At 68.2% G+C, this 114475-nt stretch carries 98 protein-coding genes, 5 tRNA genes and 5 pseudogenes (2 of these 108 running past the window's edge); 43 read left to right on the top strand and 65 right to left on the bottom strand.

Going from position 1 to position 114475, the window contains the following annotated elements; translation table 11 throughout:
• The 3 genes from DK427_RS09015 to DK427_RS27055 all read right to left on the bottom strand — a co-directional run.
• Positions 1-437: the 5' portion of a DUF6504 family protein gene (locus DK427_RS09015; protein WP_109950978.1), read on the bottom strand. Its footprint begins 1075 nt before the window's first position; the window shows 437 of its 1512 coding nt (coding positions 1-437); the start codon lies at positions 435-437; its stop codon lies off the left edge, out of view.
• Positions 352-1128, bottom strand: coding sequence for an ImuA family protein (locus tag DK427_RS09010; protein WP_109950977.1), 777 nt, complete (start codon positions 1126-1128; stop codon positions 352-354). Before DK427_RS09010 ends, DK427_RS09015 begins: the two co-directional genes overlap by 86 nt.
• Positions 1129-1397: 269 nt before the next feature.
• Complete coding sequence (locus DK427_RS27055; protein ID WP_245931127.1) at positions 1398-1691, bottom strand: hypothetical protein; 294 nt, start codon at positions 1689-1691, stop codon at positions 1398-1400.
• Between DK427_RS27055 and DK427_RS09005 the strand changes: the two genes are divergently transcribed.
• Positions 1624-1884 carry an ADP-ribosylglycohydrolase family protein gene (locus DK427_RS09005; RefSeq protein ID WP_245930983.1) on the top strand — a complete coding sequence of 87 codons (261 nt, stop codon included), beginning with the start codon at positions 1624-1626 and terminating at the stop codon, positions 1882-1884. The genes DK427_RS27055 and DK427_RS09005 overlap by 68 nt on opposite strands.
• A gap of 343 nt (positions 1885-2227) precedes the next feature.
• Entirely contained in the window at positions 2228-3535 is a 1308-nt protein-coding gene (locus tag DK427_RS09000) for a GGDEF domain-containing protein (RefSeq protein ID WP_109950975.1), read from the top strand.
• Positions 3536-3634: 99 nt separating this feature from the next.
• Here DK427_RS09000 and DK427_RS27050 read toward each other — a convergent pair whose 3' ends face one another.
• From DK427_RS27050 to DK427_RS08960, 8 genes and pseudogenes are all read right to left on the bottom strand, one after another.
• On the bottom strand, positions 3635-3925 hold the full coding sequence (locus tag DK427_RS27050) for a hypothetical protein (RefSeq protein WP_245930853.1): 291 nt from the start codon (positions 3923-3925) through the stop codon (positions 3635-3637).
• A gap of 167 nt (positions 3926-4092) precedes the next feature.
• Positions 4093-4653, bottom strand: a pseudogene (locus tag DK427_RS08990) (aldehyde dehydrogenase family protein); the annotation flags it as partial.
• A 129-nt stretch (positions 4654-4782) separates the two neighbouring features.
• Entirely contained in the window at positions 4783-5469 is a 687-nt protein-coding gene (locus DK427_RS08985) for a zinc metallopeptidase (protein WP_109950974.1), read from the bottom strand.
• Between the two features lie 148 nt (positions 5470-5617).
• Positions 5618-5728 (bottom strand): annotated as a pseudogene (locus DK427_RS08980) (hypothetical protein); the annotation flags it as partial.
• A gap of 76 nt (positions 5729-5804) precedes the next feature.
• Positions 5805-7217: a pyruvate kinase gene (pyk, locus tag DK427_RS08975; protein WP_109950973.1), complete on the bottom strand. Its 1413-nt coding sequence runs from the start codon at positions 7215-7217 to the stop codon at positions 5805-5807.
• A gap of 41 nt (positions 7218-7258) precedes the next feature.
• Positions 7259-8518, bottom strand: a complete 1260-nt coding sequence (locus tag DK427_RS08970) for a glycerate kinase type-2 family protein (protein ID WP_109950972.1) — start codon at positions 8516-8518, stop codon at positions 7259-7261.
• Between the two features lie 10 nt (positions 8519-8528).
• Complete coding sequence (locus DK427_RS08965; protein ID WP_109950971.1) at positions 8529-9605, bottom strand: tartrate dehydrogenase; 1077 nt, start codon at positions 9603-9605, stop codon at positions 8529-8531.
• 41 nt (positions 9606-9646) lie between these two features.
• The gene (locus DK427_RS08960; protein WP_109954075.1) at positions 9647-10945 is read right to left on the bottom strand and encodes an MFS transporter; all 1299 of its coding nucleotides are present in this window, start codon (positions 10943-10945) and stop codon (positions 9647-9649) included.
• 151 nt (positions 10946-11096) lie between these two features.
• Between DK427_RS08960 and DK427_RS08955 the strand changes: the two genes are divergently transcribed.
• Complete coding sequence (locus tag DK427_RS08955; protein WP_109950970.1) at positions 11097-11813, top strand: GntR family transcriptional regulator; 717 nt, start codon at positions 11097-11099, stop codon at positions 11811-11813.
• 130 nt (positions 11814-11943) lie between these two features.
• Here DK427_RS08955 and DK427_RS08950 read toward each other — a convergent pair whose 3' ends face one another.
• The gene (locus tag DK427_RS08950) at positions 11944-13185 is read right to left on the bottom strand and encodes an MFS transporter (protein ID WP_109950969.1); all 1242 of its coding nucleotides are present in this window, start codon (positions 13183-13185) and stop codon (positions 11944-11946) included.
• A gap of 100 nt (positions 13186-13285) precedes the next feature.
• Here DK427_RS08950 and DK427_RS08945 point away from each other — a divergent pair, with 100 nt between their 5' ends.
• On the top strand, positions 13286-13738 hold the full coding sequence (locus DK427_RS08945; protein ID WP_109950968.1) for a winged helix-turn-helix transcriptional regulator: 453 nt from the start codon (positions 13286-13288) through the stop codon (positions 13736-13738).
• A gap of 384 nt (positions 13739-14122) precedes the next feature.
• Here DK427_RS08945 and DK427_RS08940 read toward each other — a convergent pair whose 3' ends face one another.
• Positions 14123-15031 (bottom strand): LysR family transcriptional regulator, encoded by a 909-nt coding sequence (locus tag DK427_RS08940; protein ID WP_109950967.1) that lies wholly within the window; start codon positions 15029-15031, stop codon positions 14123-14125.
• Between the two features lie 87 nt (positions 15032-15118).
• Here DK427_RS08940 and DK427_RS08935 point away from each other — a divergent pair.
• Positions 15119-15562, top strand: a pseudogene (locus DK427_RS08935) (PACE efflux transporter).
• Between the two features lie 401 nt (positions 15563-15963).
• The gene (locus tag DK427_RS08930; protein ID WP_245930852.1) at positions 15964-17826 is read left to right on the top strand and encodes a PAS domain-containing sensor histidine kinase; all 1863 of its coding nucleotides are present in this window, start codon (positions 15964-15966) and stop codon (positions 17824-17826) included.
• A 241-nt stretch (positions 17827-18067) separates the two neighbouring features.
• On the opposite strand, the pseudogene DK427_RS08925 reads toward DK427_RS08930, so the two are convergent.
• The 5 genes and pseudogenes from DK427_RS08925 to DK427_RS08905 all read right to left on the bottom strand — a co-directional run bounded on the left by DK427_RS08925 (position 18068) and on the right by DK427_RS08905 (position 24060).
• Positions 18068-18908: pseudogene (locus DK427_RS08925) on the bottom strand (transposase).
• A 272-nt stretch (positions 18909-19180) separates the two neighbouring features.
• Positions 19181-21184, bottom strand: coding sequence for a family 2A encapsulin nanocompartment cargo protein cysteine desulfurase (locus tag DK427_RS08920; protein WP_109950966.1), 2004 nt, complete (start codon positions 21182-21184; stop codon positions 19181-19183).
• Positions 21171-22562: a family 2B encapsulin nanocompartment shell protein gene (locus DK427_RS27350; RefSeq protein WP_109950965.1), complete on the bottom strand. Its 1392-nt coding sequence runs from the start codon at positions 22560-22562 to the stop codon at positions 21171-21173. Before DK427_RS27350 ends, DK427_RS08920 begins: the two co-directional genes overlap by 14 nt.
• Positions 22563-22993: 431 nt before the next feature.
• Entirely contained in the window at positions 22994-23842 is an 849-nt protein-coding gene (gene cysE / locus DK427_RS08910; protein WP_109950964.1) for a serine O-acetyltransferase, read from the bottom strand.
• Between the two features lie 11 nt (positions 23843-23853).
• Positions 23854-24060: a hypothetical protein gene (locus DK427_RS08905; RefSeq protein ID WP_109950963.1), complete on the bottom strand. Its 207-nt coding sequence runs from the start codon at positions 24058-24060 to the stop codon at positions 23854-23856.
• Positions 24061-24316: 256 nt separating this feature from the next.
• On the opposite strand from DK427_RS08905, the gene DK427_RS08900 reads away from it, so the two are divergent.
• Positions 24317-24727 (top strand): YeeE/YedE family protein, encoded by a 411-nt coding sequence (locus tag DK427_RS08900; RefSeq protein WP_109950962.1) that lies wholly within the window; start codon positions 24317-24319, stop codon positions 24725-24727.
• Positions 24724-25173, top strand: a complete 450-nt coding sequence (locus DK427_RS08895; RefSeq protein WP_109950961.1) for a YeeE/YedE family protein — start codon at positions 24724-24726, stop codon at positions 25171-25173. The genes DK427_RS08900 and DK427_RS08895 overlap by 4 nt, the downstream gene beginning before the upstream one ends.
• 9 nt (positions 25174-25182) lie before the next feature.
• Here DK427_RS08895 and DK427_RS08890 read toward each other — a convergent pair whose 3' ends face one another.
• From DK427_RS08890 to DK427_RS08880, 3 genes are read right to left on the bottom strand one after another with little or no spacing between them, the layout of a single operon-like run.
• Positions 25183-26520, bottom strand: a complete 1338-nt coding sequence (locus tag DK427_RS08890) for an LLM class flavin-dependent oxidoreductase (RefSeq protein ID WP_109950960.1) — start codon at positions 26518-26520, stop codon at positions 25183-25185.
• 14 nt (positions 26521-26534) lie between these two features.
• Positions 26535-27578 carry an LLM class flavin-dependent oxidoreductase gene (locus DK427_RS08885; RefSeq protein WP_109950959.1) on the bottom strand — a complete coding sequence of 348 codons (1044 nt, stop codon included), beginning with the start codon at positions 27576-27578 and terminating at the stop codon, positions 26535-26537.
• Between the two features lie 4 nt (positions 27579-27582).
• Positions 27583-28572 carry an ABC transporter substrate-binding protein gene (locus tag DK427_RS08880; RefSeq protein WP_109950958.1) on the bottom strand — a complete coding sequence of 330 codons (990 nt, stop codon included), beginning with the start codon at positions 28570-28572 and terminating at the stop codon, positions 27583-27585.
• Positions 28573-28972: 400 nt separating this feature from the next.
• On the opposite strand from DK427_RS08880, the gene DK427_RS08875 reads away from it, so the two are divergent.
• Genes DK427_RS08875 through DK427_RS08860 form a run of 4 tightly spaced genes read left to right on the top strand, consistent with a single transcriptional unit; the run spans position 28973 to position 33399 of the window.
• On the top strand, positions 28973-30193 hold the full coding sequence (locus tag DK427_RS08875) for an acyl-CoA dehydrogenase family protein (protein WP_109950957.1): 1221 nt from the start codon (positions 28973-28975) through the stop codon (positions 30191-30193).
• A 10-nt stretch (positions 30194-30203) separates the two neighbouring features.
• Entirely contained in the window at positions 30204-31571 is a 1368-nt protein-coding gene (locus tag DK427_RS08870; protein ID WP_109950956.1) for an LLM class flavin-dependent oxidoreductase, read from the top strand.
• 57 nt (positions 31572-31628) lie between these two features.
• Positions 31629-32870, top strand: a complete 1242-nt coding sequence (gene soxC / locus DK427_RS08865) for a sulfite dehydrogenase (RefSeq protein WP_109950955.1) — start codon at positions 31629-31631, stop codon at positions 32868-32870.
• Positions 32857-33399 carry a c-type cytochrome gene (locus tag DK427_RS08860; protein ID WP_109950954.1) on the top strand — a complete coding sequence of 181 codons (543 nt, stop codon included), beginning with the start codon at positions 32857-32859 and terminating at the stop codon, positions 33397-33399. Before soxC ends, DK427_RS08860 begins: the two co-directional genes overlap by 14 nt.
• Before the next feature lie 43 nt (positions 33400-33442).
• Here DK427_RS08860 and DK427_RS27035 read toward each other — a convergent pair.
• Positions 33443-34023 (bottom strand): annotated as a pseudogene (locus tag DK427_RS27035) (LLM class oxidoreductase); the annotation flags it as partial.
• Positions 34024-34053: 30 nt separating this feature from the next.
• Here DK427_RS27035 and DK427_RS26215 point away from each other — a divergent pair.
• The 4 genes from DK427_RS26215 (at position 34054) to DK427_RS08850 (ending at position 36080) form a co-directional block, all read left to right on the top strand.
• On the top strand, positions 34054-34305 hold the full coding sequence (locus DK427_RS26215; protein WP_162559622.1) for a hypothetical protein: 252 nt from the start codon (positions 34054-34056) through the stop codon (positions 34303-34305).
• 392 nt (positions 34306-34697) lie between these two features.
• Complete coding sequence (locus DK427_RS26210; protein WP_162559753.1) at positions 34698-34898, top strand: hypothetical protein; 201 nt, start codon at positions 34698-34700, stop codon at positions 34896-34898.
• Positions 34899-35471, top strand: a complete 573-nt coding sequence (locus tag DK427_RS26205; protein WP_162559752.1) for a hypothetical protein — start codon at positions 34899-34901, stop codon at positions 35469-35471.
• 291 nt (positions 35472-35762) lie between these two features.
• Positions 35763-36080, top strand: a complete 318-nt coding sequence (locus tag DK427_RS08850) for a hypothetical protein (protein WP_204165291.1) — start codon at positions 35763-35765, stop codon at positions 36078-36080.
• A 448-nt stretch (positions 36081-36528) separates the two neighbouring features.
• Here DK427_RS08850 and DK427_RS08845 read toward each other — a convergent pair whose 3' ends face one another.
• On the bottom strand, positions 36529-37329 hold the full coding sequence (locus tag DK427_RS08845; protein ID WP_162559751.1) for a DUF3800 domain-containing protein: 801 nt from the start codon (positions 37327-37329) through the stop codon (positions 36529-36531).
• A 1072-nt stretch (positions 37330-38401) separates the two neighbouring features.
• On the opposite strand from DK427_RS08845, the gene DK427_RS08840 reads away from it, so the two are divergent.
• From DK427_RS08840 to DK427_RS26200, 4 genes are all read left to right on the top strand, one after another.
• On the top strand, positions 38402-38974 hold the full coding sequence (locus DK427_RS08840) for a recombinase family protein (protein ID WP_109950952.1): 573 nt from the start codon (positions 38402-38404) through the stop codon (positions 38972-38974).
• A 1076-nt stretch (positions 38975-40050) separates the two neighbouring features.
• Positions 40051-41052 carry an AlbA family DNA-binding domain-containing protein gene (locus tag DK427_RS08835; RefSeq protein WP_109950951.1) on the top strand — a complete coding sequence of 334 codons (1002 nt, stop codon included), beginning with the start codon at positions 40051-40053 and terminating at the stop codon, positions 41050-41052.
• A gap of 63 nt (positions 41053-41115) precedes the next feature.
• Positions 41116-42257 (top strand): IS3 family transposase gene (locus DK427_RS08830; protein ID WP_109950791.1). Its coding sequence is split into 2 segments (ribosomal slippage): positions 41116-41383 and positions 41383-42257, totalling 1143 coding nucleotides; the frame shifts between segments, so codons are not numbered across the junction.
• Positions 42258-42326: 69 nt separating this feature from the next.
• Positions 42327-43022: a hypothetical protein gene (locus DK427_RS26200; protein ID WP_162559750.1), complete on the top strand. Its 696-nt coding sequence runs from the start codon at positions 42327-42329 to the stop codon at positions 43020-43022.
• Positions 43023-43218: 196 nt separating this feature from the next.
• Here DK427_RS26200 and DK427_RS08825 read toward each other — a convergent pair whose 3' ends face one another.
• Together DK427_RS08825 and DK427_RS08820 are read right to left on the bottom strand one after the other, a co-directional pair.
• The gene (locus DK427_RS08825) at positions 43219-44811 is read right to left on the bottom strand and encodes a DUF6538 domain-containing protein (RefSeq protein ID WP_109950950.1); all 1593 of its coding nucleotides are present in this window, start codon (positions 44809-44811) and stop codon (positions 43219-43221) included.
• 92 nt (positions 44812-44903) lie between these two features.
• Positions 44904-44980, bottom strand: a tRNA-Arg gene (locus tag DK427_RS08820).
• Between the two features lie 389 nt (positions 44981-45369).
• Between DK427_RS08820 and DK427_RS08815 the strand changes: the two genes are divergently transcribed.
• Complete coding sequence (locus DK427_RS08815; RefSeq protein WP_109950949.1) at positions 45370-45558, top strand: hypothetical protein; 189 nt, start codon at positions 45370-45372, stop codon at positions 45556-45558.
• Between the two features lie 107 nt (positions 45559-45665).
• Here DK427_RS08815 and DK427_RS08810 read toward each other — a convergent pair whose 3' ends face one another.
• Genes DK427_RS08810 through DK427_RS08800 form a run of 3 tightly spaced genes read right to left on the bottom strand, consistent with a single transcriptional unit; the run spans position 45666 to position 49434 of the window.
• Positions 45666-47450 (bottom strand): hypothetical protein, encoded by a 1785-nt coding sequence (locus tag DK427_RS08810; protein ID WP_109950948.1) that lies wholly within the window; start codon positions 47448-47450, stop codon positions 45666-45668.
• A 26-nt stretch (positions 47451-47476) separates the two neighbouring features.
• Positions 47477-47896: a GtrA family protein gene (locus DK427_RS08805; RefSeq protein WP_245930851.1), complete on the bottom strand. Its 420-nt coding sequence runs from the start codon at positions 47894-47896 to the stop codon at positions 47477-47479.
• A gap of 20 nt (positions 47897-47916) precedes the next feature.
• Positions 47917-49434: a UbiA family prenyltransferase gene (locus tag DK427_RS08800; protein WP_109950947.1), complete on the bottom strand. Its 1518-nt coding sequence runs from the start codon at positions 49432-49434 to the stop codon at positions 47917-47919.
• Positions 49435-50565: 1131 nt separating this feature from the next.
• Between DK427_RS08800 and oxc the strand changes: the two genes are divergently transcribed.
• The 3 genes from oxc to DK427_RS08785 all read left to right on the top strand — a co-directional run bounded on the left by oxc (position 50566) and on the right by DK427_RS08785 (position 54081).
• Positions 50566-52374: an oxalyl-CoA decarboxylase gene (gene oxc / locus DK427_RS08795; RefSeq protein ID WP_109950946.1), complete on the top strand. Its 1809-nt coding sequence runs from the start codon at positions 50566-50568 to the stop codon at positions 52372-52374.
• Positions 52375-52457: 83 nt separating this feature from the next.
• The gene (locus DK427_RS08790; RefSeq protein WP_109950945.1) at positions 52458-53186 is read left to right on the top strand and encodes an alpha/beta hydrolase; all 729 of its coding nucleotides are present in this window, start codon (positions 52458-52460) and stop codon (positions 53184-53186) included.
• Positions 53187-53493: 307 nt separating this feature from the next.
• Positions 53494-54081 carry a tyrosine-type recombinase/integrase gene (locus DK427_RS08785; protein WP_245930850.1) on the top strand — a complete coding sequence of 196 codons (588 nt, stop codon included), beginning with the start codon at positions 53494-53496 and terminating at the stop codon, positions 54079-54081.
• Between the two features lie 25 nt (positions 54082-54106).
• Here DK427_RS08785 and DK427_RS26195 read toward each other — a convergent pair whose 3' ends face one another.
• The 3 genes from DK427_RS26195 to DK427_RS08775 form a co-directional block, all read right to left on the bottom strand.
• Complete coding sequence (locus tag DK427_RS26195; protein ID WP_204165290.1) at positions 54107-54754, bottom strand: hypothetical protein; 648 nt, start codon at positions 54752-54754, stop codon at positions 54107-54109.
• Positions 54738-55814, bottom strand: coding sequence for a DUF262 domain-containing protein (locus DK427_RS08780; RefSeq protein WP_109950944.1), 1077 nt, complete (start codon positions 55812-55814; stop codon positions 54738-54740). Before DK427_RS08780 ends, DK427_RS26195 begins: the two co-directional genes overlap by 17 nt.
• A 629-nt stretch (positions 55815-56443) precedes the next feature.
• Positions 56444-56521, bottom strand: a tRNA-Pro gene (locus DK427_RS08775).
• 142 nt (positions 56522-56663) lie between these two features.
• On the opposite strand from DK427_RS08775, the gene DK427_RS08770 reads away from it, so the two are divergent.
• The 3 genes from DK427_RS08770 to lysA all read left to right on the top strand — a co-directional run bounded on the left by DK427_RS08770 (position 56664) and on the right by lysA (position 59729).
• Positions 56664-57947, top strand: a complete 1284-nt coding sequence (locus DK427_RS08770) for a glycosyltransferase family 4 protein (protein WP_109950943.1) — start codon at positions 56664-56666, stop codon at positions 57945-57947.
• 150 nt (positions 57948-58097) lie between these two features.
• Positions 58098-58439 (top strand): lipoprotein, encoded by a 342-nt coding sequence (locus tag DK427_RS08765; RefSeq protein ID WP_109950942.1) that lies wholly within the window; start codon positions 58098-58100, stop codon positions 58437-58439.
• A 21-nt stretch (positions 58440-58460) separates the two neighbouring features.
• Entirely contained in the window at positions 58461-59729 is a 1269-nt protein-coding gene (lysA, locus tag DK427_RS08760; protein WP_109950941.1) for a diaminopimelate decarboxylase, read from the top strand.
• Positions 59730-59822: 93 nt separating this feature from the next.
• On the opposite strand, the gene DK427_RS08755 is transcribed toward lysA, so the two are convergent.
• Positions 59823-60854: a threonine aldolase family protein gene (locus DK427_RS08755; protein ID WP_109950940.1), complete on the bottom strand. Its 1032-nt coding sequence runs from the start codon at positions 60852-60854 to the stop codon at positions 59823-59825.
• Positions 60855-61101: 247 nt separating this feature from the next.
• Between DK427_RS08755 and rpsU the strand changes: the two genes are divergently transcribed.
• Positions 61102-61419, top strand: a complete 318-nt coding sequence (gene rpsU, locus DK427_RS08750) for a 30S ribosomal protein S21 (protein WP_109950939.1) — start codon at positions 61102-61104, stop codon at positions 61417-61419.
• Positions 61420-61732: 313 nt separating this feature from the next.
• Positions 61733-62080 carry a hypothetical protein gene (locus tag DK427_RS08745; protein WP_109950938.1) on the top strand — a complete coding sequence of 116 codons (348 nt, stop codon included), beginning with the start codon at positions 61733-61735 and terminating at the stop codon, positions 62078-62080.
• Between the two features lie 92 nt (positions 62081-62172).
• On the opposite strand, the gene DK427_RS08740 is transcribed toward DK427_RS08745, so the two are convergent.
• From DK427_RS08740 to DK427_RS08730, 3 genes are all read right to left on the bottom strand, one after another.
• Positions 62173-62775, bottom strand: coding sequence for an SOUL family heme-binding protein (locus tag DK427_RS08740; protein ID WP_109950937.1), 603 nt, complete (start codon positions 62773-62775; stop codon positions 62173-62175).
• A 72-nt stretch (positions 62776-62847) separates the two neighbouring features.
• Complete coding sequence (locus DK427_RS08735) at positions 62848-63990, bottom strand: FAD-binding domain-containing protein (RefSeq protein ID WP_245930849.1); 1143 nt, start codon at positions 63988-63990, stop codon at positions 62848-62850.
• Between the two features lie 15 nt (positions 63991-64005).
• On the bottom strand, positions 64006-64656 hold the full coding sequence (locus DK427_RS08730; protein ID WP_109950936.1) for an NAD(P)-dependent oxidoreductase: 651 nt from the start codon (positions 64654-64656) through the stop codon (positions 64006-64008).
• Positions 64657-64948: 292 nt separating this feature from the next.
• On the opposite strand from DK427_RS08730, the gene DK427_RS08725 reads away from it, so the two are divergent.
• Positions 64949-66163: a GNAT family N-acetyltransferase gene (locus DK427_RS08725; protein ID WP_109950935.1), complete on the top strand. Its 1215-nt coding sequence runs from the start codon at positions 64949-64951 to the stop codon at positions 66161-66163.
• A gap of 13 nt (positions 66164-66176) precedes the next feature.
• Here DK427_RS08725 and DK427_RS08720 read toward each other — a convergent pair whose 3' ends face one another.
• The 4 genes from DK427_RS08720 to DK427_RS08705 all read right to left on the bottom strand — a co-directional run bounded on the left by DK427_RS08720 (position 66177) and on the right by DK427_RS08705 (position 69432).
• Positions 66177-66566 carry an exopolysaccharide production protein YjbE gene (locus tag DK427_RS08720; protein WP_109950934.1) on the bottom strand — a complete coding sequence of 130 codons (390 nt, stop codon included), beginning with the start codon at positions 66564-66566 and terminating at the stop codon, positions 66177-66179.
• A 120-nt stretch (positions 66567-66686) separates the two neighbouring features.
• A complete protein-coding gene (locus DK427_RS27030; RefSeq protein ID WP_245930848.1) occupies positions 66687-66854 on the bottom strand; it encodes a DUF2934 domain-containing protein in 168 nt (55 codons plus the stop codon).
• Positions 66855-67088: 234 nt separating this feature from the next.
• A complete protein-coding gene (locus tag DK427_RS08710) occupies positions 67089-67910 on the bottom strand; it encodes an SDR family NAD(P)-dependent oxidoreductase (RefSeq protein ID WP_109954070.1) in 822 nt (273 codons plus the stop codon).
• Positions 67911-67917: 7 nt separating this feature from the next.
• Complete coding sequence (locus DK427_RS08705) at positions 67918-69432, bottom strand: flavin-containing monooxygenase (RefSeq protein WP_109950932.1); 1515 nt, start codon at positions 69430-69432, stop codon at positions 67918-67920.
• 141 nt (positions 69433-69573) lie between these two features.
• On the opposite strand from DK427_RS08705, the gene uvrB reads away from it, so the two are divergent.
• Together uvrB and DK427_RS08695 are read left to right on the top strand one after the other, a co-directional pair.
• Positions 69574-72276: an excinuclease ABC subunit UvrB gene (uvrB, locus tag DK427_RS08700; protein WP_109950931.1), complete on the top strand. Its 2703-nt coding sequence runs from the start codon at positions 69574-69576 to the stop codon at positions 72274-72276.
• A gap of 147 nt (positions 72277-72423) precedes the next feature.
• Positions 72424-72960 carry a hypothetical protein gene (locus DK427_RS08695; protein ID WP_109950930.1) on the top strand — a complete coding sequence of 179 codons (537 nt, stop codon included), beginning with the start codon at positions 72424-72426 and terminating at the stop codon, positions 72958-72960.
• A gap of 6 nt (positions 72961-72966) precedes the next feature.
• Here DK427_RS08695 and dnaE read toward each other — a convergent pair whose 3' ends face one another.
• On the bottom strand, positions 72967-76497 hold the full coding sequence (dnaE, locus tag DK427_RS08690) for a DNA polymerase III subunit alpha (RefSeq protein WP_109950929.1): 3531 nt from the start codon (positions 76495-76497) through the stop codon (positions 72967-72969).
• Between the two features lie 595 nt (positions 76498-77092).
• Here dnaE and DK427_RS08685 point away from each other — a divergent pair.
• Positions 77093-78367 carry a glycosyltransferase gene (locus DK427_RS08685; RefSeq protein ID WP_109950928.1) on the top strand — a complete coding sequence of 425 codons (1275 nt, stop codon included), beginning with the start codon at positions 77093-77095 and terminating at the stop codon, positions 78365-78367.
• A gap of 77 nt (positions 78368-78444) precedes the next feature.
• On the opposite strand, the gene DK427_RS08680 is transcribed toward DK427_RS08685, so the two are convergent.
• From DK427_RS08680 to DK427_RS08570, 23 genes are all read right to left on the bottom strand, one after another.
• Positions 78445-78729, bottom strand: coding sequence for a hypothetical protein (locus DK427_RS08680; protein ID WP_109950927.1), 285 nt, complete (start codon positions 78727-78729; stop codon positions 78445-78447).
• Positions 78726-81035, bottom strand: a complete 2310-nt coding sequence (locus tag DK427_RS08675) for an FdhF/YdeP family oxidoreductase (protein WP_109950926.1) — start codon at positions 81033-81035, stop codon at positions 78726-78728. Before DK427_RS08675 ends, DK427_RS08680 begins: the two co-directional genes overlap by 4 nt.
• 328 nt (positions 81036-81363) lie before the next feature.
• Positions 81364-82071, bottom strand: a complete 708-nt coding sequence (locus DK427_RS08670) for an ABC transporter ATP-binding protein (protein WP_109950925.1) — start codon at positions 82069-82071, stop codon at positions 81364-81366.
• A 16-nt stretch (positions 82072-82087) separates the two neighbouring features.
• Positions 82088-83398, bottom strand: coding sequence for a lipoprotein-releasing ABC transporter permease subunit (locus DK427_RS08665; protein WP_109950924.1), 1311 nt, complete (start codon positions 83396-83398; stop codon positions 82088-82090).
• Positions 83399-83407: 9 nt separating this feature from the next.
• Positions 83408-84733: a proline--tRNA ligase gene (gene proS, locus DK427_RS08660; protein WP_109950923.1), complete on the bottom strand. Its 1326-nt coding sequence runs from the start codon at positions 84731-84733 to the stop codon at positions 83408-83410.
• 449 nt (positions 84734-85182) lie between these two features.
• On the bottom strand, positions 85183-85518 hold the full coding sequence (locus tag DK427_RS08655; protein ID WP_109950922.1) for a DUF1467 family protein: 336 nt from the start codon (positions 85516-85518) through the stop codon (positions 85183-85185).
• Positions 85519-85521: 3 nt separating this feature from the next.
• Positions 85522-85926, bottom strand: a complete 405-nt coding sequence (gene mce, locus DK427_RS08650; protein ID WP_109950921.1) for a methylmalonyl-CoA epimerase — start codon at positions 85924-85926, stop codon at positions 85522-85524.
• A gap of 135 nt (positions 85927-86061) precedes the next feature.
• On the bottom strand, positions 86062-87735 hold the full coding sequence (locus DK427_RS08645) for a ribonuclease J (RefSeq protein WP_109950920.1): 1674 nt from the start codon (positions 87733-87735) through the stop codon (positions 86062-86064).
• Between the two features lie 13 nt (positions 87736-87748).
• Positions 87749-88567 (bottom strand): biotin--[acetyl-CoA-carboxylase] ligase, encoded by an 819-nt coding sequence (locus tag DK427_RS08640; protein WP_109950919.1) that lies wholly within the window; start codon positions 88565-88567, stop codon positions 87749-87751.
• Positions 88564-90012 carry an NADH-quinone oxidoreductase subunit NuoN gene (nuoN, locus tag DK427_RS08635; RefSeq protein WP_109950918.1) on the bottom strand — a complete coding sequence of 483 codons (1449 nt, stop codon included), beginning with the start codon at positions 90010-90012 and terminating at the stop codon, positions 88564-88566. Before nuoN ends, DK427_RS08640 begins: the two co-directional genes overlap by 4 nt.
• Positions 90013-90021: 9 nt before the next feature.
• The gene (locus DK427_RS08630) at positions 90022-91542 is read right to left on the bottom strand and encodes an NADH-quinone oxidoreductase subunit M (RefSeq protein ID WP_109950917.1); all 1521 of its coding nucleotides are present in this window, start codon (positions 91540-91542) and stop codon (positions 90022-90024) included.
• Complete coding sequence (gene nuoL / locus DK427_RS08625; protein ID WP_109950916.1) at positions 91542-93650, bottom strand: NADH-quinone oxidoreductase subunit L; 2109 nt, start codon at positions 93648-93650, stop codon at positions 91542-91544. Before nuoL ends, DK427_RS08630 begins: the two co-directional genes overlap by 1 nt.
• Positions 93651-93756: 106 nt before the next feature.
• A complete protein-coding gene (gene nuoK / locus DK427_RS08620; protein WP_066921598.1) occupies positions 93757-94062 on the bottom strand; it encodes an NADH-quinone oxidoreductase subunit NuoK in 306 nt (101 codons plus the stop codon).
• 17 nt (positions 94063-94079) lie between these two features.
• Entirely contained in the window at positions 94080-94700 is a 621-nt protein-coding gene (locus tag DK427_RS08615; protein WP_109950915.1) for an NADH-quinone oxidoreductase subunit J, read from the bottom strand.
• 127 nt (positions 94701-94827) lie between these two features.
• Complete coding sequence (gene nuoI / locus DK427_RS08610) at positions 94828-95316, bottom strand: NADH-quinone oxidoreductase subunit NuoI (RefSeq protein WP_066921602.1); 489 nt, start codon at positions 95314-95316, stop codon at positions 94828-94830.
• Between the two features lie 22 nt (positions 95317-95338).
• Complete coding sequence (gene nuoH, locus DK427_RS08605; RefSeq protein ID WP_109950914.1) at positions 95339-96361, bottom strand: NADH-quinone oxidoreductase subunit NuoH; 1023 nt, start codon at positions 96359-96361, stop codon at positions 95339-95341.
• A gap of 11 nt (positions 96362-96372) precedes the next feature.
• A complete protein-coding gene (nuoG, locus tag DK427_RS08600; protein ID WP_109950913.1) occupies positions 96373-98442 on the bottom strand; it encodes an NADH-quinone oxidoreductase subunit NuoG in 2070 nt (689 codons plus the stop codon).
• 38 nt (positions 98443-98480) lie between these two features.
• Positions 98481-99782, bottom strand: coding sequence for an NADH-quinone oxidoreductase subunit NuoF (gene nuoF, locus DK427_RS08595; RefSeq protein ID WP_109950912.1), 1302 nt, complete (start codon positions 99780-99782; stop codon positions 98481-98483).
• Position 99783: 1 nt separating this feature from the next.
• Entirely contained in the window at positions 99784-100872 is a 1089-nt protein-coding gene (gene nuoE, locus DK427_RS08590; RefSeq protein WP_109950911.1) for an NADH-quinone oxidoreductase subunit NuoE, read from the bottom strand.
• Between the two features lie 23 nt (positions 100873-100895).
• On the bottom strand, positions 100896-102086 hold the full coding sequence (locus DK427_RS08585) for an NADH-quinone oxidoreductase subunit D (RefSeq protein ID WP_109950910.1): 1191 nt from the start codon (positions 102084-102086) through the stop codon (positions 100896-100898).
• A 14-nt stretch (positions 102087-102100) separates the two neighbouring features.
• Positions 102101-102748, bottom strand: coding sequence for an NADH-quinone oxidoreductase subunit C (locus tag DK427_RS08580; protein ID WP_109950909.1), 648 nt, complete (start codon positions 102746-102748; stop codon positions 102101-102103).
• Between the two features lie 8 nt (positions 102749-102756).
• Positions 102757-103344: a NuoB/complex I 20 kDa subunit family protein gene (locus DK427_RS08575; protein WP_109950908.1), complete on the bottom strand. Its 588-nt coding sequence runs from the start codon at positions 103342-103344 to the stop codon at positions 102757-102759.
• A gap of 42 nt (positions 103345-103386) precedes the next feature.
• Entirely contained in the window at positions 103387-103752 is a 366-nt protein-coding gene (locus DK427_RS08570; RefSeq protein WP_109950907.1) for an NADH-quinone oxidoreductase subunit A, read from the bottom strand.
• Positions 103753-104108: 356 nt separating this feature from the next.
• On the opposite strand from DK427_RS08570, the gene DK427_RS08565 reads away from it, so the two are divergent.
• The 10 genes from DK427_RS08565 to DK427_RS08520 all read left to right on the top strand — a co-directional run bounded on the left by DK427_RS08565 (position 104109) and on the right by DK427_RS08520 (position 113053).
• Positions 104109-104185: transfer RNA gene (locus DK427_RS08565), tRNA-Asp, on the top strand.
• 66 nt (positions 104186-104251) lie between these two features.
• Positions 104252-104328, top strand: a tRNA-Asp gene (locus tag DK427_RS08560).
• Positions 104329-104446: 118 nt separating this feature from the next.
• Entirely contained in the window at positions 104447-104749 is a 303-nt protein-coding gene (locus tag DK427_RS08555) for a hypothetical protein (protein WP_162559748.1), read from the top strand.
• An 87-nt stretch (positions 104750-104836) separates the two neighbouring features.
• Complete coding sequence (locus DK427_RS08550) at positions 104837-106606, top strand: ABC transporter ATP-binding protein (protein WP_109950905.1); 1770 nt, start codon at positions 104837-104839, stop codon at positions 106604-106606.
• A 71-nt stretch (positions 106607-106677) separates the two neighbouring features.
• A complete protein-coding gene (locus tag DK427_RS08545; protein ID WP_109950904.1) occupies positions 106678-107556 on the top strand; it encodes an aldose 1-epimerase family protein in 879 nt (292 codons plus the stop codon).
• Between the two features lie 4 nt (positions 107557-107560).
• Positions 107561-108268 (top strand): uroporphyrinogen-III synthase, encoded by a 708-nt coding sequence (locus DK427_RS08540; RefSeq protein ID WP_109950903.1) that lies wholly within the window; start codon positions 107561-107563, stop codon positions 108266-108268.
• Positions 108269-108408: 140 nt separating this feature from the next.
• Positions 108409-110556, top strand: a complete 2148-nt coding sequence (locus tag DK427_RS08535; RefSeq protein WP_245930847.1) for a translation initiation factor 2 — start codon at positions 108409-108411, stop codon at positions 110554-110556.
• A gap of 96 nt (positions 110557-110652) precedes the next feature.
• Complete coding sequence (locus tag DK427_RS08530; RefSeq protein ID WP_109950902.1) at positions 110653-112173, top strand: heme biosynthesis protein HemY; 1521 nt, start codon at positions 110653-110655, stop codon at positions 112171-112173.
• 166 nt (positions 112174-112339) lie between these two features.
• Positions 112340-112834 (top strand): NUDIX hydrolase, encoded by a 495-nt coding sequence (locus DK427_RS08525; protein WP_109950901.1) that lies wholly within the window; start codon positions 112340-112342, stop codon positions 112832-112834.
• Between the two features lie 144 nt (positions 112835-112978).
• Positions 112979-113053, top strand: a tRNA-Thr gene (locus DK427_RS08520).
• A gap of 373 nt (positions 113054-113426) precedes the next feature.
• Here the strand turns inward: DK427_RS08520 and DK427_RS27025 are convergent.
• Both DK427_RS27025 and DK427_RS08510 read right to left on the bottom strand, forming a co-directional pair.
• Positions 113427-114155, bottom strand: a complete 729-nt coding sequence (locus DK427_RS27025) for a helix-turn-helix transcriptional regulator (RefSeq protein ID WP_109950900.1) — start codon at positions 114153-114155, stop codon at positions 113427-113429.
• Between the two features lie 76 nt (positions 114156-114231).
• Positions 114232-114475: the 3' portion of a helix-turn-helix domain-containing protein gene (locus tag DK427_RS08510; protein ID WP_109950899.1), read on the bottom strand. It continues 140 nt past the right edge of the window; only the last 244 of its 384 coding nucleotides appear in the window; the start codon falls outside the window, past its right edge; the stop codon is at positions 114232-114234.

The raw sequence follows: 114475 nt of genomic DNA, 5'->3' as shown, positions 1-114475 counted from the left end.
GTGTCGGCGACGGCGAGGCGCACCGTGCAGCCGCCATCACGCAGGCGGGTGAGCAGGGTGCGCAGCATCGCTGCCTCGCCGCCGAACAGGTGCGCCGAGCCCGCGATCTCGATCCAGATGCCGTCCGGCGGATCGGGGGCAGTGAGCGGGGCGCACCAGAGGCACCAGGCGGCCAGCCGCGCGAGCGCGTCCGCATCGGCGTCCGGGGCCGCCTCGCGCACCGTGATGCCCGGCACCATCGCCTGCGCCTGGGCCACGGCCATGCCAGCGCGGATGCCCAACGCCTGCGCGGCCCGGCAGGCGCTGGCGACGACCCGCGACCCGTTGGCCGCGGTGGCGGTGACGAGCGGCTTATCCCGCGGCGGCGCGGCCTTGTCGCGCCTGCGGATACGATCGCTCGGCCAGGTCGGCAGGTAGAGCGAGACGACCCGCCTCATCGCAGGCCTCGACGAGCCAGGAGGCCGGCTCCGCCCCGAGCGCCGCGCCGCGGCAGCGCTGCAGCCCGACCCGCCAGCGCCCACGCCCAAAGCCCGCCGCACTGCGCGATGCCGACACCGCCTCGACCGACCAGCGGCTCGTCGCCGCGCTCGCCGTCGTACCCCCACCATCCGAGGCAACGGGCGCGCGACGGACGAGCAGGACGGTGACGCCGCTCTCCTCGGCGCAGAGCTGAAGCCGGCGCGAGGCGGTCAGACCCGTTCGTGCGACCTCCCCAACGACGCCGGCCAGTCCGCGGAAGCGCGCGCCTTCCTCCACCAACGGCAGGAGTTCGGCCTCCCGGTAGGTCTCGACGTAGATGATCCGGTCGGGATGCAGGCCGACCCGGGCGAGCGCGGGCGCGAACAGATCGCGCGCGGCCAGGCACCAGAGGATGGGCCCCCGCGTCCGCGCTAGGATGCCGGCGGCGAACAGGGTGCAGGCCGCCGCGTGGCTGATGGCCGCCTGGGCGGGCGCGACCTCGTGCAGGGCCCCGAGCTGCAACCCGCGGCCGGGCAGAAGGCTGTCGATCGCGGAGAGGCCGAAGGGCAGGTAGGAGGCCTGTGCTGGCGCGCTGCCCGATCCCCGTTCCAGGGAAGCGATGCGCGTGCGGAGCGTGCCGAGGACCGATCGAGGATCGCTGGACGTCATGCACGGGACACCCTCCCAATCGACTGTCTGTTCATCTTTTGTTCTATCTGCGCTTGAGCGAGTGACCGGCAACTCAGCCGCTGGGATCGTCCTCGTTATCCACATGTGACGAGAAGCGCAGCCGCAGTACCGCAGGTTGAGCTTGACTGCGGCGGAGGGGCTTTGCGCCGAAAACCGAGCTGAGGGGCCTCGGTCGCAGCTCGCTCGGTCTGAGACCAGGCAATCAGCACCCTGTCGCTGGGCAACCTGTTCGGCGTGCTGGTGTTGCGTCAACCGGAGGTGAGTCCCGCATGAGCCGTCGCATCTTGGTCACTGGCGCAAGCATCGCCGGCAACACCGCCGCACGGTAGCTCGGCCATCATGGCTTCGACGTCACAGTGGTCGAACGTGCGCCCAACTTCCGGGACGGTGGGCAGAACATCGACGTCCGCGGTGTCGGTCGTGACGTGCTGCGCCGCATGGGCCTTGAGCGAGCCGCCCTCGACAACGGCACCGGTGAGGAGGGCACGGCGTGGATCGACGATCGGGGCCGGGTCGACGGACAGCTTCGAGGCAGCGCTCATCGAGGCCGTCAACCTCGCCGACGATGCGGATACGGTCGGCGCGGTGACCGGCCAGCTCGCAGGCGCCCTGTATGGGCACTCCGCCATCCCGGATCGCCGGCTCCGCCCATTGACCTGGCACGAGAGGATCGGCGCTTTGGCCGACGGTCTCTCCTGCGTGCGCGAAGGCGCCACTCCGGCCCAACCTAGATAGCACTCCCAGACGTGCGGGAGGGCCGCGGGCGCCGGGTTTCCTGGACCTACAACACCGACCGGTCCGGCCCGCGCTCGCGTCGACAGCGCTACCGGGGACCCGGTGCCGCCGCACGGACATCTGTGCCGTCATGAGCGCGGCGTTCCGTCGCTCCTCGTACGAAGCGCATTCTCGCCCCCGGTGCGCTTGCCCTGATGCGGGGGCGTTCGAGGGGAATGCGTACGTCCGATCATCGCAGCGGGCCGGGACGCTCGAATATAGCACACTTAAATCTCTTAAACTGTCCTCAAGACTTATCTGATAATCTTCTGACAGCCCGAAACCTGTCAGGCCGCTTACCGATATGAGCAACAAGAGACGCGACGAACTTGCGGACATTTCCGCTGCAATGGCGTCTCACGACTTCAAGGCGGAAATCGAGACTCTCATCAAGGGCTCCATCCGCAAGATGCGCCCGACGGCAGCCACTATGAAACTCTATAGACGAGTATCCTGGCACGGTCGGGCAGCGACCGCACGCGCGTGGCTGAAAGTCATCACGCTAATCAATGTGCTGGTGATCGGAATCGATTACATGATGGCCGCCTCGATGCTGGCGCCCGCAATTGCCCTGAGAGGTCTCGCGATCCCGTTGGTCTATCTCGCAGTCGTCAAAGCTTGGACGACCGAGCGTCCCGCCTGGATCGAAGGCCTCTCGATCATCCTGTTCTCGCTCAGCATGATGATGCTGGCCTGCATGCTCGGGCTGGTCGCGGGCGGACCGATCCACGAGCGCTACGCGACGGCCTGCTTCATGGTGATCTCGACAAGCATTGCCGTCATACCGCTCGGTCGGCGCTGGATCATCCTGTCCGGTCTCTGCAACTGCCTCGCCTATGCCGGGGTGCAGTGGCTCAACCCGAGCGTATCCGGCTTCGACGTGGGATTGATGACAGCGTTCTTCGCCGCCGTCACGTCCGCGCTGATCCTGGCCCGCCTGACAGCCAACCGGGTGCACCTGCGCGCAGAGATGCTGCGCCTGCACGATCTCTTTCAGATGCGACAGCTGCGCGCGGCGAACCGGCAGCTTCAGGAACTCGCGATCACGGATGCCCTGACCGGCATCCTTAACCGGCGCGCGATTATGGAGCGATTCCAAGCCTCATTCGACGACCCGGCCAGGGCCTGCCGCCTTGCTGTCGCACTCGTCGACATCGATCACTTCAAACGTCTGAACGATACCCGCGGCCACCAGGAAGGCGATCGGTGCCTGCGCGCCGTCGCCACCTCGCTGGCAGCGTCGGCGACCGCCTGGAGGGGTGAGGTCGGGCGATACGGCGGCGAGGAATTCCTACTCTTGCTGCCGGACGCCGACATCGATCGGGCCCGGGTCGCCTGCGAGCAGATGCGCCAAACCGTACAGACCATGAACCTGCCGAGCTCCCTCGCGGGCGATGCCGGGCCGGTGACCGTCAGCATCGGCGTGGCGGCCATATCCACCGGACCTCATTCACCGACCATGATGAGCGAGCTCCTCCGTGCGGCGGACGAAGCTCTGTACGCGGCCAAACGCGGCGGCCGGAACCGCGTGCAACTCAGTGGAGGGCGGGACGAGCTGCAGGGCGTCGCGGGGGCAAACCTTTCGCCCAGAGCATTGCACAGGGTGGCTTGAGGACACGATGTGTCCAGGGAACTTAACAACCCCGGCTGAACCGCCTCCGCCATGGGATGAAACCTGAACGGCCCGCACAGCAGCCGGATCGGTGTTCCGTCACTGCGCCACCTTGCATGATCCATTGGGGCGAACGCGATGAACGCGCCAGGCGCCCACTGACAAACCATCCGTTGCCTTGCGTGTCACCAAGCCCAGTGCAAGGGCATCATTCAGGTCGTGGATGCCGAAGCCCATATCGTCGGCGACGTCCATGATGCTGCAATCGAACGACTTCTGCGGCGGCTTGTTGTGCGTGCCCTCCTGGGGACGGACCTGCATCAAGAGTTCATGGTCGGCCTCACTGGGCGGGAGGAGGCTCCAGTCGACGACGTCCTGCTCGCAATCCATGTAGCATTTCGGGGCTTGGAGGCCGCACGGTCGATGATCCGAATCTCCGGGCCGACCTTGAGGGCCAGGCGGATCTCCTCATTCATCGAGCGGCTCAGGGCACGGATTATTTCAAGATCCCTGATGCGATCGGCGGCTGGAACCGCCGGTCGCCGTGTCGGCTTGCCTTACTGCATCGTGGGCATCACGAAGTCTGCGCCCGCCCGGATCCCGGTCGGCCAGCGGGTCGTGATCGTCTTCAGGCGGGTGTAGAAGCGCACGCCCTCCGGCCCGTGCATGTGGTGATCACCGAACAGCGAGGCCTTCCAGCCGCCGAAGGAGTGGAACGCCATCGGCACCGGGATCGGCACGTTGATGCCGACCATGCCCACCTCGATCTGGTGCGCGAACTCGCGCGCGGCGTCGCCGTCCCGGGTGAAGATCGCGGTGCCGTTGCCGAACTCGTGCTCGTTGATGAGGCGCGCCGCCATCGCGTAGTCGGGCGCGCGTGTCACCGCGAGGACGGGGCCGAAGATCTCCTCCTTGTAGATCGTCATGTCCGGGGTGACCCGGTCGAACAGCGTGCCGCCCAGGAAGTAGCCGTTCTCGTAGCCCTGGAGCTTGAGATCGCGCCCATCCACCACGAGCTCGGCGCCCTCGGCCACGCCCTGGTCGATGTAGCCGCGCACCTTCTCGTAGTGCTGCCTCTTGACGAGGGGCCCCATCTCGGCCTCCGGATCGGTGCCGGATCGGATTCGGAACGAACCCTGGTCATGAACGGGGGCAAACAGGAGGCAAGGTGGGCGCGACGGCCGGCGGCCGGCAGGAAACTGTCCGCTTTCAACGGAGCGGGAAATCGGACTTACGCCTCGCATGCCTTAGAATGGGAGGAGGCGCCGAACGCGGGCGATGTTCACGAGCGACACGAGGGACGAGGCAACGTAGGTGAGGGCCGCGGCGCGCAGTACGGTGCGGGCGCCGCGCATATCGCCAGCGTCGAGAAAGCGACCCGTTTCCAGGATCGGCAGGGCCCGGCGAAAGCTCGCGTCGAGCTCGACGGGCAGCGTCAAGAGGTGGAACACGAGGCGGACACCGAGGAGCGCGATGCCGACACCCACCTGTAGGGCGAGCAGGACAGGCGACTTGACGACGGCGACCATCAGGGGCGCGGTCGTCATCACCACGGCTGCGGCGAACTCGAAGCCCCGCACGACCGGAGCGAAGGTTACCCGCGCCGCGAGAAGCCGGTCCCCGGCCGCGTGCTGGAGCGCGTGGGAGACCTCGTGCGCCGCGACCGCGACCGCCGTGATCGAGCGACCGTCATGGTTCTGCGGCGACAGGCGCACGACGTTTGCGACCGGGTCGTAGTGGTCGGCTGGCGCGATCTCGACGGGAACGTGCTCCAGCCGGGCCAGGTCGAGCAGATGGCGGGCGAGCTCGCCTCCGGTCCCGGGTAAGTCCGGCCGCTCGGCGGCGTGTTGCTGCATGACCCGGCGTACCCACCACTGCGGGCCGAACACGAGGCCGAGCAGGAGGGCAACGCCGAGCGCTAGCAGGACAGGCATGGCGGGTATGTAGGCGCGGGGCCATGTCGGTGAAAGCGCGATGCCTGACGCCGCCTCCGGTGTTCCGGCGCCACCAATCCATTCCGAACGCGCGCCGACTTCGAACGGCAGATTCTCAGAGCATCGTCGGCAGGCAGCGCCTTGGCCGGACTGCGGCGCGACCGAAGGAGCCGTCCGCCCAGAGCACGTCGACCTCGACGGTCGGATCGCCCCGGCTGTCCAGGATCTCGCAGGCGCCGATGTTGGTGATCGTCGTCATAGGGCTGCCTCCACGGGCAAAGCTGTTGTAGGTCGCCGCTCAGCTTCGAGCCGCCTGGGGCAGCTCGAAGCGAGGATCAGATCTGGATCAGACGGATGTTGTTGGTGTTGCCGGTGGTGTGGAACGGGATGCCCGCGGCAGTGACGACGATGTCGTTGGGCTTGGCAAAGCCCTCCTCCTGCGCGTGGTGGCAGGCCTTGGCGGTCATCTCCTCGTAGGAGTCGACGTCGTCCGTGCGGACGCTGTGGGCGCCCCAGAGCAGGCTCAGACGGCGAGAGGTGTCGACGTTGGGGGTGAGCGCCAGGATCGGCACGGCCGGACGCTTGCGGGCCACCCGTGCGGCTGTCGTACCGCTTTCCGTGTAGGCGACGATCGCGGTCGCATGGATCGCCTCGGCGAGAGTCGCGGTGGCGGTGGCCACCGCATGGGGCGGCGTCTCCTCCTCGCCCGGCTCCAGCGCAGCGATGATCGAGTGGTAGAGCTTGTGCCCCTCAACGCTGCGGATGATGCGGTCCATCATCGATACGGCCTCGACGGGATAGCGGCCCGTCGCGGACTCGGCCGAGAGCATGACGGCATCGGCCCCGTCGTAGATCGCGGTCGCCACGTCCGAGGCCTCCGCTCGGGTCGGTGCTGGCGCATTGACCATCGAGTCCAGCATCTGGGTCGCGACGATCACCGGCTTCACGGCGAGCCGGCAAGCGCGGATCAGTTCCTTCTGACGGGCGGGCACATCCTCGTGCGGGATCTCGACGCCGAGATCGCCGCGGGCCACCATCACGGCATCCGAGAGGCGGATGATGTCCTCGATCCGATCGAGCGCTTGCGGCTTCTCGACCTTGGTCATGATGCCGGCCTTGTCCCCGATCAGGCCGCGCGCCTCGATCACGTCGGACGGCTTCTGCACGAAGGACAGCGCCACCCAGTCGACGCCGAGCTCGAGCCCGAAGGCGAGATCGGCGCGATCCTTCTCGGTCAGCGGCGAGAGGTCGAGCAGGGTACCGGGGAGGTTCACGCCCTTGCGGTTCGAGATCACACCGGCGGTGATCACCTCGGCCTCGATCACGGCGGCCTCGACGCCGACGACTCTCACCCGCACGCGACCGTCATCGATCAGGAGGTCCTGGCCGGGCACCACGGCCGCGAAGATCTCCGGGTGATGCAGCGGGATCGCGTCCTTGCCACCTTCCGAGCCTTCGAGGACGAAGCGCACGCGCTCGCCGGAGGTGAGATCGAGCCGCCCGTCCCGCACGGTGCCGACCCGGATCTTGGGGCCTTGTAGATCCTGCAGGATGCCGATGGGCCGGCCGACCTCTTTCTCCAAGGCGCGGATCGAAGCGTGGACCTTGGCGTGGTCCGCCTGGACGCCGTGGCTGAAGTTCAGGCGGAAGGTGTCGACGCCGGCCAGGAACAGGGCCTTGAGCATCTCCGGTGTGTTGGTCGCCGGCCCGACGGTGGCGACGATCTTGGCGTAGCGGTGACGGCGCATGGTTGGCTCGGCCGCGGACGGCCGCCTCTGTAAGAGTTATGTCAGACCACCAGGACCGCCCGGAAGTCGTTCACGTTGGTCAGGGTCGGTCCGGTGATGACTGCGTCGCCGAGTGCCTCGAAGTAACCGTGACCATCGTTCCGATCCAGAGCGTCGGCGAAGGATAGACCTCTCGCCGCAGCGCGGAGTGGCGTGTCGGGCGCGAGGACAGCGCCCGCGATCGCCTCGATACCGTCCACCCCGTCCGTGTCGCCGGCCAGGGCGTGAACGCCGGGATGGCCTGCCAGCGCGGCGCCGAGCGCTAAGAGGAACTCGACGTTGCGGCCGCCGCGGCCCTGACCGCGCACGGTGACAGTGGTCTCGCCCCCGGCGAGCAGGACACAGGGTGCGGCAAACGGCAGCCCATGAGCGGAGACGCTCTTGGCGATCCCGGCCATGACCCGGCCGACCTCGCGAGCCTCCCCTTCGATCGCATCGCCTAGGATGTAGGCCGGCACACCCTCACGCTGTGCCAAAGCAGCGGCAGCCTGCAGTGCCATCAGCGGGGTTGCGATCATGCGTAGATCCGGCGTGCCCAGCCGCGGATCACCCGGCTTCACCGTCTCGCCAGCCCCGCTCTCCAGGTGCTCCCGGACCGCCGGGGGCACGGCGATGCGGCGATAGGCGAGGATCGCCAAGGCATCGGAGCAGGTCGTGGGATCACCGATCGTGGGTCCCGACGTGATGTCGAGTGGATCGTCGCCGGGGATATCCGAGATCAGCAGCGTCACGACCTTGGCCGGGTGACACGCGGCTGCAAGCCGCCCACCCTTGATGGCCGAGAGGTGCCGTCGGACGCAATTCATCTCGCCGATGGCGGCGCCCGACTTCAGCAGGGCGCGGTTCACCGCCTGCTTGTCGACCAGAGTCAGTCCTGGCGCCGGCAGGGAGAGCAGGGACGATCCCCCGCCGGATATCAGGCAGAGAACAAGGTCGTCGGGCGTGAGCCCGGCGACCAGATCGAGGATACGCCGTGCCGCTGCCTCACCGGCAGCATCCGGCACGGGATGGGCTGCCTCGACAACCTCGATGCATGAGGTCGGCGTGCCGTGCCCGTAGCGTGTGACCACGAGCCCGGAGAGCTCGCCCTGCCAGGCCGTCTCGACGGCGCGGGCCATCGCAGCGGCCGCCTTGCCAGCCCCGATGACGATCGTACGTCCGCGGGGCGGGCCCGGCAGATGCCGAGCGAGGCTGACGGCGGGATTGGCCGCCGCCACGGCGGCTGCGAACAGCCGCCGCAGGAAATCGCCGGGCTCGGTCACACCACCGGCCTTACTCGTTGTCGCCCTGGATCGCGGCGATCACCGCGTCCGTGACCTGGCGCGTCGTCGCCTTGCCGCCGAGATCGGGCGTATGCAGGTTCGGGTCGGCGGTGACGCGCTCGACCGCGCGCATCAGGCGGTCGGCGGCGGCCTTCTCGCCGAGATGCTCCAGCATCTGGCAGGCGGTCCAGAAGGTGGCGATCGGGTTCGCGATCCCCTTGCCGGTGATGTCGAAGGCCGAACCGTGGATCGGCTCGAACATCGACGGGAATTTGCGCTCCGGGTTGAGGTTCGCGGTCGGCGCGATGCCGAGGGAGCCGGCGAGCGCGGCGGCAAGATCCGACAGGATGTCGGCATGCAGGTTCGTCGCCACGATGGTGTCGAGCGTCTCCGGCTTCATCGTCATGCGCATGGTCATGGCGTCGACCAGCATCTTGTCCCAGGTCACGTCGGGAAAGTCCCGCGCCACCTCGGCCGCGATCTCGTCCCACATCACCATGGCGTGGCGCTGCGCGTTCGACTTCGTCACCACCGTGAGGAGCTTGCGGGGCCGGCTCTGCGCCAGCTTGAAGGCGAAGCGGATGATGCGGTCGACACCGCTGCGGGTGAACATCGCGACGTCGGTGGCGACCTCGTTGGGATGGCCCTGGTGCACCCGGCCGCCGACGCCCGCGTACTCGCCCTCGGAGTTCTCGCGCACGATCACCCAGTCCAGCTCCGGTCCGGTGACGTGGCGCAGCGGGCTGGTGATGCCGGGCAGGATCCGGGTCGGACGCACGTTGGCGTACTGGTCGAAGGGCTGGCAGATGGCGAGCCGCAGACCCCAGAGCGTGATGTGGTCCGGCACGTCCGGCGCGCCGACCGCGCCGAAGAAGATCGCGTCGTGGTCCTTGATCTGCTCGCGCCCATTGGCCGGCATCATCACGCCGTGGCGCTTGTAGTAGTCCGAGCCCCAGTCGAAGTGATCGAACTTGAAATTGAAGCTTCCCGACTTCGCGGCGAGCGCATCCAGAGCCTCGATGCCGGCCGCGATGACCTCGACGCCGATGCCGTCGGCGGGGATGGCGGCGATGTTGTAGGTCTTCATGGAACGTGTCCTCTCTTACTCTGTGAAGGATTTGGGGGAGATCAGCGCGCGACGACGCCGGTGGGCTCAGGACGCCGCCCAGCACGGGCGACGATGAGAGTGACGAATGCGGATAGGACCAGCAGGCCTGCGACGAAGATCAGGCCGCCGGTGAAGCTGCCAGTCTGATCCTTGATCCAGCCGATCGCCCAGGGCCCAACAAAACCACCGAGATTGCCGATCGAGTTGATCGTGGCGATGCCCACCGCCGCGGCGGAGCCCGACAGGAACATCGTCGGCATGGCCCAGAGCGGGGGCTTGGCCGCGCTGATGCCGACGTTGACGAGGCTGAGCGCGGCAATCACCGCGACGGTCGAGGATGCGCCGCCGGCCAGCATCAGGCCGACGGAGGCGACGAGGCAGGCGATGACGACGTGCCAGGTGCGCTCACCCGTTTTGTCCGAGTGGCGGGCCCACAGGATCATGGCGATGATCGCAATGGTCGGCGGCACACCGTTGAGGAAGCCGACCGCCATATTTGACAGGCCAAAGCTCTTGATGATTTGCGGCGCCCAGATGCCGAGCGTGTAGAGGCCCGCTGAGGTGCCGAAATAGACGAGCGCGAGGGCGAGCACACGGGGATCGGCCATTCCAGCCAAGATGCCGTGCTTTGCAGAGACCTGCTTGCGGGCATGCTCCTCGTTCATCTCCGCGACGAGCCAGGCGCGCTGCTCGTCGGAGAGCCACTTCGCCTTCTCCGGGCGATCGGTCATGTAGACCAGCACCACGAAGCCGAGCACCACAGCGGGCGCGGCCTCGATGAGGAACATCCACTGCCAGCCGTGGAGACCCATGATCCCTTCCATCTGCAGCAGCGCGCTGGAGATCGGTGAGCCGAGCACCACCGAGATCGGCGCCGCCGCCATGAAGAGCGAGACGACGCCGGCGCGATAGCGGGTTGGGAACCAGTAGCTCAGGTAGAGAATGATGCCGGGGAAGAAGCCGGCCTCGGCTGCGCCGAGCAGGAAGCGCAAAGCGTAGAAGCTGTACTCGCCTTTCACGAAGGCGAAGGCGCCCGAGATGATGCCCCAGGTGATCATTACCCGGGCGATCCAGAGACGTGCACCGACCTTGTCGAGGATGATGTTCGACGGCACCTCGAACAGGAAGTAGCCGAAGAAGAAAATGCCCGCTCCGAAGCCGAACACGGCAGACGAGAAGCCAAGATCCTTGTTCATCGTCAGGGCCGCGAAGCCGATGTTCACGCGGTCGATGAAGGCGATGAAGTAGAGAAGGCAGATAAAGGGAACCAGGCGCCACGCGACCTTGCGCATGGTCGCCCGCTCGAGCGAGCCGTCCATCGTTTCCTCCTGGGGCATCAGCATGCGTTGGTCTTTGTGCGCCATCTTGCATGCAAGGTGGCACTAACTGAGCCCGTCCTTGCTTTCCTGTCAACCTCTTATTGCACCTTGCATGGAAGCTGATACGACAGAATGCGGAGTGGAGGGTGCGATGGCGCGGTCCCGGTCAGCAGCGAAAACGGCGGACGACCAGGAGGTTGAGCGGCGACCTTCACTCGTGGACGATGCCTACGCGGCGATGAAGCGAGCCATTCAGGACTCGAGCTTCGCACCGGGCTACCAGGCCTCGGAGCAGGAGATCGCCCTGAGGCTCGGGATGAGCCGTACGCCCGTGCATGAGGCGGTAATTCGTCTGCAGGAGGATGGGCTGGTGCGGGTTCTGCCCCGACGCGGGGTCCTGATCTGCGCCCTCGCGCCGGAGGATATGCGCGAGATCTACGACGTCATTATCGCGATCGAGGGACGCGCTGCCGAATTGCTCGCAGCCCTACCCAAGGCAGAACGCATGTCGGTCGCCGCGGAACTCGCTGGCTTCACCGAGACCATGGCCAAGGCTTGGACGGAGGGCGACCTGCCCACCTGGGGACAGGCCGACGCCAGCTTCCACCGGACCCTGGTTGAGGGGGCGGAGAATGGGCGAATGACCCGGATCCTGCAGACCATCAATGACCAGTCACACCGCGCTCGGATGCTGACGCTCAAGCTTCGACGCGAACTCGGTGCCTCAGTCGCCGAGCATCGCGCGATCATCGACGCGATCCGGCAAGGCGATCCGGCGACCGCTCAGGCCTGTGTTCACGATCATCGCGTGCGGGCCCGAGACGAGCTTCTGCCTCTGCTGGAGAGCTTCGGGCTAAAGCACCTCTGATCCGTCTGCCCCTTGGCGGACGTCTGCTTCATCGCCCCGCAACGCTGGCCGGCTTCAGTTGAAAAGCGGGCGTTTCTTCGCTCGAACACAGAGGTCCGTTGATCGCGCGAGGCAGCCTCCAGCGCGAGCGCTACGTTTTGCGTGTCGATGCAATGGAATCATCACTCGCACAGAACCAGAGGCACAGGGCGATGCCACTGAATAATGCACCGACCCCGCAGACGCCGCCCCAACCCGCAAGGGCATAGGTGATCGTCGCCGCAGGGCCGCCGATACCGCTTCCGACCGAATAGAACGCCATGTAGCCGCCCACGAGCCGACTGCGCGCCTGCGGATACCGCGAAACGATCACGCTCTGGTTGGTGACATGCACGGCCTGCACAGCGAGATCCAGAGCAAGGACGCCGCCGATCAGGGCAGCCATGGAGACGGGCAGCAATGCAATCGGTGCCCAGGCGGCCAGCAGCAAGGCGAGCCCCAGAGTGGTGGTCCTGTGTCCCAAGCCGCGGTCCGCCATGCTCCCAGCCTTGGCCGCCGCCAAGGCGCCAGCGACGCCCACGATCCCAAACAGGCCGATCTGCGAGTGCGAGAAGGAGAACGGTGAGGCGCTCAACGGCAGCACGAGCGCTGTCCAGAACGTGCTGAAGGTCGCGAAGATCAGAAGCGCCAGCATACCGCGCAGGCGCAACACCGGATCCTCGATGAACAGCCGGGGGATGGAGCGAACCACCGCGAAATAGCTACCGGCAAATGAGGCAGATCCGCGACGGGGAAGCAGGTGTGCTAGCGCCAAGGCCAGGACCGCGCTCAGGCACGCGGAGACCATGTAGACGGCTCGCCAGCCGCCGAGGTCCGAGAGAAGCCCGGCAACGACCCGCGCGCTCAGGATGCCGATGACAATCCCGCTCGTGACCGTACCGATGGCCTGCCCGCGTCTGGCGGGCTCAGCCAGCGCGGCCGCGTAGGCGACCAGAACCTGGACGATGACCGACAAGAGGCCGACCATCACCATCGCAGGGAACATGACGGCCGCCGATTGCGACGCTGCCACGATCGTGAGCGCGACAGCCGATGAAGCGGCTTGGGCAACCGCAAGTTTGCGCGGGTCGATAAGATCGCCAAGCGGCACCACCAGGATCAGACCCAGCGCGTAGCCGATCTGCGTCAGCGTCACGATAAGGCCGATGGCCGCCGGCGGGATCTCGAAGTCGTGCGCCATCGCGGCGAGCAGGGGCTGAGCGTAGTAGATGTTGGCCACCGACAAGCCGCAGCCGATTGCGCACACGGCGAGGGTCGCCGGCCTTAGGCCTGTCTCGCCAACGCTGGGCACGGCCTCGACGGCGTTTGAAGGACAGGCGATCTCCACAGGCATAGACCTTCTCCCGGCTTGGTCTCATGATGAGACCACTCGCCAGGCAGCAGATCCAGTTCTAAGTTAGAACCAGATCTGATGGGATGTTCGGAGGGCGGTTGTGGTGAAGCGGGTCAGCTTTATGGGGGCGGATTGTCCGGTCGCCCGAGCGCTCGATGTGATTGGCGACTGGTGGTCGCTGCTTATCATCCGAGACATCTTCGATGGGCGGCGCCGCTTCAGCGAACTTCAGTTGGGTCTCGGGATCGCAAAGGGTATGCTGGCGACGCGACTGCGCGATCTTGTGGAACGTGGCGTCCTGACGACCATGCCTGCGTCGGACGGATCAGCCTACCGAGAGTATGTCCTGACTGAAAAGGGCAGCGGGCTGTTCTTGGTCATCGTCGCGCTGCGCCAATGGGGGGAAGACCACCTTTATCGGCCGGACGAGCGACATTCGGCTCTGGTCGACGCCGAAACGAACCGTCCCGTCGATCGCCTGTCGTTGCGATCAGCAGACGGTCGGCGGCTTGAGTGGCGCGATACGTGGATCCGCCCGAGAGGTGTAGCCTGAACTCAGCCGTTCATGACCGATTCCGTTGAAAAACTCGGGATCGCCCCAAAGCAGCACCACTAGTTGCGACTTCTGAAGAAAATCCTGCTTTCCGATCGCCCAAGATGCGCGATTACTTTGGTGTTTTATCGCTGACGAGAGACAAATGCTCTCCGGCGACCTATGCTGGGTGACGCTTGGCGCGTTGCCCCGGAGTTTTTCAACAAAATCGACCCTTTGCGGACATTCGACCAGCTTCCGTCGAAGGTCCGAATGGGGTGGGAGTCGGACCCAGCCTTCGATCAGGAAACAGACGTTCCGCCTTCAGCCCGACGCAGTCTTGCAAACGACTGTCAGCGGTCCCCGAAAGCAGCCATTCGTCGGCTGTCCAGCAACGCTCGTCCCTCAACCTGATCGGCTGTCTTCGAACAAACTGCCGACCCGTTCCGACGCGAAGCGCTCGCGAAGCCATGCCGCAGCGGGGCCATAGGGGCGCTGTTTGTGCCAAACCAATTCCAGGGCGATGGGCCAGTCACCTTCGTCGAACTGCAGGTCCGGGGTGACGAGGTATGGCGCGGTGAGGGACGCGGCGATGACGTGATCGGTGACGAAGGCCCAGCCAATCCCGTGTTTCACCATTTCCAGAATGACCCAGTGGCTCTCCACCCACCACACCTCGGCGGCCACCCGCAAACGGCGCTTCTCTGCTCCGTCGCTGCGTGCGGCGACGAGGATCTGGCGATGGCGCTTGAGCTCCTCCCACTCGACCCGCGCCTTCGCCAGCGGATGGTCGCGCCCGCAGACGAACTTCAGGGGCACCCAGCCGATGGTCTGAAAGCCTAGCTCTGTGGGCAGCACCTCCTGACGCCACATCACGCCAAGGTCGGCGGCTCCGGACTGCACCATGCGACTGACATCCTCCATCAGCGGGAAGAGCAGCTCCAATTCGACGAAAGGGAAGCGCACGGCGAAGTCGGCGAACAGGGCGCCGAGGGCATGCTCAGGATAGAGTTCGTCGATGGCAACCACCAATCGGTTCTCCACCCCTTGTTCCAGGCTGCTTGCCACGCCGATAAAGTGCTCCCGCCGGTCGAGCACGACCCGGGCCTCCAGCAGCAGGCGTTCCCCCGCCGGGGTAAGCACTGGGTTCCTGCCCGTCCGATTGAACAGGTTTAGTCCCAGATCCGCCTCGAGGTTCGCTACTTGTGTACTGACGGCTGACTGCGCCTTGCGCAGCACGCGGGCGGCCCCGGAAAACGATCCGGCCTCGGCTGCCGCGACGAAAGCCTGGAGTTGGTCGAGAGAGACGGCCACCTATCTGATTTCCAGATGCTTTCCAACTTGCTGGCCTTATTATCATAGATAGAAGGCGGCGCACCAGAGACGCTTTCAGGCAACCCCATGCGCAGCACACGCGACCGTATCCGCCACGCCATCCTGTTCGAGGTTGTCGGGCTCGCGCTCATCATTCCCCTCGGAACCATGCTGTTCAGCCTGCACGCCTCCGACATGGGTGTGATCGGCGTGGGCAGCGCCCTCGTGGCGACGGCGTAGAACTACGCCTACAACCTCGGCTTCGATCGAGCGATGCAGCGGCTGATCGGGCACACGCGCAAAAGCTTGGCCTTACGGGTCGGTCACGCCGTGCTGTTCGAAGCGGGGCTGCTCTTGATCCTGCTGCCGCCGATCGCCTGGTACCTCGGTATCAGCCTCTCCCAAGCCTTCGTCATGGATATCGCGATCGCGGCCTTCTACGTGGCCTACGCCTTCCTCTTCAATCTGGCCTACGACCGAACCTTCCCCCTGCTGGACTGGAACGAGGTGGCAGCAGAGCCCTCTCGATGAGCATGTCCGAACGGTGCCTCTGCCTTCGGGTGTTCGGCTGCATCGACCGGATAGAGGGAGCGCGTTTGCGGCCGGATGCTTGCTTCTGCCCGTCGTGCCAACCGCTGCTCTCGATCCACAGCCGACCTCTGCGCGGTGGGTGAGTGGCAATCATTATGTTGCGACAAACTCTCCGATAGCTGGCCAAGGGACACGCTTGATGTCTCCAGGAAGAGCCAAAATCACTGCATGTGATGACCTCGGGGTCGCTCAGCGTATACAAGACGCGCATAGCCCCGCAGGCCGACATCTTCTGAGTGCATAGGTTCTGGATGAGCCGAGGACGCGATGCAGTGAAACTCCCTAGCCGCTCCATTTCAGCTCAGGGTACCATCCTGCTCTGACAATTGCGGAGGAGGCCGATGGCCGACGATCGCATGCTGGGATGGCCCATGGGAAGCGGCGAGATGGCCGGGCTGATCCGTCGGCACGATTGGGCCGCCACGCCGGTCGGGCCGATCGAGGCGTGGCCGCAGAGCCTGAAGGTGATCGTCGATCTGCTGCTGCCCTGCAGCTTCGCCATGGTCGCGCTCTGGGGCCCGCACCTGATCCAGATCTACAACGACGCCTACCGCGATCTCATGGGCGCCAAGCACCCAGGCGGCCTGGGGCAGTCGGCCTCCGAGTGCTGGCACGAGATCACCGCCATCACCGCGCCGATCTACGAGCGCGTCCAGGCCGGCGAGACCGTGACGGTGCAGGACGCATCCTTTCCCATCACCCGGAACGGGCAGCGGGAGGATGCGTGGTTCAGTCTCTCGTACAGCCCGTTGCGCGACGAAAGCCGCTCGGTCGCGGGAATCCTGTTGACCGTCGCGGACGCGACCCGCCAGCATCGTGCCGAGGGCGCCTTGCACGAGAGCGAGGAGCGGCTTGCCGCCATCTTCACCAACGCGGCCGTGGGTCTATCCGAGCTGACGCAGGACGGCCGCTTCCTCCGCGCTAACGACGAGATCTGCCGCATCCTGGGACGGCGCCGCGAGGACGTCCTTCGCCTGTCCTTCCTGGACGTCACCCATCCGGACGATGCGGCGCCGAGCCTGAGTGCCGTCGCGGAGGCGCTCCGGACCGGTCAGCCCGCCTCGCTGGACAAGCGCTACCTGCGCGCCGACGGCACAGTCCTGTGGGCCAACAGCCGCGTGCAGCCGCTGCACCACGGCCCCGGCCAGCCAGGTACCGTCCTGGCCGTCACCGCCGACCTCACCGAGCGCCGTGCCGCGGAGCGGCGCCTGCGCGACAGCGAGGGACGGCTCCGGGCTTTGGCCAGCCTCGTGCCCGTCATCCTGTGGCGCTCGGACGCGAGCGGGGCGGTGCACGCGCAGAACCAGTCCTTCCTCGACTATTCCGGGCTGACCCTGGAGAAGGTTCAGGGCTTCGGCTGGCTAAACTGCATCCATCCCGACGACCGCGAGACCACGCGTGAAGTTTTCCATGCCGGCTTGGCAAACCGTTGTCTGATCGAGGTCCAGCATCGGATCCGCCGTTATGACGGGCAGTATCGTTGGTTCCTGGTACGGCAGGTGCCGGTTCCCGATCCGGGCGGACAGGTCGCGGAATGGTTCGGCGCCGCCATGGACATCCACGACATGCACGAGTTGCAGACGCGGCAGGCGGTGCTGGTCGACGAACTCCAGCACCGCACCCGCAACTTGCTGACCGTGGTGCGATCCATCGCCCAACAGACCATGCTGCGCACCGGCCCCACGAAGCTCTTCCGCGAGCAGTTCAACGACCGGCTCGCCGCGCTCTCGCGCGTGCAGGGCTTGCTGTCGCGCTCGGACCAGCAGCCGATCACCATCCGGGCGCTGATCCAGGCGGAGCTCGACGCGCTCGGAGCCGAGGCCACGCGCGGGCGCATCGCCCTGGATGGTCCACCCGTCCGCCTGCGCAAGGCGAGCGTGCAGACCCTGGCACTGGCCCTGCACGAGCTGGCGACCAACGCGCGCAAGTACGGCGCGCTGGCCGGCGACGGCGGCGAGCTCTGGGTGAGCTGGGACACTTACAGGGGGGAGACCGACGAGGACCGGCTTTCCCTGATGTGGCTGGAGGAAGGCATCGCGCCCTCCGGCGACGAGGTGGGGGCGGTGCAGAGCGGCTACGGGCGCGAGTTGATCGAGAAGGCGCTGCCCTACGCGCTGAGGGCCAGGACCAGCTATCAACTGTCGGCCGGCGAGTTGCGCTGCTCGATCGACCTGCCACTCGACGACCCTGGAAAGAAAGATTAGAGTTGCATCTATACATGCTTATGGTGGTGCAATTTCGCACGTATTTAAAAGCAATTGGCTGCGCAATCTGAGCCTTCGCAACGATCTTGTAAGGGCGAGAAATAGATTTCGTGATCTTTAAGAGCAGGCCTTCGGGATTTACCCTTCTAGGACCGCTGACCACCGAGGCTGTGTGAAGACGCAGCTCATCGAGAGTTTGGAGGCACAGGCGCCGTAGCGCGGCAGCTCGAACTGGTGGGCCTCAGGTCCGGATGGCCGCCATCAGCGGATCGACCCCGACGATCTGGATCATCCGCTTCATGTTGTAGGCCAGAACCTGCAAGCTCATCTCGGTCCTGACCTTCGCCAAGGTTCGGGTCTGGAAGTGGGCGGCGCCCATCCAAGCCTTCAACGTGCCGAACGGGTGCTCCACGGTCTGGCGACGGATCTTCATCGCATCCGGCATCCGGTCGAGTCGCGCCTGCATCGCATCGAGCACGCCCTCGTGCACCCAGCGCTTGACCCGCCGCGTCTCCGTCGGCGTGCAGCGGGGCTGCCCGATCCAGCGCCGCGAGATACCGGCCGATGCTCACCGCGACCTGCGCCAGCCGGGCTTCGACCTTGGCGGCGGTGAAGTTCTGGTCGCGGTTGTTGACCGCCTTGAACTTGCTGCCATCGATCGCGGCCACAGCCTTGCTGAACAGGTTCAGCCGGCGGCACAGCACCACGAACTGCGCGCAGGCGGCCTGGATGGCCGGGCCGTTATCCCTGCGGAAGTCGGCCAGCGTCTTGAAGCCGGGCATCAGCCGCCCGGTGAGCCAGATCAGCGCGATGTTGCGCTGGCTCTCGCGTTCGAGCCGGCGGCTCGACGGCACGCGGTTGAGATAGCCGTAGCGGTAGATCTTGAGCAGCGTTGCCGGATGGTAGGCGGGCCGCCCCGTCGCCTCCGGCATCGCACCCGCAAAGCCGAGCGCGACCAGACCGAGTTCATCAGCGAACACTTCGATGAGGCGAACCGGGGTGTCGGCGGTGATGTAGTCGTCCAGGCAGTCGGGAAGGAGCGTGATCTGCTGACGATCTTCGCCTGCGATGAAGCGCTTCATCCCGACCTCCCCAGATCGGAACTTACTCTACCAGATCACGGCGTTTTCACACAGCCTGGACCCATTTCGGGTCCTCGGAAAGTCGTGCTTACTGGCACTCTGATTCGCTCAGGACGACCAATCCTGGCCGCAATCCGCCTGTCTGCTTATGAGGTCAATGACTGCCAGAGCGGACGAAGCAAAAATCTATCAAGTTGCGCGAAAGACCTCAGCTCGAGATCATTTGCTCCTGGCCTCATACCGCGCCGACCCGGTCAGCCGGCGCGGAACGTTCAGTGCCGTGGCAGGGTGTGCAGCGCCCGCAGGAACGTGTCGACGTCCTCGCGGGTGTTGTAGAAGGCCAGGGAGGCGCGCACCGATTGATCGACCCCGAACCGGCGCAAGGCGGGAAGCGCGCAATGGTGGCCCGAGCGCACGGCGATACCATGGGCGTCGAGATGATGGGCCACCGCCTCGTTCTCCTGCCCTTCCACCGTGAAGGACATAACGCTCGCCTTCTCTCGCGCCGTGCCGATCAGGCGCAGACCCTTCACCTCGGCGAGACCTGCTTGCGCGTATTCGAGCAGGTCGTGCTCGTAGGCGGCGATGGCCGGCAGGCCGATGCTCTCCAGGTAGTCGAGGGCCGCCCCGAGGCCGACGGCGCCCGCGATGTCGGGGGTGCCCGCCTCGAACTTCTCCGGCGCGCCCTTGTAGACCGTCCTCGCGAAGGTGACGTCCTCGATCATGTGGCCGCCGCCCTGCCAGGGCGGCATCGCCTCGAGGAACGTCGCCTTGCCGTACAGGGCACCGATCCCTGTCGGGCCGAACACCTTGTGGCCGGAGAAGACGAGGAAGTCGGCGTCGAGCGCCTGCACGTCGAGCGGGATGTGCGGCGAGGACTGCGCCGCATCGACCAGCACCGGCACGCCGTAGGCGTGGGCGAGCGCGATGATCTCCCGGATCGGGTTCACGGTGCCCAGCGCGTTGGCCACATGGGTGACCGAGACGATCTTCGTCCGTCCCGAGAGCAGGGCCGCGTACTGCTCGAAGATGATCTCGCCGCGGTCGTTGACCGGGATCACCCGGATCGTCGCCCCCGTGCGCTGCGCCAGCAATTGCCAGGGTACGATGTTGGCGTGGTGCTCGATCGTCGAGAGGATGATCTCGTCGCCGGGCCCGATATGCGCCCCGCCATAGGAGGCGGCGACGAGGTTGATCGCCTCGGTCGTGCCGCGCAGGAAGACGATGTCGTCCTTGCTCGGCGCGTTGAGGAAGCGGCGCACCGCCTCGCGCCCGCCCTCGAACAGGTCCGTCGAGCGCGCCGCGAGCGTGTGGGCGGCCCGGTGGATGTTCGAGTTGTGCTTGCCGTAGAAGTCGCTCGTCGCGTCGATCACGGCTTGCGGCTTGTGGGTCGTCGCGGCGTTGTCGAGCCAGACCAGCGGATGGCCGTTGACGCTCTGGTGCAGGGCCGGGAAGTCCCGGCGGACGCGCTCCACGTCGAAGGGCGCCGCGACCGGGCTCGACCCGTGCGCGAGCGCCCGCGGGGCGGGGCCGGGCGAGCGGGTCGGCTCGACGCGGGGGCTCGCCGGGGCCTTGCGGGCCGGGCCGGGGCCGAGGTTCAGGAAGTAGTAGTCGGACAGGTTCGACGGCGCCGGCTCCGGTGCCCGCGAGAGGCGACCGGTCCTGCGGAAACTTTCCTGCGCCTCGTCCACGCCCGCGCTTGACGGATCCGCCGGCACGAGATGGGGCGCGAGCGCGTGCGCGAAGGCGTTGGCGCGGGGATGGTCCGCCGCGATCTGCCGGTGCAGCTCCGGGCCGCCGGGCAAGCCCGCCGCGAGGGACGGGACGCTCGGGAACGAGAAGTCCGGCAGCACCGGCCGCGGGCTCGCCGGGTGGACCGGCGGGACCGCGCCGACATCGGCGAAGGCCGGGCTCGCGGGGGCGAGGTTCGGCACGGTCGGGCCGGTGAGGCCCGGCAGTCCGACCCGCGGCGCACCGAAGGAGCGGGCGCCGAGCGCCGAGACATCGGGCTGGAACCCGGCGGGCAGGCCGCCCGAAGGGGCCGAGGGCACGCCGAGCGAGCCGCTCGGCAGCGCCGCACCGCCGAAGCCCTGCGGCAGGCTGTCGAGGGCCTGCGGCGCTTGTGGACCTGCCGGGAGCGTCGGGGCGAAGGGCTGGCTCGCGGCCTGCCCCTGGCCATAGATCTCGCGGGCGAGGCGCCCGACGAGATCGGCGTGCGCGAGGTCGCCCGCGTTCCCCGTGGGGAGACCGGAAGCCTGCACCTCACGCATAGTCATGGTAGTTGCCGAGCAGCACGTTATCGAGACGGGCGATCGCGTCCTCGACCAGCACGGCGGCCGAGAAGTAGCGGGTCACGAGGTGCGAGGCGATGGAGTGATCGTTGGTGCCCATGTAGCGCACCGACAGGCCCGGCTCGATCTCGCCGGTCACGCCGGACTTCTGCAGGCCGACGACGCCCTGCTCGCCCTCACCGACGCGCAGCAGCAGGATCGAGGTGGTCTGGGCGCCGGTCACCGGGTCGATGTCGATCGGCAGCTTGTCGCTCGGCACCAGCGGCACGCCACGCCAGGTGATGAACGGCGCGCCGAACAGGTGCACCACCACCGGGGGCACGCCGCGGCGGGTGGCCTCGCGGCCGAAGGCGGCGATGGCGCGGGGATGGGCCACGAAGAAGGCGGGCTTCTTCCACACGAGCGTCAGCAGCTCGTCGAGGTCGTCCGGGGTGGGCGGACCGCCCCGGGTGGGGATGCGCTGGCGCCCGGTCACCTCGTTGAGCAGGCCGAAGGCCGAGTTGTTCAGAAGCTCCCACTCCTCCCGCTCCTTCACCGCATCGACGGTAAGGCGGATCTGCTCGCGGAGCTGGTCGATCTCGTTCGAGTAGAGGTCGGTGACGCGGGTATGGGTGTTGAGGATCGTCTGGATGGTCGAGAGGTGGTACTCGCGCGGATCGATCTCGTAATCGACGAAGGTCGTCGGCAGCCGCGGCTCGCCGGTATGCACGGCCAGAAGCTCGATGCCCTGCTCGCCGTAGGCATTGGTGTGGCCCTTCAGCCGGTCGCGCTCCTCGCGATACTGGCCGATGCGCGAGCGGATGCTCTCGTCGTCCAGCGCCGCGCGATCGAGGGTGAGCAGGGTGACCGCCGAGAGCGCCTTCACCGCCGGGACCGGCGCGCCCTCGTCGAGAAGGTCGCCGTCGCCGAAATAGTCGCCCTTCGTGGCGAGCCCCTGGCGCAGGCGGCCCTTGTAGGGGCCGGACAGGGTCAGCTCGACGGTGCCGTCGGCGACGACCACGAGGGTGCGCTCGGCGGCGCCCTCCTCGCGGATGACCTCACCGGCCGCGTGCTTGCTCTCCTTGAACTTGCCCGCCAGCGCCGCGAGCTCGGCGTCGCCGAGGCGGCTGAACAGCGGCACGGAGCGAAGCGAGCCGGAACGGACGACCCGGCCCTTGTCCTCGGTCACGAGGTCGATCCGGCCGCCCTTGGCGAGCACCACGGCACGGCGGTTGACGCGGTAGACGCCGCCCGGGACATCGACGAAGGGCAGCAGGCGGAGGAGCCAGCGCGGCGTGTTGGCCGCGTTCTGGACCGAGGTGACGGTCGCCGTCGCAAGATTGCGTGCCGCTGTGGCGCTGACGCTCAAACCCGGTCCGCTCATCGTGTCTCGTCTCCAGCCATTGTGCAGGCGCGCCGCATCGGCCCGCGCTGAAGCGGGCGGTCGTACCGCCGAGGCGGACCGGGCGCGTATGTTCTCAAGTGTTCAGTGGATCGAACGGGGCCGAAAGCCACGGACGATCCGGCGAATCATGTGTTCGCGAGCGATCTTGCAGCCGCTCGGCGTTGTCTCACGCGACTCGGACATCGAGTCGCATCAGCGATACTTCACTAGGCGGTGCACTACCCGTCGGTCAACGAAATGATCTTCTTTTTCTCGGGCTTCTTTGGAAGATCGATCTGATTTCCCGCAATCGGGCAGAATACGATTCAGCGCGCACCGCGGATTGAGAGAAATCCATTCTACGAGCGCCCGCCCCGATAGGCGCTGGATGAGGAAATTGTTTCAAGGGAAGGATTTTTTCCGCGGTCGGGTCAGATCCCGTCCCCGAAGCCGAAGGACTGGTCCATGCTGAGGGCCGGCTCCTCGCCGGGCCGCAGGTGCGACACGACGCGGGCGGGGACGCCCGCGACGGTGGTGTGGGCTGGCACATCGCTCAGCACGACGGCGGCGGCGCCGACCCTGGCGCCCTCGCCGACGCGGACATTGCCGAGCACCTTGGCGCCGACGCTGAGCAGCACCCCGCGGGCGATCTTCGGGTGCCGGTCGCCGCTCTCCTTGCCGTTGCCGCCAAGCGTCACCGACTGGAGGATCGACACGTCGTCGGCGACCACCGTCGTTTCGCCGATGACCACGCCCGTGGCGTGGTCGATGAAGACGCCGGAGCCGATCCGGGCCGCCGGGTGGATGTCGCACCCGAAGACCTCTGAGATGCGGCTCTGGACGTGCAGCGCCAGCGTCACCCGGCCCTGCTGCCAGAGCCAGTGCCCGACCCGATAGGCTTCGAGGGCGGCGAACCCCTTGTAGAAGAGGAACGGGTCCAGGTAGCGCCGGCAGGTCGGATCGCGCTCGCGGATGGCGACGAGGTCCCGCACCGCGTGGGCGCTCGCCTGCGGATCGGCCTCCAGAGCATGGAGACAAAGATCGCGCATCGACAGACGGGCGAGGTCGCCATCGCCGAGTCGGTGAGCGAGGCGGTAGGCCAGGGCCTGGGTGAGGCTGCGCTGGTCGAGGATCGTCGCCTGGATGATCCCCGCGTAGAGCGGTTCCTCGATGAGGCCGGCCTCGGCCTCGGCGCGCAGTTCCGCCCAGACGTCGGACTCGGTGGTGCTGCGGCTCGTCGCGCGAAGCGGCGGCTGAAGGGCGGCGAGGGCTGAGGCCATGGTGGCGCCGATCAGTGCACGCGACGGAACAGGTCCGGCAGGTAGCCTTCGAGAAGTTCGTGCCCCTCGAAGGCGACATCGACGGTCGCCGGGCGCTCGCCCTGGCCGTGGATGCGGACGATCCGCCCTCGGGCGTGACGCCAGATCCCCAGCGTTTCCGCGAGGTCGAGGCGCTTGAACACCACCTCGTCCCCTCGTCTGATGGTCGATGCCGCCATGGAATCCTCCTCTGCCCGCCGGGAGAGACCGGCCCGATTCCCGGTCCGCGGCCCTGTCGGCCAGCTCGGGAAATGCCCTTCCGCCCCTTCGTGGTCGGAGGAGAAGGTTTCGTTCGCGGCTTGCCCGGGTGAGAGCATGATTTTCGCTAACCCTTTGTTATAGCTCGATAATTATCGACAAAACCCGGTTTGACAAGGGTTGTTCCGACGCAGCCCCGGAGATATTCCGGCACGGACGACACCGGGATCACCTGCCATGGACGCTTACCTTCCGGCCCTCGGAGGCGGTCTGTTGATCGGCCTCTCCGCCGCGATGCTCCTCCTCCTCAACGGCCGCATCGCCGGCATCAGCGGGCTCGTGGCGGGGCTGGCCCGGCCGGGGGAGCGCCGGCTCGCCGATCTCGCCTTCCTGCTCGGCCTCGTCCTCGGGCCGCCGCTCTTCGCGGCCATGGCGGGGCACTGGCCCGCGATGCGGATCGAGGCGTCCTGGCCGGTCCTCGCCGTCGCCGGGCTGCTGGTCGGCTTCGGCACCCGGCTCGGCTCCGGCTGCACCTCCGGCCACGGCGTGTGCGGGCTCGCCCGCCTGTCGCCGCGCTCGCTCGTGGCGGTGCTGGTCTTCCTCGGCACCGGGATCCTGACGGTGGCCCTCGTGCGGGTGGTGTCGTGAGCGGCGGAGCGCGGGCTGCCGCGGCGCTTGCCGCCGGGCTGCTCTTCGGGCTCGGCCTCGCCCTGTCGGGGATGCTCGATCCGGCCCGCGTGCGCGGCTTCCTCGATGTCGGGGGGGCCTGGGATCCGAGCTTGGTCTTCGTCCTCGGCGGGGCGGTGAGCGTGTCCGCGCTCGGCTACGCCCTCTCCCGCCGCCTGGCGCGCCCGGCCCTCGCCAGGACCTTCGACCTGCCGACCTCCCGGCGGATCGACCTGCCCCTCGTGCTCGGTGCGGCCCTGTTCGGGATCGGCTGGGGCCTCTCGGGCTTCTGCCCCGGCCCGGCCGTGGCCGCGCTCTCGACCGGCGCGGCACCGGTCCTGGTCTTCGTGGCGGCGATGCTCGTCGGCATGGCGGCGCACGAACTTCGGGCGCGAGGAAACCGACAGACGGCGGCGGCAAGGTCGTGAGAAATCCGCTCAGGCGGAGATCGCGTGCCCTGTGGCGGCGTGGCGGCTCGCGGGCCGCGCGAGACCCAGATGATCGCGCAGGGTCGCCCCGGCATAATCGCGCCGGAACAGGCCGCGGCGCTGAAGGATCGGCACGACCGCGTCCACGAAGGTCTCAAGGCCCTCCGGCAGCACGTCCGGCATCAGGTTGAAGCCGTCCGCGGCGCCGGCCCGGAACCATGCCTCGATGTCGTCGGCAACGGCCTCCGGCGTGCCGACGACGATGCGGTGGCCGACCCCGCCGCCGAGCGCCCGCAGGAGCTGGCGCACGGTCAGCCCGTCCCGCCGCGCGAGGGCGAGCGTGCCGAGGAACATCGTGTGGTTGGCGTCCGGCGGCAGGGGCAGCGGGTCGGGCAGCGGCTTGTCGAGGTCGAGCCGGGTGGGGTCGATCCGCAGCGTGCCGGCGAGCCGGGCGAGGCTGTAGGGCTCCGGCACGAGATCCCAGAGTTCGTCCTGGCGGCGGCGCGCCTCGGCCTCGGTGGAGCCGAGCACCGTGGCGAGGCCCGGCAGGACGACCAGCGCGTCCGGGCCGCGCCCGTAGCGCGCCGCCCGCGCCCGCAGGTCCCGGGCGTAGGCCGCGCCGTCCTCGCGGGTCTGCGCCAGGGAGAACACCGCGTCGGCGGTGGCGGCGGCGAGCTCGCGCCCGTCCTCCGAGCCGCCGGCCTGGAAGGTGACCGGGCGCCCCTGCGCGCTCCGCGGCACGGTCAGCGGTCCCGCGACGGTGTAGTGCACTCCGCGATGGTCGACCGGGCGGACCTTGGCCGTGTCCACGAACCGGCCGCTCGCCTTGTCGCCGACGAACGCATCGTCCTCCCAGCTGTCCCACAGGGCATGGACGAGATCGGTGAATTCCCGGGCCCGGGCGTAGCGGGCGCCATGCTCCGAGGCGCCCACGAAACCGAAGTTGCGGCCGGCGGCGGCGTCGGCCGTCGTCACCACGTTCCAGCCGGCCCGGCCACGGCTCACAAGGTCGAGGCTCGCGAAGCGGCGGGCGAGATTGTAGGGCTCGTTGTAGGTTGTCGAGGCGGTGGCTACGAGCCCGACATGGCTCGTCGCCGCCGCGACGGCCGCCAGCACCACGGTCGGTTCGAGGGCGTTGAAGGGCCGGTAGTCGATCCTGTCGGTGATGGCCGGTGTGTCGGCAAGGAAGATCGCGTCGAGCTTGCCGCGCTCGGCGATGCGGGCGACGCGCACGAAGTGGTCGATGTCCAGGAAGGCGTCCGGCCGGCTCTGCGGCAGCCGCCACGCGGACGGGTAGACCCCCGCATGCAGCAGGTTGACGTTGAGGTGCAGGTGGCGGCCGCTCATCGAAGCCCTCCGGGTCAGCGGATGCGGGGGATCACCTGCTCGGCGAAGCGGCGCATCTCCGCCTCGAAGGGCTGGAATTGCAGCATGAACAGCGCGATGCCGGCCGCATGGAAGGCGCGGATGCGCTCCGCGACGGTCTCGTAGCTGCCCACGAGTCCGGCCGCCGTCCCGCCATTGGTCCCGACATGCCGAGAGGCCGCCGCATCGGTCTTGGCGAACATCACGCTCGCCGCGTCGGTGCGGGCGCGGGTGTCGGCCCGTAAGCCTGCATCCCGCTGGGCGAGGGCGAGGAGCCGGGCGTGCTCGGCTTCTGCCTCCGCATCGGTCTCGCGGGCGATCACGAAAGCCGAGAGGCCGTAGCGCAGCGGCCCGTTTGCCGCCGGACGCCGGGCGACGTCGGCGATCAGGGCGGCGACCTCCGCCAGAGATTGGCCGTTGATGAACCAGACGTCGGCGTGATCCGCGGCGAGCGCCCGGGCCGGCTCGGATTCGCCGCCGAGATAGATGGTCGGTCGCGGCCGGAACGTGCCGGCGGGACGGAGCTGGTAATCCGCGACCCGGAAGTGCTCGCCCTCGAAGGTCACCCGCTCGCCGCGCATCAGCCGGTCGACGAGGCCGATCCATTCGCGGCCGTAGGCGTAGCGGTCGTCATGGGCCGGGAAGGGCAGGCCGGCCCGCTCGAACTCGGCCCGGTTCCAGGCATTCACGAGGTTCAGGGCGAAGCGACCGCCGCTGATATGCTCGATCTGCAGCGCCATCTTGGCGAGCACCACCGGGTGGTAGAGCCCCGGCTTGATCGCCGCGATGATCTCGATCCGCCGGGTCAGGGCCGCGAGGGCTGCCGCGCCCGTCCAGGCTTCGAGTTGGTCGCGGCTCTGGTCGTAGGGGTTCATCGTGTGCTGGGCGACCAGCACGGAGTCGAAGCCGAGCGCCTCGGCCTCAAGCACCAGGGCGCGGTTGCGCTCCCAGCTGGCGTCGTCCGGCTCATCGGGATCGTGGTGGGAGGCGCGGGAGCCGTGGACGGCGGCCCAGATGCCGAAGCGGGGAGCGCTCGCCACGGGTTCAGCCCCGGCCCGTCGGCGGCTGGAAGATCTTGACGTCGGTGGCGTCTATCCGGCGGGGGATGAGCTTCGCCTCGTGGAAGACGTCGGCGATGGCCTGCTGCTCGCCGAGCTGGCCGCGCTCCACCGGCTCCACCGCGTAGGTCCGGCGGCTGTTGGCGGCGGCGACGACGGCCGGGGGCAGGTCGCCCCAGATCGGGGCCAGGAGCGCGACGGCCTCCTCCGGGTTCGCCTTCATCCAGGCACCGGCCTCGACCAGGGCGCGGTACACGGTCGCCACGACATCCGGCTGGGCGGCGACGAAGCCGTCGTTGACGAGGTAGTAGCGGTGATAGCTCGTCAGCCCGCTGCCGTCGGCGATGACCCGGACCGGACGCTTGGCCTCCGCGAAGGCCAGGAACGGATCCCAGATCGACCAGGCATCCAGGCTGCCCTGATCGAAGGCCACGGCGCCTTCCGGTGCCTGGAGATAGGCCGGCTTGATGTCCGCGAAGGTCAGCCCCGCACGCTTGAGTGCAGCGGCGAGCACGTAGTGGCTCCCCGATCCCCGTGAGACGCCGACCGTCCTGCCCCTGAGGTCGGCGACGGTGCGGATCGGGGAATCCGCCGGCACGATGATCGCCTCGGCCGCGGGGGCGCCGCGCTCGCGGGCGTAGAAGGTCAGGGGCGCCTTGGCGGACTGGGTGAAGATCGGCACCGCGTCGGCGACGTCGGCGTGGATGTCGACAGCCCCGGCATTCATCGGCTCGATGACGCTGGTGAACAGGTGCCAGCTCGGCGCGAAGCCCAGCGGCGCCAGCCGCTCGACCAGCGTGCCCTTCACCTTGAGCACGGTGAACAGCACCGACGAGCGCTGCATGCTGATCTTGACCTCGCGAGGCGCCGCGAGCACGGCCGGAGCGCCGAGCGCCAGGGCGGCCGCCCCGCCGAGGCCGCCGCGCAGGAGCCTGCGGCGGGAGGGGCCGAACCGGCCCGTCGTGTCGTCGATCATCGGATGCTCGGGAATCGTTGGGGCGTGCGGGAGGGGGCGGGGCGTCCGCCAAGCGCATCCATTGAAGGCCGACAGGGTGCGTCGGATCAATGAAACGTGTTTTCGATTTGGCGCGCGCTCAGAGCATCGCATTCCTCAAGAGATGACTTCGAGAACAATTCGTTCTTCCCGCCAGCCCCTGCGCAACGGAGCGCGGGCAGAATTGTCATACGTTAAGGGAGAGAATACTTTTTTGCGCGAGGCGATACTAGGGCACGAAGATTCTCGCGCGGAACGTCTCGCGATATGTCGGTTCTAAAGACGACGTACGACACCGAATCCGGCTTGAGATCGTGGACAAGCTCATCGATTCCTCTGGCAAACGCCCCCGGGCGGTGTCGGAAATCGAAAGGTCGAAGCCATGTCGCAGACGGATGCGGGCTGGGGTGCGGGGCCGAGCACGCGCTACGAGACCCTCGCTGAACGGTTCCGCCCGGTCTTCGCCGAGATCCGCGCCACCGCCGTCGAGCGGGACAGGGCGCGCCGCCTGCCGCACGCCGAGATCGGGTGGCTGCGGGAGGCGAACTTCACCACCCTGCGGCTCGCCCCCGAGGAGGGCGGCCACGGTGCCAGCCTGCCGGAACTCTTCGCCCTGCTGATCGAGCTGTCGGCCGCGGATTCGAACGTCACCAACGCGCTGCGGGCGCATTTCGGCTTCACGGAGGACGCGCTGTGCTCCTCCTCCCCCGCGTGGCGCGCGGCCTGGATCGCGCGGATCGGCGCGGGCGAGACCGTCGGCAGCGGCGTCTCGGAGACCGGGCCGGCCAAGGTCGGCGCCTTCGACACCGTGGTGCGGCGGCGCGACGGCAACCCCGTGCTCGACGGGCGGAAATTCTACACCACCGGCTCGCTCTTTGCGGACTACATCCACCTCTCGGCCGAGGACGAGGCAGGCGGAGCGGTGACGGCCGCCGTCCCGGTGCGGGCGCCGGGCGTCACGGTCGTGGACGATTGGGACGGGTTCGGCCAGGCGCTGACCGCGAGCGGCACCGCGACCTTCGAGGGCGTGGCGCTCGACCCCGCCCTGATCAAGCCCGATCCGGCCCGCTTCCCCTACGCCATGGCGTTCTTCCAGCTGGTGCATCTGGCGACGCTCGCGGGCATCGGCCGGGCGGCGGCCGACGACGTGGCGCGGCTGGTCGCCGAGCGGACCCGCGTCTACAGCCACGGCAATGCCGGGCGGACGGCCGACGACCCGCAGATCCAGGCCGTCGTCGGCCGCGTCCGCGCCAACGCCTACGCGGCGGGCGCCATCGTGCTGAAGGCCGCCGAGGCGCTCCAGAGGGTCCACGACACGCACCGGGCCGGGTCACCGGACGCGGAGCGGCAGGCGACGCTCGCCGATGTCGAGGTCAACCAGGCAGTCAGCGTGGTCACCGACCTGATCCTGAGCGCGACGACCTCGCTGTTCGACGCGCTGGGCGCCTCGGCGGTGAAGGTCGGCACGGGGCTCGACCGGTACTGGCGCAACGCCCGCACCATCGCCTCGCACAACCCGCGGATCTACCGGGACCGCAGCGTCGGCACCTTCGCGATCTCCGGCGAGGCGCCGCCCCGGCAGTACCGCGTCGGCTCGGCGTGAGGGACGGGGCATGGCACGACGCGACCGCATGCGCCTCGGCGCCTTCCTGTATCCCGGCGGCCACCACGTCGCCGCGTGGCGGCATCCGTCCTCCGACGCCGATGCCGGGATCAACGCCGCCCATTACCGGCAGCTCGCCCGCACGGCCGAGGCGGCGAAGTTCGACCTGATCTTCCTCGCGGACGGGGTCAGCATCCGGGGCGACGACCTCGATGCCCTGAGCCGCACCGCGATCCGCTATGTCGGCCAGTTCGAGCCGCTGACCCTCCTGTCCCACCTCTCGGCGGTGACGGAGCGGATCGGCCTCGTGGCCACCGCCTCCACCACCTACAACGAGCCGTTCCACGTCGCCCGCAAGTTCGCCTCCCTCGACCATCTGAGCGGCGGCCGGGCGGGCTGGAACCTCGTCACCTCCGCCGACCCGCGGGAGGCCTGGAACTTCAGCCGCGAGAGCCACCTCGCCCACGCCAACCGCTACGCCCGGGCCGAGGAGTTCGTGGACGTCGTGCGCGGCCTCTGGGACTCCTACGAGGACGACGCCTTCGTGCGCGACCGCGAGGGCGGCCGCTTCTTCGATCCCGACAAGCTGCACCTGCTGGCCCACGAGGGCGCGCATTTCTCGGTGCGGGGTCCGCTCAACGTCCCGCGCCCGCCACAGGGGCACCCGGTGGTGGTGCAGGCGGGCTCGTCGGAGGCCGGCAAGGCGCTCGCCGCCCGCACCGCCGAGGTGATCTTCACCGCCCAGCAGACCCTGGAGGACGCGGTCGCCTTCTACGCCGACGTGAAGGGCCGGATGGCCGCTCACGGCCGCGATCCGGACCACCTCAAGATCATGCCTGGCGCCTTTCCGGTGGTGGGGCAGAGCGAGGCGGAGGCGCAGGACAAGTTCGCCGCGCTGCAGGCGCTGATCCACCCGGTGGTCGGCCGCTCGCTCCTCGAACAGCTCACCGGCGCCGACCTGTCCGCCTACCCGGACGACGCCGCCGTGCCGGAGTTGCCGGAAACCAACGGCGGCAAGAGCCGTCAGGACCTCTTCCTGCGCCTCGCCCGGCGCGAGGGCCTGACGATCCGCGAGTTGTACCTGCGCGCGGCCAGCGCCCGGGGCCACTGGACGATCGTCGGTACGCCGGCCCAGGTCGCCGACGCCCTGCAGGAGCGGTTCGAGGCCCGCGGCGCGGACGGCTTCAACATCATGCCGCCGACCCTTCCCGGCGGGCTGGACGATTTCGTCGCCCTCGTCCTCCCGGAGTTGCGGCGCCGGGGCTTGTTCCGGGACGCGTACGAGGGATCGACCCTTCGGGAGAATCTCGGTCTGCCCCGACCCCCGCACCGCATTCCATCGGCCGCGCGCGGCTCTCCCGAACGAGGAGCCGCGTGACGACCGTCCCGCGAAAGCTGTCGACGAGAGACCGGCAAGGGATCAGACTGTGACGCCATGAGCGACAACGACCCGACGATCTCCGCCCGGCGGCGCTTCCTCGTACAGGCGGGGGCGGCGGCGGTTGGCGCGGCGGCCGGCACCGCCCGCGCGGAGGAGTCGACGCCGCCCGGCATACCCGAATGGATGAAGGTGCCCGGCGCCGACACGGGCAGCCAGCCCTACGGCACGCCCTCGCGCTTCGAGGCTGCGGTCATCCGCAACATCTCGAAGGGCCTCAAGCAGTACACCTCGGCCTCCACCCGCACGCCGCTCCAGGATCTCGACGGTATCGTCACGCCGAACGGCCTGTTCTACGAGCGCCACCACGGCGGCATCCCCGACATCGACCCCGCCCAGCACCGGCTGCTGATCCACGGGCTGGTGGAGCGGCCCCTCGTCCTGACCATGGAGGACGTCCGGCGCTTCCCATCGGAGTCGCACATCTACTTCCTCGAATGCTCAGGCAACCCGGGCTTCGAGGCGATCAAGGGCAAGACTGCCTCGGATCTCGTCGGGCTCGTCAGCTGTGCCGAGTGGACGGGCGTGCGTCTGGCTACCGTGCTGCGCGAGGCCGGTCTGAAACCGGAGGCGAAGTGGGTCGTGGCCGAGGGTGCCGACGCCGCGGCCATGACCCGCAGCATCCCCATCGCGAAGTGCCTCGACGACGCGCTCCTGGTCTACAGCCAGAACGGGGAGCGCCTGCGCCCGCAGCAGGGCTATCCCTTGCGGGTGTTCCTGCCCGGCTTCGAGGGCAACATGAGCGTGAAGTGGCTGCGCCGCCTCAACGTCGCGGCCGAGCCCGGCTACACCCGCGAGGAAACGTCCAAGTACACGGACCTGATGCCGGATGGGACGGCCCGGCAATTCACCTTCGTCATGGAGGCGAAGTCGATCATCACCCGGCCCTCCGGCACGCAGCGGATCGGCCCCGGCTTTCACGAGATCACCGGCATCGCCTGGACCGGCCGCGGCCGGATCCGGGGCGTGCAGGTCACGACCGACGGAGGTAAGAGCTGGCAGGAGGCGGCGTTGCAGGAGCCGGTCCTGAACCGGGCGCTGACCCGCTTCCGCCTGCCCTGGACCTGGGACGGCCAGCCGACCACCATCGCGAGCCGGGCCATCGACGAGACGGGCTACGTTCAGCCGAGTTTCGAGGACCTGACCGCGGTGCGCGGCGTCAAGTCGTTCTACCACAACAATGCAGTCGTGCCGTGGCGCATCGCGGCGGATGGTGAGGTCGCCAATGGCTACGCGTAGGGCTCGAGCGCTCGCGGCCGCCCTTCTCGTGCTCGGCATCGGCGGCGCAGCGCGGGGCACGGAGCGCCTCGGCATCGGCCGCCTGGCGAGCGAGGCCGAGATCGCCGCCTGGAACATCGACATCGACCGCGACGGCCGGAAGCTTCCGCCGGGCCGCGGCAGCGTCGCCCACGGCCGCGCGGTGTTCGAGGCGCAATGCGCCTTCTGCCACGGCAGCCGGGGCGAGGGCGGCACGGGGGAGCGGCTCGTCGGCGGGGTGGGGACGCTCGCCACCGCCAAGCCGGTGAAGACGGTCGGCAGCTTCTGGCCCTACGCGCCGACCCTGTTCGACTACATCCGTCGGGCGATGCCGATGAACGCCCCGCAATCGCTCAGCGACGACGACGTCTACGCGGTCTCGGGCTACGTCCTTCACCTGAACGGGCTCGCCCCTGAGGACGCCGTGTTCGATGCCCAATCGCTCCCGGCCATCCGCATGCCGAACCGCGACGGCTTCGTCCCGGACCCGAGGCCGGACGTGAAGCCCTGATTAGCGGTGCGAACCTGACGCCGGGGTGCCCCGGCCGAAGCCAGGGCGGCGGGCGTGAGCCGAGATGTTCGCGCAGCGTCCGTCCCTCGTAGTCCTGCCGGAACAGGCCGCGCCGACGGAGTTCCGGCAGGACAAGTTCGATGACGTCATCGAGGCCTCCCGGCAGCGTCGGCGGCATGATGTTGAACCCGTCGGCGTCCCCCGCCCGGAAGCGCGCTTCCATCTCGTCGACGATCCAGGCGGGGGTCCCCACGATCTGCGAATGCCCGCGCGCACCGGCGATCCGCAGGTAGAGCTGACGCAGGGTCAGCCCCTCGCGGTGGGCGAAGTCGAACATCAGCTGCTGGCAGAATTTGGCGCCGTTGGCCTCCGGAAATTCGGGCACCGGCCCGTCCGGGTCGAAGCCGGAGAGGTCGAAGCCGCCGATCATGCGCTCCATCAGCGCCAAGCCCACCACCGGGCAGATCAGGTCCTAGAGTTCCTCGAACTTGGCGCGGGCCTCGGATTCCGTGCGCCCACCACCGGGAACAGGCCCCGCATCACCTTCAGGTCGTCGGGCGCGCGGCCGAAGCCGGCCATGCGGGCCTTCAGGTCGCCGTAGACCTCCACGGCTTCGTCGAGGGTATCGACCTCGGCCGCGATCGAAAGGGGAAGGTGACGACCGCCCCGATCGCGGTCCCCGACACGACGACGATCGTTGCCTTCGAGATGACCGACGGCACGAGCGTTTCCCTGGGCAGCAAGAAGGGGCCTTCGCGGGGCGCCAAGGTGCTTCACAAAGTCTCGAAGAGGTTGGGGAGGATCATCCGAACGGTCGGCATGCCGTGGCCGTTGGCGATCTTCGCAAACGCCTTCGCGAGGAGTTCGGCGGGCCTAACGTGCGACCCGACTCTCTTGCGACGATGAAGCGACGCGAGTTGAAGAAGCTGATCGATAAGGGCGAGGTCGAGCGCATCGGCGAATGGCTCATGCTTCCCGAATGAAACTGAGAAGACAGGAAGAGGCAATGGGTTGGGTCACGTGAACACCGAACAGCGAACAGCCCCCTTTAGGGGGTGTTCGCTGTTCGATGTTCGTTTCACATGGCGAGCGAACATGAAGGCGAACAGTTTGAAATTGTTCGCAAGATTTCTATGATCTCCCTCATCAAAGCCATTGACAGACGATAATGCCACACATTTAGAAGTTTTGGGTCCTCCGGGGGGGGATGCGGGTGACGCGCGATCTCGGGAGTTGGATAGACGTAAATCAGTTTTTGCTTATTTTTGACTCCTGCTGAGAGGCGAGACGAGGCAGTGATGAACTTCAATGAAGCGGGCGTAGAATATCAGATACTGACCCAGAAAATCGCCTCACTACCGAGCGGGGGCATGAAGCAAAGAGGAATGGAAGCTTACCTCAAGCTTAGAGAAGAAATATCTAAAGCCTACAAGCTCAGTTCTCGCAGCAGCAATATTCTAGACAATGTATACGTCTACATGCATCACTTTGAAACCTAATTGCAGCAGAAAATAAGGTTTCTGTCACACGTCGATGTAATTGATAATATTACGAATATCAGCTTATCGCCCGACTACCCTGTAGTTATCCTGCAAAAGAGTAGTGCCTCGACAGATCTCGAAGAGCACGGTTGGGATGCTTTGCGCCAACCGCTGGCGATTGGACTAGTAGCGAGAAGTGTGGAGTACGACTTCGCCTTATTGCGGCTTTCTGCTGTAGCAACCCTTGACAGAATTTCTGCCTTCGTCTCCCAAGAAATCCTCGGGAAAGAGCTAAATTTTTATAGCTTGAGGCTCCAAATCGGAAGCTCCACCGACGCGAGAGCCGTGAAAATCGCAGCTGCAATTGGCGGCGCCCTTCCTTTGATAGAGCATGTGCTGATAACAACCGATCAAAATCGCAAGAGCCTTCGAAACCGCTTAGCGCATTTGGCATCCTTCCCCGAAATGCTTGATGGGACACGGACAATACATCTACTAGACAACGAAAGATCTATAGTTTTTGACCACGACTTAGCAGTTTTCCCCTATTTGCCACGGCTTACAACATTGGCCATGCAATGCCATATCTAGCAATTCCCATGATATCAATAATGCTCGTATTTGACTCGCAAGGAGCGCCTCTTGACGGGACTGAAAATCTGCGCAGCATAAACATCGAAGACTTTGAGCCTGATTGGGTTAACCCTGCAATTAATAGAAACAATTTTATTGATACTACGGGCTCAGGAAACGTTGCAACCTTCTTCAAGCCGGGACTACACGAAACAAGGGTCGAAAATGTATTCCTGACTGATGAGATTTTTGATCATGCGAGGTTGCGGAAGCAGCCGGCATAAAGGCTACTCAAATACCCTCCCTTGCGTGGCGGCGATCGTCACAATCGTCGTCATGCCCGCCCCCTTGAAATATAGCCGCCGCAACCCCGAGCCCCGGCGACGCCGACCCTCGACCGTCACGGTCCCCGAGGGTGTCAGCCCGCATGTGAAGCTGCTCTTCGCCGAGATGCGGCAGCTCAACGTAACTTACGATGAAGTTGAGGAAGGCTCGCGCGTGCGCCGGGCCGCGCTGAAGGCGTGGCGGCATAAAAACCGCCCGAACCTCGGCTCGATCGAAGCCGCACTCGGCTTCGTCGGTTGGGACTTCGTGCCAGCCGAGGGCACAAATCTAGTCGTCTGCTAGTCGTTGCCCTGCCGCAACGCTTTGCCCTCAATCGCCTGGGGCTGCGCTAAGTGATTGCAAAGATGAGAGAATTTAGTGGCGCGCCCGAAAGGGGGGCAAGGCCAACCGAAATTCCGCAATAAAAACAGTGCGATGCCGCCGCTGGTGTGGGCAAGATTGTAGGACTTGGCGGCAGGACCGGCAAGGGGCCACCTTCGGGCTGTTGGCGCGTTGTGTCGCCGGGGCGGCTGCACAAACCCTCTTCAGGCCCGCATGAAGAACCCTGCTCTGAGCGTCTGGCTCTCAGCCGCCAACCGTGCTGCCGGGTGGTGGATCGGCACGGCCACTTCCATAGCTCGTCGTCAGCAACAGTTGGCCGCTGCCGAGATGACCAGAGCCATCACGGGCAAGAAGCCGGCGAGGAAGCGTAAAGCCAAGCCACGGCGCCGGACCTGAGGTGGCCTGTTATCTACCAGTAAGAGCGCTCCGCGCAGCTGTTTGAGACCGTCCTCCCAAACGGCATGCCCGCGAAAATCCCCGACACGCGTACGCTCGGGGTTTCAGAGATGCTCTTTCGCATCCGCTCGAAGATCGCGTCGATATCGCCCACCGTAGTTAGACAGGCCGCATCACATCGAACCCGGCTCACCAGCGCCCGCAAATCTTGCCTCATCCGGTCTTCCCCCCGAAGTAAGTTCGCAACGTACTTGTTGTGCAGCCATGCGAGCATATCGGCTGCCTGGATCGGGCCACCGTCAGACTTGGGTATAAACGAGTGCGTCACCCTTTCCAGATTTCGGAATAGAAAGACCATCATCTGATTTGTGGTGGGCTGATTCCTGTGCCCCTCCTCGAAGAAGTATGTGAGGTTTGCCTCAAGCTTTCGCTCTCCCAGAGTCTCGACAACCGCCAGAAGACATAGATAGCAGCAGAGCGCATATGGGTTTGGGAGTGCGCTATCGCTCAAGCCTGATCTGTTGAAGGCTTCCTTACTCACAGATATGACAATCCCGCACATCGCCGCATCATGAAGAATGGCGTGAAGCTCGCGTTGGATCTCTATACGCTTGTCTTTTCCGAGATGCCGGTACGGACCGCCACCAGCAGCGAATTCACTCATGTGCAGGTACGGCATCTTGTTCTCATCAAGAACCTTCTGCCAGCGGGTCCGCATCTCAGACGCCTTGTGGCTCTCAAAGATGAAGCCGGCCACGCTTAAGACCGCAGCGCCATCGTGTGAGCCGGTTTCATCGAAGTAGGCTTCGAACACAACTATCGCTCCCGCCAGCAGGTATGCTCTAAGATTAGCGGATCGCCCTGTTGCCGCAGCCTAAGTTCAATCGAAAACCCAGACTGTCCACAGGGGTCACTCACGCGACACGCCATACCTGAAGACGAGCGCCAGGATTTCCCCCCGGTACCCACCCTGGGTTCCTCTCCAAGCAAACGCGGGGCCGGGGTGGGCGGTCTCGGCCCCGCGGTCTGGCACACCTCATGCTGACACACAGATGCCCCTCGCTCATCCCCAGGCTTAGGGGGCCGCGGGCCGGCCGGAGCGGGTTCGTCTCCTCTTCCGGCTGGCCCGTTGCGGGGCTTAGTGCTGGAAGAGGTGCGTGCCTGCGTCCGCTATGGGCACGTGATGGCGGCTGCCGTGGGTGAGCAGGCCCGCTAGCCCCAGAAGCGCTATGAAGGCGAGGTGACGGACCATGCGGGGTTAACGTGCGGTTACGCTCTAGGTTCGACGTAGAGGGGCCGTCCGAACTACCCACTGGGGTCATGAATTTGAGAGGTCACCCTCTTAGTGGCGAATTGGATTTCCCCCCGTATACCCACCCTGAGTTCCCCTCCAAGCAAACGCGAGGCCGGAAGTGGGTGGTCTCGGCGTCCAGCCTCAGGACGACGGCAGGAGGCGAAGCGCGAAGACCGCCAGCGCAGCCGTGCTCATTGTGGCAAGTCTGAGGGCTGACACGGCGAGGCCCGCAGCGCCCGGAGCTTCCCGCCTGTTCTCGTTGGCTGCCCGGCAACGTGGCCCGCGAGACCGGAAGTGCACCTCGGGGAGCCGGCGCCCATAACCTGACTGCCCCGACCTCCTCCCGCCGCCCGCACACATGGTCTGGCCCTCCGGCCTGCGGCGCTGAGATGGCGCCGAATCTACAAAGCGCGGAGGACGTGAAGGCTCCGGTGTTGCCGGTGCATAGGCTTGGCGTTCCAATAGGGCTTGCTCTAGCGGAACGTTCCAGAGGGCAGGCAGGGCGGTTCCAAAAGAAAGGTCTTGCATTCTGGAACGGTCCGAGGCTCTATGTCTCAGACCTCAGTGGAACGCCTAGTCTAGGACCGCCGCCATGCTCATCGGATACGCCCGCACATCCACCCTGGAACAGGAGGCCGGGCTGGATGCCCAGCTCCGAGACCTCACCGCCCTCGGGTGCGAGAAGGTCTTCCGGGAGCAGGTGTCATCGGTCGCCCCGCGCAAGCAGCTCGATGCGGCCCTGGAGTTCGCCCGCCAGGGTGACACGCTGGTGATCACGAAGCTCGACAGGCTGGCCCGCTCGGTGACCCATATGGGCAGCATCCTGGCCGCTCTGGAGGCTAAGGGCGTGGCGCTGCGCATCGTGAACCTCGGGGTGGATACCTCGACGCCTACCGGCAAGCTGATGTTCAACGTCCTCGGGGGCGTGGCGCAGTTCGAGCGGGAGATGATGCTGGAGCGCCAGCGCGAGGGCATCGCCAAGGCGAAGGCGGAGGGCGCCTACAAGGGCCGCAAGCCGACAGCACGGGCCAAGATGGAGGAGATCAAGGCCCTATCAGCGGAGGGCCTGAGCATGGGCGCCATCGCGGCTAAGCTCGGGATCGGGAAGGGGTCGGTGCATCGGGCGTTGAGCGGCGAGAAGGCCACCACGCCGGCAGTGAGCTGAGGGGGCGCCGCCAGGGGCTTGAGTCGGCAGGCGGTCTATCGGATTAGAGGCCATCAGGCGGAGACTGAGGTGTCGCTGGCGCGGTGGGCGGCTTGAGCCTTGATCCCACTGCGGCACAGCTCAGAATCGTAAAGCGCCCCCGCATCGGGTGTTGAGCGCGAGCAAGACAGATGCAAACACTGCGACGAATTACTGTCGGAGAGCGCAGGAAAGTGCGCCATCCAGCAGCTCACCACTCCTCGCTCATGTTAAGCTTTTGACACATTGAGCCTTGATCCCACTGCGGCACAGCTCAGAATCGTAAAGCGCCCCCGCATCGGGTGTTGAGCGCGAGCAAGACAGATGCAAACACTGCGACGAATTACTGTCGGAGAGCGCAGGAAAGTGCGCCATCCAGCAGCTCACCACTCCTCGCTCATGTTAAGCTTTTGACACAATACCTGTACTCCGGTGAAGCACCCAACGCATTGCCTCTCATTGTCGCTCCAATTCTTGACTCCGCTGACGAAGTAACCTTTTGGGCACACAGATGGCGCTGGTGTGCGACCCCCGTTGGAGCTGACCCTGTTGCCCTCCCCATCACCTCCATAAGTTGAATTTTTTAACGTCCTCATCTGAGCTTCGATTCTACCTATTCTGTGTTCGAATTTGCTGTAAGCTACGCCTGCTCCAAAAATTGCGGATATAATGACAAATACTGCTGCGCCAATAATCTTCAAGTTGCCAATTGTGTTTGCGGTTTGAGGCAGTCGGCCGACTGCCGAGTCGCCGCTAGCAGCTGCATTGGAACCTGTCATATGCCCTCCGTGCTCATATCGCCGTGCAAACTTTGATCAGGACGATATGTAAGCCTCGATTGTTTCGGGTGCATCCGAGTGCTGCATCAGCGGGGTAAGAAAGCGGTGGAAACTCCCGAAACTGCGCACTATCCCCGTCTCGGTCACATCAATTCCGCCGCTGAAGTTCCGCCATGACAGCATCGCGCATAGGCTTGGCGTGGGTGGCAAAAGGTCCTGACTCCTCATAGGCTCCGACCGGCATTCCTTCCCTTGCCTCACACCCGCATAGGTGGCGCCATGCTCCCGAAGCCTATCGATGCGCTGGCCTTTAGCGACGTGGCGGCGATGGTGGACGCGGGGCTCCGCGAAGGCCGTACGCTGGACCTGAAGCAGGCCCCTGTAGGCGGCAAGGACGACGACAAGCGGGAGTTCCTGGCCGACGTATCGGCCCTCGCCAACACGGCCGGCGGTGACATCGTGTTCGGCATCATGGAGGCTCAAGGCGAGGCCACGGGTGCGCCTGGCATCGAGCTGCCCGACCCGGACGCGGAGGTCTTGCGCCTGGAGAGCATCCTGCGAACCGGCCTGGAGCCGCGCCTGCCCCGCGTAGAGCTGCGGTGGCTGCCGGGACCAGACGGCAAGGGGCTCCTGATCCTCCGGGCGCCACGGAGCTACCTAGGACCGCATCGGGTGACCTTCCGTGGTCACGGGCACTTCTACGGCCGGACGAATGCCGGGAAGACCCAAATGGACGTGGCCGAGCTGCGGAGCGCCTTCCTGGCCACTGAGGGGCTTCACCAGGGCATCAGGCGCTTCAGGAATGAACGACTCGGCATTATTGAGGCTGGCGAAGGGCCAGTGGGCTTGAGGAGCGGCGCCAAGGTCATCCTCCATGTCGTGCCGCTGGAGGCGTTCGCAGCGGAGAGGAATGTCGGGATCAACCGCAACCGCGACCTCCTCCTCCCCGTGGGATCCTCAAGCGGCGGACTGAACACGGTGCACACACTGGAGGGCTACGCGACGTTTACAGGGCGGGAAGACATCGAGGAAGGGACCTTCAACTACGCCCTCCTTTTCCGCTCAGGCATCATCGAGAGCGGCTCAACTGTCGGCTACAGCAATGAGCACGGGCCTTTCATCCCCGCCTCCGCGGTTGAGTGGAAGGTGCTAGAGGCCGTTGGTCGATACCGTGAGAAGCTGACGGAAAAGGGCGTGGAGCTGCCGCTTTACGTCTTCCTCTCGCTCATCGGCGTTCGCGGCCACCGCTTGGAGGCCTCCCAGCATCCTTTCGGGCTCTGACGTGACCGGCTGGCTTTGGACCGAGCTGATTGAGAGGATCAGCCAGGACCGAAGGAGTCGGACATGCGACGAGGACAGAAGACGAGCGCGGAGCAGGTGGTGCTGAAGCTGCGCCAGATCGAGGTGCAGACGGCGCAGGGCAAGAACTTAGCGCTAGCGTGCAAGGAGGCAGAGATCTCTGAGCAAAGCTACTACCGCTGGCGCAAAGAGTACGGCGGCCTGCAGGTCGATCAGGCGCGGAAGATGAAGGATCTGGAGCGCGAGAACGCTCGGTTGCGGCGGCTTGTGGCCGACCTGTCCTTGGAGAAGCAGGTGTTGGCGGACGTCGCGGCGGGAAACTTGTAGCCCCCGAGCGACGCCGGCAGGCGGTTGACGGCATCCAAGAGAAGTACGGCCTCTCGGAACGTCACGCCTGCCGGATCGTCGGCCAGCATCGGGGCACGCAGCGCTACGTGCCCACCGTGTTGGCCGACGAGGATGGGCTGACCCGCGCCATCGTCGCCCTGGCATCCGAGTACGGGCGCTATGGCTACCGCCGCGTCACCGCCCTGCTGCAGGCAGCGGGCTGGCAGGTGGGCAAAGATCGGGTTCAGCGTATCTGGCGTCGTGAGGGGCTGAAGGTCCCGCAGAAGCACCGCCCGCGCAGCCGCCTCTGGCTGAACGACGGGTCCTGCGTGCGCCTACGGCCGCTCCGCCGCAATCACGTCTGGAGCTTCGACTTCGTGCAGGCTCAGACCCACGACGGGCGGAGCTTGCGCATCCTGACGCTGATCGATGAGCACAGCCGGGCGTGCCTGGCGCTGAAGGTGGCTCGGCGCATCAACAGCCTGGGCGTGATCGAGGCGCTGGCCGACGCGATGTGCCTGCACGGCATCCCGGAACACATCCGTTGCGACAATGGTCCGGAGATGATCGCGAAGGCATTGCGCAAGTGGGTCGCCAAGGCAGGCTGCCAGATCCAGTACATTGCGCCCGGCTCGCCGTGGGAGAACGGGTACTGTGAGAGCTTCAACGGCAAGCTGCGCGATGAGTGCCTACGGCAGGAAATCTTCTACTCATTGAGAGAAGCGCAGATCGTGATCGGGCTGTGGCAAAACACTTACAACCGCGTCCGGCCGCACTCGTCCCTGGGCTACCGGCCGCCCGCGCCTGTCAGCTTCCCTGATCTGGCCTTCCGGCTACCCATGGCAGCGGCCATGCAGTAGCCTCTCAATTGGCTCGGTCCAAAATACCGGTCAGGTCAAGGTTATTCAAGATTTGCTCGCGCAAGAATCATGAGCGCACAATCTGAGGGTGTTGCCGACATTCACGCTTTCATCAAGGGCATTTCGTTTAGAGATGTGCTGGATGATGCTGGGCGAAAGCAATTATTTTCCCAAGCTTATAAATACATACATGCGTTACTTATCTGGAACGAAGCGATAAGCCGCCCCCGTAAGCCCGCAATCGATGCGCAGGCGGCTCTACAGTTTCGTGAACTGCTTTCAGACTTAGCCGCGTGCCAAGTCCTGCTACTGTTGGGCATGTACAAACCATCCCGCATGATGCTGCGCAGTGCGATTGAGAATATGCTCAGAACAGTGGCGCACGAGCAGGGCTTCCTAGCGTCAGGGACTAAGTTTACATATGAACTTATAACATTGGTGCGGTCCTCCAAGCTCGGCGCCGAAGGTGCTCCCGCAAAAGCCGATCTAAACCATCTCATTCAGGCATACTCCCATTTGTGCTCCTATGCGCATGCTGCAGAGGAAGGAAAGTTGGCGCTGCGAGTGCCTCTAGAAAGTGTATCTCGCTTCGAGGAAGCAGAGCACGAAAGTCTAAGCGCCGAAATCAAAGCTGTTGCTCAACGTATGAATCGCATTATGTTTGTGATGTACGCAGAAAAACTGCGTCCTCTGCATCACTCCCACAAGGATTTCGTGCTCGACTCTTTGCCGAAATCCTTAAAGGCTGCTATTCTCACGCCTTGATGCTCATGGTGGCCGAGATGCACCGTTGTGTGCGACTATCCCCACCTCAGGCCCCGTACCGCGGCCGGCGCCTCAATCCGTGCCAGCTCCTCCGCGAGCACCTTCAAGCCGAACCCGCCGTATTTGCGACCCACGCCCCCGCCTGTGTGCCCGGTGAGGGCATCGTGCACGTCCTCCCCGAGGCGTGCCGCCCGCGCTAGCTCCTTGAAGCTGTGCCGGAAGGAGTGGAACACCTTGGTGCGGTCCTCAATGCCTGCCTTGTCGCGCAGGTATCGGTTGAACCATTTCGACCATGGCCCGTTCTGTCGGCCTCGACGTGCGGCCAGAGAGAGGCATCGGGCTTGGCTCCGCTGTCCAAAAGGGATTGCCGGTAGCGGAGGAGGCCGATGCGCTCCAGCTCAGGGTGCACCGGGATCTTCCGGCGCGAGGAGGCGGTTTTGATGCTCCGGCCGCCCGCCGTGCTGATGTCGAGGAGCCAGACCCCCACCTCCCGGTCCTGAGCCAGGTCCATGATGCGGAGCTGCGCCAGCTCGCCTTGGCGGGCGCCTGAGAGCAGAGCCAGGAGTGGGAGCCAGAAGGCCGCCTCACCGCCGCCACCGCGTGGTCGCTCGCCGCTCTGGTAAACCCCCGTCCCGAAGATGGCCTTCAGGTCCCCAGGACTGAACGATTGCCGCTTCTCCTCCGCCCTCGCATCCACCACCAGCTTGGTGCCCTTGCCGAAGGGATTCTTGAAGTCTGGCACCCCGTCCAGGCTCCCTGCTGCCTCCGCGTGGTTGGCGATGGCGGCGAGGATGTTGAGGGTCTTGTTGATCGTGGCCGCGTGCTGCGGGGCGTAAGCGCCGAGGTCTCGCTTGAGGAGATCACGCATCGGCAGGCGCTTCAGGTCGCCGGGCAGCCGCGTGGGCACCCGAGCGAGATTGTCCCTGAAGTCCCGCGCCTTCTCCCGCGTGAGGTCGCCCAGGCGGATGTCACCGTGCCATTCCGTGAGGCGCCGCACAGCATAGTCCGCCTCAAGCAGCGTCCGCTCGCCCGGCTTCTTGCTGCCCCGTGCGCCGCTCCCGGACCTCCAGGCGGCGTACGCCTCGGAGAGCGTTGGGCCCCTCCCCCGGCGCGGTGCTGGCGTGGCGATGACCTTACCGCGGTGACGCTCCAGCTTCGCCTCGTAGGCCCGCACATGGGCCCGCAAGACCGCTAAGGCCGCCTCGCGGTAGTCGCCCGAGTCCGGCTCAATCGGGAGGCCACGGCGGCGGAGGAAGGCTCGGCACTCCGCATCCACGGCCTGAGGGTTCTGCCGCGCGAGCGCTCTGGCGTAGTCGCCGTGCAGCAGCTCCAGTTCCTCGCCGTAGCCCTCAAAGAAGTCCTCTTCCATCCACCGGCCGCCGAGCGCGATGGCCTCAAGGTGCGGAAGGCACGCCCTCTCCTCAGCGGTCTGAAGCTGCTTGCGGGCGTCGCCATCGGTCCGAGCCGCATCGTCGGCGGCCAGAAGCTCGGCCAGCACGTCCGCCTCGATCTCCTCAAGGGGCGGCATGGCGGATCGGCGGTGAGAGGCAGCTATCGGTTTCTCGCCGCGCTTGGCTCGCTCGGCCGCCGTAAAGTCCGCCTCGCAGTCGCTCAGGCAGCGGGCGTAGGGCTGGACGGCCTTTCGCGCTTCCTTCGTCCCGAGGCTCTTGGTCCAGTTCGCCTTGCCCGTCCACGGGGCTGGCATGAAGGGCCGCAGCTCCGCGGGGATGACCCTACGGAAATAGAGCGTGCCGTTCCGATCCGTGGTTCGGTAAGCCATGCGTGCCATAGCGTTTTGCATCACCGGTTTGCAGGACCGGCGGTCGCGTAAGGCACTGATCTAAGGGGAATTTCAGGCCAAGCAATGGCTTAGCGTAGTGATGGCGCGCCCGAAAGGATTCGAACCTCTGACCCCCAGATTCGTAGTCTGGTGCTCTATCCAGCTGAGCTACGGGCGCCTAGCGTACCGGGCTGGCATGTGTGCCGCCCCGGCCGTGAGCGGGTGTCTAAGGTGTCGGTTCCGGCTTGGCAAGCCCCTTTTCGCAGCCCGGGTCGATGCCGTTCCCCACAAGGGCGGGCGGTGGGTCGGGCGGGTGGGTGAGGAAACCGCATCCGGGCCCTGTCGACGCCCGCCACCATGGGCCGGACCGATGATGAGGCGTGCAACGAGCCGTTCGAGCCGGGAGCCGTCGAGCAGGCGCACGCCGCCCCGCACGATCGGAAAGACCGTCTCGCGCGCGTCGCGTTCGACCGACGGCCTCGATGACGAGCCCGGCGCGCGCCGACCCGGAACCATCGGTGCGCCCCCTCTCTTGCCAAGCCGTCAGCCCCAGCAGAGGACGGCTTCATGGCCAAGGACGTGACGACCTACACCATCAAGGAAGCACTTGCCGCGCGCGTGGACGACCATGTCGAGATCGCGGTCGAGGCGGAGGACGGCACGAAGCTCAAGCTCAAGGCCAAGCCGGACCAGCTGGACGCGCTGGTCGGGGATCTGGAAGCCATCCTCGACGCGGACGACGGCGACGCGGCCTGATCGCCGTCGCAGGCCCTATCGGCACCGCCGGGGCCTGCCCCGCGGCCATCCGGGCGCGGAGTGCGGACGGCCGGTCCGTCCGCTCTTCCCGGTAGGGCCTCCGGCGCTCAGCCGGAGCCGGCGCCCGGAAGGATGCAGAAGCTCCGGGTCCGAAACAGGATATCCGGCGGGCTCTCCCCGGCGCAGCGCTCGACCACATAGGCTATGCCGTTCGCCGTGGCGTAGGCCCTGCGCTCCGGAAGCGTGCGGAGGGCCGCTACCGCCCGCGTCCGGCTCCGCCACTCGGCATGGTAGCCGGGGTGCCACATCACGGCGGCGCCGCGGCCGAAATCGACCCAGACCCGCCGGTGCGACGCGTATTCGAAGCGCGATGTTCCGGCTTCCTGAATCTCCCGCGGCACGTCCCGCAGGACCTCGGCGAGGTCCGGCGCGCCGATGACGGGAACCAGGAAGATCGCATCCGGCGCCGTCCCGCTCCGGGCCCAGCGGCCGAGCGCCTCCCATTCCGCGGCGACCTGCGCCACACGTCGGTTGTGGGCCCAGCCCTTCAGCGTCAGCCCGCCGATCAAGGCCGCCGCGCAGGCGAGCGCCGCGAGGCCGGCGGCCCCGGCCGCCCGCGCCGGAACCCGACGCCGGAAGAGATCCAGCCAAAGGCGCGGGGGACGGCGTGGCAGGAGCAGGAGCGGTGCCAGAAGGGTGAGCGGCCGCAGGGTGCAGAGGAGGCAGAACAGCAGCAGGGCCGTCGCTCGCGCATGGAGCGGCATGCGCCGGTGCAGCATTCGGGTCAGCAGGGCGAGGCTGCCGAGCGCCGCCAGAAGATGGAAGACGGTGCTGACACGCAGGAGGTGCAGGTTCAGGACCGCCGGACTGCTCGTCAGCAGGGGCACCACCATGCCCAGAGCGTACACCGCCATGTAGCCCCAGAGGGCGGCGAGGAACGGCGCGGACCGGGAGCGCAGTCGCCAGAGGCTCAGATTGGCTAGAAGCAGCAGGGCCGCGACCGAGACGAGCTGCCCGGCGGGGACCTCCCCGATCAGGAAGTGGTGCGGGTAGAAGTCGCGCAGGAAGGTCGGGTAGTCGAAGCCCGCGGGCCGGCCGAAGCTCGGATTCGCCAGGACGTTGAGCACGACGGGAAGGACCGGAACGGCCGCGAGGGCGAGGCCGAGCGCGGCGGAGCGGACCAGCCCGGCCCGGTCGAGGCGGCCGGTCGCCAGGCCGTAGCCGCAGATCAGCGCGATCGGCACGGCGTTCCACACGGCCACGAAGGCGTTGACGAAGAAGACGAGCCCGTTGAGCGCGAGGCCGGCCGTGATCCGGCCCGTGACGAGGCACCAGATCATCAGCAGGGAGAGGCCGTTGGCGATCTCCGAATGCGTGAACACGTTCAGGAACAGGCCGCCCGCGCCCGCATAGGAGACGCCGCGCAGCATCGGCGCGAGGCAGACCAGGGCGGTGAAGAGGATCTTCTGGTTCCGGCCGCGGATGCCGAGCTGCCCGGCACAGAGCAGCAGCCCCAGGATCGTAAGGAACCGCGACAGGACGTGAAGGGCGAGGAACAGCCAGTAGGGATCGACCTGGGCGGCCGAGCCGCGCAGCAGCAGCCAGATCCCGGAGGCGAAGAAGCGCAGGGACTGGACGAAGGCGTCCGCACCGAATTGCGGCTCGTCGGCCAACCCCGCCACGATCGGCAGGTGGAACAGGTTGTTCGACGCGCCGAGCACGAAGCCCGTGAGTGCCACCGAGACGAGAGCGCCGGCGGCCGAGAGGACAAGGGTATCGCTGCACAGGCCCTGCGCGGCGCGGCGCAGGCCATGCCCCGCCCGCACGCGCATGCTCCACGGAACGGGGCTGGGACGGCCGGCGGGCAGGCCGAGCGAGGCATCGAGGGTCATCGGATCACGTCGTCTGGAGCTGCAGGTCAGCGGGCGGCACCGAGGTCCGCCAGCCCGGCGAAGGTCACGAAGCGGTGGCCGAGGTAGTTCGCGACCGCCCCGGCTCCGATGCCGAGGGCGTGCCCGATCCCCTCCGCGACCGGAACGGTGAGGCCGAGGCCTCGGACGAGCGCCGCGGAGGCCGCGAGGCTCACTGCCAGGACGATGACGGCGCTCGCCGCGTTCACGCCCAGGAAGGCGGGGAGCTGACGCCGGAGGGAGCCGCCCGCGGCCCGGAACACGAAAGCGCGGTAGAGCCAGAATCCCGCCACCAAGCCGATGCCCTGGGCGACGATCAGGGCCGCACCGAACGGCAGGACCGGGGAGAGCGCGAGGCGCGCCAGCCAGTTGATCGCGGCGGCCGAGCCGCCGGCGATCAGGAAGCGGATGACGGGATGGTCGATCATCCGGCCGCTCGTCTGGCCGCTCATCCGGCGATGCCCGGGATGCCGAAGGCGGCGAGCGCGAAGGCCAGGCCCGCCGCGCCAGCGAGCCCCAGGCTCGCCCGGTCGCGGATCGCGAACGCCACCGGGTCGTCGTTGAGCTCGTCCCGCCCCGCGAGCAGCCAGACCCGGCTCATGAACAGCGCCAGGATCGGCGGGAAGCTCCAGAGCAGGAACGGGGCTGCCAGAACCGCGTGCCGAAAGGCCTCGTTGGCGAGGTAGAGGATGAAGATCACGATGCTGGCGAGCCCGGCCGCGATGCCGAAGGCCAGCACCACCGGCTCGTCAGCCGTGTGGTAGCCCCGACCCGAGAGCTTGCCGCTACGCATCCGCTTCACCGCGCCGCGCAGCTCCGTGTGGCGCTTTGCGAAGGACAGGGAGGTGAAGAGGAACATCGAGAAGGTGAGAAGCCAGGGCGACCACGCCACCGCGACCGCGGCGACACCGATGACGAGGCGCATCGTGAACAAGCTGCCGAGCATCAGGGCGTCGAGCATCGGCACCCGCTTCAGCGAGAGCGAGTACGCGAGGGTGAGGGCCAGATAGGCGAGCACGCCGGCCAGCACCGCCGAACCGACCCAGGTGGCGAGCCCGAGCCCGAGCGCCAGTCCGGCGGCGATTGCGGGGACCGCGAGGGCCAGCGGCAGACGTCCGCTCGCGAGCGGACGGTCGCGCTTCGTCCAGTGCGCCCGGTCGTGCGGGAGGTCCCAGAGATCATTGACGAGGTAGGTGGCGGAGGCGATCAGGCCCAGGGCCAGGAAGGCGCCGAGCGCCGCGAGCCAGGCGGCGGGCTCGCCGACCCGACCACCGAGCACGAGCGGCACGAAGACCAGCGCGTTCTTCGCCCATTGGTGCAGGCGCAGGCCCTTGAATAGCGCGCGGAGGCGCGAGGGCCTGGCGCTCGCGCCGATCTCGTCCACGGGCCGCCCGAGGGCGCGCACGGCCTCCACGATCGCCGGCCGCCCCCCCGTCACGAGGGCGCGGCGCGCGGCAGCCCAGACGGGCATGTCCGCGCCCGCGGAGCCCGCATAGTCGAAGCCCTGCGGGAACAGCTCGGCGAGGCGCGTGGCCCGCGCGGCCGCCGCCGGGCCGGACGCGTCCCCCGCGGCGATTACGCCGTCGACCATGGGGAACCGCTGCGCCGCCCGGCGGGCGACCGCGGGATCGAGCGCCGTTGCCAGGACGATCATGCGCCCGGAGGCCTTCCGGGCCGCCAGGTCGGCCAGGAGGTCCTCGTCGACCGGCACCGTCGCGAGGTCGAGGGCCGGATGCGCGACGACCCGGCGGCGGAGCGCGGCGCGCCCGGCGAGGAGCCAGCCGAGCAGCCGGACGATCGCGAGGGCGTCGCTGCGCAGCAGGGCGAGGATCCCCTCGTGGATGAGGTTCGTGCGCAGCAGCGTCCCGTCGAGATCGACGACGAGCGGCACCGGATCCAGGCCGGGGGCGCCGACCGGAGCATCAAGGTTGCCGGCAGCATCCAGCGGAGCACGAAGGGCCACCATCCGTCAGGACTTCCCAAATCAGAAGACTTAAACTTTGAGACATCAGGTAACATCGGCCTGCGCTTCTCAGCAATACAACGTTTAGAATGCGCTTAATTGGTTACTGTCATTGGTTACCCGAGCACCGCGCAGCCGCCGGCCTCGAACCGCTTCGCGACACGAGGCGAACGGCCCGGGCGCCGATCCATGCGCCGGACCGCACAGGGCGGGGACGCGTCGCCCCTCCGCCCACCCCCCGATCCCGGCTACGGGCGAGTGTTGCGGTGGGGCGACAAGGACGGCTGTCATGCTGCGTTAATCATTTCGCTCCGTCGCAAGTCGGGGCTGGGACAGCTATGAAGATCCACGGATCAAGCCAGTTTCCCGCCATGTCGCCCTCCCCCGAAAATCTTCTGCTCCAGCATCGCGAAGTCGTGGCCGTGACGGTCACATCGGGGGCCTTCTTCGCGGCCCTGTTCTGCCTGACCTGGATGATCTCCTAATCGCGACGGGCCGGCGGTTCGTGGCGCGCACGCGCCCGATCGCGGACGTGGCTGCCCGGCGGGATCGGGCGCGTGCGCGCGCGGTGCCGGCCTCGTTCCGGAATGAGGGCCATCGCGCCCGAGGATGACGCCGCCAGCCCAGGCAGGATACGGGCGCGAACGCGCCAGCAGGTCGCTTCTTTCGGCCTACTTGTTTGGCGAGCGGCGTACGGGCCACTCCGAACCGATCGCGTCGAGATCCCGTGGTATTCGCCAGTGCGGACGCTGGGCCGTGGACGGCGTGCAGGTTCGCGTCGCGCCTCGCGCCCTGCTTCCGGCGCCGCTCAGCTAGACGAATCCGCGGCTCTGTCACCCCAGCGCTGGCATGCCAATTGACACCCCCGGCGAATCGGCACAGTCTCGCCTGGTATACAGTAGACCAAATCGAGCTATGACGGCCGCGTGTCGCGGCATCCGGGTCTGAGCGGGGTCGCAGCCGGCAGGACGGATGTTCACTGCCGATCCCGACCTGGTCAAGACGGGACATGAATCTCGCTTGCCCACCTCGATGCTTCACGAAGATTCGGTCGGCGTAGGCGCCGACCGTGCCCGACCAACCCGACCAGACCGCCCCGAAGGCGGCACCGCGGACGAGACGCAGGAGGAAACCATGGACCGCAACGCCCAAGATCCGATCTCCCGAGATCCGACCGCCCACGACCGGATCCCGCTCGACCGCGTCGAGGAGCAGGCCGACCACATCGAGAGCCCCGCCGCCGCCGAGCCGGAACTCACCGATGGCTTCAACCTCGTCATCGACGCGCTGAAGCTCAACGGCATCGAGACGATCTACGGCGTGCCCGGCATCCCGATCACCGATCTGGGCCGCCTCGCCCAGGCGCGCGGCATGCGGGTGGTCTCCTTCCGCCACGAGCAGAACGCTGGCAATGCCGCCGCGATCGCCGGCTATCTCACTAAGAAGCCGGGCGTGTGCCTCACGGTATCGGCCCCGGGCTTCCTCAACGGCCTGACCGCGCTCGCCAACGCCACGACGAACTGCTTCCCGATGATCCTGATCTCGGGCTCGTCCGAGCGCGAGATCGTCGACCTGCAGCAGGGCGACTACGAGGAGATGGACCAGCTCGCCGTCGCCAAGCCGCTCTGCAAGGCCGCGTTCCGCGTGCTGCACGCCTGCGACATCGGCATCGGCGTGGCGCGCGCCATCCGCGCGGCCTGCTCGGGTCGTCCGGGCGGCGTCTATCTCGACCTGCCGGCCAAGCTGTTCTCGCAGGTGATGGATGCCGCGGCCGGTGAGAAGTCGCTGGTCAAGGTGATCGACCCGGCCCCCGCCCAGCGCCCGGGCGCGGATGCCATCGCCCGCGCGCTCGACGTGCTCAAGACCGCCGAGCGCCCGCTGATCGTGCTCGGCAAGGGTGCGGCCTACGCCCAGGCCGACGACGCCGTGCGCGCGCTCGTCGAGCAGAGCGGCATCCCCTACGTGCCGATGAGCATGGCCAAGGGCCTCCTGCCCGACACCCACCCGCTCTCGGCGGGCGCGGCGCGCTCGACGGCGCTCAAGGATTCCGACGTCGTCCTCCTCGTCGGCGCCCGCCTGAACTGGCTCCTGTCGCACGGCAAGGGCAAGACCTGGGGTGCGCCGGGCTCGAAGAAGTTCATCCAGATCGACATCGAGCCGAAGGAGATGGACTCGAACGTCGAGATCGTCGCCCCCGTCGTCGGCGATATCGGCTCCTGTGTGCAGGCGCTCCTCGACGGGATGGGCAAGGACTGGAAGGCTCCCCCGGCCGCCTGGCTCGACACGCTGAAGTCGAAGAAGGAGACCAACGTCGCCAAGATGGAGCAGAAGCTCCGTCGCAACGTTGCTCCGATGGACTTCCACGGCGCGCTGGGCGCCCTCAAGACCGTCATCAAGGAGCGGCCCGACGCGATCCTCGTCAACGAGGGCGCCAACACCCTCGACCTCGCCCGCGGCGTCATCGACATGTACCAGCCGCGCAAGCGCCTGGACGTCGGCACCTGGGGCGTGATGGGCATCGGCATGGGCTTCGCCATCGCGGCGGCCATCGAGACCGGCAAGCCGGTGCTGGCGGTGGAGGGCGACTCGGCCTTCGGCTTCTCCGGCATGGAGGTCGAGACGATCTGCCGGTACGAGCTGCCGGTCTGCATCGTGGTCTTCAACAACAACGGCATCTACCGCGGCACCGACACGGACCCGACCGGGCGCGATCCCGGCACCACGGTCTTCGTGAAGGATTCCCGCTACGACCGGATGATGGAGGCCTTCGGGGGCGTGGGCGTGAACGTCACCACCCCGGACGAGCTGAAGCGCGCCGTCGACGAGGCGATGGATTCGGGCCGCCCGACGCTCATCAACGCGGTCATCGATCCCCAGGCCGGCAGCGAGAGCGGCAATATCGGCAGCCTCAACCCGCAGAGCCAGCTCAAGAAGAAGGCCTGATGCGCCACCACGCCTGACACGCATCCACGCGCCGCGGCCCCCCGGGCCGCGGCGCTTCTCGTTTCTGCGGCAGTGAGTTCCCGATGCTCGACGGCCTGTCCCTCGATCCCGGCCTTGCCGGGCGCCTGAGCTTCCGTCCCCGCCTGCCCGATCAGGCGCCGCTGCCGCCCGGCCGGCACGATCTCGGCCTGTTTCCCGAGCGCGACGCGGTGCTCGTGGTGCCGGAGGGGGTCGATGCCAGGGCCCCCACGCCCCTCGTGGTCCTCTTCCACGGCGGCGGCGGCAGCGCCGAGCGCATCCTGCCGATGCTGGAGGCCCACGCCCGGGCCCGCGGCTTCCTGCTGCTCGTGCCCCAGTCGCTGTTCCCGACCTGGGACCTCGTGATCGCGGGCAACGGCCCCGACCGCGAGCGGCTCGACGCGGCCCTGGCCTTCGTCGCCGCGCGCTTCCTGATCGACCCGGAGCATCTCGCCTTCGCGGGCCATTCGGACGGGGGCAGCTACGCGATGTCGATGGGGCTCACCAACGGCGATCTCGCGAGCCATGTCATCGTCTCGTCGGCGGGCTTCCTGACGGTGCAGATGCAGGTCGGCGCGCCGCGCCTGTTCCTCTCGCACGGGACCCAGGACACGCAGATCCCGATCGACCGCAGCGCCCGGGTCCATGCCCGCCGGCTGCGCGAGGCGGGCTACGACCTGATCTACGTGGAGTACGACGGACCGCACGCCTGGAGCCCGGATGTGGTGGCCCGCGCCGTGTCGTTCTTCCTCGACGCGCCCGCATCCGTGGGGGCCGAAGCTCGGACGGATTGAGGCAGCGCCCCGGGACCCGATTGCGGCATCGATCCCTGTCCGGGGCCAAAACCCGCTCGGCTGGATCACGCGAGCGGCCGCTCACGCCCCTTAGCGGAGCGATGGTCGTTCGCATCGGCACACACTCATCGGCGTGTTCCAGCACCGGGGGTCGATCACCTACATTGCGGGTGATCCGAGGGCCGCACCGATGCCGACGGACACACCCGCCAAGCCGAAGCCGGCGTCGGAGCTCGGCGCCGAGAAGCTGACGCCCGAGGAACAGAAGCGCTGATTCATAGAGGCCGCGGCGAGTGAGGACGAAGCCGTGTTCGACTTGGTGTTGAAGCGGATCGCGAAGTCAGGTCGGCCGCCTCAAGGCCAGCATCTAGCCTTCGGGACGTACTGCGCCCTCTGGGCGGGGCCCGACGCGGAGGCGCTGTTCGCCCCCGTCCGGCGCAACCAAGTGGTGCGCAACATCGACCGCCTTCTTCCCTGGAGCGCCTACGACGGCCGCGCGATCTCGCTGCGGCAACGCAAGGGCAAGCGGCACGTCTACGTGCCGGTGACGCGGGCGCTGAAGGCCGCGCTGGACGCGGCGCCCCGCCGGGGCGTGATGATCCTGCTGGCGCCGGACGGCGCGCCGTGGCCGAAGCGGAGCTTTCACGAGGTCTGGTCCGACACGCACAAGGCGGCCGGCATCGTGGACGACCTGCACTTCCACGACCTGCGCGGTACGGCGGTGACGATGCTAGCCGAGGCCGGCTGCTCCGTGCCCGAGATCGCGACGATCACCGGCCACTCGCAGGCACACGCGCAGAAGATCCTCGACCGCTATCTCGCCCGCACCCTCGCCGAATCGGCGATCGCGAAGCTGGACGAACACCACCGGAACCGCAACACCTATGATTCTTGAGAAAGCTCTAATGCCATCTGATAATCTAGGAACAGGCGTGGCTAGCGACTGTATTGATTTCATCAACCCAAGTATCCCATAAATAACCATTAGTCAAGGGATCAATCCAAACGCAAGCATCCGTTGGGTGGAGGAGCTTTGTGTGAGTGTATCGCACTCGGCTTGCTTTAAGTTGTGACAATGAACCTAATCCAAAATGAGAAGTGGCATTTCTACAAATCTGCAGATCTGGTATTGATGCAGCAAAAGACAGAGCTGTTGATAATTGACCTGAGTTTGAAAAGCCCATTCCGTTAGATATATTCAATGCCTTGTTGATGTCACCCCACGTTGGCTCAAGGTGATGACCTGCAATAGATCTAATCGAACTGACATTTGCATTGTTTGACAATTGCTTTGCAACGAACAGCAATTGCGGCTCTGAAAGCCCTGGATAAGCTGAAGTTATAGCCACACCCGAGCGCGTTACACCACCGCTCGCTGATGTTAATATTACCGAACGGAAGAAACGACACCATACTTGCCATAAAGAAGATATCAAGCCTTCTCGTACTGCTGCACGATCAAGCACACGCTGACTAGCAGCAACTGTCAAGTGGCGATTAAACCCACTAGTTAAAGTCTGTAACTGGATTGCAAGTTTGATGTGATGCGAGTCAAGCGAGTTCGGCATCAACGTGCTGCCCGACATTCAGACCAAGCGCACGGAGTATTGCAGATACGCGCGCCAAACGGCGGTTGACGCGATTGGTACCTGCGGTTGCCCCCCAAACATATTGTCCATACGGACCATCGACTTCTTTTGCTTCATGCGCCTGGGCAAGAGCAAGAAGTCCTTCTGCAGCACCTCTGGGATTAACTGCAAACATTCCTATAGGCTGAACATCCATCTGGCGAGCTATCGCAGGAATACCGTACCGGGCATGGATCAACGCGGTGAGCAATGAATGCAGCGCATATGGCTTCATCATGTGCGTGCCGCGAAGATTGGCAAAATCGGCAATTATGTATTCCGCAGCCGAAATTATAAAATGACGATGTTCGTCTGAATTGGGGTATTCATGATCGTACCGATGATACAGCGCTGCGAGGTCTTTTTCGCTCGTACTGACGACACCATTTTCGATAGAAAGAATACAGTCAGATATCAATTCCGCGTCACTCATGCGAACGATCTGCCGCGCTGTGAAGACACCATACTCTTGAAAAAAATCATTCAAATGATCAGTTATGCTATTAACTGTCCATTTGAATGCGCCCTGGTAGCTCGAATGCCTCTTTTCCGCAGCATTCAGAGGAAGCGTATAAGCATTCATTCTCCGAAACATCTGCAATATTTCTGCCGGTCGTGCATTTCTGATCACATCCGCCGACATTGTATACGCCAGAAACGAATCTTGCACTTCCGGATCTAAGTCATCGAACCTTGAACCCGCGTAAGGTGATTCTCCGCGAATGGCAAAGTCGTTGTTCACAAACCTTTGTATGGTGCCGATCCGTTGCTGCCCATCCACTATTTCTTTTCTTGGAGTTCTAGTCGCGCGGTCCATGTATTCATACAAGTATATTTTTGGAAATGGGAATCCTCCCAGGATCGTATCAATGAAATAACTGCTAGGTCCCTCCGGCCATATCCCTGATCCGCGTTGATAGCCAGAATTGACCACCAATTCACGGCGATCTAGCATTCCCAATATTTCTGCGACACTGTAATTACTATTCGAAATGTGCATAAATGCCCGGTCCGTCGCGCTTGGGTGCAGAGGCGCGACATTACTACACCTATTGGCTTGCCAAATCTAGGAAAAGAAGAAAAAAAATCATACGCCTAATTGAAGCTTCACCAAAATGCCAACATTCAATCACTGCATTATTTTAGTTCACTATTGCTAAGGCAATCGAACTTTCCTGCAGTGATATCAGATTGTATTTTTCACTCAAAGTCACGAGCAGTAAAGCTTTTATCTTGCAAATCTCCCCGAAATCACAGGTCATTTAATTGATCTTAGAAACGTAGTCTTTTCTGACGGCTTTTATGATATGCTCTGCATTGAACACATCCGAACGACGAGGGCAGACTATAGGACTTTTACCAGGCATTCCGCTAACCTTCGGGGTCTGACAAGGAAGCGTCTATCGCCAAGGTCCGGACAGCCGGCTTAGAAATCTCCGAACTCCTCCCAAGCGGCCAAGATGCAGGCTTTCCACAAGCCCCAGAGCGAGGCGGCGGCGGATGAGCGGTTGGTCGAGCGGGATGTGATTCGGGCGCTGAACGGAGAGCCGTGAAACCCACGTTTCTCAAAACGTTCTGCAAAATGGCCGAAGCTGACGAAGCGAACGGGGGCTAAGTCACTGATATTTATGGTCGGAGCGAGAGGATTCGAACCTCCGACCCCTAGTCCCCCAGACTAGTGCGCTAACCGGGCTGCGCTACGCTCCGACGCCCCTGCGGGCGAGCCGGGATGTAGCGGCCGGCTTGAGCTTGCGCAAGCCCCTTCGTACGTCAGGATCCGAACGCTCTGGCCCTTCCGGTGCGGCGCGGGTAACCCGGCGGCTCGCGGGTCCTGCGAAGCCGGAGTTCCATGACGCCCCTCTCAACGCGCCCCGTCGCCGTCGACATCACCCGCCTCGTGACGCGGCTGCGGCACGCGAGCCCCTCGGGAATCGATCGGGTCGATCTGGCCTATGCCCGCCACCTGCTCGCGCAGGACGGGGAGCGCCTCGGCCTCGTGACGACAGCCCTCGGCCCGCGCGTGCTCGACAGGAAGGAGGCCGCCGCCATCGTCGAGGCGGTCGCGGCGGGCTGGGCGGAGAACGGGACGGCCGAGACCGATCCGGTCTACCGCACACTCGCCGCGCGGATCGGCGGCACGGCGGCCCCGGAGCCAACACGCCCACGCGCCGCGGATGTGCGAGCGCGCCGGCTGATCCAGATGCGGGCCGCGCGCACGATCCTCGGGGGCAAGCCCGCGCGCGCGTTGCCGCCGGGGACCCTCTACGTTCACACCTCGCACCTGCGCCTCGACCGGCCGGAGCGGTTCGATTGGCTCTACGACCGCCGCGACGTGCGCGCCGCCTTCTTCGTACACGACCTCATCCCCCTCACCCACCCGGAATACGGGAGGCCCGGGGAGGCTGGGCGGCACGCCGAGCGGCTGCGCACGATCGGCCGGCATGCCGCCGCGATCCTGGCGAACTCCCGGGACACGGCCGAGCGCACCTGCGCCCATCTGCGCGGGACGGGCTTCACCCCGCCGCCGGTGGCGGTCGGCCATCTCGGCGTCGAGCCGGCCTTCGGACGGGACGGGCCTTCGGTCGCGATCGACCGCCCCACCTTCCTGGTCTGCGGCACGATCGAGCCGCGCAAGAACCACCTGCTGCTGCTGCACCTGTGGCGTGCGCTCGCAGAGCGGCTGGGCGAGCGCACGCCGCGTCTGGTCCTCATCGGGCGGCGCGGCTGGGAGGCGGAGAACATTGTCGATCTGCTCGACCGCTGCGCTGTGATCCGGCCGCACGTGGTCGAGGTCTCGGGTCTCTCGACGCACGGGCTCGCCGCCCTGATGCGGGGCGCGACCGCGCTCCTGATGCCCTCCTTCACCGAGGGCTACGGCATCCCGATCGTGGAGGCGGCGGCCTCCGGCCTGCCGGTGCTGGCCTCCGGCATCCCGGTCCACCGCGAGATCGGCGCCGGCTTCTGCGACTTCATCGATCCGCTCGACGGAACGGGCTGGATGCGGGCGATCGAGGCGCTGGCCGAGCCCGGCTCGGCGGCGCGGGCCGCGCTCGCCACCCGTCTAGACGGCTACCGGGCGCCGGGCTGGCCGGACCATTTCGCGGCCGTGTCGCCGCTGCTCGATTCGCTGTGAGGATTCGCTGTGTGCGCTTGCGGCGAGCCTGCGCGCCTGTGGCCGGGCCGCGCTCGCCATGGACGGAAGCAGGGGCTAGAAGGGGCGATCTTTCCCGGCCCCGCGCCGGCCCCGGCCCGGCCGGCGGAACTCCCTCGGACCCGAAGCGCGATGCTGCCGACCCGTGCCCTGACGCTCCTCGCCGCGATCGGCCTCGCGCTCACGGTCTCGGCCTGCGGCCGGCGCGGGGCGCTGGAGGCACCGGTCGCGAGCGCGGCCCCTGCCACCGGTCCGTCCGGCGGAGCGACCGCGAGCCCCCGGCAGCTGCCGGGCAGCATCGGCCTGGGCGGCGGCTCCGCGACGCCCGATCCCGACGCGGTGCAGGCCGGCGACGAGCTCAGCCTCTCGGCCGTGCCGGCGGGCGGCAGCGAGGCGCCGATCGAGACGAGCCGCGGCGCCAAGCGCGGCTACCGGGTGCCAAAAACCCCCTTCATCCTCGACCCTCTCCTGTAAAAGGCCCGGACGGGCGCAAAGATGCACCATTTCCACTATCGCGACGGCCGCCTTCACGCCGAGGCCGTCGACCTGACGCCGCTCGCCGACGAGATCGGCACGCCATTCTACTGCTACAGCAGCGCCACGCTGGAGCGGCACTACCGGGTCTTCGCCGAGGCCTTCGCGGGCGACGACGCGCTCGTCTGCTTCGCCATGAAGGCGAATTCCAACCAGGCCGTGCTGCGGACGCTCGCGCGACTCGGCGCCGGCATGGACATCGTCTCGGAGGGCGAGCTGCGCCGGGCACTCGCGGCGGGCGTTCTGCCTGAGCGGATCGTGTTCTCGGGCGTCGGCAAGACCCGCGCCGAGATGGCGGCCGCGCTGAAGGCCGGCATCCTCTGCTTCAACGTCGAGAGCGAGCCAGAACTCGCCGCCCTCTCGGAGGTGGCGCAGAGCCTGGGCGCGCGGGCGCCGGTCTCGATCCGCGTCAACCCGGACGTCGATGCCGGGACGCACGCCAAGATCTCGACCGGCAAGTACGAGAACAAGTTCGGCATCCCGATCACGCGGGCGCCCGCCGTCTACGCCGAGGCCGCCGGGATGCCGGGCCTCGCGGTCCACGGCGTCGACATGCATATCGGCAGCCAGATCACGGATCTGGCGCCCTTCGCGAGCGCCGCCGGTCTCCTCTGCGGGCTCGCCCGCGACCTCATCGCGGCCGGGCACCCGCTCCAGCACATCGATTTCGGCGGCGGGCTCGGCATCCCCTACCGGGACGACAACGCACCACCGCCGGACCCGGCCGCGCTCGCGGCGACGCTCCGCCCGCATTTCCGCCCGCTGGCGCTGCGCCCGGTCTTCGAGATCGGCCGGATGATCGCCGGCAATGCCGGCATCCTGGTCACGCGGGTGATCTACGTGAAGCACAGCGAAGGGCGGACCTTCGTCATCGTGGACGCGGCGATGAACGACCTGATCCGCCCGACGCTCTACGAAGCCTTCCACGCGCTGCGCCCGGTGATCGAGCCGGCGCCGGACGGGCCCCGTATCGTCGCAGACGTGGTCGGGCCCGTCTGCGAGACCGGCGACTACCTCGCGCTCAACCGCGAGATGCCGGAGGTCAAGCCGGGCGACCTGATTGCCGTGATGACGGCGGGCGCCTACGGCGCGGTCCAGGCCGGCACCTACAATAGCCGCCTCCTCGTGCCGGAGGTGCTGGTGCGGGACTCCGACGCCGCGATCGTGCGCCCGCGCCAAACCTACGAGGAGTTGATCGGCCTCGACCGCGTACCGGACTGGCTCGCCTGAGAGGTCTCGGTTTCGAAAGGTCCGAGACCTTGCGCGGGTGCAGGGCGGAGCCCTGCGGCAGAGTTCAGCCCTCCGAGTCCGCCGGCAGACGCCCTATCCGGCCACCGCCCGCACGTCGCGGATCAGCGCGTCGATCCGGTCCGGGTCGGCGTCCCAGGCGAACATGAAGCGGGCGCCCCCGCCGATGAAGGTGTAGAAGCGCCAGCCGAGCGCGCGCAGGCGCTCCATCGCCTCGGGTGCCATCGCCAGGAACACGGCGTTGGCCTCGACGGGGAAGAGGAGGCGCAGGCCGGGCAGGTCCGCGACGGCGTCGGCGAAGCGGCGGGCGCAGGCGTTGCCGTGTCGGGCGTTGCGCAGCCACGCGTCACCCTCCAGCATCCCCACCCACGGGGCCGAGAGGAAGCGCATCTTCGAGGCGAGCTGGCCCGCCTGCTTGCAGCGGTAGCCGAAATCCTCAGCCAAGGCGGGATCGAAGAACACCACCGCCTCGCCCGCGTGCATGCCGTTCTTGGTGCCGCCGAAGCAGAGCACGTCGACACCCGCCCGCCACGTCATCTCGGCCGGGCTGCACTGCAGCGCCGCGCAGGCATTGGCGAAACGGGCGCCGTCCATGTGGAGCTTCAGCCCGAGATCCCGGCAGGTCGCGGAGATCGCCCGCAACTCGTCGAGGGTATAGACCTGCCCCGTCTCCGTCGGCTGGGTCACGGTGACGACCCGCGGCTTCGGGAAATGGATGTCGGTGCGGCGGGCGAGCGCCCGGATCGCGTCCGGCGCGAGCTTGCCGCCCTCCGTCCTGGCGGTCAGCAGCTTCGAGCCGTTGGAGAAGAATTCCGGCGCGCCGCACTCGTCCGTCTCGACATGGGCGGCGTCGGCGCAGATCACGCTGTGGTAGGATTGGCACAGGGCGGCGAGCGCGAGCGCGTTGGCGGCGGTGCCGTTGAAGGCGAAGAACACCTCGCAGGGAGTCTCGAACAGAGTCCGGAAGGCGTCCGCGGCGCGCGCCGTCCAGGCATCCTCGCCGTAGGCCGGCGCGTGGCCCGCATTGGCGGCGGCCATGGCGGCCCAGGCCTCGGGACAGATGCCCGAATAGTTGTCGCTGGCGAATTGCTGCGCGTCGCTGGTCATGCTGCCCGTCGTTCTGCCGTCGCTGTCAGGGTATCCGGCGCTCCCTTCCGGCGGAACAGGTTGGAAGTCGGTCGGACTTGGTGTAGATGCACCCGCAAGGTGCGGACCACGCCCCGAATCGTGATGATCGAGACCGCGTCCCGCCCGGGCGATCCCCGGGCCTGGGGCGTTTGCCGGTTTCATCGTCCGACGCGGTGAATGGCCGAACCAACCCGATCTGATTGCAAGTTCCAGAGGATCCAGTCCGTTGCAGGTACTCGTTCGCGACAACAACGTCGATCAGGCGCTCCGCGTCCTCAAGAAGAAGATGCAGCGCGAGGGCATCTTCCGCGAGATGAAGCAGCGCAAGGCCTACGAGAAGCCGTCCGTGCGCAAGGCGCGCGAGAAGGCTGAAGCCGTCCGCCGCGCCCGCAAGCAGGCCCGCAAGACCGCGATCCGCGAGGGGCTGATCGCCGCCCCGAAGCCGAAGCCCCGTTTCCCGGCCCGCGGCGGTCGTCCCGGCGGTTTCTCGGCGAGCCCCGCCCAGCCGCAGCAGAACGCGGCCGCCCCGGCCATCGCGTCGTAAGCTTCCGCGCGCCCGGACAGGGCGCGCCCGCGAGAACCTGCAATCAGGCCCGGCCGCCTGCGCGGCACGGGCCTTTTTGCGTTTCGCTGCCGGATGGCCCTTCCGGCGAGCGGATCGCCGTCGCCACCCCGGTCGGACGGCTCATCCGCACCTGTCGTTTGGCGTCCGCCTGCGCAGATCATCCCGCACTATAGCCGAGCTTTCGCATCTCCCTCCTCACGCATCCGTGCGCGAACCTGGCGCGATATGCAGTGCAACCATTCCGCACCGCCAGATGTTGGAGCGCCAATGCAACGCATACAGGAGATGACGAATGCGTAAGCTTGCTGCCATCTCGGCTGCCGCCCTCATCGGTCTCGGCACCGTGGCCAGCACCGGCGCCGAGGCGCGCGGGCGCGGCGGCGCGGTCGCCGCGGGCGTGATCGGCGGTCTCGCCGCCGGCGCCCTGGTCGGCGCGGCGGCCTCGAACGCCTACGGCTACGGGGCGCCCGCCTACGGCTACGGCTACCCCGCCTACGGCTACGGCGGCTACACCGATGTCGGCTACGCGCCGGTCTACCAGCGCCGCGTGGTGCGCAGCTACGATTACGGCTACGCCCCTGCCGGGTACGGCTACTCGGGCTATTCCTGGGGTGGCCCGGCCTACGGCTACGGCTGGTAAGCGCACGGTTCGCGAATCGTGACGGGCGGCCGGTCCCTCGGGGCCGGCCGTTTCGCGTTCGGTCGCAGCGACCCACCTGTGGGGCACCGATCTCAGGAACGGTCCAGGCGCACCGCCACCTCGTTCCGGCGCAGGAACGGGAGCGCGAAGGGCGGATCGTAGCCCATGAACATCGGGCTCTGGCTTGCCCGCAGGCCCGCCGCGGCGAGCACCCAGGTCAGGATGCGCTCCTGCTCGTCCCGGACCTCGGGCGTGACGCGGCCTGAGAAGCGGAGCGCCGCGATGCGCTCGGCCGGCACCGCGACAAGGCGGACGCCGGCCTCGGTCGGCTCGGGCGCCGCCTCGGCCACGGCGCGCGGCAGGAAGAAACGCATCGTGCCGCCCGCACCCTGCTCGACAGGCACGGTCATGGCGATCCGCTGGCCGCCCGTCTCCACGGGCGCTGTCATGGCGATGCGGCTCCCGGCGCGGTTCGCGCCGGTGATGTAGCGGAACAGCCGGCCGAAGGCCTCGCCGTCACCCTGGCCGCGCGCGTCGGTCTCGACCGCGAGCCGCGGCGCGTAGGCGCGGATCTCGACGCCGCGGTCGTGGCGCTGGACGACCGTATAGGCGGGCTGCTCGTAGAGCCCTCGGATGCCGAAGATCCCGAGGACGGATTCGACCACGGTCACGAGGTAGTAGAGGAACCTGTCCATCGCTGAGGCTTCCGGTTCGAGAGGTCGAAGCTGTGGATTCCGCTGCGCGACAAGCCATCCCGCGCAGACGGGTCAGGCCCCCGTCAGGTCGGGGATCGCGCGTTTCAGGCGGAAGAAGCCACGGGTCGAGAGGGGCCATGCCCGCTCGTCCCAAGGCCGGCGCACGCGTTGGCATCGGCTCGGCAGGACGTCGGCGGAGGGGCCGACCGGGGCCCAGGCCGCGACCACCGGCACGTCCTCCGTCCAGCCCGCCGGGGCCGGCTCGGCCGGGCAGCCGAAATGCGCGGCGGCCCGGCCGAGCCCGTCCGCCATCGCGGCGGCGTCGGCCGCCCGGACCCGCTCCATCGCGCCATCGGCATGGGCGAGGAGGCCCCAGACGCGGACAACCTCGGCCCGGCCCAGCGGCAGGCTCTCGGGATGCAGGTCGTCGAGGTGCATGAGCAGGGCGACTGGCCCGTCCGGCGGCGCGTCAGCGCGGGACAGCGGCACCTCGCGTGGAGGGATCGTCTCCTCCAGCGGCCCGGCCTCCTCGTCGAGGCCGGCCGGCTCGTGGCGGCCCTGCGTATAACGCCGGATGTTCTCGCGCCGCGCCAGGTAGTGCTTGCCCCGGGTGTGCAGGCCGGCCACCCAGCGCCAGGACAGGGTGTTGCTCGCCGGGTCGCCGTCGAGCAGGTGCCGCAGGAAGTGATCGGCACCGAGTTCCCAGGGCAGGCGGAGCGTGAAGATCCAGATCGAGGCGAACCACATCCGAACGTGGTTGTGCAGCCAGCCCGCCTCGACGAGCTGGCCGGCCCAGCTGTCGAAGCCGTCGATTCCGGTGCGCCCCTCGACGGCACGGTCGTAGGTCCGGCGCAGGCCGGGCTCGGCCGCGAGGCGAGCCCGCGCATCCGCCAGCCCGACGCGGTAGCGGCTCCAGGCCTCCGGGTGGGTTTCGAGGTGGCCCTTGAAGTAGGTCCGCCAGAAGACCTCCGCGATGAACGCCTCCGAACCCCGCTCGCCGAGGGCATCCAGGGCGGCGCGGACGACCTCCTCCTCCGTCAGCAGGCGGCGGCGCAGATAAGGGGACAGCGCCGAGGTGGTCGGCTCGGACCCGGGATCCGTGTTCCGGTCCGCGGCGTAGGCCGCTCCCCGGCCGGCGAGGAAGGCGGCCAGGGCATCGAGTCCCGCAGAGCGGGTCAGGACGGGCAGGTTCGGCACGGCGTCACCCTCGGGCACTGCGGCGGACGATCATCAGAGCGGGAGGGCACGGTCGATCAGGACGACGGCCTTGCCGATCCGGCCAGCATCCGCGACCTGCGCGACGAGGAAGTGTGCCACGTCCGCCCGCGCGATCAGCCCGTTGCGCCACGAGGCGGGATCATCGAGGACGCGGTAGCAGCCGGTCGCCGCCCCTCCGGTCAGCACGCCGGGGCGGACAAGCGTCCAATCCAGGCGGCTGCGGCGAATACGGATCTCCTGGGCGTCCTTGTCGTCGTAGGCGCGCCCGAACACCAACCGGAACGGCAGGCGCTGCAGCGGGCCGATGACGTCGCGGCTGTCGCCCGCACCGAAGCCGGTGACCGCGATCAGCCGGCGGACGCCGGTCTTCTCCATGGCAGGGACGAGGATACCCGTCGCTTCCGAGAAGAGGCGGACCGGGCCGATGAGGTCGCGCACGGGCACGCCGAGCGCCTGCACCACGGCGTCGATCCCGTCGAGCGCCGCCCCGATGTCGCACCCGTTCAGGGCATCACCCGGAAAGCGCTCCAGGTTTGGGCCGGGCAGATCGATACGGCTCGCCGAGCGGGCGAAGGCCCGCACCCGATGCCCTGCGGCCAGGGCTGCGCGGACGGTCTCCAGGCCGATGCCCCGGCTAGCCCCGATGACGAGTAGGTGAGCCATGTGAGATCCCTGGATGCGAGAACCCTGGAAGGGGGCCTGAGCGTAGGAAAGATTGGGCGCTCGCCGCAGCGTGCCATGCGACCGCTTGCTCCCGGCTGGCCGCGCTCTGCCGGCCTCTGGCCCTTACCGCAGGCCGTGCCGCCGCGGCCGCGAGGAACGACGCTTCCGGAGTAGATCTTTCAGATTCCGGACTTGATCAACAACGCCGATGTCTTCATCTGCGGCATATGCTTAGATAAGTCTCATCGCACCAAGCGAAATATGTGCGATATCCCAGGAGGGCCGCTTCAGTATGCTCGAAGCTCTTCGGGCGGACGCTTTCGGCGTACCGCTGCGGGACGGCGCACGCGCGGCGTGCAGCGTCACCGTCAGCCAGGATCTCGCATCGCTCCGGGAAGCCTGGACCGCACTGGAGGCCCGCGCGGGCGGCAACGTCTTCCAGAGCTACGCCTGGTGCCGGACCTGGGACGAGGCCGCGCGGCGCGCCGGATGCGATGCGGTGGCGCGCGTCGTCACGGTCCGCGAGAGCGGGCGGCTCGTCCTGCTGTGGCCCCTGGCGATCCGCCGGCTCGGCCCCTTGCGTATCCTGCGAAGCTTCGGCGAACCGGCGACGCAGTACGCCGACGCGCTGGTCGCGCCGGGCGGCGAGAGCGGGCTCTGGCTCGCGGCGGCGTGGCAGGCGGTGCGCGAGATGCGAGACGTAGACGCCGTGTTCCTACGGGGCGTTCGCGGTGATGCAGTCATCGCCCCGTTGCTGGCGTCGCGCAGCCGCTTCGTCACCCGCACGGCGGAGGCTCCGTTCTGCGATTTTCGCAACGCTCAGGCGCGGCGCCGGTCCGGCCGGACGCGCAACACCCTCCAGCGCAACCTGCGCAATCTCGCCGAGGCCGGGCCGGTGCGATTCGAGGTCGCCGCCGGGGCCGAGGAGCGGGCGGAGGCGATGACCGAAGCCGTGCGCCTCAAGCAGGCCTGGCTCCGGCGTACCGGCCGGTTCAGCGCTGGCTACGCCCACCCGGCCAACGCCGCCTTCCTGCGGGGACTCGCAGATTGTCCGAACGCCCTCGTGCTCCGCCTGCGCGTCGGCGACACCACCGCGGCGGTGGAGGCGGGGCTGATCCATGCGGGCGCCTACGCCTCGCTGGTCCAGGCCTACGACGCCCGCTACGCCGCGCAGGGGCCCGGCCGGCTGCTGTTCCGGCACATGGTCGAGAATGCCGCGGGTCTCGGTATCGACCAGCTCGACTTTCTGGCGCCCGCCTGCCGGCACAAGTCGGAATGGGCGACGGGCGCGATGCCGGTGCGCGACTACGCCCTGCCGCTGCGCCTGCGCGGCTGGATTCTGTTGGGCTACGTCCGGCACCTGCGGCCGTGGGCGAAGGCGTGTCGCGAGCGGCTCGGCGCCGCGCTCACCGGCTGGGGCATCCGGCCATCCGAACGCGAGGCGGGGCGCGGGCAAACGGAAAGGGCCGGCCCCACAGAGGCCGGCCCCGATGAGAATGTGCGCTAGAGGCGGTGCGCGCTCAGCAATCGTCGCCGCTCTTCTTGCCGAGCGCCTGGTCGGCGCCGGCATTGTTCATGGCGCCGACCGTGCCGGGCGAGGCAGGCTGCTGGCCGCCAGCCAGGTTCTTGGCAGCGGGATCCGCCTTGTCGTTGGTGTTGGGCGAGGTTGGGTTGGCCGCGGTCATCTGGTTGGCGCCGACATTGTTCATCGCGCCGACCGTACCGGGTGAGGCAGGCTGCTGGCCGCCAGCGAGGTTCTTGCTCGACTTGTCGACGTCCGAGCTCTTCTCGTTCATCGTCTGGTCGGGAGACTTGCCCTTGGTCGAACCTGTATTACAGGGGGCGGCCAGCGCCGTGCCGGCGGTGAAAGTCAGAATGGCGAGCGCGCCAGCGATACCGGTGACCTTCATTGCGTTTTCCTCCGATCTTCTGCGGCAGGATAAGTCCGGCACCACCGCGAAGGTTCCTATGGCATTTCTCAGAGGATAGTTCGGCAATTCGACAGCCTCACTCCGTCACAGCCCGCCGCCCTACCCCTCAGCGCGCCGACGCTCCGCTCGGAGCTCGCGCTCGGCGAGAAGCCAGAACTGGATCTCGAGCCCCTCAGGCCGGTGGTTGCGCTCCCAGAGTTCGTAGGCCCGCTCACGGATCTGCTCGAAGCTGATTGGGTCGGACTCCGTACCGCTCCGGTCCGGCACCAGTCTCGTCTCCGGCGGATCCACCGGAGCATCTCTGATCCCGGACGGCGCGTCCGGATCGGAATTCGCGTTGTCGCGTGACACCCGTTCCACCATCGTCGGGACAGCCGCTGCCGATCGCGGCTCCTCCGGCGCCCGAGGCCGCGGCGCGTCGCCGCTGTCGGCCCGGGAGTCGGAAGGAGAACCGCTCCTCCTCGGCGAACTCGCGAGGAAGGCGGGGGTTTCCGCGGCCGCTCAGGGCCGCCGCATCAACCGCGCGAGAACCGGCCAGTAGGAGGCGGGCATCAGGCGCTCCAGCAGCGCCAAGATCCGTGCATCGCTGCCGACCAGCACGCGGGCGCGCCGCTGCTCGACCGCCGCCAGGATGATCTCGGCCGCGCGCCCCGGCGGCAGCTTCAAGTAGCCGTTGGCGAGCGCCCGGCCGCGGGCGGCCTCCTCCGGCGCGAGGTCTGCCGGAAGCCGCGCACTGTCGGCGATGCGCGTCGCGACGCCTCCCGGATGGACCAGCGTGAGGCCGACCGTCGAGCCGGCCAGCTCGTGGGCGAGCGCCTGCGAGAAGCCCCGCACCGCGAACTTGCTCGCCGCGTAGGCGGTCTGGCCGGGCGGCGCGATCAGCCCGTAGAGGCTCGACAGGTTGACGATGCGGGCTTCCGGGCTCTCACGCAGGAGCGGCAGGAAGGCGCGGGTCATCCGCACCACGCCCCAGAAATTGATCCCGAGGAGCCAATCGAAATCGGCCTCGCTCACCTGCTCGAAGCTGCCGCCGAGGGCGACGCCCGCGTTGTTGACGAGGAGGTCGAGGCCCAGATGTGCGGCGCGGATCTGGGCGGGAAGCGCGGCGACCGCCTCCCGGTCGGCGACATCGAGCCGGTGCCGGCTGACTCGCAGACCCGCCGGCAGGCGCTCGGCCGTCTCGGCGAGGCCGGCGGCGTCGATGTCGGCGAGCGCGAGATGGCAGCCCCGCCGGGCGAGCCCCAGGGCCAGGGCCCGGCCGATGCCGCTGCCCGCGCCGGTGATCAGCGCCGTGCGGCCGGCGAGTTCGAAACGCGCGCCCATGTCCCCCTCAGGCCGCCCGCCGCGCGTCGGCAACCGTCTCGCCCGCCCGGCCGAAGGTCATCGCATCGTCCTCGACCCGGCCGTAGCGAAGACTCAGCACGTCGAGCACGTAGTTCTGGTAGAGGCGCCAGGGCTTCCGGACACCCTGCTTCGGCAGGAGGTGGCGTCCCCGCTCGATATAGCCCGAGGTGAAGTCGATCGTCGACGCTTCGCCCTCGCTGCCGTCGCGGCGGGCCATGCACCACGCGTCGCCCCGCCCATCCATGCGGCGGATCAGGCGGCAGACATACTGCGCCGTCAGCTCGCATTTGAGCGTCCACGAGGCGTTGGTGTAGCCGATCGCGATCGCGAGGTTCGGCACCTCGCTCAGCATCATGCCCTTGTAGAGCCAAGTCCGCTGCGGATCGACCGGGCGGCCCGCGACCGAGAGCGCGAGGCCGCCGAGCATCTTCAGCTTCAGCCCCGTGGCCGTGACCACGATGTCGGCGGGGATCTCGCGGCCGGAGGTGAGGCGCAGGCCCGCTTCCGTGAAGGTCTCGATCGTGCCGGTCTCGACCGAGGCGCGGCCCGCGCGGATCGACCGGAACAGGTCGCCGTCCGGCACCATGCAGAGGCGCTGGTCCCAGGGCTTGTAGCTGGGAGTGAAATGGGTCGCGACGTCGTAGTCCGGCCCGAGCTGCTTGCGGATGCCGCCGAGGATGCGGGCGGTCATCGCCTCGGGCTTCCGGCGAGCGTACTGGTAGAACAGGATGCTGATCAGCACGTTCTTCCAGCGCGCCAGCCGGAGCGCCAGCCGCTCCGGCAGCCGGGCGCGCAGCCACTCGGCGGCGCGATCCCGGGCGGGCAGCGCGACCACGTAGGTGGGCGAGCGCTGCAGCATGGTGACGTGGGCGGCGCTCTCGGCCATCGCCGGCACCAGCGTCATCGCGGTCGCACCGCTGCCGATCACCACGACCTGCTTGCCCGCATGGTCGAGGTCGTCCGGCCAGGCCTGCGGATGCACGAAGCGGCCCCCGTACCGCTCCGTGCCCGGCCAGTCCGGCAGGTACCCGGATTCGTAGTCGTAGTAGCCGGCGCAGACGTAGAGGAAGCCGCAGGTGAGCCGCTGTCGCCGGCGCTCCGGCCCGACCTCCAGGTCGAGCACCCAGCGGGCGGCGGCCGGGTCCCAGTCGGCCGCGACCACCCGGTGGCCGAACCGGATCTGCCGGTCGATCCCGTATTCCGCGGCGGTCTCCCGGACATAGCGCAGGATCGAGGCGCCGTCGGCGATGGAGCGCTCGCCGCTCCAGGGCCGGAAGCTGAAGCCGAAGGTGTAGAGGTCGGAATCCGAGCGCAGTCCCGGATAGCGGAACAGGTCCCAGGTGCCGCCGATCGCGTCGCGCGCCTCGAGGATCGCGTAGCTCTTGGCCGGACAGCGCCGCTGCAGGTGGTAGCCGGCGGCGATGCCGGAGATGCCGGCGCCGATCACCAGCACGTCGAGATGGGTCGCGCCGTCGGCGCGGCCGGGCGGGGCGGGATCCATCGGGGCTCCGGCAACCGGGAACGGGCCGGATGTCTAGGGTGTTCGGCCGAGGAGCGTCAACGGAGCGTCGACGCGGCGCGGCCGTCTGCGACCTTCCGCGCCGGCCTTCCGCAGGCGCGCGCGAGGGACCATATTCGGACCATGGCGAAACCCCGCAAGCCCCGCAGCGCGACGGCGAAAGGCCCGAGCAAGGCCGACAAGCCCGAGCTCCAGCCCCTCGACCCCTTCCTGGCCGACCTGCTCAACCCGGCGCTCAACCGCAACCGGGTGCCCGAGCCCGAGCGGCCCGGTCAGGTGCCGGCCCGGCGCGGGCGCCGGAAGGCGGACGCGGCCTCCGCGCCGCGGGGATTCGGCGAGGCGCCGCAGGCGGGCTTCACCGTCGCGCCCGGCGCCGAGGTCGATCCGCGCCTCGCGCAGGCGCTCGGCCTCACCCCACCCGAGGACGGTCCGGCACCGGAGGGCCAGCCCGATACCGAGCCGGTCGATGCGGGCGGCGCCTCCGCCACGGTGGCGGCCCTGGAGCGGCTGCTCACCGAGGGCAATCCGCTGTTCAAGAACGGCGCCGCCTGGGTGCCGCACCGGCCCGAGCGCCCGAAGAAGTCCGAGGCCGGCATCCGCTTCGTGATGAAGTCGGAATTCGAGCCCGCCGGCGACCAGCCGGCCGCGATCGCCGAACTCGTGAAGGGCGTGCAGGCCAACGAGCGCGATCAGGTGCTGCTCGGCGTCACCGGCTCGGGTAAGACCTTCACGATGGCCAAGATCATCGAGGAGACGCAGCGCCCCGCGCTCATCCTGGCGCCCAACAAGACGCTGGCCGCGCAGCTCTACGGCGAGTTCAAGAGATTCTTCCCCGACAATGCGGTGGAGTACTTCGTCTCGTATTACGATTATTACCAGCCCGAAGCCTACGTCCCGCGCTCAGACACCTTCATCGAGAAGGAATCCTCGATCAACGAGCAGATCGACCGGATGCGGCACGCCGCCACCCGCGCACTCCTCGAGCGCGACGACGTGATCATCGTGGCCTCGGTCTCGTGCATCTACGGTATCGGTTCGGTCGAGACCTACACGGCGATGTCGTTCACGGTCTCGCTCGGCGAGCGCATCGAGCAGCGCCAGCTCATCGCCGACCTCGTGGCGCTGCAGTACAAGCGCATCCAGTCGGACTTCGCCCGCGGCACCTTCCGGGTGCGCGGCGACACGATTGAGCTCTGGCCGGCCCACTTGGAGGACCGGGGCTGGCGCATCGGCCTGTTCGGCGACGAGATCGAGAAGATCGTCGAGTTCGATCCGCTGACCGGCAAGACCATCTCCGAGCTGAAGTTCGTGAAGGTCTACGCCAACTCGCACTACGTCACGCCGCGCCCGACGCTGCAGCAGGCGATCAAGGGCATCAAGCACGAGCTCAAAGGTCGGATCGAGGAACTGACCCGGATGGGCCGCCTGATCGAGGCGCAGCGCATCGACCAGCGCTGCACCTTCGACATCGAGATGATTGAGGCGACCGGCGCCTGCAACGGCATCGAGAACTACTCGCGCTACCTCACGGGCCGGAAACCCGGCGAGCCGCCGCCGACCCTGTTCGAGTACCTGCCCGACAACGCGCTGGTCTTCACCGACGAGAGCCACGTCACGGTGCCGCAGATCGGCGGCATGTACCGGGGCGACTTCCGCCGCAAGGCGACGCTCGCCGAGTACGGTTTCCGCCTGCCCTCCTGCCTCGACAATCGCCCGCTGCGCTTCGAGGAATGGGACGCGATGCGGCCGCAATCGGTCCACGTTTCGGCGACCCCCGGCAAGTGGGAGATGGAGCAGACCGGCGGCGTCTTCGCCGAGCAGGTGATCCGGCCGACCGGGCTGGTCGATCCGGTGATCGAGATCCGGCCCGCCCGCTCCCAGGTGGACGACCTGCTGGGCGAGGTCCGCGACGTCGCCCAGGCCGGCTACCGCACCCTCGTGACGACGCTCACCAAGCGCATGGCCGAGGACCTGACCGAGTACCTGCACGAGAACAACGTGCGGGTGCGTTACATGCACTCGGACATCGATACCTTGGAGCGCATCGAGATCATCCGGGACCTCCGGCTCGGGGCCTTCGACGTGCTCATCGGCATCAACCTGCTGCGCGAGGGCCTCGACATCCCGGAATGCGCCCTCGTCGCCATCCTCGACGCCGACAAGGAGGGCTTCCTGCGCTCCGAGACCTCGCTGATCCAGACGATCGGCCGCGCGGCCCGCAACGCCGAGGCACGCTGCATCCTATACGCCGATCAGGTCACCGGCTCGATGGAGCGGGCGATGGCCGAGACCGAGCGCCGCCGCCAGAAGCAGCTCGCCTACAACGCCGAGCACGGCATCACGCCCCAAAGCGTAAAGCGCGGCATCAGTGACATCCTCTCCAGCGTGTTCGAGCGCGACCATGTGCAAGTCGATACGGGGCTGGCCAAGGACGCGATCACGGTCGGCCACAACCTGAAGGCGGTGATGGCCGATCTCGAGAAGCGGATGCGCACCGCCGCCGCCGACCTCGACTTCGAGGAGGCCGCGCGGCTGCGCGACGAGCTCAAGCGACTCCAGGCGACCGAGCTCCTGGTCTCCGACGACCCGATGGCGCGCCAGGGCGACGTCGAGCGCGAGGCCGGCAAGTTCGGCCGCAAGCCGCCCCGAGGCTCGGGCGGCAGCCGGATCGCGGCACCCGACCTCGACAATATGGGTCCGGGCACCGACCGGGAGTTGCCGGTCGGCGCGCCCGTCTGGCAGGAGCGGCCGAAGCCGCGCTCGACCCAGGGGCTCGGTGGGCAGAAGCCGAAGTACAAGGGCGGTGGCGGACGGAAGCGTGGGTGAGATGGCCGCCCGCGGGTTCGCTGCCGATTGATCGCTCCGGGAGACGCCCATCCCTCTCCCCGCTTGCGGGGAGAGGGGGGGCCCTGCGGCTCGACCCGAGTAAACCACATGGGGCCCCGCGTCGGGCCGACACGACGAGGTTCACGAATGCGCCCAGGATACGCCTTCGCGCTGCTCGCCCTCATACCAGCGTCCGCCCAGGCGGCCTCGGTCGATCTCGCGGGCAGCGCGACCGTCGGCGCGCTCCGCCGGGAGGTGGCGCTGCGGGTCGCCTGCGAGCCCAAAACCCGCGCGGTCTCGCTCGACCTGACCGTGCCGGGCTTCGCGGATCTGGAGCCGGTCTTCGACTTCTCCGGGCTCGAGGGCCCGAGCGGCAGCACCGCGATGCTGAGCGAGTTCCGGGTCGTCGGCGCCGGCGGCGTGCGCACCGCCCGCGCGCGCGCCAGCGGCGCGGTCGCGGCGGAGCCCGCGACGAGCTTCCAGCTGACCGTGGAGCCGGCGCGGCGCGGCGAGACGCCGGCCAACGGGATCGCCGTCGCCCTGGTCGAGCCCGGGGCGCGGCTGGTCTGGACGCAGGGGAGCCCGCGCAAGGGCGACGCCCCGCTCGTCGCGACCGTGACGGTGCCCGAAGCCGAGACCGGGGCCCTGCGCACGGCGCTGACGCCGTGCCTCAGCGGCCCCTGACCCCCCTCAGTTCACCTCGACCTGGACCACCCCCGGCACCGCCCTGAGCGCGCCCGCGATGGCCGGCGTCGCCTGATACTTGCCGGGCAGGCGCACTTCGACCTCGCGGGCGCCGTCGAGCATCAGGATCAGCGAGACCTCGCCCTCTCCGCGGTGCGCCAGCCGCTGCTGCACGGTCTGGATCGGGCGCTCGTCGCGCAGGTAGATCCGCATCCCCTTCTGGTAGCGGGCGACCGCCGCGTCGAGCGGCTCGGCGGTCATGATGCGGGCGCGCACGTCCTCGCCCTCCAGGTTCGCCTGGAGCTGCAGAACCAGCGGCTTTCCGGGCTCCAAGATCTCCCGGTAGTGCCCGAGGCCCTCCGAGAAGATGATCGCCTCGAAATGGCCGGTCTGGTCGGAGAGCGTGACGATACCGAGCTTGTTGCCGGTCTTGGTGCGCCGCTCCGAGCGGTCGAGCACTGAGGCCGCCACGCGCCCGACGCTGGTGGTCCCCGAGCGGACCGCGCGGCAGAAATCGGCCCAGCTCTGGACCCGCAGCTTGCCGAGCAGGTCGCCGTACTCGTCGAGCGGATGGCCCGAGACGAAGAAGCCGATCGCGGCATATTCCCGCTTCAGCTTGTCCGCCATCGGCCAGAGCTCATGCGGGGGGATGCGCAGCGAGACCGTGTCCGAGACGACGCCGCCGAACATGTCGGTGATGCCGGTCGACTCGGCCTCCACCGCACCCTGCGCCAGCTTCATCATCGGCTCGATTGCCGCGAAGGCGCGGGCGCGGTCGGGCTCGATGCAGTCGAGGGCGCCCGCCTGGACGAGGCTCTCCAGCACCCGCTTGTTCACCATGCGCGGGTTGAGGCGCCGCGCGAGGCAGGCGAGGTCCTTGAACGGCCGGTCGCCCCGCGCCTGGATGATCGCGCGCACCGCCTCGCGGCCGACGCCCTTGATCGCCGCGAGCGCGTAGCGGATGCGCCCGTCATGCACCTCGAACACCTCGCCCGAGGTGTTGATCGAGGGCGGATCGACCGGGATCTTCAGGCGCTGCGCGTCCTGGCGGAATTCGGCGAGCTTGTCGGTGTTGTCGATGTCGAGGGTCATCGCGGCGGCGAGGAACTCGACCGGATGGTTCGCCTTCAGGTAGGCGGTCTGGTAGGTCAGCAGAGCGTAGGCCGCCGCGTGACTCTTGTTGAAGCCGTAATCGGCGAACTTGGCGAGCAGGTCGAAGATCTCGTCGGCCTTGGCCTTGGTCAGCCCGTTGGCGGTGCAGCCCTTCACGAAGCGCTCGCGCTGCGCGTCCATCTCGGCGCGGATCTTCTTGCCCATGGCGCGGCGGAGCATGTCGGCCTCGCCGAGCGTATAGCCCGCGAGCACCTTGGCGATCTCCATCACCTGCTCCTGGTAGACGATGATGCCGAAGGTCTCCTTCAGCATCGGCTCCAGCATCGGGTGCGGATACCAGTTCGCCTCGTTGCCGGCATCGCGCCCGAGCTTGCGCTCGCAGTAGACCGGGATGTTGGCCATCGGGCCCGGCCGGTAGAGGGCCACCAGGGCGATGATGTCCTCCAGGCGGTCGCACTGCATCTCGCAGAGCGCCTTGCGCATGCCGGCCGATTCCACCTGGAACACGCCGACCGTCTCGCCCCGGCCCATCGGCCCGTAGGTGTTCGGGTCGTCGAGCGGCAGGGCGGCCAGGTCGATGTCGATGCCGCGCTGCTTCAGGAGGTCGGTGCAGCACCTGAGCATCGTCAGGGTCTTCAGGCCCAGGAAGTCGAACTTCACCAGTCCCGCCTGCTCGACCCATTTCATGTTAAACTGGGTCACCCGCATGCCGGTCTTCGGGTCTCGGTAGAGCGGCACCAGCTGTTCCAGCGGCCGGTCGCCGATCACCACGCCGGCCGCGTGGGTCGAGGCGTGGCGGTGCAGGCCCTCGAGCTTGCGGGCGTGCGCCATCAGGCGGGCGACGACGGGCTCTTCCTCGATCGCCGCCTGGAGCTTCGGCTCGCCCTCGATCGCTTGCGCCAGCGTCACGGGGTTGGCGGGATTCTGGGGCACGAGCTTGGTCAGCTTGTCGACCTGCCCGTAGGGCATCTCCAGCACGCGGCCGACGTCGCGCAGCACGCCGCGGGCCAAGAGCGTACCGAAGGTGATGATCTGCGCGACCTGCCGCTCGCCGTAGCGGCGCTGCACGTACTGGATCACGCGCTCGCGGCCCTCGACGCAGAAGTCGATGTCGAAATCCGGCATCGAGACGCGCTCGGGGTTGAGGAAGCGCTCGAAGAGCAGGCCGAAGCGCAGCGGATCGAGGTCGGTGATCAGGAGCGACCACGCCACGAGCGAGCCCGCGCCCGAGCCGCGGCCGGGCCCGACCGGGATGTCGTGGGCCTTGGCCCACTTGATGAAGTCCGAGACGATCAGGAAGTAGCCCGGGAACTTCATCTTGACGATGACGTCGAGCTCGAAGGCGAGGCGGTCGCGGTACTGCTCGGGCGTGAAGCCGGGCGCCGGCCCGTGCTTCTCCAGCCGCGCCTCCAGCCCGGCCTCGGCCTGGCGGCGCAGCTCGGTCGGCTCGTCGTCCGAGATCGCCTCGGCGACCGCCGCTGTCGATTCCGCCGCGAGCGCGGCACCTTGCGCCTCCTGGCTCTCGGCGAGCCCTTCCTCGGCGACGCTGCCGAAGTTCGGCAGGATCGGCTTGCGGGTGCGGACCCGGTAGGCGCAGCGCATCGCGATCTCGACGGTCGCCTGGAGCGCGTCCGGCAGGTCGCGGAACAGCTCGGCCATCTCGGCCCGGGTCTTGAAGCCGTGGGTCGGGGTCAGCCGGCGGCGGCGCTCGTCCGAGACCACGCGGCCCTCCGCGATGGCCAGGAGCGCGTCGTGGGCGTCGAAATCGTCGGGCTTGGCGAAGAAGGGCTCGTTGGCCGCGACGAGCGAGAGTCCCTCGGCGTCGGCGAGGTCGATCAGCGCGTCCTCGACCCGGCGCTCGTCCGGCAGGCCGTGGCGCTGGATCTCGACGTAGAGGTTGTCCGGGCCGAAGGCGACCTTGAGGGCGGCGAGGCGCGCCCGCGCGCGCTCGGGTTGCCCGGCCCGGATCGCGGTGTCGAGGGGGCCGGTGGGGCCGCCCGTGAGCGCGATGAGCCCCCCGGCCGAATCGGCGAGCGCCTCGGCCCGCACCCGCGCCGCCTCGCCGAGCGCGTTGTCGAAATAGGCCCGGGAGGCGAGCCGTAGCAGGTTGCCGTAGCCGGCCTCGTCCTGGGCCAGGAGCACGATGTTGGCGGGCTCCACCCGGCTCCGCCCGAGTGGGTCAGCCTGTTCGAAGGCGACGGCGAGTTGCATGCCGGCGATGGGCTGGATGCCGGAGCCCGCCGCCTTCTCGGAGAATTCTAGCGCGCCGAACAGGTTGTTGGTGTCGGTGAGCGCGAGCGCCGGCTGCCGGTCGGCCGCCGCCGCCTTGACGAGGTCGCCGACCTTCAGCGCACCTTCCAACAGGGAATAGGACGAGTGAACGTGGAGGTGGACGTAACCCACCTCCTTGAGCTGACGCGCCATGACCGACCTTGTTCGTGGCCGGACAGGATCGCCGAGAGGCGTGGGGCGAGTCTGTCACCGCTTCGCCGCACCGGCGGGGATATCCACGGTTCTCGGCACCCGGCCGCGTGATCCGGCCCTGCCGCGAACGTCATACCGGCGATCCGCGCCCCTTTCCTGTGGGCAACGCGCGAGCAAGGGAACAAAAGGCGTCCGCGCAACGCGGCGCTAATTTACCGGCGCCAAGGCTACACCCCAGGCCGCAAGCGCGACCGACAGGAGCCCGAACGCCATGAACTCCGCCATGCCGGTGAGGATCATCCGCTTCAGCATCTGCCGCACCCCTTAAGAACAGGACAGGAACAAGGCGACTATTGTTCCCTTTATGTTCCAAGTAAAGCGGCGCGGTTCGGCTGTCTGGTCTTACGGTTAGCAGATCCTAAAATCCCGTTCCGATGTGTCGAAGCGCACACCGCGCGTGCAACGCAGCGATGCGCGTTCGTACTACGCGATCTATGGACACATTGCAGAAGCATCGTCGGCTGCTAGATCGCCCGGCTTCGAGCAGAAATGGCCCGGGAGCCCGGCAATTCCACGCGATCGTGTTTCCACCAGGATGGAATTCTTCCTGGTGGCCGTCGGTACGCACGGGGACGTGCTGCCTTTTATTGCGCTCGGCGCCGAGATGGCGCGGCGCGGCCACGGCGTCGCGCTGGCGGCGCCCGCACCGTTCGAGGCGCTGGCCCGGCGCGCCGGCCTGCCGTTCCAGCCGCTCGGGACGGCGGCCGACTACGAGGCGCTGATCCGCGCGCCCGACCTCTGGCACCCGCGCCGGGGGGTGCGGCCGCTGTTCGACTACGTCTCCTCGCTCACCGAGACCACGCTGCTCTGGCTCGGGGCGAGCTGGTCGCGCGAGCGCGGCGGGGTGGTGATCGCCTCGCCGCTGGCGCTCGGCGCCCGGCTCGCGCAGGACCTCTACGACCTGCCGATGGCGACGCTGCAGGTGATGCCGTTCCTGATCGAGAGCCGGATCGCCCCGCCGCGCCTCCCCGGCCTGCCGCTTCCGCGCTTCCTCTCGGGCCGGGTCCGGCACTGGCTCGGCATGGGCGCGGACGCCTACGCGATCGGTCCGGTGGCGCTGCCGCCGCTGAACGCCCTGCGGGCCCGGCTCGGCCTCGGGCCGGTGCACCGGCTCCGGCACTGGTGGAACAGCCCGACCCGGATGCTGCTGATGTTCCCTGATTGGTTCACGCCGCCGCAACGGGACTGGCCTGCCCAGGCGGTCCAGATCGGCTTCCCGCTGGTCGACCAGTTCGGCGACGCGGCCGAGATCGCGCCGGAGCTGGCAGCCTTCCTCGACGCGGGCGAGCCGCCCATCGTCTTCACCTACGGCTCGGCCATGCGGCACGGGGGGCGCTTCTTCGCGACGGCGGTGGAGCTGTGCCGGACGATGGGGCGGCGCGGCGTGCTGCTGGCGCCCCAGGCCGGGCAGGTGCCCCAGAATTTGCCGCCGAACCTTATTCACCTGCCCTACGCGCCCTTCGGGGCGCTGCTGCCGCGCTGCGCGGCGCTCGTGCATCATGGCGGCATCGGCACCGTGGCGCAGGCGCTCGCCGCCGGCATCCCGCAACTCGTGGTGCCGGTGGCCTTCGATCATTTCGACGAGGGGCGCCGGCTCACCGAACTCGGTCTCGGCGCGATGCTGAGCCGGCGCGCCTTTCGCCCCGCCCCGGCCGCGCGCCTGCTTGACCAGCTCATCCGCGACCCGGCAGTCCAGCGCGCCTGCGCGGCCGTGCGCGAGCGGATGCGCGCGGACCCGGATCACATTGCGCGGGCCTGCGACACGGCGGAAGAGATGCTGGTGGTGCCGGGCCTGCGCGCGGCGTCGTAGGCAGGCAAGGAATTCTCGGACGGGGATGTCTCCGGGAAGTCGGCGGCACGGGTCGCCCGCGCCGCCGGTGTCCCGGCTCAGGCCGCCTGCGCGAAGAGCGTGCGGGCCTCGTCGGTCGGGGCGAAGTGGGCGCGCTGGGTGCGCGGGTCGCGCTCGGTCACGGCCACGAGGCCGGCCTCGTCCAGGCGCGTGAGGGCGCGCAACACATGGGCGTGGGCCACGTCGAAGACCCGGGCGAAGCTGCGGGTGTCGGGCGAGAGGCCGAGATGGGGCGCGGCGAGCAGGCCCGCCTCCAGCCGCGAGAGGTCGGGGCGGCGCTGCTGCAGCTCCTCGACCGTGCCGATGAACTCAACTTCCGTCATGCGTGTGTCCGTGCGTCTGTGCATGCGTGGAGGGTGACGAGGACCGACTTCGAGGTCGGCGTGTCGCTCTGCGCCCCGAAGGTCGAGAGCGGCACCAGCACGTTCAGCTCCGGGTAGTAGCCGGCGAGCGCGCCGCGCGGCATGTCGAAGGGCACAAGGCGGAAATCCTCCGCCACCCGCTCGACGCCGTCCTGGTGCGTGCCCCGGATGTCGACCCGGTCGCCCAGCCGGGCGCGGATCTCGGCGAGATCCTCCGGATGTGCGAACACCACGCGCCGCTCGCCGTAGACGCCGCGGTAACGGTCGTCCAAGCCGTAGACGGTCGTGTTGTACTGGTCGTGGCTGCGGAACGTCTGCAGCACGAAGGTGTCCCCCGTGCCGGCCGCCCGCTGGTGCTCGGTGGCCTCGGGCAGGGCGTCGTCCGAGAAGGTGGCCTTTCCGGCCGGGGTCTCGAAGACGCGCTCCGCCGCGAGATTGCGCAGCATGAATCCGCGCGGCCGGCGGACCCGGGTGTTGTAGCCCGCAAAGCCCGGGATCGTGCGCTCGATCAGCTCGCGGATCCGGTCGTGGTCGTCGGCGAGCGCGGCCCAGTCGACCCGGTCCGAGCCCACGGTCGCGGCGGCGATCCCACTGATGATCGCCACCTCCGAGCGCAGCTGCGGCGAGGCCGGCTTGTTGATGCCGCCCGAGCCGTGGACCATGCTCATCGAATCCTCGACGGTCACGATCTGGGTCTTGCCGCGGCTGTTGCGGTCGATCTCGGTGCGGCCGAGGCAGGGCAGGATGTAGGCGACCGCGCCCGGCACGAGGTGCGAGTGGTTGAGCTTCGTCGCGATGTGCACGGTCAGCCGGCAGGAGGTCAGCGCCTTCACGACGAGGGCGGAGTCCGGCGTCGCGCGGGCGAAGTTGCCCCCTAACCCGATGAAGGCCTTGGCCGAGCCGTCGAGCATCGCGCCGATCGCTGCCAGCACGTTGTGGCCGTGCCGGCGCGGGGCCTCGAAGTGGAACTCGCGCTCCAGCGCGTCGAGGAGGGCGGCCGGCGGCTTCTCGTTGATGCCGACCGTGCGGTCGCCCTGCACGTTCGAGTGGCCGCGCACCGGGCAGAGGCCGGCGCCCGGCCGCCCGATATGGCCTCGCAGGAACAGAACGTTGGCGATCTCGCGGATCGTCGCGACCGAGTGGCGGTGCTGCGTCACGCCCATCGCCCAGGTGGCGATGACCTTGTCGGCGCCGAGATAGACCTCGGCCATCGCCTCGATGTCCGCGCGCGAGAGGCCGGACTGGTCGAGGATGGCCTCCCAGCTCGTCGCGTCGACGGCCGCGCGCCACGCTTCGAGCCCGGCGGTGTGCTTGGCCAGGAACGCCCGGTCGAGGAGCGAGGGGCGGCCCGCGGCGAGCGCCGCGTCGTCGGCCGCGAAGATCGCCTTCGCCATGCCGCGGAAGGCCGCCATGTCGCCGCCGAGCCGCGGTTGCAGGTAGTGGCTGGCGATCGGGCGGCTCGCGCCCCGCAGCATCTCGACGGTGTTCTGCGGGTCGGCGAAGCGCTCCAGGCCGCGCTCGCGCACGGGATTGAGCACCACCACGCGGGCGCCGCGCTCGGCGGCCCGGCGCAGGTCGCCCAGCATGCGCGGATGGTTGGTGCCAGGGTTCTGCCCCACCACGAAGATCGCGTCGGCGCGCTCGAAATCCTCCAGCGTCACCGTGCCCTTGCCGACGCCGATGGCCTGGGTGAGCGCGATGCCGCTCGCCTCGTGGCACATGTTCGAGCAGTCGGGGAAGTTGTTGGTGCCGTAGAGCCGGGCGAAGAGCTGGTAGACGTAGGCTGCCTCGTTGGAGGCCCGGCCCGAGGTGTAGAACTCGGCCTGGTCCGGATTGGCGAGCGCGTTGAGCTCCTGTCCGATCTCCGCGAAGGCCTCGTCCCAGGAGACCGGCAGGTAGCGGTCGCTGGCAGCATCGTAGCGCATCGGATGGGTGAGGCGGCCCTCGCCCTCCAGCGCATAGTCGGTCCAGCCGCGGAGTTCTGCGACGGTGTGGCGGGCGAAGAAGGCCGGCGGCGTGCGCTTGTCGGTCGCCTCCCAGGAGACCGCCTTCACGCCGTTCTCGCAGAATTCGAAGGAGGATCCGTGCTCCGGGTCGCCCCAGGCGCAGCCCGGGCAGTCGAACCCGTCCGGCTGGTTGGCCTTGAGCATGGCGCGGGCGCCCGACAGCGGCGCGCGGCTGCCGAGGAGGTGCTTGCCGCAGGACTTCAGGGCGCCCCAGCCGCCGGCCGCGGAGGAGCGCTTGGGAGACGCGACCGGATGGTCCATGTGGTTGTCTCGGGGAAAACAGCGTGTGCATCCCGAGATAAGCGCCGGACCCGTGCGCGCTCAATCGTGCGCCGGCGCAGGCCACTCATGCACAGAAAGCGTGGGTTTAGCACCGTGTTCTTATACTTGTTCGAACTTCAGGCCGACCAGAGAGCCCATCGCGCTGCTTGATCGGCCTGTCGCGAACAGTGACATGAAGGGGTTGTCGAGCGACAAATACTTTTGGTGATGCGCCGCCGTCCGGCAGAAAGTTGCCGGATCTAGCACTGGGCGGAACTTTCGTGCCTATCCGGCCGCGCGGGCTGCCGGAGACCTCCCCGGCACGGCCTCAATCCAGCTGGTGGATCAGCCCGTCCCGGATCGTCACCCGGCGGTCCATGCGGGCGGCCAGATCCATGTTGTGGGTGGCGATGAGCGCCGCGAGCCCCGAGGCGCGCACCAGGGCGAGCAGGATGCCGAAGACGTGGTCGGCGGTCTGCGGGTCTAGATTGCCGGTGGGCTCGTCGGCCAGCAACAGGCGCGGGCCGTTGGCGACCGCGCGTGCGATGGCGACGCGCTGCTGCTCGCCGCCGGAGAGCTCCGCCGGGCGATGCGGCAGCCGGTCCTTCAGACCGAGGAAGCCAAGAAGCTCGGCGGCGCGCGCCTTCGCCTCGGCCCGCTTCAGGCCCCGGATGAGCTGGGGCATCACCACGTTCTCCAGCGCCGAGAACTCCGGCAGGAGATGGTGGAACTGGTAGACGAAGCCCATCTCCTCGCGCCGGAACCGGGTGCGCTCGGAATCGCTCATCGCGGCAGTCGGTTGGCCGCCGACATAGACCTCGCCGCCATCCGGGCGCTCCAGCAGCCCCGCGAGGTGCAGGAGCGTCGATTTGCCGGCGCCAGACGGCGCCACGAGCGCGACAAGCTCACCCGGCCAGATGGCGAGATCGGCGCCTCGCAGGATCTCCAGCGCACCCTCGGCCTGAGGGTAGCGCCGCTCCACGCGGGCGAAGAATAGGGCCGGCACCGGCGGGGTGCCGGGGGCGTCGGTGCTCATGGGGCCAGTCCGGGTCTCAGCCGTAGCGCAGCGCCTGCACCGGATCGAGCCGGGCCGCGCGCCAGGAGGGGTACAGCGTCGCGGCGAGCGACAGCAGAAAGGCCGTGATGACCACGACCGTGATCTCGCCCGAGTTCATCTCGGCCGGGATCTCGGCCAGGAAGCGCACGGTCGGATCCCAGGCGCCAGGGAAGAGGACGCGCTGGATCGGCTTGATGTTGAGCGTGATGACGACACCGAGCACCAGCCCCGAGAGGGTGCCGACGAGCCCGATCAGCGCGCCGTTGATCAGGAAGACCCGCATCACCGTGCCGGGCGTCGCCCCCATGGTGCGCAGGATCGCGATGTCGCTCGACTTGTCGCGCACCAGCAGGATCAGGCCGGAGACGATGTTGAGCGTCGCCACCACCACGATCAGGCTGAGGATCAGGAACATCACGTTGCGCTCGACTTCGAGCGCGCCGAAGAAGGTGCGGTTGCGCTGGCGCCAGTCGGTGAGCAGGATCGGGCGCTCGGCGGCAAGTTCCAGCGGCTCGCGCATGGCGCCGACCTCGTCCGGATGATCGATGTAGATCTCGATCATCGAGACGTCGCCCTCCTTGTTGAAGAAGGCCTGGGACTCGGTGAGCGGCATGAACACGAAGGTCGAGTCGAACTCGGTCATGCCGATCTCGAACACCGCCTTGACGGCGTAGCTCTTGGTGCGCGGCGCCGTGCCGAAGGGCGTGGTCGAGCCCTTCGGGGTGGAGAGGGTGATATTATCGCCAGGTTGCAGGCCGAGCGCGTCCGCGAGCCGCCGGCCGATGATCACGCCGGTGCCGTCGTCGAACCCTTCGAGCGTGCCACCGCGCAGCGATTTCGAGATCGCCGCCATGCCGTCGAGATCCGCGCCGCGCACGCCCCGCACCAGCACGCCGCTGCCGCCGTAGGGCGAGGAGGCAAAGGCCTGCCCCTCGACGAGCGGGATCGCGGCACGAACGCCCGCAACCTTCGCGAGCCGCTCGGACAGGTCCTCGTAATCGGTGAAGGTGCGGTCGATGGGTGTCGCGAAGACGTGCCCGTTGATGCCGATGATCTTCGACATCAACTCGGAGCGGAAGCCGTTCATCACCGAGAGCACGATGATCAGGGTGGCGACGCCCAGCGCGATGCCGAGCACCGAGAAGAAGGCCACCACCGAGACGCCGCCGCCGCGGCGACGGGCCCGGAGATACCGGCCCGCGATGATCCACTCGAAGGCCGAGAAGGGGGCGGTCGAGCCGGCGCGCCCCAGGAGGGCGGCGAGCCGCGCGGTCCGCCCGCCCGTTTGCGTCGCGCTGCCGGCCATCGCGCGCCTTCAGATCCGCCGGATGCGGCTGACGAGATCGACGGGCGCGACCGTCTCGCGCTCGCCGCCCGCCCGGCGCTTCAACTCGATCTTGCCCTCGGCGAGACCTTTCGGCCCGACCACGACCTGCCAGGGCAGGCCGATCAGGTCGGCGGTGGCGAACTTGGCGCCGGGGCGCTCGTCGCGGTCGTCGTAGAGCACCGTGAGGTTGGCGGCCTCGAGCTGCGCCTGGATCTCGGCGCAGGCGGCGTCGGTCGCGGCGTCGCCCACCTTCAGGTTGATCAGTGCGACGTCGAAGGGCGCCACCGCGTCCGGCCAGATGATGCCGCCCTCGTCGTGGCTCGCCTCGACGATCGCGGCGACCAGCCGGCTCGGGCCGATGCCGTAGGAGCCCATATGGACCGGCCGCTCGATGCCGTCCGGACCCGCCACCTTGGCGCCCATCGGCTCGGAGTACTTCGTGCCGAAGTAGAAGATGTGCCCGACCTCGATGCCGCGGGCGGCGAGGCGATCGGCCTCCGGCACCTCCGCGAAGGCGTCGGCCTCGTGCATCTCGTCGGTGGCGGCGTAGTGCGAGGTCCAGGCATCGACGATGCCCTGCAGCGCCGCCACGTCCTCGAAATCGGTGTTGGCCGGCGGAATCGGAAAGTCGAGATAGGCACGGTCGCAGAAGACCTCGCTCTCGCCGGTCTTGGCCAGAATGATGAACTCGTGGCTGAGATCGCCGCCGATCGGCCCGGTGTCGGCGCGCATGGGGATCGCCTTGAGGCCGAGGCCCGCGAAGGTGCGCAGATAGGCCACGAACATCCGGTTGTAGGCGTGGCGGGCGCCGGCTTGGTCGAAGTCGAAGGAGTAGGCGTCCTTCATCAGGAACTCGCGCGAGCGCATCGTGCCGAAGCGCGGGCGCACCTCGTCGCGGAACTTCCACGAGATCTGGTAGAGGTTCTTCGGCAGGTCCTTGTAGGAGCGCACGCTCGCCCGGAAGATCTCGGTCACCACCTCCTCGGCGGTCGGACCGTACAGGATGTCGCGGTCGTGCCGGTCCTTGATGCGCAGCATCTCCTTGCCGTAGGCGTCGTAGCGTCCGGATTCCCGCCAGAGGTCGGCCGACTGCACGGTCGGCATCAAGAGCTCGACGGCGCCGGCCCGGTCCTGCTCCTCGCGGATCACCGCGCAGACCCGGTTCAGCACACGCAGGCCCAGCGGCAGCCACGCGTAGATGCCCGCGGCCTCCTGGCGGATCAGACCGGCGCGCAGCATCAGGCGGTGCGAGACGATCTCGGCCTCCTTGGGCGTCTCGCGCAGGGTGGGCAGGAAATAGCGGGAGAGACGCATGGCGATCCGATCGCGGTCCGGACTTCAACGGGCGCGGCGGGAGCGTTCCGCGCCGAGCGCACACAACACATTGCCTCGGGAAAACACAAGCGTTGGACGGACCCTACACCTTCCCCGGCGCCGCGCGCTTTTCACACCGTGCGGGCAGCCGGCGATGGTTCGTTCCCGGCTGTGGCAAAAAACAGCACTTTTCGCCCCCAAGGGGCGTGACAGCACGAACTGTTGTTCCTATAAGCGCTCTCGCGATGTTTGCGACGCCCGGCAGAGGTGGCGCAGGGTCCGAGTCTCGGGAGGAAAAACCGACCGCCGCGCAGGCAATGCGTAGGTCAATCAAGGTCGACCCATCTACGCTCTTCGAAAAGCAAGGCCTCGGGCCTTGCTTTTTTGTTTTGTGCAGAGACTGCCTGCGACCCTCGGACTCTGGACGGTCCGGCTTGTGCCGGGCTTGCCTACAACCCGGCGAGCGGAAAGATCGCGAGCGCCGCGAGGAAGACCGCGCCGGCGAACAGCGTGGTCCAGACCGCCTTCTCGCGCAGACGCGGCGCCGCGGGCGCGCCGGGATCCTGGCCCTGCACGATGTGCTCGGGTCGGGTCTCGGGCTGGTTGCGGATCGGCAGGATCGCGAAGAGCAGCGTCCACCAGACCACGAAGTAGAGCGCGGTGGCGCCCACGATCGTCAGCTTGAACAGAGCGACCGCCGCGGCGACGAACGCCGCGACGAGCACGACGACGAGGGCGAGCGTGCGCCCCGTCGACCGCGCCACCTGTGCGAGGAAACCGCCCACGCCTCAGACCTGCTCCAGCTCGACCAGCGTGCCGAGGAAGTCCTTCGGGTGGAGGAAGAGAACCGGCTTGCCGTGGGCGCCGATCTTCGGCTCGCCGGTGCCGAGCACGCGGGCCCCTTCCGCCTTCAGCTTGTCGCGGGCAGCCAGGATGTCGTCCACCTCGTAGCAGACGTGGTGGATGCCCCCGCCCGGATTGCGCTCGACGAAGGCGGCGATGGGGGAATCCTCGCCCAGCGGCGACATCAGCTCGATCTTGCTGTTGGGGAGTTCCACGAAGACCACGGTGACACCGTGCTCGGGCTGGGGCAGCGGCGGCTGCACGGTGGCGCCGAGCGTGTCGCGATAGACCGCGCAGGCGGCATCGAGGTCGCGCACCGCGATGGCCACGTGATTGAGACGGCCGATCATCGTTTCCTCCGTGTGATCTCGTTGCCTCCACCCGTGAGGAGGCGGATCCTATCTCCCTATGGAAGCCGCCGCCTTCACACAACGCGTACGCCCTCCCCATCTGCGAGGGAGGGCGTGCGCCAGGCAGGTATCGCCTCAGACCTCGACCACCTGCACGTGGCAGGCGGGCTTCTTGCCCCAGGCCTCGTTGACCGCGGTCCGGACGGCCCGGTCCACGGTCTTCTCGACGCCTTCCGAGTCCTTCAGCTTGCCCTTCGACAGCCCGGCCAGGGTGTCGGTGACCGCGTCGACCACCGCCTCGATCAGCGGCTCGCCGGTGCGGCCGCGGTTCGGCAGGCCGATGATGTCGATGGCGGGCTCGCCCAGCACCACCCCGTCCTCATCGATGGCGATGGCGACCGAGACGAGGCCGGCCTGAGCGAGCTTCCGCCGCTCGGGAATCGCCCGGTCCTTGTCGTCGATCAGCACGTTGCCGTCCTTGAACAGGCGGCCGGCCTTGACGTGGGTGATCACCTCCGGCTTGCCGGGCGCGAGGCGGACCAGGCTGCCGTTGCGGGCCTTCACCACGTTCTGCACGCCCTGCGCGCGGGCGAAGCGGGCGTGCTCGTCGAGGTGGAGCGCCTCGCCGTGGACCGGGATCGCGGTGCCGGGCCGGGTCCAGGCATACATCTCGACCATCTCGTCCCGGCGCGGGTGGCCGGAGACGTGGACGAGTTCGGTGCGGTCAGTGATCACCTCGACGCCCTGCTCGATCAGGTCGTTGATGATGGAGCCGACGTCGCGCTCGTTGCCGGGGATGGCGCGCGAGGAGAAGATCACCCGGTCGCCGCCGGCGAGCTGGATGTCGGGATGGTCGCGGCGGGAGACGCGGGCGAGCGCGGCGCGGGGCTCGCCCTGCGAGCCGGTGAGCAGCGCCACGACCTTCTCGCGCGGCAGGCTCTTCCACGAATCGGCGCGGCGGAAGTCCGGCAGGCCGTCGAGGTAGCCGCACTCGCGGGCGACGTCGATGACCCGGTCCATTGCGCGGCCGACCGCGATCACCTCGCGGCCGCAGGCCTGGGCAGCCTCGGCGACGGCGCGGATGCGGGCGACGTTCGACGCGAAGGTCGTCACCGCGACCCGGTGCGGCGCCTCGGCGATGAGCTTGCGCATGGTCTGCGCGACCTCGGCCTCGGACGGCGAGAAACCCTCGCGCACGACGTTGGTGGAGTCGCAGACGAGCGCCAGGATGCCCTCGTCGCCGAGCGCCTTGAACGCTTCGGGCGAGGTGACCGAGCCCGCGACCGGCGTCGGGTCGATCTTCCAGTCGCCCGTGTGCACCACGAGACCCGCGGCGGTGCGGATCGCGATAGCGTTCGATTCGGGGATCGAGTGCGAGACGGGAACGAATTCGAGATCGAAAGGACCGACCGTCACCCGCTTACCGGGCTTCACCTCGCGCAGCTCGACCTTCGGAGCGCCCGGCTCGCCGAGGCGGCGGGTCTCCAGCAGGTTCTTGGCGAAGCGCGTGGCGTAGACCGGCACCTTGAGGCGTGGCCACAATTCGCTGATCGCCCCGATATGGTCCTCGTGCGCGTGGGTGATGAAGATCCCGAGCAGATCCTTGCGGCGCTCCTCGATGAAGCTGAGGTCCGGGAACATCAGGTCGATGCCGGGCATCGCCTCCTCGCCCGCGAAGCCCATGCCGCAATCGACCATGATCCACTTGCGCCCCTTCTCCGGCCCGAAGCCGTAAAGCGCCGCGTTCATCCCGATCTCGCCCACCCCGCCGAGCGGCAGGAAGACGAGCTCGTCCTGTTTCGTCGTCATCGTTCGTCCAACCTCACGCCGCCGTTGCGGCCGTTCCAAAATGCACCTCGCCAGCCGTCACGAGCCGGCGCGCACCGTCCGGGGCCGACATGATGAGCCGTCCCCCCTCATCGATCTCATCGAACCGCCCGCGCACGGTCTCCGTGCCGGTGCGGACCGCGATGGGCTGACCCAGCCCCGCCGCGCGTGCGAGCCAACGCTCGCGAATCCCGTTGAACCCGCGCCCGCCATCCCAGGCGCGCGCGGCGCCGGCCAAGCGGTCCGCCAGATGTTCCAGCACCGTCTCCGCGTCGGTCGCGTATCCCGCGCCCTGAAGCGAGGCAGCCCGGTCGGCGAACGCCTCCGGCACGCCGATGACGTTGACTCCGAAGCCGATCACCACTGCGCGGCGCCCGCCCAGCAGCGTCTCGGCCTCCAGCAGGATGCCGGCCAACTTGGCCTTACCGCACAGAACGTCGTTCGGCCACTTCAGACGGAAAGATCGGTCCGCGGCGCCCGGTTCACAGTCCGGCGCGGTGCCGCAGGCCGCCTCCAGCGCCTCCGCCAGCGCGATGCCCGCCACGAAGCCGAGGGTCGCGAGGCGCTCCGGATCGATGCCGGAGGCTGGCCAGAGCACGCTCGCCGCGAGGTTGCCGGGAAGCGAAGCCCAGGCATTGCCGCGGCGGCCCCGACCGGCCTCCTGGACGCGCGCCGCGATCCAGAGCGGGCCCGTCTCCCCGGCGCGCGCAAGCGCCAACGCCTCCGCGTTCGTCGAGGCGAGGCGCTCGTGAACGTGGAGGCGGTGTCCGTCGGCCCGGGCGGCTGCGCCCAGGCGGTAGCCCGTGCGCGTCAGAACAGCGACCTCGCCGCCGCCTCGGCCGCACCGCGAAGGGGCGCCGGCAGCACGAAGAACAGGATCACCACGACGCTCGACAGGGCAAGCACGATGCGCAGGCCAGGGGCCATGGCCTCGTAGGGCGCCTTCGGCTCGTCGAAATACATGATCTTGACGATGCGCAGGTAGTAGTAGGCGCCGACCACGCTCGTCATCACGCCGATCACCGCGAGGGTGAAGAGCTTCGCCTCAATGGCGGCGGCGAAGACGTAGAACTTGCCGAAGAACCCAGCCAGCGGCGGGATGCCGGCGAGCGAGAACATGATCATGGCGAGCAGGAAGGCCAGCCACGGATGGGTCCGGGAGAGGCCCGACAGGTCCTCGATCGTGTCGAACATCTCGTCGCGACGGCGCAGGGACAGGATGATCGCGAAGGCGCCGAGCGTCATGGCGAGGTAGATGATCATGTAGATCACCACGCCGAAGATGCCGGCCTCGGTCCCGGCGGCCAGCCCGATCAGCGCGTAGCCGATATTGCCGATCGACGAGTAGGCCATCAGGCGCTTGATGCTGCGCTGGCCGATCGCCGCGAAGGAGCCGAGCGCCATCGAGGCGATCGAGATGAAGACGATGATCTGCTGCCAGATCGCGGTCACGTCCGGCAGCGCGCCGATGAAGATGCGCACCGTCATGGCGACGGCCGCCATCTTGGGCGCGGACGAGAAGAAGGCGGTCACCGGCGTCGGCGCGCCCTCGTAGACGTCCGGCGTCCACATGTGGAACGGCACGGCCGACATCTTGAAGGCGACCGCGGCTGCCACGAACACGATGCCGAGCACGATGCCGAAGCCGGCATTGGCCTCGTTCAGCGCCGAGACGATGCCCGGAAACGAGACGGTGCCGGTGAAGCCGTAGATCAGCGACGAGCCGTAGAGCAGCATGCCCGACGAGAGCGCTCCGAGCACGAAGTACTTGAGGCCGGCCTCAGTCGACTTCAGGTCGTCGCGGTGGAACGAGGCGATGACGTAGAGGGCGAGCGACTGCAGCTCAAGGCCGAGATAGAGCGCGATCAGGTCGTTGGCCGAGACCATCACCATCATGCCGATGGTGGAGAGCACGACGAGGATCGGGAACTCGAACCGATCGATGCGTTCGCGCTGGAAGTAGTCGCGCGAGAGCAGGATGGTGGCGGCCGAGCCCAAGAGGACCAGCGCCTTCATCACCTTGGAGAACCCGTCCTGGATGAAGGAGCCCGACAGCGTCGTCACCTTCACGCCCGGCGCCTGAGAGACCACCACGAAGAAGGCGAGCATCAGCAGGAGGAGCGCGCCGACATTGACGCCCTCGACGGATTTCTCGCCCCGGAAGGCGCCGTAGAGGATCAGCACCATCACGCCGGCGCTGAGGATGATCTCAGGCAGGAGCGGGGCGAGCGTGGGGAGCACGGAGTGGACTGTCGGCATCTCTGAATCTCAGCGCGCCAGCGGCAGCACGTTGGCCGCGGTCTGCGTGGTCGAGAGGGCGGAGCGGATGCCCGTCATCAGGGCCTCCGTGGAGGGCGCGAAGGTGTCGAGGATCGGGGCCGGGTGCACGCCGTAGTAGATCGTCAGGAAGACGAGCGGGGCCAGGATCAGCTTCTCGCGGTTGTCGAGATCGAGGATGCCCTGGAGGTTGGGCTTCTCCAGCTTCCCGTAGATCACCCGGGCGTAGAGCCAGAGCGCGTAGCCGGCCGACAGGATGATGCCGAAGACCGAGAAGAAGGCGACCGTGGGGTTGGCCTTGAAGGCGCCCATCATGGCCAGGAACTCCCCGACGAAGCCGGAGGTGCCCGGCAGTCCGACATTGGCCATGGTGAAGACCATCATGGCCACAGCGTAGAGCGGCATCCGCTTCACGAGGCCGCCATAGGCCGCGATCTCGCGGGTGTGCATCCGGTCGTAGACCACGCCGACGCCGAGGAAGAGCGCGCCCGAGACGATGCCGTGCGAGATCATCAGGAACAGCGCGCCCTGGATGCCCTGCTCGTTCAGCGTGAACAGGCCGAGCGTCACGAAGCCCATATGCGCCACCGAGGAGTAGGCGATCAGCTTCTTGATGTCGGTCTGCATCATCGCGGTGAGCGAGGTGAAGATGATCGCGATAACCGAGAGGGCGAAGACCAGCGGCGCGAACTCCTGGCTGGCGATCGGCAGCATCGGCAGCGAGATCCGGATGAAGCCGTAGCCGCCCATCTTCAGCAGGATGCCGGCCAGGATGACCGAGCCCGCGGTCGGCGCCTCGACGTGGGCATCGGGGAGCCAGGTATGGACCGGCCACATCGGCATCTTCACCGCGAAGGAGGCGAAAAAGGCGAGCCAGAGCCAGGTCTGCATCTGCGCCGGGAAGCGGGTCTGCAGCAGGGTCGGGATGTCGGTCGTGCCGGCGTGCCAGTACATCGCCATGATGGCTAGCAGCATCAGCACGGAGCCCAGCAGCGTGTAGAGGAAGAACTTGAAGCTCGCGTAGATGCGCCGCTTTCCGCCCCAGATGCCGATGATGAGGAACATCGGGATCAGGCCTGCCTCGAAGAACAGGTAGAACAGCACCAGATCAAGCGCGCAGAACACGCCGATCATCGTCGTCTCGAGGACGAGGAAGGCGACGAAGTACTCCTTCACGCGGGTGTCGATGGAGTGCCACGACGCGCCGATGCAGAACGGCATCAGGAAGGTCGTGAGCAGCATGAGCGGCATCGAGAAGCCGTCGAGCCCCAGCTTGAAGCGGATGTTCTCGGCCAGCCAAGCGTGGTTCTCGACCAGCTGGAAGCTCGGCGAGGAAGCGTCGTAGCGGCCCCAGGCAACCAGCGAGAGCAGGAACGTGATGATCGTGGTGGCGAGCGCCGCCCAGCGGGCGTTGCGCTTCACGCTGGCCTCGTCGCCGTTCAGCGTGAGGATGAAGGCGGCGCCGCAGAGCGGGACGATCAGCAGGCCGGAGAGGATGCCGAGGCCGAACATCAGTGCGCACCCTTGGGGAGACCGGTCATCATGTACCAGCTGATCAGGCCGGCGACGCCGATCAGCATGACGAAGGCGTAGTGGTAGACGTAGCCGGTCTGGAAGCGGACGACGCCGCGGGTCACGTCGATCACCCGGGCGGCGATGCCGTCCGGCCCGGCGCCGTCGATGGCGCGGCCGTCCACCTGCTTCCAGAGGAAGATGCCGAAGCCCTTGGCCGGACGCACGAAGATCCGGTCGTAGAGCTCGTCGAAGTACCACTTGTTGAGCAGGAAACGGTACAGCGAGGGCTGCTGCTCGGCGAGCTTATGCGGGAGCTCGGGCCGGCGGATATACATCCAGAAGGCCACGACGAAGCCGGCGAGCATCATCACGAAGGGCGACAGGGCGACCCAGCGCGGCACGTTGTGGATGTCGTGCATGATGTGGTTGTCGGGCCCGTGCGCCAGGGCGTGGCCCCAGAAGGCGTCCATGCCGTCGCCGATGAACCGGTTCTTGAAGATCAGGCCGGCGAAGAGCGCGCCGAAGGCGAGCACCGCGAGCGGGATCGTCATCACGAGCGGGCTCTCGTGCGGGGTATGGGGCGCTTGGTCGTGGTGCTCCACGGCCGAGTGAGAGGCCGGCTCGACGTCGTGGCCCTTGTCGTCGTGGGCGACACCCTCGTGGTGGCCGGGCGCGCCGTCCGCCTGATGGGCGGTCGCGGAATGAGCGACGGCCGGGGCGTGAGGATCGGCGTGGTGGTCGTCATGACCGTGGGCGCCGTGATGAACCCAGCGGGCCGGGCCCTCGAAGGTCATGAAGAACAGGCGCCAGGAGTAGAACGAGGTGAAGAAGGCCGCGATCACGGTGGCGAAGAAGGCCAGCGTGTGCCCGGGCCGGGTCGACATGTAGGCCGCCTCGATGATGGCGTCCTTCGAGTAGTAGCCGGCGGTGAACGGGAAGCCGATCAGCGCGAGCGTGCCGATCGCCATCATGGCGGTGGTGAAGGGGATGTAGGGACGGAGCGCCCCCATGTTCCGCATGTCCTGCTCGTGGTGCATCGCGTGGATGACCGAGCCGGCGCCGAGGAACAGCAGCGCCTTGAAGAAGGCGTGCGTGAAGAGGTGGAACACGCCCGCCGCGTAGGCGCCGACGCCGAGCGCGACGAACATGTAGCCGAGCTGCGAGCAGGTCGAGTAGGCGATCACGCGCTTGATGTCGTTCTGCACGAGGCCGACGGTGGCGGCGAAGAAGGCCGTGATGCCGCCGATCACCGTGACAACGATGAGGGCGTTGGGGGCCAACTCGAAGAGCGGCGAGAGCCTCGCGACCATGAAGACGCCCGCGGTGACCATGGTGGCGGCGTGGATAAGCGCCGAGACCGGGGTCGGGCCCTCCATCGCGTCCGGCAGCCAGGTGTGCAGCAGGAACTGCGCCGACTTGCCCATCGCACCCATGAACAGGAGCAGGCACGCGAGCGTCAGCGCGTGCCAGTCGTAGCCCAGGAAGTGGAAGGTCGCGTCCTTGAACTCATTCACCCGCGGAAAGATGCCGTCGAAACCGACCGCGCCGAACAGGACGAAGACGAGGAAGATGCCGAGCGAGAAGCCGAAATCGCCGACACGGTTGACGATGAAGGCCTTCATGGCCGCCGCGTTCGCCGAGGGCTTCTCGTACCAGAAGCCGATCAGCAGGTAGGAGGCGAGGCCGACGCCCTCCCAGCCGAAGAACATCTGAACGAGGTTGTCGGCCGTCACCAGCATCAGCATGGCGAAGGTGAAGAGCGACAGGTAGGCGAAGAACCGCGGCCGGTGCGGATCCTCGTGCATGTAGCCGATGGAGTAGAGGTGCACGAGCGTCGAGACCGAGGTGACGACGACCAGCATCACCCGGGTCAGCGTGTCGATCCGGAAGGCCCAGTCGACCGTGAGGTCGCCGGCCGTGAACCAGGTCGCGACCTGCACGCGCACGGCCTCGCCGCCCTCGATGAAGACGCCCCAGGACAGGAGCGCCGCGAAGGCGAGGCAGGCGGTGGTGACGTACTCGCTCGCCCGCGCGCCGATGGAGCGGCCGAACAGCCCGGCGACGAGCGCGCCGATGAGCGGGAAGAAGACGATCGCGTGATACATCGTTCTCGTGCAGTCCGGCCTTCAGGCGCGCGGCATCTGCCGCGGCCCACGGGTTTCAGGTCAGGGCGAGGCGGGGCTCCGGCCGCCGAAGCGGCTCTAGCCGCCTCTAGCCCTTCATCATGCTCACGTCCTCGACCGCGATGGAGCCGCGGTTGCGGAAGAACACCACCAGGATGGCAAGACCGATGGCGGCCTCGGCAGCGGCCACGGTCAGCACGAAGAGCGCGAAGACCTGGCCGGTGATGTCGTTGAGATGCGTCGAGAACGCCACGAGGTTGATGTTCACCGCGAGCAGGATCAGCTCGACGGACATCAGGATCACGATGATGTTCTTGCGGTTGATGAAGATGCCGAGCACGCCGAGCGTGAACAGGATCGCCGCGACGGTGAGGTAGTGGCTCAGGCCGATCATGGTGCTGCCCTTCTCCCTCAGACCTCGACGCCCTGGCGCGAGGGGACCTTGCGGTTCTCCACGGCCATGGCCTGCGTGCGGGCGTTCTGCACGGAGATGTTCTGGCGCTTCACGCCGGGGCGGTCGCGCAGCGTCAGCACGATGGCGCCGATCATCGCGACGAGCAGGATCAGGCCGGCGAGCTGGAAGAAGTAGACGTATTCCGTGTAGAGCACCCGGCCGAGCGCGGCGGTGTTCGTCAGGTTCTCGGTCGCGGCCGGGTTGCCGAGCGGCGTCTGGACGAGGCCTGGGTCGATGGTCCAGGAGCCTACCACCAGCAGGATCTCGATCAGGAAGATCACCCCGATCAGCGCGCCCACCGGCAGGTATTGCTGAAAGCCCTGGCGCAACTCGGCGAAGTCCACGTCGAGCATCATCACGACGAAGAGGAACAGCACCGCGACGGCGCCGACATAGACGACCACGAGGATCATCGCCAGGAACTCGGCGCCCATCAGGACGAAGAGGCCTGCGGCGTTCACGAAGGCCAGGATCAGGAACAGGACCGACGCCACGGGGTTTCGTGAGGCGATCACCATGAACCCGGAGGCGATGGCGACCCCCGCGAACAGGTAGAAGAAGGCGGCTGGTGCGGTCATGCGCTTGTCAGGATCGGCCGCGCGGGGCGGCCCCTTCTGCCTCGTGGATGGACACGGCCAGCGCGGGCTGGCCGTCCTATAGAACCGGGGTCCCCGCCGCACAAGGCGCGGGAGACGCTTGTCCCTGTCAGCGGTAGGGAGCGTCCATCGCGATGTTGCGCGCGATCTCGCGCTCCCAGCGGTCGCCGTTCAGCAGGAGCTTCTGCTTGTCGTAGAGCAGCTCCTCGCGGGTCTCGACCGAGAACTCGAAGTTCGGCCCCTCGACGATGGCGTCCACCGGGCAGGCCTCCTGGCACATGCCGCAGTAGATGCACTTCACCATGTCGATGTCGTAGCGCGTGGTGCGCCGCGTGCCGTCGTTGCGGCGCGGGCCCGCCTCGATCGTGATGGCCTGGGCCGGGCAGATCGCCTCGCAGAGCTTGCAGGCGATGCAGCGCTCCTCGCCGTTGGGGTAGCGGCGCAGCGCGTGCTCGCCCCGGAAGCGCGGGCCGCGATGGCCCATCTCGAAGGGATAGTTGATCGTCGCCTTCGGCTTGAAGAAGTACTTCATGGCGAGGACGAACCCCGACACGAACTCCTTCAGGAGAAGGCTCCTGGCGACCTGATCGAGCTTCATGCCCGGATCTCCGATGTTTCTGTCACGCGCCCGGCGCGAGGCCGGTGAGCTTGAGGACGAAGGCGACGACGACGACCGAGATCAGCGAGAGGGGCAGGAAGACCTTCCAGCCGAGGCGCATGAGCTGGTCGTAGCGGTAGCGCGGCACCATGGCCTTCACCATGGCGATCATGAAGAACAGGAAGCTGGCCTTAAGGGCGAACCAGATCACGCCCGGCACCCAGGTGAAGGGCGCGAAGGGGATCGGCGAGAGCCAGCCGCCGAGGAACAGGACGGTGCCCAACGCGCACATGGTCATGATCGCCACGTACTCGCCTAGCATGAAGAGCAGGTACGGCGTCGAGGAGTACTCGACCATGTAGCCGGCAACCAGCTCCGACTCGGCCTCGGGCAGGTCGAAGGGCGGGCGGTTCGTCTCGGCCAGCGCCGAGATGAAGAACACCACGAACATCGGGAAGAGCCAGAGCCAGTACCAGCCGAACAGGCCGAGGCTAGTGTCCTGCGCCAGCACGATGCGCGAGAGGTTGAGCGAGCCGGCGCAGAGCAGCACGCAGATGATCACGAAGCCGAGCGAGACCTCGTAGGAGATCATCTGCGCGGCGGAGCGGAGCGCGCCCAGGAAGGCGTATTTCGAGTTCGAGGCCCAGCCGCCCATGATGACGCCGTAGACGCCGAGCGACGAGATCGCGAAGATGTAGGTGATGCCGACGTTGATGTCGGCGATCGCCCAGCCCTCGGCCAGCGGGATCACCGCCCAGGAGGCGAGCGCGAGCGTCGCGAAGACGAGCGGCGCCAGCAGGTAGATGCCCTTGTTGGCACCGGCCGGGATCACCGGCTCCTTGATCACGAACTTGATCAGGTCGGCGAAGGACTGGAACAGGCCCCAGGGCCCGACGACGTTCGGGCCGCGGCGGAGCTGCACCGCCGCCCAGATCTTGCGGTCGGCGAGCAGCGCGTAGGCGATGAAGACGAGGAGCAGCGCGAGGAGCACGAAGCTCTTCAGCGCGATCAGGAGCACCGTCCCGACGATCTCGAGAGTGGTCATGGGCGGTGCTCCTACTCGGCCGCCTCGAGCGCGCGCCCGCGGGCGAGGCTCGAACACTCGGCGAGTACCCGCGAGGCGCGGGTGATCGGGTTGGTGAAGTAGAAGTCGCGGACCGGCGACTCGAAGGCGCTGCGATCGCCCTCGCCGCTCAAGGTTGCGAGGCGCTCCAGCGCGGCGGCGACGTCGCTCTCGGCGACGCTGCCGACAGCCGCGAAGTGCGGATGCTCGGCGTAGAGCGCGCGGCGCAGCGCGTTCAGTGAATCGTAGGGCAGCTTCTTGCCCAGCACGTCCGAGAGGGCGCGCAGGATCGCCCAGTCCTCGCGGGCGTCGCCCGGTGGGAAGCCGGCGCGGTTGGCCTGCTGCACGCGGCCTTCCGTGTTCACGTAGGTCGCGTTCTTCTCGGTGTAGGCGGCGCCCGGCAGGATCACGTCGGCGCGGGTCGCGCCGCGGTCGCCGTGGGTGCCCTGGTAGATCACGAAGGCGCCCGGGGCGACCTCGCACTCGTCCGCGCCGAGGTTGAAGAGCACGTCCACGCCGCCGCCGACGATTGCCGCGAAGTCGAGACCGCCCTCCCCCGGCACGAAGCCGAGATCGAGCGCGCCGACGCGGGCCGCCGCGTTGTGGAGCACGCCGAAGCCGTTCCAGTCCGGCGTCACCGCGCCGACGTCGCGGGCGAGCTGTGCCGCCGCGGCGAGCACGCCCGGCTGGTTCGCGGCCGACTCGCCGACGATGATCAGGGGGTGGTTGGCGGCCTTCAGGGCCTCCAGGAAGCTGTGCTCGCCCCGTGCCAGGGCGGCGAGCGAATCGGGACCCGCGCCGATCTGCACGTGGGGGTAGGTCAGGTCGGCGGGCTCGCCGATCATGCCGACCGCGAGCGGGGCCATGCGCCAGCGCTTGCGGATCCGCACGTTCAGAAGCGAGGCCTCGATGCGCGGGTTAGTGCCGACGAGCAGGATCGCGTCGGCCTGCTCGATGCCGGGAATGGTCGGGTTGAAGGTGTAGGCGGCCCGGCCCCAGGCCGGATCGAGGCCGGCGCCGGCCTGACGGCAATCGAGGTTGGCGACGCCGAGCGAGCCCATCAGCTGCTTCAGCGCGAAGACCTCCTCGACGGCCGCGAGGTCACCCACCACGGCGCCGACGCGCTTCGGGTCGGCGCCCTTGAGCTTGGCGGCGATCGCCCCGAACGCCTCGGCCCAGGAGGCCGGGCGCAGACGGCCGTTCTCGCGCAGGAAGGGCCGGTCGAGGCGCTGGAGCCGCAACCCGTCCACGGCGTGGCGGGTCTTGTCGGAAATCCACTCCTCGTTGATCTCCTCGTTGACGCGCGGTTCGATCTGCATGACCTCGCGGCCGCGGGCATCGACGCGGATCGCCGAGCCCACCGCGTCCATCACGTCGACCGACTCGGTCTTCGACAGCTCCCAGGGGCGGACGTTGTAGCTCTGCGGCTTGTGCACGAGCGCGCCGACCGGGCAGAGGTCGGCGACGTTGCCCTGCAGCTCCGAGTTCATCGCCTGTTCGAGGTAGCTGGTGATCTCCATGTCCTCGCCACGGCCGATCGCGCCGAGGTCCGGCACGCCCGCGACCTCCGCCAGGAAGCGCACGCAGCGGGTGCAATGGATGCAGCGGTTCATCGCGGTCCGCACCAGCGGGCCGATATACTTCTCCTCGACCGCGCGCTTGTTCTCGCTGTAGCGCGTCGAGTCGACGCCGTAGGCCATCGCCTGATCCTGCAGGTCGCAGTGGCCGCCCTGGTCGCAGATCGGGCAATCGAGCGGGTGGTTGATGAGGAGGAACTCCATCACCCCCTCGCGGGCCTTCTTCGTGCCCTGCGAGCGCGTCAGCACCTCAGGCGGCTCGCCGTTGGGACCCGGGCGGCAATCCTTCACCGCGTAGGCGCAGGAGGCCACGGGCTTCGGCGCGCCCTTCAGCTCGACCAGGCACATGCGGCAATTGCCGGCGATCGACAGCCGCTCGTGGAAGCAGAAGCGCGGGATCTCCGCGCCCGCAACCTCGCAGGCCTGGAGCAGCGTGTACTCGGCCGGGACGTCAACCTCGATGCCGTCGACGAGAATCTTCGTCATCTGTCTTTCTCAGGCTCGGACTGCGCGGGCGCGGCGGATCACTCCGCTGCCATCGGCACGGGGTCCGTGTGCGGGTTGGCGGTGTAGCGGTCGATCCGCTTCTCGATCTCGGGTCGGAAGTGCTTGATCAGGCCCTGGACCGGCCAGGCGGCGGCGTCGCCGAGCGCGCAGATCGTGTGGCCCTCGATCTGCTTCGTGACCTCGAACAGCATGTCGATCTCGCGCTTCTGCGCGCGGCCCTTCGACATGCGGGTGAGGACGCGCCACATCCAGCCGGTGCCCTCGCGGCAGGGCGTGCACTGGCCGCAGGACTCGTGCTTGTAGAAGTACGAGATCCGGGTGATCGCCTCGACGATGTCGGTCGACTTGTCGAGGACGATGACCGCCGCCGTGCCGAGGCCGGAACCGAGGCCGCGCAGGGTGTCGAAGTCCATCTTCGCGTCGATGATCTGCTCGGCCGGCACCAAGGGCACCGAGGAGCCGCCGGGGATCGAGCAGAGCAGGTTGTCCCAGCCGCCACGCATGCCGCCGCAATACTTGTCGACGAGTTCCCGGAAGGTGATCCCGAGCTCCTCCTCGACGTTGCAGGGCTTGTTGACGTGGCCGGAGACGCAGAACAGCTTCGAGCCGGTGTTGTTCTTGCCGCCGAGTCCCGCGAACCACGCCCCGCCGCGGCGCAGGATCGTGCCGGCGACCGCGATCGACTCGACGTTGTTCACCGTCGTCGGGCAGCCGTAGAGGCCCATATTGGCCGGAAACGGCGGCTTCAGCCGCGGCATCCCCTTCTTGCCTTCGAGGCTCTCGATGAGGGCCGTCTCCTCGCCGCAGATATAGGCGCCCGCACCGTGGTGGACGTAGATGTCGAAGGGGTAGCCGTGGACGTTGTCCTGCCCGACGAGGCGCGCCTCGTAGGCCTCGTCGACGGCCTTCTGCAGGGCGTGCTTCTCGGCGACGTACTCGCCGCGGATGTAGACGTAGCAGGCGTGCGCCCCCATCGCGAAGGAGGCCAGCATGCAGCCCTCGATCAGGAGATGCGGGTCGTGCCGCATGATCTCCCGGTCCTTGCAGGTGCCGGGCTCCGACTCGTCGGCGTTGACCACGAGGTAGTGCGGGCGCCCGTCCGACTTCTTCGGCATGAACGACCACTTCAGGCCGGTCGGGAAGCCGGCGCCGCCGCGCCCGCGCAGCCCCGAGGCCTTCATCTCCTCGATGATCCAGTCGCGGCCCATCTCCAGCAGGAACTTGGTGCCGTCCCAGGCGCCGCGCTTCTTCGCGGCTTCGAGGCCGGGGGAGTGCAGGCCGTAGAGGTTGGTGAAGATGCGGTCCTGATCGGAGAGCATGTTAGGTCCTCTCAGGCTTGGTGGCGGGCTTCGGCTTGGCGCGGCCCTTCGGCAGCTTCGGCGATTCCGCGGTGGGCGTCGGCTCGGAGGGCTCCTCCTCGCCGGAGGCGGCGGGCTGGGGCGGCGGCACGTCGCGCGGCAGCGACGACTGTGCGCCGGCCTCGGCGCCCGCGGGCTCCAGATCCTTGATCGCCTTCGGCTCGGTCGCCGGCGCCTCGGACTTGCCGGCGGTCGAGTGCTCCGTTTCGGAGGCGTCCGCCTTGTCGCTGGCCTTCACCGGCTCCTCGCCGGCGGCGGCGCGCTGGGCCGGGGCATCGCTCGACTTGGTCTCGACCGGCCGGCCGGCATCGGGGCGGGCCGGCTTCGGATTCGTTGCGGCCTGCTGCTCGCTCGACGCGGCCTCGGACTTGCCCGCTTGCGCGTCCTCGTCCTTGCGCGACTCCTCGAAGCGCTTGCGCCAGGCGCCGACGCGCGAGCCGTCGTAGAGGGTCGGGTCGGTCAGCGTATTAGGGCCGCCCAGCGGCTCGGACGCGGTCCGGTCGACCTGCGGGCCGACTTTGACCGGGCGCCCGGCGGCGAGGTCGTCCATCAGCTTACCCAGCAGCTCGGGCGTCAGGTCCTCGTAATAGTCCTGGTTGATCTGCACCATCGGCGCGTTGCAGCAGGCGCCCAGGCACTCGACCTCGAGCCAGGAGAAGGTGCCGGTCGGATCGACATGGCCCGAGGGGCCGAGCCGCTCGTGCAGCATGTCCTTCAGCTCGCGCGCGCCGCAGGAATCGCACGGCACCGTTCCGCAGACCTGGATCCAGTAGCGGCCGACCGGCTCAAGCGCGAACATCGTGTAGAAGGTGGCGACCTCCAGCACGCGGATCGCGGGCATGCCGAGCTCGGCCGCCACCGCCTCGATCGCCTTCTGCGGCAGCCAGCCGCCGTTCTGCTCCTGGGCGCGCCACAGGAGCGGGATTACCGCCGAGGCCTGACGCCCCTCCGGGTACTTGGCGATCTGCCCCTTGACCCACTCGGCGTTTTCCGGCGTGAACGCGAAGCTCTCGGGCTGCTCGGCGGCGGGGGCTAGTCTGCGGTTGGCCATCGTCTCAGAAACCCTTCAGCCGCTCAGCGGTCCACCTCGCCGAAGACGATGTCGAGCGTGCCGAGCACGCAGGACACGTCGGCGAGGAGGTGCCCGCGGCACATCCAGTCCATTGCCTGGAGATGGGCGAAGCCCGGCGCGCGGATCTTGCAGCGGTACGGCTTGTTGGTGCCGTCCGAGACTAGATAGACGCCGAACTCGCCCTTGGGCGCCTCGACCGCGGCGTAGACCTCGCCGGCCGGCACGTGGAACCCTTCGGTGTAGAGCTTGAAGTGGTGGATGAGCGCCTCCATTGAGCGCTTCATCTCCCGGCGCGGCGGCGGCGCGAACTTGCCGTCGATCGAGGCGATCGGCCCCTGCCCGGCAGGCTCACGCAGCTTGGCGCAGCACTGCTTCATGATCTTTACGGATTCCCGCATCTCTTCCATGCGGATGACCTGGCGATCGTAGGTGTCGCCGTTCTTTCCCACGGGGATGTCGAATTCCATCTCCTCGTAGCACTCGTAGGGCTGCGACTTGCGCAGGTCCCACGGGATGCCAGAGCCGCGCACCATCACGCCCGAGAAGCCCCAGGCCATCGCCTCCTCGACCGAGACGATGCCGATATCGACGTTGCGCTGCTTGAAGATGCGCGAGCCCATGACGAGCGCGTCGAGGTCGTCGACGACCTGCAGGAACGGGTCGCAGAAGGCGTCGATGTCGTCGATGAGCGCGGGCGGCAGGTCCTGGTGCACGCCGCCGGGGCGGAAGTAGTTGGCGTGCATGCGAGCGCCGGAGGCGCGCTCGTAGAAGATCATCAGCTTCTCGCGCTCCTCGAAGCCCCAGAGGGGCGGCGTGAGCGCGCCGACGTCCATCGCCTGCGTGGTGACGTTGAGGAGGTGTGAGAGCAGGCGCCCGATCTCGCAGTAGAGCGTACGGATCAGCTGGGCGCGCCGCGGCACCTCGATGCCGGCGAGCTTCTCGATCGCCAGGCAGAAGGCGTGCTCCTGGTTCATCGGCGAGACGTAGTCGAGCCGGTCGAAATAGGGCGTCGCCTGCAGGTAGGTCTTGTGCTCGATCAGCTTCTCGGTGCCGCGGTGCAGGAGGCCGATATGCGGGTCGACCCGCTCGACCACCTCGCCGTCGAGCTCCAGCACGAGGCGCAGCACGCCGTGCGCCGCCGGGTGCTGGGGGCCGAAGTTGATCGCGAAATTGCGGATGTTGTGCTCGGTCATGGCCGTCTCCGCGCTCAGGCCGTCTTCTTCTCGTCGCCCGGCAGCACGTAGTCCGTGCCTTCCCAGGGCGAGAGGAAGTCGAAGTTGCGGAACTCCTGCGTGAGCTTCACCGGCTCGTAGACGACGCGCGCCTCGTCCTGGTCGTAACGGACCTCGACGAAGCCGGTGAGCGGGAAGTCCTTGCGCAGCGGGTGCCCCTCGAAACCGTAATCGGTGAGGAGGCGCCGCAGGTCCGGATGGCCCGAGAACAGGATGCCGTAGAGGTCGTAGGTCTCGCGCTCGAACCAGTTCGCCGCCGGGAAGACGTCGATCACCGAGGGGACCGGCGTGGTCTCGTCGGTCTGAACCTTCACCCGGATGCGGGTGTTATGGCGCAGCGAGAGCAGGTGGTAGACGACGTCGAAACGCCGCTCGCGGCCCGGATAATCGACGCCGCAGATGTCGATGAAGCAGCGGAAGCCGCAATTCGGGTCGTCGCGCAGGTAGGTCAGCGCGTAGACGATGTCGGAGGCCTGGACCACGAGGGTCAGCTCGCCGAAGGCGATGCCGCGCTCGACGATCGCCGGCCCGAGCGCGCCGCCGATCCGGTCGGAGAGCGCCTGGAGCGCCCCCTCGCCCGCGTCGGGCTGGGTGTGGGCGAGGATGGAGATGCCGTTCGTCATGTCCGCCCCTAGCGCTCGATCGTGCCGGTGCGGCGGATCTTCTTCTGGAGCAGAAGCACGCCGTAGAGCAGCGCCTCGGCGGTCGGCGGGCAGCCCGGGACGTAGATGTCGACCGGCACCACCCGGTCGCAGCCGCGCACCACCGAGTAGGAGTAGTGGTAGTAGCCGCCGCCGTTTGCGCACGAGCCCATCGAGATGACGTAGCGCGGCTCCGGCATCTGGTCGTAGACCTTGCGGAGCGCCGGGGCCATCTTGTTGGTGAGCGTGCCGGCCACGATCATCACGTCGGACTGGCGCGGGCTACCGCGGGGCGCGAAGCCGAATCGCTCGCAATCGTAGCGCGGCATCGACATCTGCATCATCTCGACGGCGCAGCAGGCCAGCCCGAAGGTCATCCACATCAGCGAGCCGGTGCGGGCCCAGGTGATCAGCTCGTCGGCCGAGGTCAGCAGGAAGCCGCGGTCGGCCAGCTCGTCGCTGATCGACAGGAAGGTCGGATCATCCGCGCCGATCGGCCGACCCGTGTTCGGGTCGATGATGCCCTTCGCCGCCGGGGCGATGGTGGGCGCGCGGGAGAGGTCGTGCGTGAGGGCCATGATTGCCTCAGAAGCGTGGCGTCTGCGGGGTCCGGCTCAGGCTTAGTCCCACTCGAGGGCACCCTTGCGCCACTCGTAGACGAAGCCGACGGTCAGAACCCCGAGGAAGACCATCATCGACCAGAAGCCGAGCCAGCCCAGTTCCCCGAAGGTGATCGCCCAGGGGAACAGGAAGGCCACTTCGAGATCGAAGATGATGAACAGGATGGCGACGAGGTAGAAGCGCACATCGAACTTCATGCGCGCGTCGTCGAAGGCGTTGAAGCCGCACTCGTAGGCCGAGAGCTTCTCCGGATCCGGGCTGCTGTAGGCGACCAGGAACGGGGCCACCAGCAGCGCGGCGGCGATGAACAGCGAGACGCCGATGAAGACGATGAGCGGGAGGTAATCCGCCAGAAGACCGGTCATGCGACACCCCGTGCACGATTGGGACCGCGGCGCCCGAGTCCGGTCCGGCCAATCCATCCAGGCCGATGCGGCCCGGCGAGGCCGTACCGGCCGGCCAATGGAATTGCTCCAATCCCAGAGTGCGCGTGGCCGGAGGCTTAGTCGAGGGGAACAGGCGAGACAAGGGCATTGCGCGTCGCACAACGTCCTCGTGCCACACAGAGATGGTGATGTGTCCCAGCGCCGTCAGGCGGGCAGATCCGCGCATGCCGCCGGGCCGCGGAGCGGTTGCTCAGAAAGTCGCCGGCGGCTGCTTGACAGGGCAACGCCCCACTCATAAACCCCGGCCGTCGCCGAGACGAAGGCGACGACGCCACGCGGGCGTAGCTCAGTTGGTTAGAGTGCCGGCCTGTCACGCCGGAGGTCGCGGGTTCGAGCCCCGTCGCCCGCGCCACGTTTCCCTTCAGCCTCGCTGATGATCGTCCGGGACAGCCGCATGTCGGCGTCCTCGCTGCGCCGCGCGGGCGTAGCTCAGTTGGTTAGAGTGCCGGCCTGTCACGCCGGAGGTCGCGGGTTCGAGCCCCGTCGCCCGCGCCACAGCAGACACACCCTCCTCGTCACCGTTGCACAGGCGCTGTCCGGTCGCCGCTTCGCCGCTTTGCGATGCAACCAATCCGTTCCGGCCGCGTCTCCCGGCAGCAACCGGAGCCGGACGATGGAACCCATGAAGCCGATGAAACCCATGGAGCCCATGAAGCCCATGGAACCTATGAAGGGCGCGGAGCCCTGGTGGCCCGAGGATCTCGGCAGCCCGGCGAGCAGCGGCGGCCAGAACGGGCTGCGCTACGCCTTCTTCCCCGACAAGCATCGCCTCCTCGTCGAGCGTGACGGCAAGACCACGACCTACGACAGCGGCGACCACCGCATCGGCGGGGTACAGCAGCAGAACGGCGGGTCCGTCAGCTTCTCCAGCCAGAACGGCACCGTCGACCTCGATTCGCTCAAGCAGATCGGCTGAGCGGATCGGGTGGGGCACCCGCGCGTGGACAGGGCCGGCGGCGCTCATTAAGCGCTGCCGGATGCCGGCCCGATCGCGACACCTCCGATGCGCACGCTGAGAGACCTTCTGCGCGCGCTCGAGCCCGACGAGCGGCGGCGCCTCGCCCTGATCGCACTGGGACTTGCCGGCACGGCTCTCCTGGAGGTCGTCGGCGTCGCCTCGGTGATCCCGTTCCTCACCCTCGTCGGCGATCCCGCGGCGGCCGAGCGCCTGCCCTACCTCGCCGCCCTGCGCGACGCGCTCGGTCTCGCCGACCCGCGCAGCTTCCTCATCGCGACGGGGCTCGCGGCGCTGCTCGCCATCCTGACGACGGCCGTCGCCAATGCGGGGCTGACCTACGCGCAGCTCCTGTTCACGCATCTCACCGGCTACCGGCTCGCGCGCCGCCTGCTGTTCCGCTACCTCGACCGCGAGCGGCTGTTCTTCGCGCAGGCCAACAGCGCCGAACTCGCCAAGAACGTGCTGAGCGAGACCGACCGGGTGGTGATCGGCGTTCTGACGCCGCTGACGATCATCGCCTCGCGCGCCGTCTCGTCGCTCGCCATCATCGGCTTCCTGGTGGCCTACGCGCCGCGCCTCGCGCTCGTCCTTGGCGGCGGGTTCGGCGGGCTCTACGTGGGCATCTACCTCTTCGTACGCGCCCGCCTCGCCCGCATCGGCGCCCGCTCGGTCGCCGACAACGAGACGCGCTTCCGCGTGGTGCAGGAAACGCTCGGCGCGCTGACGGAGCTGAAGCTCTATGGCCGGGCCGAGGGCTTCGCGGGCCGCTTCGACGCGCCGGCCCGGGCCTTCGCCCGCGACAGCGCCGCAAGCCACGTGACGGGTCAGCTCCCGCGCTTCGTCATCGAGGCCCTGGCCTTCGGCGGGGTGATCGTCGTGGTGCTGTTCGCGCTCGCCCAGGGGCTCGACACCGCCGGCATCCTGCCGCTGCTGGGCCTGTTCGCCTTCGCGGGCTACCGCATGCTGCCGGCGTTCCAGAACATCTTCAACGCGCTGGCGCTCTTGCGCTTCACCCTGCCGGCCGCGCGGCTGATCGTGGACGAGCTGGGTGACGAGCCGGCGCGCGCGGTCCGCTCGCCGGATCGCCTGCCCTTCCGCGAGGCGCTGCGCTTCGAGGGCGTCGGATTCGATTACGAGCCCGGCCGGCCGACGCTCTCGGGAATCGACCTGACGATTCTGGCGGGCGCCACAATCGGCCTCGTGGGCCGCACCGGCTCGGGCAAGTCGACCCTTATCGGGCTCCTGCTCGGCATCCTGGCCCCGGGGTCCGGCCGGATCACGGTGGACGGCGTTGCCCTCAGGCCCGACACCCTCCCCGCCTGGCAGAACCGCGTCGGCTACGTGCCGCAGGAGGTCTTCCTGGTGGACGGCACGGTGGCCGAGAACATCGCGCTGGGCCTCGACCAGCCGGACGACGTCCGCGTCGAGCGGGCGGCGCGGCTCGCCGGCCTGCACGCCTTCGTCGCCGGGCTGCCCGAGGGCTACGCGACCCGGGTCGGCGAGCGGGGCGCGCGCCTCAGCGGTGGCCAGCGCCAGCGCATCGGCATCGCCCGCGCGCTCTACCACGAGCCCGACGTCATCGTGTTCGACGAGGCGACCTCGGCCCTCGACGGCGAGACCGAGGCCGCGGTGATGCGGGCCCTGGGCGATCTGGCCGGTACGCACACCTTGATCATGGTGGCCCACCGCCTGACGACGCTGGAGCGCGCCGACACGGTCTACGTGCTGGATGCCGGACGCGTCGTGGCCTCGGGCACGCCCGGCACGGTGCTGCCGGGGCTCGCCGCGATGCCGGGAATCACCCCGGCGGCCTGAGAAGACCGGGTGACGGGCGCTGCCCCGGCTCCGCTATACTCCGGGCCCGAAGCCCTGACCGAGGACCCGCGATGCGCGAGACGATCGATCTGAGAAGCCCCGACGGCACCGCGGCGCGCATTGCGCTCGACGGGGCAGAGCCGGTCTCCTGGCAGGTCGGCGGCAGCGAGTATCTCTGGAGCGGCGATCCGGAGCACTGGAACCGGCACGCGCCCTGGCTCTTCCCCGTCGTCGGCGCCTCGGCGGGCGGGGTGGTTCGGGTCGGCGGAGAGTCCTACCCGATGGCCCAGCACGGCTTCGCCCGGGACCTGCCCTTCGCGCCCGTCGCACGCGCGGAGGATGCGGTGACGCTGCGCCTGACCAACGGCCCGGAGACGCGCCGGCACTATCCCTTCGCCTTCCGTCTCGACATCGAGGCCCGGGTGCGGGCGAGCGGCCTCGACTTCACCGTCACGGTCGCCAACCCGGGCTCCGAGCCGCTGCCCTACGCGCTCGGCTTCCACCCGGCCTTCCCCTGGCCCTTCGCGGGCGGCGCGCGCGCGGCCGGGGGCGGCTACGCCGTCGTCTTCGAGAAGCCGGAGCGTCCCGCCGCCCCGGAGGTCGGCCCGGGCGGCCTGCTCCTGCGGGACGAGCGGCCCGTCCCGCTGCAGGGCGACACCCTGCCGCTCGACCCGGCCCTCTTCACCGAGGCGCTGGTGTTCCGCGACGCCGCGAGCCGCACGATGCGGTTCACTGGCCCGGAGGGCCGGGCGATCCGCATGGATGTCGACGACTTCCCCCACCTCGCGGTCTGGACCAAGCCCACGGCCCCCTTCCTCTCGCTCGAGTGCTGGACCGGCCACGCCGATTGGAGCGGCTTCTCCGGCGAACTCGCGGAGCGCGATTCGCAGCGCCTGCTCGCGCCGGGGGCGCAGGCGTGCCACGCGGTCCGGCTCAGCCTCGAAGCGTGAGCCGATGCGGATCTGGGTCTCCCGGCCGGAGCCCGGCGCGGCGCGCACGGCCGCGCGGCTGACGCGGCTCGGGCACGCGCCGCTCGTCGCGCCGGTGCTGGAGAGCCGTCCGACGGGCGCGCGCCTGCCGGACGGGACCTTCGCGGGTCTGCTCCTCACCAGCGCCGCCGCCTTGGATACGCTGGGAGCGGACGCGGCGGCACGTCTCGCGGGCATCCCGGTCTTCGCGGTCGGCGCCCGGACAGCCGAGGCAGCGGTGCGCGCCGGGCTCGGACCGGTTACGGCGGGCCCGGGCGACGCCGCCGCCCTCGCCCGGCTGATCGCCGGAGCGCTGCCGGCCGGCACGCGGCTGCTCCACCTCGCCGGGGCCGACCGCAAGCCCGAACCCGCCGCGACATTGGCGCATGCCGGCTACGACCTCTGCGTCCGCGTCGTCTACGCCGCCGAGCCGGTCGCGGCCCTGCCCGAACCCGTCGCGGCGGCGCTCGGTGGGCTCGCCCCGGCGCTGCACGCGGCGCTCCACTACTCCCGGCGAAGCGCCGCGACGGCCCTCGCCCTCGCGCGCGATGCGGGGCGGGCCGAACCTTTCGGGGCAATCCGACATTACTGCCTGTCGGAAGACGTGGCCGTCCCCCTGGCAACCGCGGGCATTCCGATCCATTTCGTGCCGGAACGGCCCGGTGAGGACGACCTCCTGGCGGGCCTGGACTGAGGCCGTCACGCAGCTGTCGCGGAAGGGCTCGCGTGCTCCGAGCCCACGGTGATAGGAGGGCGGCCAAGCGTGGCCGGAACCGCCGGGAACGGCGGCGTCCGCGCGGCGACGAGGTCGCTAAGACTGGAGAGAGACGGCCCGTGAAGGCACCATCCAACGACGCGAACCGCCCGAATCCGAACGCGCCCGGCAAGGGCGGCGACGGCAAGGGCGGCGACAAGGCGAGCGGCACGGGTGGCGATGCGGGCAAGCCCGGCACCGTCGGCCAGACCTCTGTCCAGGGCGCCAAGTCCGACCCGGTAAAGCCGGAGCCGATGAAGTCCGACCCGCTCAAGCCCGAGCCGGCGAAGGATGCGGTCAAGGAGGCGGCCAAGCCCGTCGCGCCGGCCGCGCCGCTGGCCGGAAAGCCCGCTCCCGCCCCGGTGAGCGGGAGCGCTGCCGACCTGGCGAAGGCCGGCGGTGCGACGCCGGGCAAGCCGGGCGTCCCCGGGAGCGGAGCGGAGCCGCCGAAGCCGGCGAGCGCGCCGGTCGAGCCGGTCAAGAGCGGCGCACCCGCGGGGCCCACGCCAACCGGCGGGCCCGCGAAGGGCGAGCCTCCCAAGGTGGGCGCTGCCGTCGGATCCGGGACGATCAAGCCCGAACCCGGCAAATCTGAACCGGGCAAGCCCGGAGAGACCAAGATCGGCGACGCGAGGCCGGGCGACGCGAAGCCCGGCTCCGGCAAAGCGGAGCCGTTCAAGGCTGGAGCCAGCGTCACCGACGGCCCGATCATCGACATGAAGGCCAACCGCTCTCCTAACCCGGCGGAGCCGCCGAAGGGTGCGCCCGGCGCGAAGCCCGAGCAGGCCAGGGCCGAGGCATCGAAGACCGGACCGACGCAGGACGGTCCGAAGCCCGCATCAGCGGCGAGCCCCGCCCCGAAGACGACCCAAGCCGCCGAGCCCGCGCGCGGCGGCTTGGGCTTCGGCTCGGTCGCGGCCGCGGGCCTGCTCGGCGGCGTGATCGGGGCCGGCCTGCTCTTCGGCGCCGACCGTGCCGGCGTGCTCGGCCCCCGCGACGACGGACGGGTTGCAGCCCTGGAGCAGCGCATCGCCGGCCTCGCGCCGCGCGACGCTCTTGCCGCCCTCGACAAGCGCGTCGCCGGCAACGAGGCCGCCCTGAAGCCGCTGCCCGAGGCGGTGAAGAGCGCGGAGGCGACGGCCAAGCAGGCGCTCGCGCAGGCCGGCCAGCAGGGGGGTGCCCCGGCCGAGGGAACAACAAGCGCCGCGCCGGCGCTACCGGCCGATCTCGTCGCGCGCCTCGACAGCCTCGACCAGCGCGTCTCGGCCCTCCAGGAGGAGCCGGGCAAGGACGGGCAGGCGGAGGTGCAGGCCGTGCCGAACCTCGCCGCCCTTTCGGACCGGGTGAAGGCCCTGGAGGAGAAGGCCCAGCCGCAGCAGCCGGACCTCGGCGAGCGGCTCACGGCGCTTCAGACCGAGATCGAGACGCGGACCAAGGCGAGTGCCGAGGCGGACCAGACGCTCGGCCAGCGCCTCGACGCGCTTCAGCAATCCCTGGACGAGCGCGTGAAGAGCGCGACCGAGGCTGTGGAGAAGGCCACGCAGGCGAGCCAGCAGGCGGCCGAGGCCGGCCGCAGCCAGGCGCAGGAGACGACGCGGGCACTGGAGCGGGCGCAGCAGGAGCAGGCCGGGAAGATCGCGGGCCTCGACAAGGCGCTCGGCGAGCGGGCCGAAGCCGCGACGGTGCGGGCCGCCCTGAGGGTCGTCGTGGCCGACCGGGTCGCGACCGCGCTGGCGACCGGCGCGCCCTACGCCGAGCCGCTGACCAACCTGCGCAAGCTCGACGCGGGCGATGCCGGCCGCCTCGACGCGCTCGCGCCCTTCGCCGAGACGGGAGCGCCGAGCGTCGCCCAGCTCGCGGCCGAGTTCCGCCCGGTGGGCGACAAGGCCGCCGCCGCACGCCGCGCCGCAGAGGCGCGCAGCGTCGCGGAGAGCGGAGACATCAAGGCGAAGCTCCTCAGCATGGCCGACTCGATCGTCCAGGTGCGCCGGGTCGACGCCCCGCCGCCCGCCGGCGCCCAGCCCGGGGAAGATCCGGTGGCGAAGGTGCAGGCCGCCCTGGATCGCGGCGCGCTGCAGGATGCCGTGCAGGCGTTCGACGCGCTGCCCCAGGAGGCGAAGGCCGAGGCCGGGGCCTTCGGCGAGAAGCTGAAAGCGCGCGCTGCGGCGACCCAGGCCGCGCGCGGCCTCCTCTCCGACGCGTTCAAGAACCTGCCGACCGGCCCCTAGGACCGGCCGGGCGTACCGGCACCGCCGGTCTTCCGCAGATCCCGTTGTCCATCCGCGCGGCGCCCGCCCGGCGGCGCCCACTGGAGTACCTGACCGATGTGGCGTGCCCTCGCCTTCCTGGCCCTTCTCGCCCTCGCCGCCTTCGGGGCGGTCTGGATCGCCGACCGGCCCGGCACCGTGACGATCGTCTGGAACGGCTATGAGATCGCGACCAGCCTGGCGATCGCCCTGGTGGGGGTGCTCGTCGCGGCCATCGTGATCGGCCTGGTCTGGGCGGTGGTGCGCGGCATCATCGATCTGCCCGAGGTGCTGGTGCGCGGATCGCGCGAGCGCCGCCGGGCTAAGGGCTTCACCGCCCTGTCGCGCGGCATGGTGGCGGTCGGTTCCGGCGACCCGCTCGCCGCGCGCCGCCACGCCAGCGACGCGGAGCGCCTTCTCGGCTCCGAGCCGCTGACACTCCTTCTCAAGGCGCAGGCCGCCCAGATCTCGGGCGACCGCGAGGCGGCCGAGAACGCCTTCCAGCGCATGGTAGACGACCCGGAGACGCGCGTGCTCGGGCTGCGCGGTCTGTTCGTCGAGGCGCGGCGCCGGGAGGACGAGACGGCCGCCCGCGCCTACGCGGTGGAGGCCGCCCGGCTCGCGCCGAGCGTCACCTGGGCGAACGAGGCCGTGCTGGAGGCGCAATGCGCCGACGGCGACTGGGCCGGCGCGCTGGAGACGGTGGAGCGGCGCGGTGCGCTCGGCCTTCTCGACAAGGGCGCGGCGCGCCGCCAGCGCGCGGTGCTGCTCACGGCGGCCGCCCAGCGCCGGGAGGCCGGGGAGCCGGACGCGGCCCTCGAGCGCGCGGTCCAGGCGGTCAAGCTCGCCCCCGATCTCGTGCCTGCGGCCTGCATCGCCGGGCGCCTGCTCGCGCGCCGAGGTGACCTGCGCAAGGCCGCCAAGATCGTGGAGGGCGCCTGGAAGGCGAATCCCCATCCCGATCTCGCCAAGGTCTATCTCGGCCTGCGCACCGGGGATTCGGTGCGTGACCGTCTGGCGCGGGCGGAGACGCTGGCCAAATTGTCGTCCTGGCACCCGGAGGCGCGCCTCGCCCTCGCGCAGGCCGCCCTCGACGCCCGTGATCTCCCCCAGGCGCGCGACGCGCTGAAGCCGCTCCTCAGCGAGCGGCCGACCGTGCGGACCTGCCTGCTGATGGCCCGGATCGAGGAGGCGGAGCACGGTGCGGGATCCGGCCGGGCGCGCGAGTGGCTCGCCCGCGCGGCACACGCGCCGCGCGATCCCCTCTGGATCGCCGACGGCATCGTCTCGGAAACCTGGGCGCCGATCTCGCCGGTGACCGGCCGGCTCGACGCCTTCGCGTGGCGCGAGCCGCCGAACGCGATCACCGGCCCGGACGAGGCCGCACTCCAGCCGGAGCCTCACGACGGACCGGCTCAGGTCCCGACGGTGCCTGCTCAGGTTCCGTCCACGCCGGCCCAGGTTCAATCCGCACCGGTCTTCGAGGAGGCTGCACCAGCGGTGGGAGCCGGTAGCCCGGTCGTCCTGCCGGTGCCGGGCGCACGGCCCCATCCCGCGCCCGAAGCCGCCGTGCCGGCAGAGGCCCGTCGCATCGCCTGACAGCCGGACCGATCCCGCACCGTTTCTTATCCAGAGTTGTAACGTATGGCCGATTGGTACAATTAGAACGCAGACCAAACGCTCGTCCCAGGCTCAGGGCAGGATCATCAAGCGTGGGACCGGCATCCCGTCTTCTGTGCTCGATCGGCCCGGTCCGGTGACCCGTATGGTGACAGTGACCGACGAGGAGGAGCGCGCCGCGCGCCGTCAGATCGGTGCGCTTCCGTTCCAGCGCGGTCCGGACGGCGCCATCTCCGTGCTGCTCGTCACCTCGCGCGAGAGCCGGCGCTGGGTGATCCCGAAGGGCTGGCCGATGAAGGGCCGCAAACCCTACGAGGCGGCGGCGCGCGAGGCCTACGAGGAGGCGGGGCTGGTCGGGCAGATCGGCAAACGCCCGCTCGGCCTGTATCTCTACGAAAAGCGGCTCAAGAACCGCGACTCCGTCCTGTGTCAGGTCAAGGTCTTCCCGCTGGAAGTGCGCAAGCAGCTCACACGCTGGCCCGAGCAGGACCAGCGCGAGTTGCGCTGGTTCAGCCCCGCTGAGGCCGCCGAGGCGGTGAACGAGCCTGGCCTCGCCGCCATCATCCGGGCGGCACTCAAAAGCGGCAAGGCGGTCAAGGAGGCCAGGAACGCCCGCAAGGCCTCACCGCGCGGGGAATGATCTACGCGACGGGAGATGGAGCCCGGCTAGCGCGCGTGCCGGATCGAAATGTTTGAGCGGAGCGGATTGCCAAGCCGATCCTGATCCGTTAAAGCCCCCTTCGTCGTCGGCAGCGGCCCAACGCGGCGCCCGAACGACCCGCTTGCTGCGGTAGCTCAGTGGTAGAGCACTTCATTGGTAATGAAGAGGTCGAGAGTTCAATCCTCTCTCGCAGCACCATTTATCTCAACGACTTAGCCCGAAGTTTGTGAAGTGCTCGGGGGTTCACCGGAACCTGCGAACCTCACGCTCTGTCGTTTTCAGGTTCGCCACGAACCCCTCCGAACCTGTGGCTCTCGCGCGATAGCCGGCCGCCGCGCCCTCCCCTATCCCGCCCCGATGTCCGCGCACCTCGCCCCCGTCCCGACCTCCGACCTCTACACCTAGCCCCCGAGCGTCGAGAGCTAGAGCCAGGCCTGGGCACCCGGTTCAGCTCGAAACTGGGATCTTCTGAGATCACGAACTAGAGCGGCCTCTGTCGCGGCTCTCCAAACGGGGCGGGACCGGTCCGAGCAGGGGGCGAAGCCCAGCTGGACCCAGCGGAGCGCGTCAGTCAGCGATCGATGTCCAGGGTGTTCCCGAACAGGATCGCGAAGGTCTCCGGATCGTAGAAGCGCAGAATGACGAGGAGGAAGGTGCGCGCGTCCATCCCGTAGGCCGCGGCCCATGTGCAGGTCTGTTCGGGCGGCAGACGGTTCCGGCCGGTCTCGACCAGCGAGACGAAGGTGTAGGAGCTCGCCCCAACCAGGGACGCGAAGGCGCGCTGCGGGTGGCCCGCCCGCTCGCGCAGGTGCTTCAGGATGCGGCCGAGATCCTCGCGGCGGCAACGCGTGTCGGCGGCCTGCGGTGTCTCGCCAGGCTTCGTGGCCAGGCCTGTATCCTGGCTTCGCTCGTTGGGCCTGCACGCGAACGAGGCCACGATCGCGTTGGCCTCAGCAAGAGCCCTGTCGAGATCGGGGAGCGCAGCACGGCCCTCCACGGGCGGCGCGTCCCCGAACAGCAACGCGGCGGTGTCAGGCTCGTAGAAAGGCAGGATCGCGACGAGGAACGGCCGCGCGTCGAGACCACAAGCGCGCGCCCAGATTCGGAACTGGTCGGGCGGGATGCGCGCCAGCCCCCGCTCGATCTGGGAGACGAAGGTGTGGATGGGGGCGCCGATCGCCGCCGCGAACGAGCGCTGCGAGTGCCCGGCCTCCTCGCGCATGTTCTTGAGGAGCTGGCCAGCTTGCTTGCGCAACGCTTGCGTCTGCGGCGAGGAGCGCTTCTGCGTGTTCGTATACATGGAGCATCGGGCCGGAACGGCTCACCAGCGACCCTAACCGCGGTGCCGGAGCCACGTCAGCCAGCGTTGGGGGGCGCTACTTCGTCTCGGGCTCGGGCGGGGTGCCGGCCTCTCCCTTCGTCACCGCGAGTTCGGGAAAGGCGGACCCGTCGGCGACGCCGGGCTCGTCCTCGAACAGGATGGCGAAGGTCTCGGGGTCGTAGAAGCGCATGATCATCATCAGGAACTCGCGCGCCTCCAGGCCGTAGGCGTTGGCCCAGACCCGGATCTGGTCGGGCGGCACCCGGCCGCGGCCCGTCTCGATCTGCGACACGAAGGTG

The sequence above is a fragment of the Methylobacterium radiodurans genome (genome assembly GCF_003173735.1).
Lineage (GTDB): Bacteria > Pseudomonadota > Alphaproteobacteria > Rhizobiales > Beijerinckiaceae > Methylobacterium > Methylobacterium radiodurans.
This window is presented reverse-complemented; position numbering and strand designations above follow the sequence as displayed.

Coding starts and splice junctions, on each gene's coding strand:
- DK427_RS08525 (WP_109950901.1), top strand. CDS start 112,340: ATGGTGACAGTGACCGACGAGGAGGAGCGCGCCGCGCGCCGTCAGATC.
- DK427_RS08550 (WP_109950905.1), top strand. CDS start 104,837: ATGCGCACGCTGAGAGACCTTCTGCGCGCGCTCGAGCCCGACGAGCGG.
- nuoF (WP_109950912.1), bottom strand. CDS start 99,782: ATGCTCTCCGATCAGGACCGCATCTTCACCAACCTCTACGGCCTGCAC.
- DK427_RS08805 (WP_245930851.1), bottom strand. CDS start 47,896: ATGATCGACCATCCCGTCATCCGCTTCCTGATCGCCGGCGGCTCGGCC.
- DK427_RS08800 (WP_109950947.1), bottom strand. CDS start 49,434: ATGGTGGCCCTTCGTGCTCCGCTGGATGCTGCCGGCAACCTTGATGCT.
- DK427_RS08670 (WP_109950925.1), bottom strand. CDS start 82,071: ATGAGCACCGACGCCCCCGGCACCCCGCCGGTGCCGGCCCTATTCTTC.
- DK427_RS08675 (WP_109950926.1), bottom strand. CDS start 81,035: ATGGACCATCCGGTCGCGTCTCCCAAGCGCTCCTCCGCGGCCGGCGGC.
- DK427_RS08780 (WP_109950944.1), bottom strand. CDS start 55,814: ATGCACATTTCGAATAGTAATTACAGTGTCGCAGAAATATTGGGAATG.
- DK427_RS08840 (WP_109950952.1), top strand. CDS start 38,402: ATGCTCATCGGATACGCCCGCACATCCACCCTGGAACAGGAGGCCGGG.
- DK427_RS27350 (WP_109950965.1), bottom strand. CDS start 22,562: ATGAGCGGACCGGGTTTGAGCGTCAGCGCCACAGCGGCACGCAATCTT.
- nuoH (WP_109950914.1), bottom strand. CDS start 96,361: ATGACCACTCTCGAGATCGTCGGGACGGTGCTCCTGATCGCGCTGAAG.
- proS (WP_109950923.1), bottom strand. CDS start 84,733: ATGCGTCTCTCCCGCTATTTCCTGCCCACCCTGCGCGAGACGCCCAAG.
- cysE (WP_109950964.1), bottom strand. CDS start 23,842: ATGGCCTCAGCCCTCGCCGCCCTTCAGCCGCCGCTTCGCGCGACGAGC.
- oxc (WP_109950946.1), top strand. CDS start 50,566: ATGGACCGCAACGCCCAAGATCCGATCTCCCGAGATCCGACCGCCCAC.
- DK427_RS27055 (WP_245931127.1), bottom strand. CDS start 1,691: ATGAGCGCTGCCTCGAAGCTGTCCGTCGACCCGGCCCCGATCGTCGAT.
- pyk (WP_109950973.1), bottom strand. CDS start 7,217: ATGCGCCGTCACCGCTACGCCAAGATCGTCGCCACCGTCGGGCCGGCG.
- DK427_RS08720 (WP_109950934.1), bottom strand. CDS start 66,566: ATGAAGGTCACCGGTATCGCTGGCGCGCTCGCCATTCTGACTTTCACC.
- DK427_RS08900 (WP_109950962.1), top strand. CDS start 24,317: ATGGACGCTTACCTTCCGGCCCTCGGAGGCGGTCTGTTGATCGGCCTC.
- DK427_RS08755 (WP_109950940.1), bottom strand. CDS start 60,854: ATGACCAGCGACGCGCAGCAATTCGCCAGCGACAACTATTCGGGCATC.
- DK427_RS26195 (WP_204165290.1), bottom strand. CDS start 54,754: ATGCCGAACTCGCTTGACTCGCATCACATCAAACTTGCAATCCAGTTA.
- soxC (WP_109950955.1), top strand. CDS start 31,629: ATGAGCGACAACGACCCGACGATCTCCGCCCGGCGGCGCTTCCTCGTA.
- DK427_RS08710 (WP_109954070.1), bottom strand. CDS start 67,910: ATGGGCGCGCGTTTCGAACTCGCCGGCCGCACGGCGCTGATCACCGGC.
- DK427_RS08705 (WP_109950932.1), bottom strand. CDS start 69,432: ATGGATCCCGCCCCGCCCGGCCGCGCCGACGGCGCGACCCATCTCGAC.
- DK427_RS08645 (WP_109950920.1), bottom strand. CDS start 87,735: ATGACGACGAAACAGGACGAGCTCGTCTTCCTGCCGCTCGGCGGGGTG.
- nuoN (WP_109950918.1), bottom strand. CDS start 90,012: ATGCCGACAGTCCACTCCGTGCTCCCCACGCTCGCCCCGCTCCTGCCT.
- DK427_RS08930 (WP_245930852.1), top strand. CDS start 15,964: ATGGCCGACGATCGCATGCTGGGATGGCCCATGGGAAGCGGCGAGATG.
- dnaE (WP_109950929.1), bottom strand. CDS start 76,497: ATGGCGCGTCAGCTCAAGGAGGTGGGTTACGTCCACCTCCACGTTCAC.
- DK427_RS08730 (WP_109950936.1), bottom strand. CDS start 64,656: ATGGCTCACCTACTCGTCATCGGGGCTAGCCGGGGCATCGGCCTGGAG.
- DK427_RS08825 (WP_109950950.1), bottom strand. CDS start 44,811: ATGGCACGCATGGCTTACCGAACCACGGATCGGAACGGCACGCTCTAT.
- DK427_RS09010 (WP_109950977.1), bottom strand. CDS start 1,128: ATGACGTCCAGCGATCCTCGATCGGTCCTCGGCACGCTCCGCACGCGC.
- nuoK (WP_066921598.1), bottom strand. CDS start 94,062: ATGATCGGCCTGAGCCACTACCTCACCGTCGCGGCGATCCTGTTCACG.
- DK427_RS08695 (WP_109950930.1), top strand. CDS start 72,424: ATGCGCCCAGGATACGCCTTCGCGCTGCTCGCCCTCATACCAGCGTCC.
- DK427_RS08585 (WP_109950910.1), bottom strand. CDS start 102,086: ATGACCGAGCACAACATCCGCAATTTCGCGATCAACTTCGGCCCCCAG.
- DK427_RS09000 (WP_109950975.1), top strand. CDS start 2,228: ATGAGCAACAAGAGACGCGACGAACTTGCGGACATTTCCGCTGCAATG.
- DK427_RS08575 (WP_109950908.1), bottom strand. CDS start 103,344: ATGGCCCTCACGCACGACCTCTCCCGCGCGCCCACCATCGCCCCGGCG.
- DK427_RS08965 (WP_109950971.1), bottom strand. CDS start 9,605: ATGAAGACCTACAACATCGCCGCCATCCCCGCCGACGGCATCGGCGTC.
- uvrB (WP_109950931.1), top strand. CDS start 69,574: ATGGCGAAACCCCGCAAGCCCCGCAGCGCGACGGCGAAAGGCCCGAGC.
- nuoE (WP_109950911.1), bottom strand. CDS start 100,872: ATGGCCAACCGCAGACTAGCCCCCGCCGCCGAGCAGCCCGAGAGCTTC.
- DK427_RS08860 (WP_109950954.1), top strand. CDS start 32,857: ATGGCTACGCGTAGGGCTCGAGCGCTCGCGGCCGCCCTTCTCGTGCTC.
- DK427_RS08880 (WP_109950958.1), bottom strand. CDS start 28,572: ATGATCGACGACACGACGGGCCGGTTCGGCCCCTCCCGCCGCAGGCTC.
- DK427_RS26200 (WP_162559750.1), top strand. CDS start 42,327: ATGAGCGCACAATCTGAGGGTGTTGCCGACATTCACGCTTTCATCAAG.
- DK427_RS08555 (WP_162559748.1), top strand. CDS start 104,447: ATGGAACCCATGAAGCCGATGAAACCCATGGAGCCCATGAAGCCCATG.
- DK427_RS08815 (WP_109950949.1), top strand. CDS start 45,370: ATGGCCAAGGACGTGACGACCTACACCATCAAGGAAGCACTTGCCGCG.
- DK427_RS08870 (WP_109950956.1), top strand. CDS start 30,204: ATGGCACGACGCGACCGCATGCGCCTCGGCGCCTTCCTGTATCCCGGC.
- DK427_RS08765 (WP_109950942.1), top strand. CDS start 58,098: ATGCTGCCGACCCGTGCCCTGACGCTCCTCGCCGCGATCGGCCTCGCG.
- nuoL (WP_109950916.1), bottom strand. CDS start 93,650: ATGTATCACGCGATCGTCTTCTTCCCGCTCATCGGCGCGCTCGTCGCC.
- DK427_RS08580 (WP_109950909.1), bottom strand. CDS start 102,748: ATGACGAACGGCATCTCCATCCTCGCCCACACCCAGCCCGACGCGGGC.
- lysA (WP_109950941.1), top strand. CDS start 58,461: ATGCACCATTTCCACTATCGCGACGGCCGCCTTCACGCCGAGGCCGTC.
- DK427_RS08920 (WP_109950966.1), bottom strand. CDS start 21,184: ATGACTATGCGTGAGGTGCAGGCTTCCGGTCTCCCCACGGGGAACGCG.
- DK427_RS08950 (WP_109950969.1), bottom strand. CDS start 13,185: ATGCCTGTGGAGATCGCCTGTCCTTCAAACGCCGTCGAGGCCGTGCCC.
- DK427_RS08955 (WP_109950970.1), top strand. CDS start 11,097: ATGGCGCGGTCCCGGTCAGCAGCGAAAACGGCGGACGACCAGGAGGTT.
- DK427_RS08745 (WP_109950938.1), top strand. CDS start 61,733: ATGCGTAAGCTTGCTGCCATCTCGGCTGCCGCCCTCATCGGTCTCGGC.
- DK427_RS08540 (WP_109950903.1), top strand. CDS start 107,561: ATGCGGATCTGGGTCTCCCGGCCGGAGCCCGGCGCGGCGCGCACGGCC.
- DK427_RS08905 (WP_109950963.1), bottom strand. CDS start 24,060: ATGGCGGCATCGACCATCAGACGAGGGGACGAGGTGGTGTTCAAGCGC.
- DK427_RS08835 (WP_109950951.1), top strand. CDS start 40,051: ATGCTCCCGAAGCCTATCGATGCGCTGGCCTTTAGCGACGTGGCGGCG.
- DK427_RS27025 (WP_109950900.1), bottom strand. CDS start 114,155: ATGTATACGAACACGCAGAAGCGCTCCTCGCCGCAGACGCAAGCGTTG.
- nuoG (WP_109950913.1), bottom strand. CDS start 98,442: ATGACGAAGATTCTCGTCGACGGCATCGAGGTTGACGTCCCGGCCGAG.
- DK427_RS08790 (WP_109950945.1), top strand. CDS start 52,458: ATGCTCGACGGCCTGTCCCTCGATCCCGGCCTTGCCGGGCGCCTGAGC.
- DK427_RS08770 (WP_109950943.1), top strand. CDS start 56,664: ATGACGCCCCTCTCAACGCGCCCCGTCGCCGTCGACATCACCCGCCTC.
- DK427_RS26210 (WP_162559753.1), top strand. CDS start 34,698: ATGAACTTCAATGAAGCGGGCGTAGAATATCAGATACTGACCCAGAAA.
- DK427_RS08570 (WP_109950907.1), bottom strand. CDS start 103,752: ATGACCGGTCTTCTGGCGGATTACCTCCCGCTCATCGTCTTCATCGGC.
- DK427_RS08725 (WP_109950935.1), top strand. CDS start 64,949: ATGCTCGAAGCTCTTCGGGCGGACGCTTTCGGCGTACCGCTGCGGGAC.
- DK427_RS08665 (WP_109950924.1), bottom strand. CDS start 83,398: ATGGCCGGCAGCGCGACGCAAACGGGCGGGCGGACCGCGCGGCTCGCC.
- DK427_RS27050 (WP_245930853.1), bottom strand. CDS start 3,925: ATGGATTGCGAGCAGGACGTCGTCGACTGGAGCCTCCTCCCGCCCAGT.
- DK427_RS08875 (WP_109950957.1), top strand. CDS start 28,973: ATGTCGCAGACGGATGCGGGCTGGGGTGCGGGGCCGAGCACGCGCTAC.
- DK427_RS08615 (WP_109950915.1), bottom strand. CDS start 94,700: ATGACCGCACCAGCCGCCTTCTTCTACCTGTTCGCGGGGGTCGCCATC.
- DK427_RS08890 (WP_109950960.1), bottom strand. CDS start 26,520: ATGAGCGGCCGCCACCTGCACCTCAACGTCAACCTGCTGCATGCGGGG.
- DK427_RS08810 (WP_109950948.1), bottom strand. CDS start 47,450: ATGACCCTCGATGCCTCGCTCGGCCTGCCCGCCGGCCGTCCCAGCCCC.
- DK427_RS08545 (WP_109950904.1), top strand. CDS start 106,678: ATGCGCGAGACGATCGATCTGAGAAGCCCCGACGGCACCGCGGCGCGC.
- DK427_RS08740 (WP_109950937.1), bottom strand. CDS start 62,775: ATGGACAGGTTCCTCTACTACCTCGTGACCGTGGTCGAATCCGTCCTC.
- DK427_RS08960 (WP_109954075.1), bottom strand. CDS start 10,945: ATGGACGGCTCGCTCGAGCGGGCGACCATGCGCAAGGTCGCGTGGCGC.
- DK427_RS08530 (WP_109950902.1), top strand. CDS start 110,653: ATGTGGCGTGCCCTCGCCTTCCTGGCCCTTCTCGCCCTCGCCGCCTTC.
- DK427_RS08985 (WP_109950974.1), bottom strand. CDS start 5,469: ATGCCTGTCCTGCTAGCGCTCGGCGTTGCCCTCCTGCTCGGCCTCGTG.
- DK427_RS08630 (WP_109950917.1), bottom strand. CDS start 91,542: ATGTTCGGCCTCGGCATCCTCTCCGGCCTGCTGATCGTCCCGCTCTGC.
- DK427_RS08680 (WP_109950927.1), bottom strand. CDS start 78,729: ATGACGGAAGTTGAGTTCATCGGCACGGTCGAGGAGCTGCAGCAGCGC.
- nuoI (WP_066921602.1), bottom strand. CDS start 95,316: ATGAAGCTCGATCAGGTCGCCAGGAGCCTTCTCCTGAAGGAGTTCGTG.
- DK427_RS08685 (WP_109950928.1), top strand. CDS start 77,093: ATGGAATTCTTCCTGGTGGCCGTCGGTACGCACGGGGACGTGCTGCCT.
- mce (WP_109950921.1), bottom strand. CDS start 85,926: ATGATCGGCCGTCTCAATCACGTGGCCATCGCGGTGCGCGACCTCGAT.